At 65.7% G+C, this 113,936-nt stretch carries 101 protein-coding genes and 3 tRNA genes (2 of these 104 only partly in view); 51 read left to right on the forward strand and 53 right to left on the reverse strand.

Annotated elements, in window-relative coordinates:
• Window positions 1-1,606: the 5' portion of an NAD(P)H-dependent oxidoreductase subunit E gene (locus tag EV678_RS05170; RefSeq protein WP_232058831.1), read on the reverse strand. It extends 227 nt beyond the left edge of the window; only the first 1,606 of its 1,833 coding nucleotides appear in the window; it begins with the start codon at window positions 1,604-1,606; the stop codon falls past the left edge of the window.
• A 265-nt stretch (window positions 1,607-1,871) separates the two neighbouring features.
• On the opposite strand from EV678_RS05170, the gene fabI reads away from it, so the two are divergent.
• The 5 genes from fabI to EV678_RS05195 all read left to right on the forward strand — a co-directional run bounded on the left by fabI (window position 1,872) and on the right by EV678_RS05195 (window position 9,832).
• Window positions 1,872-2,636, forward strand: a complete 765-nt coding sequence (fabI, locus tag EV678_RS05175) for an enoyl-ACP reductase FabI (RefSeq protein WP_014238046.1) — start codon at window positions 1,872-1,874, stop codon at window positions 2,634-2,636.
• A 31-nt stretch (window positions 2,637-2,667) separates the two neighbouring features.
• A complete protein-coding gene (locus EV678_RS05180) occupies window positions 2,668-4,080 on the forward strand; it encodes a bifunctional enoyl-CoA hydratase/phosphate acetyltransferase (protein ID WP_014238047.1) in 1,413 nt (470 codons plus the stop codon).
• The gene (locus EV678_RS05185; RefSeq protein ID WP_014238048.1) at window positions 4,077-5,270 is read left to right on the forward strand and encodes an acetate/propionate family kinase; all 1,194 of its coding nucleotides are present in this window, start codon (window positions 4,077-4,079) and stop codon (window positions 5,268-5,270) included. The genes EV678_RS05180 and EV678_RS05185 overlap by 4 nt, the downstream gene beginning before the upstream one ends.
• Window positions 5,271-5,642: 372 nt before the next feature.
• Complete coding sequence (locus tag EV678_RS05190; RefSeq protein WP_014238049.1) at window positions 5,643-8,552, forward strand: adenosylcobalamin-dependent ribonucleoside-diphosphate reductase; 2,910 nt, start codon at window positions 5,643-5,645, stop codon at window positions 8,550-8,552.
• Window positions 8,553-8,668: 116 nt separating this feature from the next.
• On the forward strand, window positions 8,669-9,832 hold the full coding sequence (locus EV678_RS05195) for a GGDEF domain-containing protein (protein WP_014238050.1): 1,164 nt from the start codon (window positions 8,669-8,671) through the stop codon (window positions 9,830-9,832).
• Between the two features lie 61 nt (window positions 9,833-9,893).
• Here the strand turns inward: EV678_RS05195 and EV678_RS05200 are convergent, their stop codons facing one another.
• From EV678_RS05200 to rlmE, 26 genes are all read right to left on the reverse strand, one after another.
• Window positions 9,894-10,463 (reverse strand): NUDIX domain-containing protein, encoded by a 570-nt coding sequence (locus EV678_RS05200; protein WP_130458753.1) that lies wholly within the window; start codon window positions 10,461-10,463, stop codon window positions 9,894-9,896.
• A gap of 85 nt (window positions 10,464-10,548) precedes the next feature.
• Window positions 10,549-12,027: an NADH-quinone oxidoreductase subunit NuoN gene (gene nuoN / locus EV678_RS05205; protein ID WP_014238052.1), complete on the reverse strand. Its 1,479-nt coding sequence runs from the start codon at window positions 12,025-12,027 to the stop codon at window positions 10,549-10,551.
• An 11-nt stretch (window positions 12,028-12,038) separates the two neighbouring features.
• On the reverse strand, window positions 12,039-13,520 hold the full coding sequence (locus tag EV678_RS05210; RefSeq protein WP_014238053.1) for an NADH-quinone oxidoreductase subunit M: 1,482 nt from the start codon (window positions 13,518-13,520) through the stop codon (window positions 12,039-12,041).
• Between the two features lie 20 nt (window positions 13,521-13,540).
• Complete coding sequence (gene nuoL / locus EV678_RS05215; protein ID WP_130458754.1) at window positions 13,541-15,565, reverse strand: NADH-quinone oxidoreductase subunit L; 2,025 nt, start codon at window positions 15,563-15,565, stop codon at window positions 13,541-13,543.
• A 6-nt stretch (window positions 15,566-15,571) separates the two neighbouring features.
• Window positions 15,572-15,877: an NADH-quinone oxidoreductase subunit NuoK gene (nuoK, locus tag EV678_RS05220; RefSeq protein WP_014238055.1), complete on the reverse strand. Its 306-nt coding sequence runs from the start codon at window positions 15,875-15,877 to the stop codon at window positions 15,572-15,574.
• A 54-nt stretch (window positions 15,878-15,931) separates the two neighbouring features.
• Window positions 15,932-16,534, reverse strand: a complete 603-nt coding sequence (locus tag EV678_RS05225) for an NADH-quinone oxidoreductase subunit J (protein WP_014238056.1) — start codon at window positions 16,532-16,534, stop codon at window positions 15,932-15,934.
• A gap of 11 nt (window positions 16,535-16,545) precedes the next feature.
• Entirely contained in the window at window positions 16,546-17,034 is a 489-nt protein-coding gene (gene nuoI, locus EV678_RS05230) for an NADH-quinone oxidoreductase subunit NuoI (protein WP_014238057.1), read from the reverse strand.
• A 10-nt stretch (window positions 17,035-17,044) separates the two neighbouring features.
• Window positions 17,045-18,094 carry an NADH-quinone oxidoreductase subunit NuoH gene (gene nuoH / locus EV678_RS05235; RefSeq protein WP_043799532.1) on the reverse strand — a complete coding sequence of 350 codons (1,050 nt, stop codon included), beginning with the start codon at window positions 18,092-18,094 and terminating at the stop codon, window positions 17,045-17,047.
• A complete protein-coding gene (gene nuoG / locus EV678_RS05240) occupies window positions 18,094-20,424 on the reverse strand; it encodes an NADH-quinone oxidoreductase subunit NuoG (RefSeq protein WP_130458755.1) in 2,331 nt (776 codons plus the stop codon). Before nuoG ends, nuoH begins: the two co-directional genes overlap by 1 nt.
• 12 nt (window positions 20,425-20,436) lie before the next feature.
• Window positions 20,437-21,765: an NADH-quinone oxidoreductase subunit NuoF gene (gene nuoF / locus EV678_RS05245; protein WP_014238060.1), complete on the reverse strand. Its 1,329-nt coding sequence runs from the start codon at window positions 21,763-21,765 to the stop codon at window positions 20,437-20,439.
• Window positions 21,765-22,238 carry an NADH-quinone oxidoreductase subunit NuoE gene (gene nuoE / locus EV678_RS05250; RefSeq protein ID WP_014238061.1) on the reverse strand — a complete coding sequence of 158 codons (474 nt, stop codon included), beginning with the start codon at window positions 22,236-22,238 and terminating at the stop codon, window positions 21,765-21,767. Before nuoE ends, nuoF begins: the two co-directional genes overlap by 1 nt.
• Complete coding sequence (locus EV678_RS05255) at window positions 22,238-23,491, reverse strand: NADH-quinone oxidoreductase subunit D (protein WP_014238062.1); 1,254 nt, start codon at window positions 23,489-23,491, stop codon at window positions 22,238-22,240. The genes nuoE and EV678_RS05255 overlap by 1 nt, the downstream gene beginning before the upstream one ends.
• A 1-nt stretch (window position 23,492) precedes the next feature.
• Window positions 23,493-24,086, reverse strand: a complete 594-nt coding sequence (locus tag EV678_RS05260) for an NADH-quinone oxidoreductase subunit C (protein ID WP_130458756.1) — start codon at window positions 24,084-24,086, stop codon at window positions 23,493-23,495.
• Window positions 24,087-24,101: 15 nt separating this feature from the next.
• Window positions 24,102-24,578 carry a NuoB/complex I 20 kDa subunit family protein gene (locus EV678_RS05265; RefSeq protein ID WP_014238064.1) on the reverse strand — a complete coding sequence of 159 codons (477 nt, stop codon included), beginning with the start codon at window positions 24,576-24,578 and terminating at the stop codon, window positions 24,102-24,104.
• 4 nt (window positions 24,579-24,582) lie between these two features.
• The gene (locus EV678_RS05270; RefSeq protein WP_014238065.1) at window positions 24,583-24,957 is read right to left on the reverse strand and encodes an NADH-quinone oxidoreductase subunit A; all 375 of its coding nucleotides are present in this window, start codon (window positions 24,955-24,957) and stop codon (window positions 24,583-24,585) included.
• A 70-nt stretch (window positions 24,958-25,027) separates the two neighbouring features.
• Window positions 25,028-25,112 (reverse strand) — tRNA-Leu (locus EV678_RS05275).
• Between the two features lie 65 nt (window positions 25,113-25,177).
• The gene (gene secG / locus EV678_RS05280; protein ID WP_130458757.1) at window positions 25,178-25,567 is read right to left on the reverse strand and encodes a preprotein translocase subunit SecG; all 390 of its coding nucleotides are present in this window, start codon (window positions 25,565-25,567) and stop codon (window positions 25,178-25,180) included.
• 12 nt (window positions 25,568-25,579) lie between these two features.
• The gene (tpiA, locus tag EV678_RS05285; protein WP_130458758.1) at window positions 25,580-26,338 is read right to left on the reverse strand and encodes a triose-phosphate isomerase; all 759 of its coding nucleotides are present in this window, start codon (window positions 26,336-26,338) and stop codon (window positions 25,580-25,582) included.
• Between the two features lie 195 nt (window positions 26,339-26,533).
• Window positions 26,534-27,310, reverse strand: coding sequence for a phosphate ABC transporter ATP-binding protein PstB (gene pstB, locus EV678_RS05290; RefSeq protein WP_014238067.1), 777 nt, complete (start codon window positions 27,308-27,310; stop codon window positions 26,534-26,536).
• A 69-nt stretch (window positions 27,311-27,379) separates the two neighbouring features.
• Window positions 27,380-28,318, reverse strand: a complete 939-nt coding sequence (gene pstA / locus EV678_RS05295) for a phosphate ABC transporter permease PstA (protein ID WP_130458759.1) — start codon at window positions 28,316-28,318, stop codon at window positions 27,380-27,382.
• Window positions 28,319-28,320: 2 nt separating this feature from the next.
• Window positions 28,321-29,244 (reverse strand): phosphate ABC transporter permease subunit PstC, encoded by a 924-nt coding sequence (gene pstC / locus EV678_RS05300; RefSeq protein ID WP_050804318.1) that lies wholly within the window; start codon window positions 29,242-29,244, stop codon window positions 28,321-28,323.
• Between the two features lie 123 nt (window positions 29,245-29,367).
• The gene (locus tag EV678_RS05305) at window positions 29,368-30,360 is read right to left on the reverse strand and encodes a PstS family phosphate ABC transporter substrate-binding protein (protein ID WP_014238070.1); all 993 of its coding nucleotides are present in this window, start codon (window positions 30,358-30,360) and stop codon (window positions 29,368-29,370) included.
• Between the two features lie 238 nt (window positions 30,361-30,598).
• On the reverse strand, window positions 30,599-31,954 hold the full coding sequence (glmM, locus tag EV678_RS05310) for a phosphoglucosamine mutase (RefSeq protein WP_130458760.1): 1,356 nt from the start codon (window positions 31,952-31,954) through the stop codon (window positions 30,599-30,601).
• Window positions 31,955-31,978: 24 nt separating this feature from the next.
• A complete protein-coding gene (gene folP, locus EV678_RS05315; protein ID WP_130458761.1) occupies window positions 31,979-32,803 on the reverse strand; it encodes a dihydropteroate synthase in 825 nt (274 codons plus the stop codon).
• A gap of 79 nt (window positions 32,804-32,882) precedes the next feature.
• The gene (ftsH, locus tag EV678_RS05320) at window positions 32,883-34,766 is read right to left on the reverse strand and encodes an ATP-dependent zinc metalloprotease FtsH (protein ID WP_014238073.1); all 1,884 of its coding nucleotides are present in this window, start codon (window positions 34,764-34,766) and stop codon (window positions 32,883-32,885) included.
• Between the two features lie 91 nt (window positions 34,767-34,857).
• Entirely contained in the window at window positions 34,858-35,490 is a 633-nt protein-coding gene (gene rlmE / locus EV678_RS05325; RefSeq protein WP_014238074.1) for a 23S rRNA (uridine(2552)-2'-O)-methyltransferase RlmE, read from the reverse strand.
• A 35-nt stretch (window positions 35,491-35,525) separates the two neighbouring features.
• Here rlmE and yhbY point away from each other — a divergent pair, with 35 nt between their 5' ends.
• Entirely contained in the window at window positions 35,526-35,882 is a 357-nt protein-coding gene (gene yhbY, locus EV678_RS05330; RefSeq protein WP_130458762.1) for a ribosome assembly RNA-binding protein YhbY, read from the forward strand.
• 16 nt (window positions 35,883-35,898) lie between these two features.
• On the opposite strand, the gene EV678_RS05335 is transcribed toward yhbY, so the two are convergent.
• The 6 genes from EV678_RS05335 to EV678_RS05360 form a co-directional block, all read right to left on the reverse strand.
• Window positions 35,899-36,390 carry a DUF4149 domain-containing protein gene (locus EV678_RS05335; protein WP_130458763.1) on the reverse strand — a complete coding sequence of 164 codons (492 nt, stop codon included), beginning with the start codon at window positions 36,388-36,390 and terminating at the stop codon, window positions 35,899-35,901.
• A gap of 96 nt (window positions 36,391-36,486) precedes the next feature.
• On the reverse strand, window positions 36,487-36,963 hold the full coding sequence (greA, locus tag EV678_RS05340) for a transcription elongation factor GreA (RefSeq protein ID WP_014238077.1): 477 nt from the start codon (window positions 36,961-36,963) through the stop codon (window positions 36,487-36,489).
• A gap of 69 nt (window positions 36,964-37,032) precedes the next feature.
• Window positions 37,033-40,239, reverse strand: coding sequence for a carbamoyl-phosphate synthase large subunit (gene carB, locus EV678_RS05345; protein WP_130458764.1), 3,207 nt, complete (start codon window positions 40,237-40,239; stop codon window positions 37,033-37,035).
• 3 nt (window positions 40,240-40,242) lie between these two features.
• On the reverse strand, window positions 40,243-41,391 hold the full coding sequence (carA, locus tag EV678_RS05350; RefSeq protein ID WP_207222179.1) for a glutamine-hydrolyzing carbamoyl-phosphate synthase small subunit: 1,149 nt from the start codon (window positions 41,389-41,391) through the stop codon (window positions 40,243-40,245).
• A 247-nt stretch (window positions 41,392-41,638) separates the two neighbouring features.
• Complete coding sequence (dapB, locus tag EV678_RS05355; protein WP_130458765.1) at window positions 41,639-42,445, reverse strand: 4-hydroxy-tetrahydrodipicolinate reductase; 807 nt, start codon at window positions 42,443-42,445, stop codon at window positions 41,639-41,641.
• A gap of 3 nt (window positions 42,446-42,448) precedes the next feature.
• Window positions 42,449-43,033: an outer membrane protein assembly factor BamE gene (locus EV678_RS05360; protein WP_235832408.1), complete on the reverse strand. Its 585-nt coding sequence runs from the start codon at window positions 43,031-43,033 to the stop codon at window positions 42,449-42,451.
• Between the two features lie 40 nt (window positions 43,034-43,073).
• Between EV678_RS05360 and fur the strand changes: the two genes are divergently transcribed.
• Genes fur through EV678_RS05375 form a run of 3 tightly spaced genes read left to right on the forward strand, consistent with a single transcriptional unit; the run spans window position 43,074 to window position 45,073 of the window.
• A complete protein-coding gene (fur, locus tag EV678_RS05365) occupies window positions 43,074-43,544 on the forward strand; it encodes a ferric iron uptake transcriptional regulator (protein WP_130458766.1) in 471 nt (156 codons plus the stop codon).
• A 52-nt stretch (window positions 43,545-43,596) separates the two neighbouring features.
• Complete coding sequence (locus EV678_RS05370) at window positions 43,597-44,163, forward strand: TMEM165/GDT1 family protein (RefSeq protein WP_130458767.1); 567 nt, start codon at window positions 43,597-43,599, stop codon at window positions 44,161-44,163.
• Between the two features lie 58 nt (window positions 44,164-44,221).
• Window positions 44,222-45,073, forward strand: coding sequence for a substrate-binding periplasmic protein (locus EV678_RS05375; protein ID WP_130458768.1), 852 nt, complete (start codon window positions 44,222-44,224; stop codon window positions 45,071-45,073).
• Here EV678_RS05375 and EV678_RS05380 read toward each other — a convergent pair.
• From EV678_RS05380 to EV678_RS05390, 3 genes are all read right to left on the reverse strand, one after another.
• Window positions 45,004-45,792 carry a putative metalloprotease CJM1_0395 family protein gene (locus tag EV678_RS05380; RefSeq protein ID WP_130459286.1) on the reverse strand — a complete coding sequence of 263 codons (789 nt, stop codon included), beginning with the start codon at window positions 45,790-45,792 and terminating at the stop codon, window positions 45,004-45,006. The genes EV678_RS05375 and EV678_RS05380 overlap by 70 nt on opposite strands.
• A 95-nt stretch (window positions 45,793-45,887) precedes the next feature.
• Complete coding sequence (gene recN / locus EV678_RS05385; protein WP_130458769.1) at window positions 45,888-47,543, reverse strand: DNA repair protein RecN; 1,656 nt, start codon at window positions 47,541-47,543, stop codon at window positions 45,888-45,890.
• 3 nt (window positions 47,544-47,546) lie between these two features.
• Window positions 47,547-48,425 carry an NAD kinase gene (locus EV678_RS05390; RefSeq protein ID WP_014238087.1) on the reverse strand — a complete coding sequence of 293 codons (879 nt, stop codon included), beginning with the start codon at window positions 48,423-48,425 and terminating at the stop codon, window positions 47,547-47,549.
• Window positions 48,426-48,553: 128 nt separating this feature from the next.
• Between EV678_RS05390 and hrcA the strand changes: the two genes are divergently transcribed.
• The 5 genes from hrcA (at window position 48,554) to EV678_RS05415 (ending at window position 53,984) form a co-directional block, all read left to right on the forward strand.
• Window positions 48,554-49,582 (forward strand): heat-inducible transcriptional repressor HrcA, encoded by a 1,029-nt coding sequence (gene hrcA / locus EV678_RS05395; protein WP_130458770.1) that lies wholly within the window; start codon window positions 48,554-48,556, stop codon window positions 49,580-49,582.
• Window positions 49,582-50,685, forward strand: a complete 1,104-nt coding sequence (gene hemH, locus EV678_RS05400; RefSeq protein WP_130458771.1) for a ferrochelatase — start codon at window positions 49,582-49,584, stop codon at window positions 50,683-50,685. The genes hrcA and hemH overlap by 1 nt, the downstream gene beginning before the upstream one ends.
• Before the next feature lie 61 nt (window positions 50,686-50,746).
• Window positions 50,747-51,190 (forward strand): thioredoxin TrxC, encoded by a 444-nt coding sequence (gene trxC, locus EV678_RS05405; RefSeq protein WP_130458772.1) that lies wholly within the window; start codon window positions 50,747-50,749, stop codon window positions 51,188-51,190.
• Between the two features lie 65 nt (window positions 51,191-51,255).
• A complete protein-coding gene (locus tag EV678_RS05410) occupies window positions 51,256-52,323 on the forward strand; it encodes an FG-GAP repeat domain-containing protein (protein WP_130458773.1) in 1,068 nt (355 codons plus the stop codon).
• A gap of 41 nt (window positions 52,324-52,364) precedes the next feature.
• On the forward strand, window positions 52,365-53,984 hold the full coding sequence (locus EV678_RS05415; protein ID WP_014238092.1) for a methyl-accepting chemotaxis protein: 1,620 nt from the start codon (window positions 52,365-52,367) through the stop codon (window positions 53,982-53,984).
• An 88-nt stretch (window positions 53,985-54,072) separates the two neighbouring features.
• Here the strand turns inward: EV678_RS05415 and EV678_RS05420 are convergent, their stop codons facing one another.
• Complete coding sequence (locus tag EV678_RS05420; RefSeq protein WP_130458774.1) at window positions 54,073-55,470, reverse strand: protein kinase domain-containing protein; 1,398 nt, start codon at window positions 55,468-55,470, stop codon at window positions 54,073-54,075.
• Between the two features lie 145 nt (window positions 55,471-55,615).
• On the opposite strand from EV678_RS05420, the gene grpE reads away from it, so the two are divergent.
• The 4 genes from grpE (at window position 55,616) to EV678_RS05440 (ending at window position 60,769) form a co-directional block, all read left to right on the forward strand.
• Window positions 55,616-56,173 (forward strand): nucleotide exchange factor GrpE, encoded by a 558-nt coding sequence (grpE, locus tag EV678_RS05425; RefSeq protein WP_014238094.1) that lies wholly within the window; start codon window positions 55,616-55,618, stop codon window positions 56,171-56,173.
• Between the two features lie 141 nt (window positions 56,174-56,314).
• Complete coding sequence (gene dnaK / locus EV678_RS05430) at window positions 56,315-58,246, forward strand: molecular chaperone DnaK (RefSeq protein WP_130458775.1); 1,932 nt, start codon at window positions 56,315-56,317, stop codon at window positions 58,244-58,246.
• 98 nt (window positions 58,247-58,344) lie between these two features.
• Window positions 58,345-59,484, forward strand: a complete 1,140-nt coding sequence (gene dnaJ / locus EV678_RS05435; protein ID WP_014238096.1) for a molecular chaperone DnaJ — start codon at window positions 58,345-58,347, stop codon at window positions 59,482-59,484.
• A gap of 139 nt (window positions 59,485-59,623) precedes the next feature.
• Window positions 59,624-60,769: an ABC transporter substrate-binding protein gene (locus tag EV678_RS05440; protein WP_014238097.1), complete on the forward strand. Its 1,146-nt coding sequence runs from the start codon at window positions 59,624-59,626 to the stop codon at window positions 60,767-60,769.
• A 77-nt stretch (window positions 60,770-60,846) separates the two neighbouring features.
• Here EV678_RS05440 and cysS read toward each other — a convergent pair whose 3' ends face one another.
• Window positions 60,847-62,223 (reverse strand): cysteine--tRNA ligase, encoded by a 1,377-nt coding sequence (cysS, locus tag EV678_RS05445; protein WP_130458776.1) that lies wholly within the window; start codon window positions 62,221-62,223, stop codon window positions 60,847-60,849.
• A gap of 274 nt (window positions 62,224-62,497) precedes the next feature.
• Between cysS and EV678_RS05450 the strand changes: the two genes are divergently transcribed.
• From EV678_RS05450 to recQ, 8 genes are all read left to right on the forward strand, one after another.
• Window positions 62,498-63,661: a nuclear transport factor 2 family protein gene (locus EV678_RS05450; protein ID WP_014238099.1), complete on the forward strand. Its 1,164-nt coding sequence runs from the start codon at window positions 62,498-62,500 to the stop codon at window positions 63,659-63,661.
• Window positions 63,661-64,962, forward strand: a complete 1,302-nt coding sequence (locus EV678_RS05455) for a L,D-transpeptidase family protein (RefSeq protein WP_130458777.1) — start codon at window positions 63,661-63,663, stop codon at window positions 64,960-64,962. The genes EV678_RS05450 and EV678_RS05455 overlap by 1 nt, the downstream gene beginning before the upstream one ends.
• Window positions 64,962-65,537: a peptidylprolyl isomerase gene (locus EV678_RS05460; protein ID WP_130458778.1), complete on the forward strand. Its 576-nt coding sequence runs from the start codon at window positions 64,962-64,964 to the stop codon at window positions 65,535-65,537. Before EV678_RS05455 ends, EV678_RS05460 begins: the two co-directional genes overlap by 1 nt.
• A 110-nt stretch (window positions 65,538-65,647) precedes the next feature.
• Entirely contained in the window at window positions 65,648-66,139 is a 492-nt protein-coding gene (locus EV678_RS05465; RefSeq protein WP_014238102.1) for a peptidylprolyl isomerase, read from the forward strand.
• 48 nt (window positions 66,140-66,187) lie between these two features.
• The gene (locus EV678_RS05470) at window positions 66,188-66,946 is read left to right on the forward strand and encodes a UDP-2,3-diacylglucosamine diphosphatase (RefSeq protein ID WP_130458779.1); all 759 of its coding nucleotides are present in this window, start codon (window positions 66,188-66,190) and stop codon (window positions 66,944-66,946) included.
• Between the two features lie 286 nt (window positions 66,947-67,232).
• Window positions 67,233-67,511 (forward strand): hypothetical protein, encoded by a 279-nt coding sequence (locus EV678_RS05475; protein WP_130458780.1) that lies wholly within the window; start codon window positions 67,233-67,235, stop codon window positions 67,509-67,511.
• Between the two features lie 9 nt (window positions 67,512-67,520).
• Window positions 67,521-68,486, forward strand: a complete 966-nt coding sequence (locus tag EV678_RS05480) for a TerC family protein (RefSeq protein ID WP_014238105.1) — start codon at window positions 67,521-67,523, stop codon at window positions 68,484-68,486.
• 122 nt (window positions 68,487-68,608) lie between these two features.
• Entirely contained in the window at window positions 68,609-70,441 is a 1,833-nt protein-coding gene (gene recQ, locus EV678_RS05485) for a DNA helicase RecQ (protein ID WP_130458781.1), read from the forward strand.
• Between the two features lie 120 nt (window positions 70,442-70,561).
• Here recQ and EV678_RS05490 read toward each other — a convergent pair whose 3' ends face one another.
• The 3 genes from EV678_RS05490 to EV678_RS05500 form a co-directional block, all read right to left on the reverse strand.
• The gene (locus EV678_RS05490; RefSeq protein ID WP_130458782.1) at window positions 70,562-71,218 is read right to left on the reverse strand and encodes an HD domain-containing protein; all 657 of its coding nucleotides are present in this window, start codon (window positions 71,216-71,218) and stop codon (window positions 70,562-70,564) included.
• Between the two features lie 82 nt (window positions 71,219-71,300).
• Window positions 71,301-71,777 carry a DUF2726 domain-containing protein gene (locus tag EV678_RS05495; protein WP_130458783.1) on the reverse strand — a complete coding sequence of 159 codons (477 nt, stop codon included), beginning with the start codon at window positions 71,775-71,777 and terminating at the stop codon, window positions 71,301-71,303.
• Between the two features lie 121 nt (window positions 71,778-71,898).
• The gene (locus tag EV678_RS05500) at window positions 71,899-73,218 is read right to left on the reverse strand and encodes an FAD-dependent oxidoreductase (protein ID WP_130458784.1); all 1,320 of its coding nucleotides are present in this window, start codon (window positions 73,216-73,218) and stop codon (window positions 71,899-71,901) included.
• A gap of 196 nt (window positions 73,219-73,414) precedes the next feature.
• Between EV678_RS05500 and ada the strand changes: the two genes are divergently transcribed.
• Genes ada through EV678_RS05515 form a run of 3 tightly spaced genes read left to right on the forward strand, consistent with a single transcriptional unit; the run spans window position 73,415 to window position 76,286 of the window.
• On the forward strand, window positions 73,415-74,650 hold the full coding sequence (ada, locus tag EV678_RS05505) for a bifunctional DNA-binding transcriptional regulator/O6-methylguanine-DNA methyltransferase Ada (RefSeq protein WP_207222180.1): 1,236 nt from the start codon (window positions 73,415-73,417) through the stop codon (window positions 74,648-74,650).
• On the forward strand, window positions 74,647-75,309 hold the full coding sequence (alkB, locus tag EV678_RS05510) for a DNA oxidative demethylase AlkB (protein WP_130458785.1): 663 nt from the start codon (window positions 74,647-74,649) through the stop codon (window positions 75,307-75,309). Before ada ends, alkB begins: the two co-directional genes overlap by 4 nt.
• Entirely contained in the window at window positions 75,306-76,286 is a 981-nt protein-coding gene (locus EV678_RS05515; RefSeq protein WP_130458786.1) for a DNA-3-methyladenine glycosylase 2, read from the forward strand. The genes alkB and EV678_RS05515 overlap by 4 nt, the downstream gene beginning before the upstream one ends.
• A gap of 7 nt (window positions 76,287-76,293) precedes the next feature.
• On the opposite strand, the gene EV678_RS05520 is transcribed toward EV678_RS05515, so the two are convergent.
• Window positions 76,294-77,223 (reverse strand): AEC family transporter, encoded by a 930-nt coding sequence (locus EV678_RS05520; RefSeq protein WP_130458787.1) that lies wholly within the window; start codon window positions 77,221-77,223, stop codon window positions 76,294-76,296.
• 69 nt (window positions 77,224-77,292) lie between these two features.
• Here EV678_RS05520 and EV678_RS05525 point away from each other — a divergent pair, with 69 nt between their 5' ends.
• From EV678_RS05525 to EV678_RS05540, 4 genes are all read left to right on the forward strand, one after another.
• Window positions 77,293-78,231 (forward strand): LysR substrate-binding domain-containing protein, encoded by a 939-nt coding sequence (locus EV678_RS05525; RefSeq protein WP_235832409.1) that lies wholly within the window; start codon window positions 77,293-77,295, stop codon window positions 78,229-78,231.
• A 23-nt stretch (window positions 78,232-78,254) separates the two neighbouring features.
• A complete protein-coding gene (gene mobA / locus EV678_RS05530; RefSeq protein ID WP_235832410.1) occupies window positions 78,255-78,875 on the forward strand; it encodes a molybdenum cofactor guanylyltransferase MobA in 621 nt (206 codons plus the stop codon).
• 165 nt (window positions 78,876-79,040) lie between these two features.
• A complete protein-coding gene (locus EV678_RS05535) occupies window positions 79,041-80,240 on the forward strand; it encodes an EAL and HDOD domain-containing protein (RefSeq protein ID WP_130458788.1) in 1,200 nt (399 codons plus the stop codon).
• Between the two features lie 16 nt (window positions 80,241-80,256).
• Complete coding sequence (locus tag EV678_RS05540; protein ID WP_130458789.1) at window positions 80,257-82,758, forward strand: putative bifunctional diguanylate cyclase/phosphodiesterase; 2,502 nt, start codon at window positions 80,257-80,259, stop codon at window positions 82,756-82,758.
• 54 nt (window positions 82,759-82,812) lie between these two features.
• Here the strand turns inward: EV678_RS05540 and EV678_RS05545 are convergent, their stop codons facing one another.
• The 4 genes from EV678_RS05545 to EV678_RS05560 form a co-directional block, all read right to left on the reverse strand.
• Entirely contained in the window at window positions 82,813-84,129 is a 1,317-nt protein-coding gene (locus EV678_RS05545; RefSeq protein WP_014238119.1) for a hemolysin family protein, read from the reverse strand.
• 286 nt (window positions 84,130-84,415) lie between these two features.
• Entirely contained in the window at window positions 84,416-84,796 is a 381-nt protein-coding gene (locus EV678_RS05550) for a GIY-YIG nuclease family protein (protein WP_130458790.1), read from the reverse strand.
• On the reverse strand, window positions 84,789-85,427 hold the full coding sequence (locus EV678_RS05555; RefSeq protein WP_130458791.1) for an MBL fold metallo-hydrolase: 639 nt from the start codon (window positions 85,425-85,427) through the stop codon (window positions 84,789-84,791). Before EV678_RS05555 ends, EV678_RS05550 begins: the two co-directional genes overlap by 8 nt.
• 38 nt (window positions 85,428-85,465) lie before the next feature.
• Entirely contained in the window at window positions 85,466-88,780 is a 3,315-nt protein-coding gene (locus EV678_RS05560; RefSeq protein WP_130458792.1) for an EAL domain-containing protein, read from the reverse strand.
• A gap of 198 nt (window positions 88,781-88,978) precedes the next feature.
• Here EV678_RS05560 and EV678_RS05565 point away from each other — a divergent pair, with 198 nt between their 5' ends.
• From EV678_RS05565 to EV678_RS05620, 12 genes are all read left to right on the forward strand, one after another.
• Window positions 88,979-89,404, forward strand: coding sequence for a c-type cytochrome (locus EV678_RS05565; protein WP_014238123.1), 426 nt, complete (start codon window positions 88,979-88,981; stop codon window positions 89,402-89,404).
• Window positions 89,405-89,457: 53 nt separating this feature from the next.
• Window positions 89,458-90,834 (forward strand): cbb3-type cytochrome c oxidase subunit I, encoded by a 1,377-nt coding sequence (locus EV678_RS05570; RefSeq protein ID WP_014238124.1) that lies wholly within the window; start codon window positions 89,458-89,460, stop codon window positions 90,832-90,834.
• A gap of 286 nt (window positions 90,835-91,120) precedes the next feature.
• Window positions 91,121-92,413, forward strand: coding sequence for a porin (locus EV678_RS05575; protein ID WP_130458793.1), 1,293 nt, complete (start codon window positions 91,121-91,123; stop codon window positions 92,411-92,413).
• A gap of 10 nt (window positions 92,414-92,423) precedes the next feature.
• Window positions 92,424-92,870, forward strand: coding sequence for a type 2 periplasmic-binding domain-containing protein (locus tag EV678_RS05580; RefSeq protein WP_014238126.1), 447 nt, complete (start codon window positions 92,424-92,426; stop codon window positions 92,868-92,870).
• Window positions 92,867-95,248 (forward strand): putative bifunctional diguanylate cyclase/phosphodiesterase, encoded by a 2,382-nt coding sequence (locus tag EV678_RS05585; protein WP_130458794.1) that lies wholly within the window; start codon window positions 92,867-92,869, stop codon window positions 95,246-95,248. The genes EV678_RS05580 and EV678_RS05585 overlap by 4 nt, the downstream gene beginning before the upstream one ends.
• A gap of 96 nt (window positions 95,249-95,344) precedes the next feature.
• Window positions 95,345-95,947: a cytochrome c oxidase subunit 3 family protein gene (locus EV678_RS05590; protein ID WP_130458795.1), complete on the forward strand. Its 603-nt coding sequence runs from the start codon at window positions 95,345-95,347 to the stop codon at window positions 95,945-95,947.
• Window positions 95,948-95,957: 10 nt separating this feature from the next.
• Window positions 95,958-96,248, forward strand: a complete 291-nt coding sequence (locus EV678_RS05595) for a cytochrome C oxidase subunit IV family protein (RefSeq protein WP_130458796.1) — start codon at window positions 95,958-95,960, stop codon at window positions 96,246-96,248.
• The gene (locus EV678_RS05600; RefSeq protein WP_130458797.1) at window positions 96,248-97,039 is read left to right on the forward strand and encodes a CbbQ/NirQ/NorQ/GpvN family protein; all 792 of its coding nucleotides are present in this window, start codon (window positions 96,248-96,250) and stop codon (window positions 97,037-97,039) included. The genes EV678_RS05595 and EV678_RS05600 overlap by 1 nt, the downstream gene beginning before the upstream one ends.
• A 9-nt stretch (window positions 97,040-97,048) precedes the next feature.
• Window positions 97,049-97,453, forward strand: a complete 405-nt coding sequence (locus EV678_RS05605) for a hypothetical protein (protein WP_014238131.1) — start codon at window positions 97,049-97,051, stop codon at window positions 97,451-97,453.
• A 22-nt stretch (window positions 97,454-97,475) separates the two neighbouring features.
• Complete coding sequence (locus tag EV678_RS05610; RefSeq protein ID WP_130458798.1) at window positions 97,476-98,468, forward strand: 4Fe-4S binding protein; 993 nt, start codon at window positions 97,476-97,478, stop codon at window positions 98,466-98,468.
• 92 nt (window positions 98,469-98,560) lie between these two features.
• A complete protein-coding gene (locus tag EV678_RS05615) occupies window positions 98,561-100,408 on the forward strand; it encodes a nitric oxide reductase activation protein NorD (RefSeq protein ID WP_130458799.1) in 1,848 nt (615 codons plus the stop codon).
• A 32-nt stretch (window positions 100,409-100,440) separates the two neighbouring features.
• A complete protein-coding gene (locus EV678_RS05620; protein WP_014238134.1) occupies window positions 100,441-101,181 on the forward strand; it encodes a Crp/Fnr family transcriptional regulator in 741 nt (246 codons plus the stop codon).
• Between the two features lie 12 nt (window positions 101,182-101,193).
• Here the strand turns inward: EV678_RS05620 and EV678_RS05625 are convergent, their stop codons facing one another.
• Window positions 101,194-101,928 carry a S1 family peptidase gene (locus EV678_RS05625; protein WP_130458800.1) on the reverse strand — a complete coding sequence of 245 codons (735 nt, stop codon included), beginning with the start codon at window positions 101,926-101,928 and terminating at the stop codon, window positions 101,194-101,196.
• A 226-nt stretch (window positions 101,929-102,154) separates the two neighbouring features.
• On the opposite strand from EV678_RS05625, the gene EV678_RS05630 reads away from it, so the two are divergent.
• Genes EV678_RS05630 through EV678_RS05640 form a run of 3 tightly spaced genes read left to right on the forward strand, consistent with a single transcriptional unit; the run spans window position 102,155 to window position 104,333 of the window.
• Window positions 102,155-102,676, forward strand: a complete 522-nt coding sequence (locus EV678_RS05630) for a PAS domain-containing protein (protein WP_130458801.1) — start codon at window positions 102,155-102,157, stop codon at window positions 102,674-102,676.
• The gene (locus tag EV678_RS05635; protein ID WP_130458802.1) at window positions 102,651-103,946 is read left to right on the forward strand and encodes a methyl-accepting chemotaxis protein; all 1,296 of its coding nucleotides are present in this window, start codon (window positions 102,651-102,653) and stop codon (window positions 103,944-103,946) included. The genes EV678_RS05630 and EV678_RS05635 overlap by 26 nt, the downstream gene beginning before the upstream one ends.
• Window positions 103,947-103,964: 18 nt before the next feature.
• Window positions 103,965-104,333: a response regulator gene (locus tag EV678_RS05640; protein WP_130458803.1), complete on the forward strand. Its 369-nt coding sequence runs from the start codon at window positions 103,965-103,967 to the stop codon at window positions 104,331-104,333.
• Window positions 104,334-104,513: 180 nt separating this feature from the next.
• Here the strand turns inward: EV678_RS05640 and EV678_RS05645 are convergent, their stop codons facing one another.
• On the reverse strand, window positions 104,514-106,112 hold the full coding sequence (locus tag EV678_RS05645) for a cytochrome D1 domain-containing protein (RefSeq protein ID WP_130458804.1): 1,599 nt from the start codon (window positions 106,110-106,112) through the stop codon (window positions 104,514-104,516).
• Entirely contained in the window at window positions 106,109-107,272 is a 1,164-nt protein-coding gene (gene nirJ / locus EV678_RS05650; RefSeq protein WP_130458805.1) for a heme d1 biosynthesis radical SAM protein NirJ, read from the reverse strand. The genes EV678_RS05645 and nirJ overlap by 4 nt, the downstream gene beginning before the upstream one ends.
• 201 nt (window positions 107,273-107,473) lie before the next feature.
• Here nirJ and EV678_RS05655 point away from each other — a divergent pair, with 201 nt between their 5' ends.
• Window positions 107,474-108,220: a tRNA pseudouridine(65) synthase TruC gene (locus EV678_RS05655; RefSeq protein WP_130458806.1), complete on the forward strand. Its 747-nt coding sequence runs from the start codon at window positions 107,474-107,476 to the stop codon at window positions 108,218-108,220.
• Window positions 108,221-108,236: 16 nt separating this feature from the next.
• Here the strand turns inward: EV678_RS05655 and rnr are convergent, their stop codons facing one another.
• Window positions 108,237-110,624 carry a ribonuclease R gene (rnr, locus tag EV678_RS05660; RefSeq protein ID WP_412784073.1) on the reverse strand — a complete coding sequence of 796 codons (2,388 nt, stop codon included), beginning with the start codon at window positions 110,622-110,624 and terminating at the stop codon, window positions 108,237-108,239.
• A 139-nt stretch (window positions 110,625-110,763) separates the two neighbouring features.
• Here rnr and EV678_RS05665 point away from each other — a divergent pair.
• Window positions 110,764-110,850, forward strand: a tRNA-Leu gene (locus EV678_RS05665).
• Between the two features lie 244 nt (window positions 110,851-111,094).
• Window positions 111,095-111,181, forward strand: a tRNA-Leu gene (locus EV678_RS05670).
• A gap of 269 nt (window positions 111,182-111,450) precedes the next feature.
• Here the strand turns inward: EV678_RS05670 and EV678_RS05675 are convergent.
• The 3 genes in view from EV678_RS05675 to EV678_RS05685 are tightly spaced (at most 5 nt apart) and all read right to left on the reverse strand, a layout consistent with a single transcriptional unit that may run on beyond the window.
• Window positions 111,451-112,761: an adenylosuccinate synthase gene (locus tag EV678_RS05675; protein WP_130458808.1), complete on the reverse strand. Its 1,311-nt coding sequence runs from the start codon at window positions 112,759-112,761 to the stop codon at window positions 111,451-111,453.
• Window positions 112,762-112,766: 5 nt separating this feature from the next.
• The gene (locus tag EV678_RS05680; protein ID WP_130458809.1) at window positions 112,767-113,921 is read right to left on the reverse strand and encodes an ATP phosphoribosyltransferase regulatory subunit; all 1,155 of its coding nucleotides are present in this window, start codon (window positions 113,919-113,921) and stop codon (window positions 112,767-112,769) included.
• Window positions 113,918-113,936 carry the 3' portion of a DUF2065 domain-containing protein gene (locus EV678_RS05685; protein ID WP_014238145.1) on the reverse strand. It continues 167 nt past the right edge of the window, so 19 of the gene's 186 nt are visible here — the last part of the coding sequence; its start codon lies off the right edge, out of view; its stop codon occupies window positions 113,918-113,920. The genes EV678_RS05680 and EV678_RS05685 overlap by 4 nt, the downstream gene beginning before the upstream one ends.

The raw sequence follows: 113,936 nt of genomic DNA on the forward strand, positions 1-113,936 counted from the left end.
ACTCGATGTCGGCCAGGTCGTACTTGGCGCCGTGGCCGGTGGCCAGCTTGTCCATGAAGTTCTGCAGCAGGGAAGTGCCGACCCGGCAGGGGGTGCAGAAGCCACAGCTCTCGTGGGCGAAGAAGTGGACGAAATTGCGCGCCACCTCGAAGAGGTCCCGGCTGGTATCGAAGATCATGAAGGAACCGGCCGTCGGCACGTCCTCGTAGGCAATGCCCCGGTGGAACTCGTAGGACGCCAGGCAGGTGCCCGAAGCGCCGCCCACCTGGACCGCCTGCACGTCGGTGGCGCCGCAATCCTCCAGGATCTGCTCGATGGAAACGCCGAAGGGATACTCGTAGATGCCGGGAAAGGCGCAGTCGCCGGATATGGAGAGGAGCTTGGTGCCGGTGGACTGGGCGGTGCCGACGGCGGCGAAGCGCTCGGCTCCTTCCAGGGCGATCAGCACCGTCTTGGCCAGGGTTTCCACGTTATTGACCACCGTGGGCCGCCCCAGATAGCCCTTGATCACCGGGAAGGGCGGACGGATGCGGGGCGTGCCCCGCTTGCCCTCGAGGGACTCGATCAGGGCTGTTTCCTCGCCGCAGACATAGGCGCCGGCCCCCAGATGGATCTCGATGTCGAAATCGAAACCGGCCTGGCCCCGGATGCCCTGCCCCAGCAGCCCGGCCTCGCGACGGCGCTGCAGGGCTGCCTCCAGGGGCTCCAGCAGGTAGCGGTATTCGCCCCGCAGGTAGAGGAAGCCCTGGCGGGCACCGGTGGCATAGGCCGCCAGGGTCATGCCCTCGAAGACATGGTCCGGATAGGAGGTCAGCAGCACCCGGTCCTTGAAGGTGCCGGGCTCGCCTTCGTCCGCGTTGCAGACGATGACCCGCTCCTCGCCGGGTGCGTTGCGGCAGGCCTCCCACTTGACCCCGGTGGTGAAGCCGGCGCCGCCACGGCCGCGCAGGCTGGACTTCTGCACCTCGCCCAGCCAGGCCTCGGGCCCCAGGGCCATGGCCGCCGCCAGGGCAGCCCCCGGCTCCAGCACGGTATTGAGCAAATCGTCCTTGCGGCGGATGTTGTCCTCCACCCGGAAGTATTCCTGGGGCCACAGGGACAGGGGCCGGCGGGAACGGATCAGCTCGCAGATTTCATTGACGCGCTGGTGGGTGAGGCGGGTGATGGGGCGGCCATTGACCAGCAGGGCCGGGCCCTGGTCGCACATGCCGGTACAGGAGGTGACATCCACCGAGACCAGGCCGTCTTCCGACACCTTGCCCTGTTCGACCCACAGCTTCTGGCACATGGTGCCGAGCAGGTCCAGGTTGCCCAGGAGGCGGTCGGTGGCGTTGTCGGAAAAGAGCACCCGGTATTTGCCCACCGGCTGCAGATGGAGAAAGGAGTAGAAGCCGGCCACGCCCTCGACCCGGGCCCGGGGCAGCTTCAGGGCGGCGGCGATGGCGGTGAGGGCGGGAGGGGGGATGTAGCCCACCTGTTCCTGCACTTCCCGGAGAATTTGCAGCAGTTGGGTGGGGTCCCGGCGGCGTTTGCTCAAAACCGCCTCGAGGACTGCATCCAGAGAATTGGCAATCGGTTCCAAAATCCCTCCCCCTTGTAAGGTCATGCCGGAGGATTATAGGTATGGTCAATGCAAAAACGTTGACACAGCGCAAGCCGCTGTAACGGGGACGTCATCGGAACGAAATACCGGCTTATCCCTCGTCCGCTAAGGTCCTACTGCCACTAGGCCTTGATCTAGGTCAAAATCGATATGCTGCACCGCAACACAAAATGCGGCATGATAACGAAAACAGGATTGCAATAACGGCCCCGGTCCAGACTGGACGCCGGATGGTTCACCTTCATTCAACTAACCTGGAGTTCTGCAAATGTTCAACCTCAACGGCAAAAAAGGCCTGGTCGTCGGTATCGCCAACAACAAGAGCATTGCCTACGGCTGCGCCAAGGCTTTCAACATCTGCGGCGCCGAACTGGCGGTCACCTACCTGAATGAAAAGGCCGAACCCCACGTGCGCCCCCTGGCCGAACTGCTGGCCGCCCCCCTGGTGCTGCCCCTGGACGTGGAACAGGACGATCAGCTGGCAGCTGTTTTCGCCGCCATCGAACAGAAGTGGGGCAAGCTGGACTTCCTCCTGCACTCCATCGCCTTCGCCCCCAAGGAAGACCTGCACGGCCGGGTGGTGGACTGCTCCCGCCAGGGCTTCCTGCGGGCCATCGACATTTCCTGCCACTCCTTCATCCGCATGGCCAAGCTGGCCGAGCCCCTGATGAAGGACGGCGGCTCCCTGCTGACCATGAGCTACCTGGGCGCCGATGAAGTGGTGGACAACTACGGCATGATGGGCCCGGTGAAGGCCGCCCTGCAGGCTTCCACCCGCTACCTGGCCACCGAGCTGGGCCCCAAGGGCATCCGGGTGCACGCCATCTCCCCGGGCCCCCTGGCCACCCGCGCCGCCTCCGGCATCGCCCACTTCGACGACCTGATGAAGGACGCCGTGGAACGGGCCCCCCTGCACCGTCTGGTCTCCATCGACGACGTCGGCGCCCTGGCCGCCTACCTGTGCAGCGATGTGGCGAAGACCCTGACCGGCGGTACCATCTACATCGACGGTGGCTACAACATCGTCGGCTAAGAGCTCCACACAATCAAAAACGGGAGGCGCCATGCACGCTGAGCACACCGAGCAGTACATCGAAAACAAGACTTTCGACGAAATCCAGGTGGGAGACTCTTCCACCCTGATCCGGACCCTGCGTCCGGAAGACATCAAGCTGTTCGCCATCATGTCGGGGGATGTGAATCCCTCCGTGGTGGACCCGGAATTCGCCCAGAGCGGCATTTTCCGGGAGGTGGTGGCCCATGGCATGTGGAGCGGCGCCCTCATTTCCACCGTGCTCGGCACCCAGTTCCCGGGGCCGGGCACCATCTACATCGACCAGTCCCTGCACTTCTCCCGGCCGGTGACCATCGGCGACACGGTGACCATCACCATCACCGCCAAGCAGAAGTTCGACCATAACAAGCACATCCTCTTCGACTGCCAATGCACCAACCAGGAAGGCCTGCAGGTGGTGAGCGGCACCGCCGAGGTGCTGGCGCCGACGGAGAAGATCCGCCGCGAGCGGGTGCATCTGCCCGAATTCACCATCAGCGACAAGGAAGCCCGCTACCAGGCCCTGCTGGCCACCGCCGCCGGCCTGGAACCCATTCCCGTGGCCGTGGCCCATCCCTGCGATGCTGAATCCCTGAAGGGTCCCATCTTCGCCGCCCGGGCCGGCCTCATCGAACCCTTCCTGGTGGGGCCGGAGGCCAAGATCCGCTCCGTCGCCGAAGAGAACGGCCTGGACCTGACCGGCATCCGCATCGTCAATACCCGCCATAGCCACGAATCCGCCGCCATGGCCGTGACCCTGGTGCGCAACGGCGACTGCGAGGCCCTGATGAAGGGCAGCCTGCACACCGACGAGCTGATGGGCGAGGTGGTATCCCGGGCCAACGGCCTGCGCACCTCCCGCCGCATCTCCCACGTCTTCTACATGGACGTGCCCACCTATCCCAAGCCCATCATGATCACCGATGCGGCCATCAATATCGCGCCGACCCTGGAAGACAAGGTGGACATCATCCAGAATGCCATCGACCTCTTCCACATCCTGGGCAACCCGGAACCCAAGGTGGCCATCCTGTCCGCCGTGGAGACGGTCAATCCCAAGATCCAGTCCACCCTGGACGCCGCCGCCCTGTGCAAGATGGCCGACCGGGGCCAGATCAAGGGCGGCCTGCTGGACGGCCCCCTGGCCTTCGACAACGCCGTTTCCCTGGTGGCTGCCAAGACCAAGGGCATCAAGTCCGCCGTCGCCGGCCAGGCCGACATCCTGGTAGTGCCTGACCTGGAGTCCGGCAACATGGTGGCCAAGCAGCTGGAATACCTGGCCAACGCCCTTTCCGCCGGCGTCGTGCTGGGTGCCAAGTGCCCCATCGTGCTGACCTCCCGCGCCGATACCGCCGAGACCCGCACCGCCTCCTGCGCCATCGCCGCCCTGATGGCCCACGCCTACCGGAAGCAGAACCAATGACCCGCGCCGTCCTCACCCTCAACGCCGGCTCCTCCTCCATCAAGTTCTCCCTCTACGAGCTGGAGAACGGCGGCGGCATCGCTGCGGAACCCGTGCTCTCCGGCCAGATCGACGGCATCGGCGTCAAGGCCCACATCAAGGCCAAGGACGACAAGGGCAAGAAGCTGGACGACGTGGACATCCCGCTCCAGGGCGATGCGGAAAGCCAGCACCACGAGGCCCTGGAGTTCCTCATCTCCTGGCTGCACGACCATGAAAAGGGCTGGAAGATCGTGGCCGTGGGCCACCGGGTGGTCCATGGCGGCGAGCGCTATTCGCGCCCCATGAAGCTCGACGACAACATCATCGAGCACCTGACCCGGCTCATTCCCCTGGCGCCCCTGCACCAGCCCCACAACCTGGACGGCGTCGATGCCCTGCGCACCATGATGCCGGAAGTGCCCCAGGTGGCCTGTTTCGACACCGCCTTCCACCGTACCCAGGCCCCCGTGGCCCAGGCCTTTGCCCTGCCCCGCTGGATCACCGGCGAAGGGGTCAAACGCTACGGCTTCCACGGCCTCTCCTACGAGTACATCGCCCGGGTGCTGCCGGACTACTCGCCCCGGGCCAATGGCCGGGTGGTGGTGGCCCACCTGGGCAACGGCGCCTCCATGTGCGGCATGGTGGATCGCAAGAGCCAGGTGTCCACCATGGGCTTCACCGCGGTCGAGGGCCTGATGATGGGCACCCGTACCGGCGCCCTGGACCCGGGCGTGATGCTGTACCTGATGGAAAACAAGGGCATGGACGTGAAGGCCCTGACCAAGCTGCTGTACAAGGAGTCGGGCCTGCTCGGCGTTTCCGGCATTTCCCCGGACATGCGCACCCTGCTGGCCAGCGACAAGCCGGAAGCCAAGGAGGCGGTGGATCTCTTCTGCTACCGCGTGGTGCGGGAGCTGGGTTCCCTGGCGGCCGCCATCGGCGGCATCGACGCCCTGGTGTTCACCGGCGGCATCGGCGAGCACGCAGCCGAAGTGCGCCGTCGCGTCTGTCTGCAGGCCTCCTGGCTGGGCATCAGCATCGACGAATCGGCCAACGCTCTGCACGCCAACCGCATCAGCGAACCCCGCAGCACCGTGGACGTGCTGGTCATCCCCACCAACGAGGAATGGATGATCGCCCGCCACACCGCCACCCTGCTCAACCTGTAATAGCCGCAACACCCCTCGGCGGTCCGGACTCCCGGACCGCCACCGCCGCCCTTGGACGGCCCCGGCCATCGGCCAATCTCCCCACCGGATTTTGCGACCGGACTACCCCGGACCACCCCCTCCTCCCCCGCCCGCCCCCTAGGTATTTTTTGTTCCACCGGCTGCAAACGGAACCACAGTTTTATTGTCAAAAAATGTGCCAATCCTGATTTTTCCAGCCTTTCCGCGAACCACCCCGGGAACAGCGCAACAACTACATCTAGTCAAGCATTTGCCTAGCACCACTACATGTAGTAGCTTTACCTCCCATTCGACTCCGGACTACCGGGGCATATTACCAACCGCATACCCACATTTTTGGAGAGGAAACCCATGAATCAGGTCGCCGAACAGCTCTCCCTGTCCGCCATTCCCGAAGCACCCGAATTTGCCCCGCTGCCCGAGCAGGAAATCTCCACCGAAGTGCTGGTGGAAAAGTACGCCAAGGGCAAGGAAATGAACGTGCATGACGTGCGCCGCCGCGTTGCCCGCGCCCTGGCCGCCGTCGAACACGAGAAGGACCGGGCCAAGTGGGAAGAAAAATTTCTCTGGGCCCAGGAAAACGGTTTCGTCCCCGCTGGCCGCATCAACTCCGCCGCCGGCACCGATCTCGCCGCCACCCTGATCAACTGCTTCGTGCAGCCCGTCGGCGACTCCATCGTCGAAGTGGTGGACGGCCGCCCCGGCATCTACACCGCCCTGGCCCAGGCCGCCGAGACCATGCGCCGCGGTGGCGGCGTCGGCTACGACTTCTCCTCCATCCGCCCCGTGGGCGCCCAGGTCAAGGGCACCCAGTCCCGTGCCTCCGGCCCCGTCTCCTACATGCGCGTCTTCGACCGCTCCTGCGAGACCGTGGAATCCGCCGGCGCCCGCCGCGGCGCCCAGATGGGCGTGCTGCGCTGCGACCATCCGGACATCGAGGACTTCATCCACGCCAAGGACAAGGGCGACCTGACCAACTTCAACATCTCCCTGGGCGTCACCGATGCCTTCATGCAGGCAGTGGAAGCCGACGGCGAGGTGGAACTGGTGCACAAGGCCGAACCCAACGCCGACATGAAGTCCCAGGGCGCCTTCCAGCGCGAGGACGGCATGTGGGTCTATCGCAAGGTACGGGCCCGGGACCTGTGGGACCAGGTGATGAAGTCCACCTACGACCACGCCGAACCCGGCATCCTCTTCCTGGACCGCATCAACAAGGACAACAACCTCAATTACTGCGAGCAGATCGAGGCCACCAACCCCTGCGCCGAACAGCCCCTGCCGCCCTACGGCTGCTGCTGCCTGGGTTCCATCAACCTGACCCTGTTCGTCAAGAACGCCTTCTCCGAACAGGCCGAGTTCGACTTCGACGCTTTCGGTGAAGTGATCAAGGTGTCCACCCGCATGCTGGACAACGTGCTGGACGCCACCCACTGGCCCCTGGAACGGCAGAAGGAAGAAGCCGCCAACAAGCGCCGCATCGGCCTCGGCTTCACCGGCCTGGGCGACGCCCTGGCCATGCTGCGCCTGCGCTACGACCGGGCCGAAGCCCGGGCCATGGCCTCCCGCATTTCCGAATTCATGCGCGACACCGCCTACCTGACCTCCGTGGAAATGGCCAAGGAACGGGGCGCCTTCCCCCTCTTCAACGCCGAGCTGTATCTCTCCGGCGGCAACTTTGCCTCCCGCCTGCCCAACGAGGTCAAGGCCGAAATCCGCAAGCACGGCCTGCGCAATTCCCACCTGCTGTCCATCGCCCCCACCGGCACCATTTCCCTGGCCTTCGCCGACAATGCCTCCAACGGCATCGAGCCGCCCTTCTCCTGGACCTACAACCGGAAGAAGCGCATGCCCGACGGCACCCTGAAGGAATACGCGGTGGAAGACTACGCCTGGCGCCTTTACAAGCACCAGGGCGGCAATGTGGAAAAGCTGCCCGACTACTTCGTCACCGCCCTGGAAATTTCCGCCGCCGCCCACAAGGACATGGTGGCGGCCGTCGCCCCCTACATCGATACCGCCATCTCCAAGACGGTGAACGTGCCCGGCGACTACCCCTACGAGGATTTCCAGGACCTCTACGTGGAAGCCTGGAAGTCCGGCCTCAAGGGCCTGGCCACCTACCGGCCCAACAGCATCCTGGGCTCCGTGCTCTCCGTCGAGCCGACCAAGGCCCAGGCCCAGGCTGAAGAGGAAAAGAATCACCCCCAGGATTTCGTCTCCGACGCCAACCGCCGCCTCTCCATCAAGAACCTGCCGGCCCCCGTGCTGGCCTCCCTGCGCTGGCCAGGCCGCCCCACCCTGCCGGAAGGCAACATGGCCTGGACCTACATGCTCGATTACCCCCAGGGCAAGTTCGCCCTCTTCGTCGGCCATGTGGAGCAGGAAGAGGAAGGCGCCCCGCGCCGCTCCTGGCCCTTCGAGATCTGGGTGAACGGTCCCGACGTGCCCCGCGGCCTGGGTGCCGTGGCCAAGACCCTGTCCATGGACATGCGGGCCAATGACCGGGGCCTGCTGGAAATGAAGCTGGATGCCCTGGCCAAGACCCCGGGCGACGCTTTCGACCTGCCCTTCCCGCCCCACGGCGAGCACAAGCGCATGCCCTCCATCGTTTCCGCCATGGCCCAGGTGATCCACTGGCGTGTGGAGCAGCTGGGTGCCATGAAGCACGAAGGCCCGACTCCGGTGGTGGACGCCATGTTCAGCGCCAAGGAACCGAAGACCGGCACCGACGGCACCCTGTCCTGGACGGTGGATGTCTTCAACCCGACCACCGGCGAAGACTTCGTCCTGGGCCTGAAGGAAATCACCCTGCCCGACGGCGTCACCCGCCCCTACTCCATGTGGCTCTCCGGCAACTATCCGCGCGCCCTGGACGGCCTGTGCAAGCTGCTCTCCCTCGACATGCGGGTGGTGGACCCGGCCTGGATCGGCATGAAGCTGCGCAAGCTGCTGGACTACCCGGAACCCCTGGGCGACTTCATGGCCTTCGTGCCCGGCACCCGCCGCCAGACCAACTACCCGTCCACGGTGGCTTACCTGGCCCAGCTCATCATCCACCGCTACGCCATGCTCGGCATCCTCGACGAGCAGGGCGTGCCCCTGCAGCAGATGGGCATCCTGGAAGCGCCGGAAGAAGCCTCCAACAGCGTTCGCCCCACCCAGGGCAAGCTGTGCAGCGAATGCGGCAATACCACGGTCATCAAAAAGGATGGCTGCGAATTCTGCACCGCCTGCGGCGCCGTGGGCTCCTGCGGCTAAGCGCAGCGCAACAATTTGATGCTATCCTCTCGGGCAGCCTGCGGGCTGCCCTTGTTTTTGGGGCACCGTACAACCAACAACACGACAGGCTACATCGAGACAAAAGACCCTTTTTCATGACCAGTCGACTTGCACATATCGTCTGGCACCGCCTCACCGGCCTCATGCCCGGCGAGCTGAACCAGGCCGAGCTGGCCTGGCTGGTGTCACCCCATTTCCACCTCACTCTGCTCTCCCGGCGGCGTGCGACCATGATCGTGAACCGGGTGCGCCTGTTCGCCTTCCTCTTCGCCGTCCTGACGCCCCTGTGGAGCATCATCGACTACCTGGTCTTCCCCTTCCCATTGTGGTTCGCCCTGGCCTCCATGCGCATCCTGGCCAGCGTCGCCTTTGCCCTGCTGGTGCTCTACTACCGCCCCTCCGGCAGCCTCACGGACGCCTACCGGGCCATGGCCATATTGTTTGCCATCCCCACCGTCTTCTACGTCGCCACCCACCAGTTGCTGGTCAATTACCAGCTGACCGGCATGCAGGCCGCCATCGGTGCCGGCTACGCCTTCCTGCCCTTCGTCCTGCTGGCGGGACTCTCCATCTTCCCCCTGACCCTGCTGGAGAACATCCTCTTCGCCCTGCCCATGCTGCTGGCCCAGGCCGTCTCCGGCATCATCAGCTGGGCCACCCTGGACTGGCCGTCCTTTGCCGGCGCCTTCTGGCTGCTGACCCTGATCACCGGTGTCTCCACCCTGGCCGGACTATCCCAGCTCGCCTTCATGATCGCCCTGGTGCGCCAGGCCGTGCGTGATCCCCTCACCGGCATTTTCTCCCGCCGCAGCGGCGAGGAAGTGCTGGAACTCCAGTTCATCATCTCCACCCGCAGCAACGCTCCCCTGGCCATCGCCTTCCTCGACCTGGACAACTTCAAGGCCGTCAATGACCGCTATGGCCACGAGGCCGGCGACAGCGTCCTGGTGGGCGCCACCGACTCCATTTCGAACAATCTGCGCCGGGGCGACATGCTGGCCCGCTGGGGCGGCGAGGAATTCATCCTGATCATGCCCAACACGGACCTGGAACAGGCCCAGCAGGCCATGCGGCGGATGCGCCAGGCCGGCTTCGGCCTGCGTCCGGACGGCTCGCCGGTGACCGCCAGCATCGGCATCGCCGAGCGCCTGGAAGACCAGACCCTGGACTGGAAAACCCTGGTGGAAAAGGCTGACCAGCGCATGTACCGCGCCAAGCAGAGCGGCCGCGACCGGGTGGTCTGCGACGACACCGTCTGAGCAACGGATGATCTCAAGCAAAAGGCCCGCAATTGCGGGCCTTTTGCTTTGGTGAGCTGGATCACCAGCCTTCCTGCAGCACCTTTTCCGCCCAATAGAGGGCGGTGATGGTCTTGGCATCGGTCAGGCGCCCGTCGCGGATGGCGGCGGCAGCCTCCTCCAGGGACATTTCGATCACCTCCAGGTGCTCGCCGTGATCCAACTGGGGAGCAGACTCCCGGATCAGTTCCCGGGCCAGGAATATTTCGATGCGCTCGTTGGAGTAGCCGATGCAGGGATGCATGACCCCCAGATAGCGCCATTGACCCGCGGCATGGCCGGTTTCCTCACGCAGTTCGCGGATGGCGGTCTTCAGTATTTCCTCCCCCGGATCGATCTTGCCGGCAGGCAGTTCGAGGAACACCTGCCCCACCGGGTGGCGGTACTGGCGTTCGAAAAGCAGCTTGCCATTATCGAGCACGGCAATGATCACCACGGCACCGGGATGGACAATGTACTCCCGCACCCCCTCATGGGCGTCCGGCAGACGCACCTGGTCACGGCGAACATCGAGCAGGCGGCCCCGCCAGACCTGCTCGGTACTCAGGGTTTCTTCGACGAGATGGGCATCGGGCTTGGTTTGACGTTCCACGCATGGCTCCGGCAAGGGTTGCAACAAGGAAAAAGAAAACGCCCCGGGGCTGCCGGGGCGTTGCTGAGCGGGGCTGGAAGGCGCCTCAGAGGGAGCGCACCAGGGCCACGGCGCAGAGGTACATCAGGGTCTGGGGGAACAGACCCAGCAGGGCCACGGCCAGGCCGTTGGCGGACAGCAGCAGCTTGGTGTCGAAGCCGGCGGCGATGGGGGTTTCGTCCAGGGGTGCATCGAAGTACATCAGCTTCACCACCCGCAGGTAGTAGAAGGCGCCGATCAGGGAGAACAGCACGGCGGCGATGGCCAGCCACATGTAGCCGGCAGCGACGACCGCCTGCAGCACGGCGAACTTGGCGAAGAAGCCGACGAAGAACGGGATGCCGGCCATGGACAGCATCACCACCATCATCATGCTGGCGAACCAGGGGCTGCGCTTGTTCAGGCCCTTGAAATCGTCCAGGGAGTCGGCCTCGAAACCGGCCCGGGCCAGCAGCAGGATCATGCCGAAGCCGGCCACGCTGGTGATGACGTAGGCCACCATGTAGAACATGGAGGAGCTGTAGGCATTCAGGGCGAAACGGGCATCGCCGCCGACCACACCGGAAACCATGCCGAGCAGCATGAAGCCCATGTGGGAGATGGCGGAATAGGCCAGCATGCGCTTGATGTTGGTCTGGGCGATGGCAGCCAGGTTACCGATGGCCATGGACAGCACGGCCAGGATCATCAGCATCTGCTGCCAGTCGGGCGCCAGGAAGAACAGGCCGTTGACCAGCAGGCGGATGACCATGGCGAAGGCGGCCAGCTTGGGAGCGGAGGCAATGAACAGGGTCACCGGGGTGGGAGCGCCGTGATAGACGTCCGGAATCCACATGTGGAAGGGAACCACGCCCAGCTTGAAGGCGATGCCGGCCACCAGGAACACCAGGCCGAAGACCAGGATGGTCTTGTTGACCGCGCCCTGGGCCAGGGCCTGGGCCACCTGGGTGATTTCCAGGGTGCCGGTGGCACCGTAGACCATGGAAATGCCGTACAGCAGCAGGCCGGAGGCCAGGGCGCCGAGCACGAAGTACTTCATGGCGGCTTCGGTGGCCTGGGTCGAATCCCGGTTCAGGGCGACCATGGCGTAGACCGACAGGGACATCATTTCCAGGCCCAGGTACAGGGTCAGCAGATGGTTGGCGGAAATCATCACCATCATGCCCAGGGTCGCCAGCAGCACCAGGACGTAGAACTCGCCCTTGGCCATGGAGACCCGCTCGGCGATGTAGCCGCGGGCATAGAAGAGCACCACGATGACCGTGAGATCGAGGAACAGCTTCAACAGGTCCGCCATCAGGTCATCGACGAACATGTTGGAGAAGGTATAGGTGATCTCCCCCGTGCTGGTCATGTAGGTGATGGCGGCGCAACCGACCAGGGTCAGCTGGGTCAGCGCGAAGGTCAGGGTGCGGGCCTTGCTCTTGACGAACAGGTCCACAATGAGGATCACGCAGGCCATGGCCAGGATGAAGAGTTCCGGCGCTGCCGGCAGCAGGTCGGGAATAACGAAATTCGTCAGCATGGCGGCTTCCATTATTGGAGTTTGCTCTGGGCCACGTGCTGCAGCAGGTCATTGACCGACGCATGCATCACTTCGGTGAAAGGCAGGGGATACAGGCCCATGCCCAGGACGCACAGGGCCAGGATGGCGAGGAAGAAGAATTCCCGTGCATTGATGTCTTCCAGTTCGGCCACGTGGCTGTTGGCGACGGCGCCGAAAACCACCCGCTTGTACATCCAGAGGGTGTAGGCAGCACCGACGATCATGGTGGTGGCGGCAGCGAAAGCAACCCAGAAGTTGTACTCGACGGCCCCCAGGATCACCATGAACTCGCCGACGAAGCCGGAGGTGGCAGGCAGGCCGGCATTGGCCATGGAGAAGAGCATGAAGAAGGCGGCAAACTTGGGCATGGTGTTCACCACGCCGCCGTAATCGGCGATCTGGCGGCTGTGCATGCGGTCATACAGCACGCCGATGCAAAGGAACATGGCGCCGGAAACGAAGCCGTGGGAAATCATCTGCACCAGCGCACCCTCGACGCCCAGGGGGTTGAGCATGAAGAAGCCCAGGGTGACGAAGCCCATGTGGGCGATGGAGGAGTAGGCCACCAGCTTCTTCATGTCGGCCTGCACCAGGGCAACGAAACCGATGTAGATGACGGCAATGAGGGACAGGCCGATCATCAGGCCGGACAGCTCATGGGATGCATCGGGAGCGATGGGCAGGGAGAAGCGCAGGAAACCGTAGGCACCGAGCTTCAGGGCGATGGCGGCCAGCACCACGGAACCGCCGGTGGGCGCTTCCACGTGGGCATCGGGCAGCCAGGTGTGCACCGGCCACATCGGCACTTTGACTGCGAAGGCCACCAGGAAAGCCAGGAACAGCCAGATCTGGGTGGTCAGATCCAGGGGCAGCTGATGCCAGTCCTGGATGGAGAAGGAACCGCCGGACTGGAAGAAGAGATAGATCAGGGCGATCAGGAAAAGCAGGGAGCCCATCAGGGTGTAGAGGAAGAACTTGATGGCGGCGTAAACCCGGTTGGGGCCGCCCCACATGCCGATGATCAGGTACAGGGGAATCAGGCTGGCCTCGAAGAAGACGTAGAACAGCACGCCGTCCAGGGCACAGAAGATGCCGTTGAGCAGACCGGACATGATCAGGAACGCGGCGTTGTACTGGGCCACCCGCTGCTCGATCACCTTCCAGCCGGCCAGCACCACCAGAATGGTGATGAAGGCGTTGAGGATGACGAAGGGCATGGAAATGCCGTCCACCCCCAGGTGGTAGTTGATGTTGAAGGGAGCGATCCAGGAGGCCTGTTCGACGAACTGCATGGCACTGGTGGCCTTGTCGAAACCGGTATAGAGCGGCAGGGTCACCAGCAGACCCAGGACGGCTCCGAGCAGGGCCAGGCCGCGGGCCAGGGGCGCGTTGCGGTCGGAGCCGGTGAACAACACCACCAGACCGGCCACAATCGGGGTCCAGATGGCGAGAGAGAGCAAGTAACCAGACATATTGATCCCAGTCTTCTAGCTTAGGCGCGGTTAAACCAGAGGGTCAGCAGCACGAACACGCCGATGATCATGGTGAAGGCATAGTGGTAGATGTAGCCGGACTGGAAGAAGCGGACCACGGAAGCGATCGCTCCCACCAGACGGGCGGAACCATTCACCAGCAGACCGTCGATCAGCGCCACGTCACCGCCCTTCCACAGGCCGCGGCCCAGGAGGCGGGCACCGCCGGCAAAGACCACTTCGTTGAACTTGTCGAAGTAGTACTTGTTGTCCAGCAGGGTGTAGATACCGGAGAAACGGGCCTTGATGGCAGCCGGGATGTCGGGGCGCTTCATGTAGAAGAACCAGGACAGGGCAACGCCGGAGAAGGCCAGCCAGAACACCGGGGTGGTCACGGCGTGCAGCGCCATGGCGACGGCACCGTGGAAGTGGTGATGCAGGGCTTCCATCACCGGGTGGGCCTCTTCATTGACGTGGATGACGCCCTTGAAGTAGTCGCCGAAGAGCATGGGCTCGATGGCGATGTAACCGATGATCACGGACGGAATGGCCAGGGCGATCAGGGGCACGGTCACCACCCAGGGAGACTCGTGGGGCTTCTGACCGGGAGCCAGGCCGTGGTGGTGGTCGTCGGCCGGTTCTTCGTCCTCATGGTCGCCATGATGATCGTGGTGAGCCTTGCCGAAGCGTTCCTCGCCGTGGAAGACCAGGAAATACATGCGGAAGGAATAGAAGGCGGTGATGAAGACACCGGCCATGACCGCAAAGTAGGCGTACTTGGCGCCGGCGATGTTGGACAGGGCCACCGCTTCGATGATGGAGTCCTTGGAGTAGAAACCGGCGAAGAAGGGCGTGCCGATGAGGGCCAGGGAACCGATCAGGGACGTGATCCAGGTGATGGGCATGTACTTGCGCAGGCCGCCCATGTTGCGCATGTCCTGGTCGTGGTGCATGCCGATGATGACGGAACCGGCACCGAGGAACAGCAGGGCCTTGAAGAAGGCGTGGGTCATCAGGTGGAAGATGGCCACGGAGTAGGCGGAAGCGCCCAGGGCCACGGTCATGTAACCCAGCTGGGACAGGGTGGAATAGGCCACCACGCGCTTGATGTCGTTCTGGATGATGCCGAGGAAGCCCATGAACAGGGCGGTGGTGGCACCGATCACCAGGACGAAGGACAGGGCCGTGTCGGACAGTTCAAACAGCGGGGACATGCGGGCCACCATGAAGATACCGGCAGTCACCATGGTCGCCGCGTGGATCAGGGCGGAGATGGGGGTCGGGCCTTCCATGGAATCGGGCAGCCACACGTGCAGCGGCACCTGGGCGGATTTGCCCATGGCGCCGATGAACAGGCAGATGCAGGCAACGGTCATGAGGGACCAGTCGGCGGAACCCCAGATGTTGATGGTCTTGTTAGCCAGTTCAGGTGCCTTGGCGAACACGGTGGCGTAGTCCAGGCTGCCGAAATGGGCCAGCACCAGGCCGATGCCGAGGATGAAACCGAAGTCGCCGACCCGGTTCACCAGGAAGGCCTTCATGTTGGCGAAAATGGCGGTGGGGCGGGTGTACCAGAAGCCGATCAGCAGGTAGGAAACCAGGCCCACGGCTTCCCAGCCGAAGAAGAGCTGCATGAAGTTGTTGCTCATCACCAGCATCAGCATGGAGAAGGTGAACAACGAGATGTAGCTGAAGAAGCGGTTGTAGCCGGGGTCTTCCTGCATGTAGCCGATGGTGTAGAGGTGCACCATCAGGGAGACGGAGGTCACCACCAGCATCATGGTCACCGTCAGCTTGTCGATCAGGAAACCCACTTCGAACTTGTATTCGCCGCTGGCCAGCCACTGATAGACGGTGCCGTTGAAACTGTTACCCGCCAGCACGTCCTGGAAGATGACGATGGAGGTGATGAACGCCACGGCCACCCCCAGGATGGTGGCCGTGTGGGCCAGCCAGCGGGGAATGACGCGGCAGAACAGGCCGGCGACGATGGCACCCGCCAGGGGGGCCAGGGGAACCAGCAGATAGAGGCTCTTCATATCCATAGATGCTTAACCCTTCAGGCTGTCCAGATCATCCACATGGATGGTGCGCAAATTGCGGAACAGCACCACCAGGATGGCGAGGCCGATTGCAGATTCGGCCGCGGCGACGACGAGGATGAAGAAAACGGCGAGTTGCCCGGCCAGATCCTGCATGTAATGGGAGAACGCGATGAAATTCATGTTCACCGCCAGCAGCATCAGTTCGATCGCCATGAGCAGCACGATCAGGTTCTTCCGGTTAAGGAAGATACCGAGCACGCTGATGGCGAAGAGAATCGCGCCAAGCACGAGGAAATGCGACAGAGTAAGCAAGGGGCCTCCCTTATCCTTCTTCAGCAGACTGCGGCCAGGCCGCAGCCACGTTGTTTAGTCCTGTTTTTCGGCCGGCATCTGCAAAACGCGAATGCGGTCGGCTGCCTTCACGAACACCTGCTTAGCAGGATCGGTGTACTTGGTCTTCTTGGCGCCCCGATGGGTCAGGACGATGGCGGCGATCAGGGCCACCAGCAGAATCACCGACGCCAGTTCGAAGGGATAGACGTACTCGGTGAAGAGCAGACGCCCCAGTTCCTTGACGTTGGAGACACCGGCGGCAGTCTGGGGCACCTGGGCTTCGGCAGCGCCGAGGTACTGGCTACCCAGGATGGCGCCCATTTCCACGACCATCAGCAGGCCGACCACGGCCCCCAGGGGCAGGTAGTTCCAGAAGCCCTCGCGAATGCGGTCGATGTTGATGTCCAGCATCATGACGACGAAGAGGAACAGCACCATCACCGCGCCGACATAGACCAGAACGATGGAGATGGCGAGGAACTCGGCCTGCAGCAGCGCCCATACGCCACCGGCGCTGAAGAAGGACAGCACCAGATGCAGGGCGGCATGGACCGGGTTACGGGCAGTGATCACCCGCAGGGCGGCGTAAACCAGAATCGCCGACAGGAAGTAGAAAACGACAGTCTTGAATTCCATTTCAGGTCCCGTCAGCGGAATTTGGCATCGGCTTCACGGTCAGCGGCGATCTGCGCTTCGTAGCGGTCGCCGTTGGCCAGGAGCATCTGCTTGGTGTAGTAGAGATCGCCGCGCTTTTCGCCGTGATACTCGAAAATGCGGGTTTCGACGATGGCATCGACCGGGCAGGCTTCTTCGCAGAAACCGCAGAAGATGCACTTGGTCAGGTCGATGTCGTAGCGCGTGGTGCGACGGGAACCGTCATCCCGCTGAGCCGCTTCAATGGTGATGGCCATCGCCGGACAGACCGCTTCACACAGCTTGCAGGCGATGCAGCGCTCTTCCCCGTTGGGGTAGCGACGCAGGGCATGCAGGCCACGGAAGCGCGCACTTTGCGGAGTTTTTTCTTCCGGATACTGAACGGTGATCTTGCGGGCGAAGAAATAGCGCCCGGTAACGCTCATACCCTGGAACAGTTCCTTGAGGAACAGGCTCTTAACAATATCTTTCATGGCACCCATGGTGTAATCCTCACTTCCAGATGTTCAGCGGCGACATCATCCAGACGCCGACCACGGTGAACCACACCAGGCTAACCGGAATGAACACCTTCCAGCCCAGACGCATGATCTGGTCGAAACGGTAGCGCGGGAAGGTGGCACGGAACCAGAGGAACAGGAACAGCACGAAGGACATCTTCGCGGCCAGCCAGAAGAAGCCGTCGGGCAGGAATCCCACCGGAGACAGCCAGCCGCCCAGGAACAAAAGGGAGGTCAGGGCTGCAATCAGGATCATGTTGGCGTATTCGGCCAGGAAGAACAGGGCGAACGCCATGCCGGAGTATTCCACCATGTGGCCGGCCACGATTTCGGATTCACCTTCCACCACGTCGAACGGGGCCCGGTTGGTTTCAGCCACACCGGAGACCAGGTAGACAATGAACATGGGCAGCAGGGGCAGCCAGTTCCAGGAAAGGAAGGTCAGGCCCATGCCGGCGAAGATGCCGTGATCCTGGGCCCGCACGATTTCGGTGAGGTTCAGGCTGTTGGACACCATCAACACGGTCACCAGGGCAAAGCCCATGGAGATTTCGTAGGACACCATCTGGGCCGCGGAACGCATGGCGCCGAGGAAGGCGTACTTGGAGTTGGAAGCCCACCCGGCCAGGATGATGCCGTACACGCCCATGGAGGCGATGGCCATGATGTAGAGCAGGCTGGCATCGATATTGGCCACACCCAGGCCGTCGGCAAAGGGCACCACCGCCCAGGCTGCCAGCGCCGGAGCGATGGCCAGGCCGGGAGCAATCAGATAGACCCACTTGTCGGCACCGGACGGAACGATGATTTCTTTCAGCAACAGCTTGAGGCCGTCGGCGATCGGCTGGATCAGGCCCAAGGGACCGACCCGGTTGGGACCGATCCGCACGTGCATGTAGGCAATGACCTTGCGCTCGAAGTAGGTCAGGTAGGCCACACCCAGCAGCAGGGGGGCAACCACGGCGACGATCTTGAGCAGGTTCCAGACCACCGGCCAGGCAGGGCCGAAAACGCCCTGAATGAATTGCTGCAGCATATCCATCATGCACGCTCCACGGTGATGGTGCCGAACAGGTCACCCAAGGCCGCAGTGGCGGCATGGGCGGCGGGAACCCGCACGCAACCGGCAGGAGTCCCTTCGTCCAGCTTCAGGGTCAGGGTGGCAGTACCGTCGCCCTGGCGCACACGAACCTGGGCGCCCTCTTCCAGACCCAACTGGGCTGCCGTGGCGCCGTTGATGCGGGCCACGGGGGCCTGCCCGTCACGGGTGCGCAACAGGGAAGGCGCGCGGCGCACCAGGGTGTCGGCGAAGTGGATGGGCACATCGCCCACCCGCTGCAGACCGGCAGGGGCCGGGGCCAGTGCCACATTCACACCGCTGATGCCGTTGTCGAGACCGGCGGCGAATTCGGTGCCCTGCCCCAGCAACTCGTCGCGCACTGCTTCGGCGCTTTCGTAATCGAAGCCGGAAAGGTTGAGCACATTACCCAGGACGCGGAAGATCTTCCAGGCCGGACGGGCTTCGCCCAGGGGCCGCACCACACCGTTGAAGCTCTGCACACGGCCTTCGGCATTGACGAAGGTACCGGCAGTTTCGGTGAAGGGGGCAACGGGCAGCATCACATCGGCGTACTCCAGGGCCGGCGCGTGCTTGAAGGCGGACATGAGCACCACCAGCTTGGCCTGCTTGAGGGCGGCCAGGGTCTGCTGGGCATTGGCAAAGTCGAACTCGGGCTCGGCATTCAGCAGCAGATAGCCCTGACGGGGCTGTTCCAGCATGGTGCGGGCATTGAGCTTGCCCGGCAGAGCGCCGGCCACATAACCGCCGACGCTGTTGGCAGCCTCGCCGATGAAGCCGACGGTGGCGCCGGTGATCTTGCCCAGTTCGTTGGCCAGCACCTGCAGCTGGGCGGCGTCGCCGGACTGCTGGGCCACGCTGCCGAGGAACACGGCCTTCTTCTCGCCATCCACCAGGGACTGGGCGATCTTCTGGGCGGTTTCACAGGGACTGAGGCTGTCCAGACCGGCGGGCACTGCCACGCTCTTGATCTGGGCGGCGGCCTTGACCACGGCACCGAGACCGCGGATCAGGTCGGCCGGGGCCAGGGTCAGGCGGGCATGGGTGTTGATCAGCTGGTCATCGCCGGCCACATCGATAAAGCTCACCTTGGTGAACTTCTTGGCGGCCTGGCGCAGGCGCTGGGCAAAGAGGGCGGCATCCTTGCGCAGGAAGGAACCGACCACCAGGGCACCGTCCAGATCCTTGATCTCGGCCAGCTTCAGGCCCAGCCAGGGAGTGCCGGCACGCTTGCCGTCGGCGGAGAAATCGCGCTGACGCAGGCGGAAGTCCACGTTGTCGCAACCCAGGCCGGCCGCCAGTTTCTTGGCCAGAGCCAGTTCTTCCAGGGTGGCGTGGGGAGACAGCAGGAAGCCCAGGGCATCGCCGCCGAATTCACGGGAGACGTCCTTCAGACCGTGGGCCACGTAGTCCAGGGCCACGTTCCACTCCACTTCCTTCCATTCGCCGCCCTGCTTGACCATGGGCTTGGTCAGGCGCTCTTCGCTGTTCAGGGCTTCGTAGGAGAAACGGTCCTTGTCGGAAATCCAGCACTCGTTCACTTCCTCGTTTTCACGGGGCAGAACGCGCATGACCTTGTTGCCCTTGACCTGGACCACCAGGTTGGCGCCGAGGGAATCGTGGGGGCTGACGGACTTGCGACGCTGCAGTTCCCAAGTGCGGGCGCTGTAGCGGAAAGGCTTGGAGGTCAGGGCACCCACCGGGCACAGGTCGATGGCATTGCCGGACAGCTCGGAATCCACGGTGCGGGCCATGAAGGTGGTGATCTCGGAATGGAAATTCCGGTTCGCCATGCCCAGTTCCATGATGCCGGCAATCTCCTGGCCGAAGCGCACGCAACGGGTACAGTGGATGCAACGGCTCATCTCCTCCATGGAGATGAGGGGGCCGATGTCCTTGTGGAACACCACCCGCTTCTCTTCCTGGTAGCGGCTCTTGACGCCGCCGTAGCCCACGGAAAGATCCTGCAGCTGGCATTCGCCGCCCTGGTCGCAGATGGGGCAGTCCAGGGGGTGGTTGATGAGGAGGAATTCCATCACTCCCTTCTGGGCCTTGACGGCCAGCTCGGAGTGGGTGAACACCTTCATGCCGTTGGTCACGGGAGTGGCACAGGCCGGCAGCGGCTTGGGCGCCTTCTCCACTTGCACCAGACACATGCGGCAGTTGGCGGCGATGGAAAGCTTCTTGTGGTAGCAGAAGTGCGGAATGTAGACACCCACCTGCTGCGCGGCATCCATCACCGTGCTGCCGTCGGGTACCTCGGCCTTCTTGCCGTCGATTTCGATTTCAAGCATGTCGCTTAAGCCTCAGTTCTGAGCCTTGAAGAACCCGCTACCCGCCCGCTGGACATCCTTGGGCACGAGACAGGTCTTGTGTTCGATGTGGTGCACGAATTCGTCGCGGAAGTGCTTGATGAAGCTCTTCACGGGGAAGGCGGCGGCGTCGCCCAGGGCGCAGATGGTGCGGCCCATGATGCCTTCGCAGACGGAATCCAGCAGATCCAGGTCGTCGGGACGGCCCAGGCCGTGCTCGATGCGGCTCACCACCTTGTACAGCCAGGGGGTGCCTTCACGGCAGGGAGTGCATTGGCCGCAGGATTCTTCGTGATAGAAGAAGGAGAGGCGCTCCAGGGCCTTGACCATGCAGGTGGTCTCGTCCATGACGATGACCGCACCGGAGCCCAGCATGGAGCCGGCCTTGCTGATGGAGTCATAGTCCATGGTGCATTCCATCATCACGTCGCCGGGCAGCACCGGAGCGGAAGAGCCACCGGGAATCACCGCCTTGAGCTTGCGACCGCCGCGCACGCCGCCGGCCATCTCCAGCAGGGTGCTGAAGGGGGTGCCCAGCGGAATCTCGTAGTTGCCGGGACGATTGACGTGGCCGGAAATGGAGAACAGCTTGGTACCGCCGTTATTGGGCTTGCCCAGGTTGAGGAACTTCTCGCCACCGTCCCGGATGATGAAGGGAATGGAGCCGAAGGTCTCGGTATTGTTGATGGTGGTGGGCTTGCCGTAAAGGCCGAAGGAGGCGGGGAACGGCGGCTTGAAGCGGGGCTGACCCTTCTTGCCTTCGATGGACTCCAGCAGGGCGGTTTCTTCACCGCAGATGTAGGCGCCGTAGCCGTGGTGGGCGAACAGTTCGAAGTTGAAACCGGAGCCCAGGATGTTCTGGCCGATGAAACCGGCGGCACGGGCTTCGTCCAGGGCATCCTCGAAGCGCTTGTACACTTCCCAGATTTCGCCGTGGATGTAGTTGTAGCCGCGGGTGGCCCCCATGGCGTAGGCGGCAATGGCCATGCCTTCGATCACGGAGTGGGGGTTGTAGCGCAGGATGTCCCGGTCCTTGAAGGTGCCGGGCTCGCCCTCGTCGGAGTTGCAGACCACGTATTTGTCGCCGGGGAAGGAGCGGGGCATGAAGCTCCACTTCAGACCGGTGGGGAAACCGGCGCCGCCCCGTCCGCGCAGGACGGAGGTCTTCACTTCGGCAATGACCTGTTCCTGGGGAATCTTTTCCGCCAGGATTTTCTTCAGGGCCTCGTAGCCGCCGCGGGCCACGTAATCCTTCAGGCTCCAGCCCGCGTCACCGTTCCAGCCGGCGGTCAGGGTGGGGTTGATCGCTCCCAGAATGGCCATTATTTCAACTCCGCCAGCAGTTGGTCGATCTGTTCCGGATTCATGTGGCTGCACATGGACCGGTTATTGACGATCATCACCGGGGCGTCGCCGCAGGCTCCCATGCACTCACCCATGACCAGGGTGAACTTGCCATCGGGAGTGGTCTCGCCGTAGCCGATGCCCAGCTTCTGCTGCAGGTACTCACCGGCGTGTTCGCCGCCGGTCAGGGCGCAGGGCAGATTGGTGCAGACGGTGAGCTTGTACTTGCCCACCGGCTTGCGATCGTACATGTTGTAGAAGGAGGCCACTTCCAGGGCCGCCATGGGCGGCATGCCGAGATAGTTGGCGACGAACTCGATGGTTTCGTCGGCCAGCCAGCCTTTTTCTTCCTGGGCGATCGCCAGAGATGCCATCACCGCCGACTGCTTTTGATCAGCCGGATACTTGGCGACCTCGCGGTCGATCTTCTTGAGGGATTCGGGAGTCAGCATCAGCGGTCAATCTCGCCAAAAACGATGTCCTGGGAGCCGATGATCGTCACCACGTCGGCGATCATGTGGCCCCGTGCCATCTCGTCCATGGCCGCCAGGTGGGCGTAGCCAGGAGCACGGATTTTCATGCGATACGGCTTGTTGGCACCGTCGGAGACGAAATAGATGCCGAACTCGCCCTTGGGATGCTCGACGGCGGCATAGGCCTCGCCTTCGGGCACGTGGATGCCTTCAGTGAAGAGCTTGAAGTGGTGGATCAGCTCTTCCATGTTGGACTTCATGCCTTCGCGGGCCGGCGGTGCAACCTTGTGGTTGTCGGTGATGACCGGACCCGGGTTCTTGCGCAGCCAGTCGATGCACTGCTTGATGATGCGGTTGGACTGGCGCATTTCTTCCATACGCACCAGATAGCGGTCGTAGGAGTCGCCGTTCACGCCGACGGGAATGTCGAAATCCAGATCGGCATAGACTTCGTACGGCTGCTTCTTGCGCAGGTCCCAGGCAATGCCGGAGCCGCGCAGCATGGCGCCGGTGAAGCCGAGCTGCAGGGCGCGCTCGGGGCTGACCACGCCGACGTTCACCAGACGCTGCTTCCAGATCCGGTTGTCGGTCAGGAGGGTGTGGTACTCGTCCAGATAGGTCGGGAAGCGATTGGTGAAGTCTTCCAGGAAATCCAGCAGGGAACCGGTGCGGTTCTCGTTCAGGGTCTTGACCGTGGACGCGCTCTTGAAGCGGTTCTCGGTGTATTGGGGCATGCGGTCCGGCAGGTCGCGATAGACGCCGCCCGGACGGTAGTAGGCTGCGTGCATGCGGGCACCGGAAACGGCCTCGTAGGCATCGACCAAGTCTTCCCGCTCGCGGAAGGTGTACAGCACCATGGCCATGGCACCCACGTCCAGGCCGTGACAGCCGATCCACAGCAGGTGATTGAGCAGACGGGTGATCTCGTCGAACATCACACGGATGTACTGGGCACGGACCGGCACCTCGATGCCCAGCAGCTTTTCGACGGCCAGGCAGTAGGCATGCTCGTTGGACATCATGGACACATAGTCCAGACGGTCCATATAGGGCACGGACTGAATCCAGGTGCGGGTTTCCGCCAGCTTCTCGGTAGCCCGGTGCAGCAGGCCGATGTGCGGATCGGCGCGCTGCACGACTTCGCCGTCGAGCTCCAGCACCAGGCGCAGCACACCGTGGGCCGCAGGGTGCTGGGGCCCGAAGTTCATGGTGTAGTTACGAATTTCGGCCATATCAGACGTCCCCGTAATTCTCTTCGCGCACGATGCGCGGCGTGTTTTCGCGCGGTTCGATGGTCACCGGCTGGTAGATCACCCGACCCTGGTCCGGGTCGTAGCGCATTTCGACATAACCGGAAATGGGGAAGTCCTTGCGGAAAGGATGGCCGATGAAGCCGTAATCCGTCAGGATGCGGCGCAGGTCTTCGTGACCCGGGAAAACGATGCCGAACAGGTCGAAGGCTTCGCGCTCGAACCAGTTGGCGGAACTCCAGACATTGACGACGGAATCCACCGCGGGGAAGGCATCATCCGGCGCGAAGACACGCACCCGCAGACGCCAGTTCTTGGCCACCGACAACAGGTGGACCACCACCGCGTAGCGCTTGCCGCTCCAGCCGTCGTTGCCGTAGGTGGAGTAATCGACGCCGCACAGGTCGATCAACTCGTCGAAACACAGGGCTTCGGAATCGCGCAGCTCCTGCATCACCTGCAGATAATCGGCGGCATCGACTTCGATGGTCGCTTCACCGAGGGCCAGCTTGAGACTCTTGAGGCGCTCACCGAACTGCGCCTGCAGGCTCTGGCCAAGGGTTTCCAGTTTGGACATGGGAACTCTCCAGGATCAGCGGGCGATGGTATTGGTACGGCGGATCTTGTTCTGCAGCTGCACCAGACCGTAAAGCAGGGCTTCAGCGGTCGGGGGGCAGCCCGGAACGTAGATATCCACCGGCACAATGCGGTCACAACCGCGCACCACGGAATAGGAATAATGGTAGTAGCCACCGCCGTTGGCACAGGACCCCATGGAGATGACCCAGCGGGGCTCCGGCATCTGGTCGTAGACCTTGCGCAGGGCGGGAGCCATCTTGTTGGTCAGGGTGCCGGCCACGATCATCACGTCGGACTGACGGGGGCTGGGACGGAAAACGATACCGAAGCGGTCCAGGTCGTAGCGGGAACAGCCGGCGTGGATCATTTCCACGGCGCAGCAGGCCAGACCGAACGTCATGGGCCACAGGGAGCCCGTACGCATGTAGTTGATCAGCTTGTCAGCGGTAGTCGTGACAAAGCCTTCCTGCAGAATACCTTCGATAGCCATACGCTTACTCCCACTCCAGCGCGCCTTTGACCCAGGCGTAGATGTATCCGACCACCAGAATGGCGATAAAAACCATCATTTCGGCGAAACCAAACCACTTCACGGCCTCGGTATTGACGATTTCCTTGAAAATCGTTGCCCAAGGGAAGAGGAAGGCAATTTCCAGGTCGAACAGGATGAAGAGGATGGCGATCAGGTAATACCGCACATCGAACTTCATACGGGCGTCTTCGAAGGCTTCGAAGCCGCATTCGTAGGGGGAGAGCTTTTCAGCGTCGGGACGGTTGGGAGCAATCAGCCAACCAAGGACAATCGGCAGAACACCGATGGCGATGCCGACCAGAATGAATAATAAGATCGGGAAGTAGTTTTCCAGCATGATCCGCCGCGCTATCGCTTCGTTCTGAAGCCCAACGACCCCTGGCGGAACCACTGGACTTCGTTGCAATTGGTGCCGACGGCGAGACTCGAACTCGCACGACTTACGTCACTACCCCCTCAAGATAGCGTGTCTACCAATTTCACCACGTCGGCACTGCCACTCTGGCACGGCAATTCGAGGACTTCTGCTTTCCGTACCAGAGAACCAAACCCAAAAATTACTTGGGAATGTCTTTCGCTTTCGAACCAACTCCAGCATCTGCCGCTGCAGCGGCGGCATCGCCGCCAACCACAGCCGGCGCGCCATTCGGCGCAGAAGCAGGCGCGGATTGTACAGCTTCCTGCATCACACTGCCACTATTTTTCGGCTTGGCCGAAGCAAGATAGGCGAGCGCCAGGCTGGTCGAAAAGAAAACGATCGCGAGGATGGCGGTGGTACGTGACAGGAAGTTGGCAGAACCGGTAGCGCCGAACAAACTGCCGGACGCACCGCTACCAAACGCAGCCCCCATATCGGCACCCTTGCCATGCTGGATCAGGACCAAACCAATGATCCCCAGGGCCGCCAGGATATGCACCACCAACACCACAGAAAACAGGTAATTCATGTCACTCTTTTCTCAAAAGGCAGCCGCACGACAAATGGCCACGAATTCTTCCGCCACCAGGGATGCGCCGCCGACCAAAGCCCCGTCGATATCGGGCATGGCAAACAACTCCGCCGCATTCCCCGCCTTGACGCTGCCACCGTAGAGCACACGCACTCCGGCAGCCACTTCTGCATTTCTTGCCGCCAGTCGGGCACGAATCCCTTCATGCACCGCCTGGGCCTGGGCGGGAGAGGCCGTGAGGCCGGTACCGATGGCCCACACGGGCTCATAGGCAACCACCGCTCCGGCGAAAACCTCAACACCCGCCGCATCCAGGACTGCATCCAGCTGGGCAGCAACCACCTCAGCCGTCTGACCGGACTCCCGCTGAGCCAGGGTTTCACCGACACACAGAATCGGCACCAACCCGCCCGCCAGAGCCTGCTTGAACTTCTTTGCCACCAGCCCGTCATCCTCGCCATAGAGCGCCCGGCGCTCCGAGTGGCCGACGATGACATAGCGACAGCCAAAATCCTTGAGCATTGCCGCACTTACCTCACCGGTAAATGCCCCCGAGACTTGCTCGCTCAGGTTTTGCGCCCCCCAACTCATTTCAGTCTTAGCCAGCTCCTGCTGGACCTGAGCCAGGTACGGATAGGGAACACAAACGGCACACTCGACCGCAGCGGCAAGCCCCTTCACCCCGGCAACCACACCCTGGAGCAGGGAACGGTTGGCTGCCAAGCCGCCATGCATCTTCCAGTTTCCAACAACCAGTTTTTGGCGCATGACTCAAAGACTCGGATCAGGTGAAGCGCCCCCAAAACGGGAGTGCATAAAACTTTTTAATTATATCTTTTAGAAGACTCCCGGGTCAATGCAAAACCGGAGATACCGGATGCGCCGCAAACCAAGAAAAACGGCCGGGAAGGCCGGCCGTTTCTATGATTTATGGCAAATTCCGCCACTCGCAAAAAAGGACAATCAACCGAAGCGGCCGGTGATGTAGTCCTCGGTCTGCTTCTTCTGGGGCTTGATGAAAATCTGGTCGGTGATGCCGAACTCGATCAGTTCCCCCAGGTACATGTAGGCCGTGAAGTCGGAAACCCGTGCCGCCTGCTGCATGTTGTGGGTAACGATGAGGATGGTGACCTTTTCCTTCAGCTCGGACACCAGCTCTTCGATGCTGGCGGTGGCGATGGGGTCCAGGGCGGAAGTGGGCTCGTCGAAAAGCAGCAGTTCGGGATCGGTAGCCAGGGCCCGGGCGATGCACAGGCGTTGCTGCTGGCCGCCGGAAAGATTGAAGGCCAGATCGTCCAGGCGGTCCTTCACCTCGTCCCACAGGGCCGCGCCGCGCAGGGCCTCCTCCACCTTCTCGTCGAGCACGGTGCGCTTCTTCTCGCCGCGCACGCGCAGGCCATAGGCAACGTTCTCGTAGATGGACTTGGGGAAAGGATTGGGTTTCTGGAACACCATGCTGATGCGCATGCGCACTTCGATGGGATCCACCTTCTCGGCCAGCAGGTTGGTCTGGTCGGGGAAGAAGTTGATGGCGCCCTGATAGCGGTTACCCGGGTAGAGATCGTGCATGCGGTTGAAGCAGCGCAGGAAGGTGGATTTGCCGCAGCCGGAAGGACCGATCAGGGCCGTCACCTTCTTCTCGTAGACCGGCATATTGAGACCCTTGAGGGCATGGAAACCGCCGTAGAAGAAATTCAGGTCCTTCGCTTCGGCCTTGACGATCGGGGTTGCAGTGGTCATGGATTAATTCCTGTTGGAGCGCCTGTTAAAGGCAGGCACGGTCAATTCGATAGAGGGCGAGGTCCGGCCTTACCACTTGATGTTCTTGCGCAGGCGATAGCGGATCCAGATCGCCAGGGCATTCATGGTCAGGGTCATCAGCACCAGGACGAAGCCGGCAGCGGCCGCATTCTGGTGGAAGGCCTCTTCGGGACGGGAAGTCCAGTTGAACATCTGGATCGGCATCACCGTGAAGGGGGCGAAGACCCAGTCGAAGGGACCGGCCATGGGCTCGCCGGTGAAGGGTGCCGGCGGCAGGAAGGCAATGAAGGTCAGGGCGCCGATGGTGATGATGGGCGCCGTCTCGCCGATGGCCCGGGCCATGCCGATGATGACCCCGGTGAGGATGCCGGCGGAGGAATAGGGCAGGATGTGATCCCGCACCACCTGCCACTGGGTGGCACCGCAACCGTAGGCACCTTCCCGCACATAGATGGGAATGGCGCGGATGGCCTCCCGGGTGGCGACGATGACCACCGGCAGGATCAAGAGGGCCAGGGTCAGGCCGGCGGAAAGGATGCTCTGGCCGAAGCCGAACTGATAGACGAAGATGCCCAGGGCCAGCAGGCCATAGACGATGGAGGGCACGCCGGCCAGGTTGGTGACGTTGATCTCGATGATGTCGGTCATCAGGTTCTTCGGCGCGTATTCCTCCAGGTAGACCCCGGCGGCCACGCCCAGGGGCACGGCGGCCAGGGCGGTGACGATCATCACCAGAGTGGAGCCCACCCAGGCGGAGAGGATGCCCGCCTGCTCCGGACGACGGGAGGGGAAGTTGGTGAAGAAATCCACCGACAGGCGGGGACCGCCTTCCACCACCATCTGGGCGAAGAGGGAAACGAAGGTCAGCACGCCCAGCATCAGGGCGCACAGGCCGAGCAGGGCGAACAGGAGATCCCAGCGCTTGTGGCGCGCGATGATGCGGCGGATTTCCTGCAGACGGGCAGCAACGACAGCGGTATCGCTCATGATCAGTAAGCCTCGCGGAACTTCTTGCGCATGATGTGACCGATGACGTTGAAGAACAGGGTAATCAGCATCAGGGTCAGACCCGCGGCGAAAATGGTCTGGTAGCCCACGGAACCGTGGGGCAGGTCGCCCAGGGCCACCTGGACGATGTAGGCGGTGATGGTGGCCGCCGGCTCCAGGGGATTCCAGGTCAGGTTGGGCTGCATGCCGGCGGACACGGCCAGGATCATGGTCTCGCCCACCGCCCGGGAGATGCCCAGGATGTAAGCGGCGGCCAGGCCGGAAGTGGCGGCGGGCGCCACCACCTTGACCGCGGTCTGGAAGCGGGTGGCGCCCATGGCGTAGGAGCCCTCGCGCAGGCTCATGGGCACGGCGCGCATGGCGTCCTCGGCCACCGAGCTGACGTAGGGCACGATCATGATGCCCATGACGATGCCGGCGGACAGCAGGTTGAAGCCGGGCAGGTCCGGGTAAATCTGCTGCAGCAGCGGGGTGATGAACATCAGGGCGAAGTAGCCGTAGACGATGGTCGGCACGCCGCCCAGCAATTCAAGGAAAGGCTTGGCGATTTCGCGCACCTTGAAGGGGGCGAATTCGGAAAGGTAGATGGCGATGATGGTCCCCAGGGGAATGGCCACCAGCAGGGCCACACCGGAGCTCACCAGGGTGCCGGAAACCAGGGGCAGGATGCCGAAATGGGCATCGTCGAACAGAGGCGTCCACTGGGTATCGGTAAGGAAGTCGATGAGGGGCACGTGGTCGAAGAAGACCAGGGACTCCTTCACCAGGATAAAGACGATCCCGGCCGTGGTCGCCACGGAAACCAGGGCTGCCGCCAGCAGGATGAATTCAATGATGGTTTCGCGCAGGTGGCGGGTACGCCGCCGCACGAAACGCTCGCTCACATGGTCAAGGGGTACGGCCACAGGCGCATCCGATACAAGGGTGGAAGACATAACGGGATTTTCGGGGCTCATTCTAATGGAGTCCGGCAGGGCCGGGGCTCAAAAAAGGCGGCCCGCCGCAACGGGCCGCCCTGCTGCAACAGCTTAGAGTTGAGCTTCGCGCTTGATCAGTTCTTCGATCTTCATGCCGACAGCTTCAGTGCCACCGAAGACGGTGCCGGCCTTCTTCTTGGCCAGGCGTTCCCGGTTGGCTTCATACACCTTGCCGGGCAGGGCCACGTACTTCACTTCCTTGACCAGCTTGGGGGCGTTCTTCAGGTAGAACTCGACGAACTCCTTGACCTCGGGCTTTTCCAGGGACTTGGCGTTCACGTAGATGAAGATGGGGCGGGACAGGGGAGCGTAGGAACCGTTCTCCACGGTCTCGGGGGAAGGCAGGACACCGCCCTTGCCGTTGTCGATGGACACGGCCTTCAGCTTCTTCTGGTTTTCGATGTAGTAGGCGTAGCCGAAGTAGCCCAGGCCGCCCTTGTCGCGGGAAACGCCCTGCACCAGCACGTTGTCGTCTTCGGAGGCGGTGTAGTCGCCGCGGGAGGACTTGGCCTTGCCGACCACGGCTTCGGTGAAGTAGTCGAAGGTGCCGGAATCGGCGCCGGGACCGTAGAGCTTCAGGGGCACGTCCGGATAGGCCGGGTTCACCTGGTTCCAGTTGGTGATCTTGCCCTGGGCGGCGGGTTCCCAGATGGCCTTCAGTTCGGCCACGGTCATGTTCTTGATGAAGTTGTTCTGGGGATTGACGATGACGGTCAGGGCGTCATAGGCAATGGGCAGTTCGTAGTAGGCAATGCCCAGTTCCTTGCAGGCGTCCATTTCCTTCTTCAGGATGGGACGGGAGGCATTGGAAACGTCGGTCTCGCCGCGGCAGAACTTCTTGAAACCGCCGCCGGTGCCGGAAATACCCACGGTCACCTTGATGGCGTTCTTCTTTTCCTTCTGGAAATCCTCGGCCACCGCCTCGGTAATGGGATACACGGTGGAAGAGCCATCCACCTTCACCAGTGCGGACTGGGCGTGGGCGATACCGGAAACGGCCAGGCCGGCAAGACCCAGGGCAGCGGCGATTTTGGCAAATTTCATCAGGTTTTCTCCTTGGAGGGGTTACACGCATAAGACGGTGCATTTCACTACCCTGCGGAGTCTACCTAGCCACTATTACACTTCCGTTACATCGCTGTAATAAATCCGGACCGGCCCCCTCTTCCACCGGAAAGGCCAGCCAGGATCAAGCAAAGACGGGCATCTTCGCCATGCCATGGCCAGGATGCCCGCCCTTCCTGCCTCCCCGGGATAGCCCCGGGAAAAATACCGCCCTGCCTTATTCGCCGACGGCCTGGCGCACAGCACCGGCCAGGTTCTCCGCCAGACGGGCGATCAGCTCGCCGTCCCGGCCCTCCACCATCACCCGCAACAGGGGTTCGGTGCCGGAAGCCCGCAGCAGCACCCTGCCCCGCCCGTCCAGCTCCGCCTCCACCGCCCGCTGGGCCGCGGCAATGGCAGGGCTGTCCTGCCAGGGGAAGCCCTTGGGCATGGGCACGTTGATCAGTTTCTGCGGATACAGCACCAGGTCGCCGAGCAGGGCCTTGAGGCTGCCGCCCTGCTGGCGCAGGGCCGCCAGCACCTGCAGCGCCGCGATGATGCCGTCGCCGGTGGTGTGCCGGTCGAGGCAGAGGATGTGGCCGGAATTTTCGCCGCCGTAGAGCCAGCCGTTCTGCACCAGCTTTTCCAGCACGTAGCGGTCGCCCACGGCAGCCCGGGCGAAGGGAATATCCAGGGCCTTGAGGGCATCTTCCAGGGCCAGGTTGGTCATCAGGGTGCCGGCCACGCCGGCCACCGGGCCCAAAGCCTGGCGACCGCGGACGATGGCGTAGAGCAGCTGGTCGCCGTCGTAGACGTTGCCCTCCCCGTCCACCATCACCAGCCGGTCGCCGTCGCCGTCCAGGGCGATGCCCAGGTCGGCCCGCTGGCCCAGCACCGCTTCCTTGAGGGCCTTGGGCGCCGTGGCGCCAACGGCGGCGTTGATGTTGAGGCCGTCCGGACGGTTGCCGATGGCCACCACGTCCGCCCCCAGCTCGTGGAAGACGTCCGGCGCGATGTGGTAGGCGGCACCATGGGCGCAGTCCACCACGATCTTCAGGCCGCGCAGGTCCAGGTCGTTGGGGAAGGTGCTCTTGCAGAATTCGATGTAGCGGCCCCGGGCGTCGTCGATACGCCGGGCCTTGCCCAGGCGGTCCGAGGACACGCAGCCCATGGGCGCTTCCACGCCGGCCTCGATGGCATGTTCCACCGCATCCGGCAGCTTGGTGCCCTGGGCCGAGAAGAACTTGATGCCGTTATCGTAGAAGGGGTTGTGGGAAGCGGAGATGACGATGCCGGCCTGCAGGCGCAGGGCCCGGGTCAGGTAGGCCACCGCCGGGGTCGGCATGGGCCCCACCAGGCAGACATCGACGCCGGCGGCGGAAAAGCCGGCCTCCAGGGCCGCTTCCAGCATGTAGCCGGAAATCCGGGTGTCCTTGCCGATCAGCACCGCCGGACGCTCGCCGGCGGGCAGCCCGTCCTGGGCCACCAGCACCTGGCCGGCGCTGTAACCCAGGCGCATGGCGAAATCCGGCGTGATCGGCGCTTCGCCGACGCGGCCACGCACACCATCGGTACCGAAATATTTTCTGCTCATGGTTGTCCTCGCAACTTTCAGTGTTCAGGCGGCCACGGCCTGCCAGACGGTCAGGGCGTCCCGGGTGGCGGCCACATCATGCACCCGCAGGATGCGGGCACCGCGCTGGGCAGCCAGGAGATGGGCCGTCACGCTGGCCGCCAGCCGCTCTGCCACGGGCTTGCCGGTGAGGGCGCCCAGCATGGTCTTGCGCGACATGCCGGCAAGGACGGGCAGGCCGTCCACCGTGGTTTCCGGCAGGTGGCGCAACAGGGCCAGGTTGTGTTCCAGAGTCTTGCCAAAGCCGAAGCCCGGGTCCAGCACCAAGCGCTCGTCGGCGATGCCGGCGGCCCGGGCGGCAGCGACCCGCCGGGCCAGGAAATCCCGCACCTCCGCCACCACATCGCCGTAGCTGGGCTGCTGCTGCATGGTGCGGGGTTCGCCCTGCATGTGCATGAGGCAGAGGCCGCAATCGCTGTCAGCCACAGCCTCCAGGGCGCCGGGATAGCTCAGGGCGGCGATGTCGTTGATCATGTCGGCGCCGGCCGCCAGCACGGCCCGCATCACTTCCGGCTTGTAGGTATCCACCGAGAGGGGCACGCCGCAATCCTTGAGGGCCGCCAGCACCGGCAGCAGCCGCTCCAGTTCTTCCTCCGCGGTGGCCGGGATGGCGCCGGGACGGGTCGATTCAGCCCCCAGGTCCAGCATGTCGGCACCGGCCGCAATCTGGGCCCGGGCGTGGGCCACGGCCCGTTCTGCATCGGTGGCCAGGCCGTCGCCGGAAAAGGAGTCGGGGGTGAGATTGACGATCCCCATGATCAGGGGCCGTTCCAGGGAAAGGGTGAATTTCCCGCAGCGCAAAAGGGACATGTGGACAGCAGACAAAAGAAAAGGCCGGAAGGATGATCCTCCCGGCCCCGTATTGTAACGCCTGGCAACCAGGCCGTGATCAGGCCGTGGCGGCAGCGCTGGGCGCGGCGCCCGGGGAATTGCTGTCGGCGGACGACTTGGGCGGCGTCTGGGGCGCCTTGGGCGGGCGCGGCTCCTTGCCTTCCATGATGTCGTTGATCTGGTCCGCGTCGATGGTTTCCCACTCCAGCAGGGCGGCGGTCATGGCCTCCACCTTATCCCGGTTGTCTTCCAGCAGCTTGCGGGCAAGGCCGTACTGCTGGTCGATGATGCGGCGGATTTCCTTGTCCACCAGCTGCATGGTGGCTTCGGAAACGTTCTTGTGGGTGGTGACGGAACGGCCGAGGAACACTTCGCCTTCATTCTCGCCATAGACCATGGGGCCCAGGGCGTCGGTCATGCCGTAGCGGGTGACCATGTCCCGGGCCATCTGGGTGGCCCGCTCGAAGTCGTTGGAAGCGCCGGTGGTCATCTGGTTCATGAACACCTCTTCGGCGATGCGGCCGCCGAAGAGAATGGCGATGCGGTTCATCAGATATTCCCGGTCGTAGGCGTAACGGTCTTCCACCGGCAGCTGCATGGTGACACCGAGGGCCCGGCCCCGGGGAATGATGGTGACCTTGTGCACCGGATCGGCCTTGGGCAGCAGCTTGGCGACAACGGCGTGGCCGGACTCGTGGTAGGCCGTGTTGCGCTTTTCTTCCTCGCTCATGACCATGCTGCGGCGCTCGGCGCCCATCATGATCTTGTCCTTGGCCTTCTCGAAGTCCTCCATGTCCACCAGGCGCTTGTTGCTGCGGGCGGCAAAGAGGGCGGCTTCGTTCACCAGGTTGGCCAGGTCGGCACCGGAGAAACCGGGGGTGCCGCGGGCCACGATGTCGGCACGCACGTCACCGGCCACCGGCACCTTGCGCATGTGCACCTTGAGGATTTCCTCCCGGCCACGGATGTCGGGCAGGGGTACCACCACCTGGCGGTCGAAACGGCCCGGACGCAGCAGGGCGGGGTCGAGCACGTCGGGACGGTTGGTGGCGGCAATGACGATGATGCCGGTATGGCCCTCGAAACCGTCCATTTCCACCAGCAGCTGGTTCAGGGTCTGTTCCCGCTCGTCGTTGCCACCGCCCAGGCCGGCGCCGCGCTGGCGGCCGACGGCGTCGATTTCGTCGATGAAGATGATGCAGGGGGCGTGCTTCTTGGCGTTTTCGAACATGTCGCGGACCCGGGCTGCGCCCACGCCGACGAACATTTCCACGAAGTCGGAACCGGAGATGGAGAAGAACGGCACCTTGGCCTCGCCGGCGATGGCCTTGGCCAGCAGGGTCTTACCCGTACCCGGGTTGCCCACCATCAGCACGCCCTTGGGAATGCGGCCGCCCAGCTTCTGGAACTTGGAGGGGTCCCGCAGGAAATCCACCAGCTCGGACACTTCTTCCTTGGCCTCGTCGCAGCCGGCCACGTCGGCGAAGGTGACGGTATTGTTGGATTCGTCCAGCATGCGGGCCTTGGACTTGCCGAAGGAAAAGGCGCCGCCCTTGCCGCCGCCCTGCATCTGGCGCATGAAGAAGACCCAGACGCCGATGAGGAGCAGCATGGGGAACCAGCTGACGAAGATGCTCATCAGCATGGAGGGTTCTTCATCCGGCTTGGCCTCGATCTTGACGCCGTACTTGAGCAGGTCGGAAACCAGCCAGATGTCGCCCGGCGAATAGGAAGTGACGCGCTTGCCTTCCGTCGTGGTGGCCTTGAGGGTGCGGCCTTCCATCACCACCTTGTTGATACGACCAGCCTTCACCTCGTCGATGAACTGGGAGTATTCCATGGAGTTCTGGGCAACCTGACGGTTGTTGAACTGATTGAACACCGTCATCAGGACCAGGCCAATCACCAGCCAGATGGCCAGGTTTTTAAACATGTTGTTCAAGTGTGCTCCTCTCGCCGCTCAACGGCGGCTAAACCTCGAATGCCACGAATGGTCCATTCTAAACCGAAAGCCGGTCTGACAGCAGGCGGGGCTATACGGACCCACCATGTTTGAGACGCCGGCCGAGCAGATAGAGTTCCGGACTGCGATCCCGGGACGACTTGGGCTTGCGTGTCGCCACCACCTCGAAGGTCTCCCGCATGGCCGCCAGGAACTCGTTGAAACCGCTGCCCTGGAAGACTTTGACGAGGAATGCGCCATCCGGCTTGAGGTGCTCCCGGGCGAATTCCAGGGCCAGTTCGCACAGATAGATGGAGCGCGCCTGATCGGAAACGTTCACCCCCGATATATTGGGGGCCATGTCCGAAAGTACAAGCCCCACCTGGCGCCCCGCCAGGCGCGACTCGAACTCCCGCAGCACCGATTCCTCGCGGAAATCCCCCTGCATGAAGTCCACCCCGGCGATACCCTGCATTTCCAGAAGGTCGATGGCGAATACCTTGCCGCCCTCCCCCACCCGCTGCACGGCCACCTGGCACCAGCCGCCGGGGGCCGCCCCCAGGTCCACCACCACCTCGCCGGGTTTGAGGAGTTTGTCCTTGTCGTCGATCTCGAGCAGCTTGAAGGAGGCGCGGGAACGCCAGCCCTCGGCCTTGGCCCGATGGACAAAATGATCATTGACGTGTTCTTGCAGCCACGCCTTGCTGGTCTTGGAACGTGCCATCCAGTAGAATCCGCGTTTTGAATCAGGTGCTTCCTATGCTTTCCCTCAATGCCGACCAGCGCCGCGCTCTGCGAGCCCGTGCCCATTCCCTCGACCCCGTCGTCAGCATCAGCCAGAACGGCCTCTCTGAAGGGGTGATGAAGGAGATCGACGCCTCCCTGAAGAGCCATGAGCTCATCAAGGTCCGGGTGTACAACGACAACCGGGAAGAACGGGAACAGTTCCTCCAGGAAATCTGCCAGCAACTCGACGCTGCCCCGGTGCAGCACATCGGCAAACTGCTGGTACTGTGGCGCCCCACTCTGGACGCCGCCGGCAAGCCGGTCAAGGCCCCCCCCCAGCGCCGTCCCCGCTCCGCCCCCCGCCGCACCAAGCGCAGCTTCCAGGCCTGAACAGGCACGCCGGTGGTCAGGCCACAGCAGGCCGCCGGCTCTCCACCCCCCCCAGCATCACCAGAATCAGCCCCGCCAGGCTCTGCAGCAGGTAGAGGGCGCTGGACAAGGCATGCCAGAAGGCGAACTCCGGCCCCAGGGACGCCACGTCCGGCGGCAAGGGAGGCAATTGGGCCTTGATGCCGGCAATCACCGGCTGCAGCCAGAACAGCTGGGCCGCCGCCAGCAGCCACAACACCGACAGCAACAGCAGACGCAGCCGCCGCTCGCGGCCGGCCGCCTGGGTGTAACGCACATAAACCAGGAGCAGGATGCCGGCCACCATGCCGATCCAGCCGACGATGAAGAACAGCTTGCCCGCCACTTCCCCGGCCACCAGCCTGGGCAGGCTGGCAAACAGCACCGGCGCAGCCAGGTAACCCACCGCCCACAGGGCACCGACCCAGAGGACCAGCAGTCCGCGGCAGAGCGCCGTGGCCAGGCGGGACAGGACGGCAGGCTTGGTCATCTTTGGTTCAAGACAAAAACCAAGGCCCTGCCACCGCTGCCAGGACAGCGGCAGATCGGTTGAACAGGGCCCGGGACATGATGGGTTACGCCAGACTTATTCGTAACGCACGTCGAGGATTTCATACTCCCGCAGGCCGCCCGGAGCCTGCACCTGGGCGATATCGCCGGCATACTTGCCGATCAGGGCGCGGGCCAGGGGGGAGTTGAAGGAAATCTTGCTTTCCTTGATGTCCGCCTCATCTTCGCCCACGATCTGGTAGGTCACCTGGGCACCGGAATCCTGGTCCTCCAGATCGACGGTGGCGCCGAAAACGCAGCGTCCGTCCGCATCCAGGGCCTGGGGATCGATGATCTGGGAATGGGAAAGCTTGCCTTCCACTTCCTGGATCCGGCCCTCGATGAAGCCCTGGCGCTCCTTGGCGGCATCGTACTCGGCATTTTCCGAGAGGTCGCCGTGGGAACGGGCTTCGGCAATGGCGGCAATGACATTGGGCCGATCCACCGTCTTCAAGCGGTGCAGTTCGGCGCGAAGTTTCTCGGCGCCCTTAACGGTCAGAGGAATCTTGCTCATAGCGCGTCTATCAAAGCAAAACCGCCGGCGCCCCGATGGGGCGTTCCCGGCGGCGAGGGTTAGGATTGATCAGGAAATCTGGGCGTGCAGCGCCTGGATGGGATAAACCACCAGTTCGCCACCCTGGCGGATACCGGCGGCAGCAGCCTCGGCACCCCAGATGGTGGTGTACATGGTGACCCGGGCGGCCAGTCCGGAAGTCCGGATGGAGCGGGAATCGTTGATGGCCTGGCGCTTCTCGTCCACCGTGTTGATGATCAGGGCAATCTCGTTGTTCTTGATCATGTCCACGATGTGGGGACGGCCTTCGGTCACCTTGTTCACCACGGTCACCGGAATGCCGGCCGCTTCCATGGCGGCACCGGTACCCCGGGTCGCCAGGATGGTGAAGCCGGCAGCGTGCAGGTCACGGGCCACATCCACGGCCTTGGTCTTGTCCGAATCCTTGACGGAGAGGAACACCTTGCCGCCGGTGGGCAGCTTCACGCCGGCCGCCAGCTGGCTCTTGACGAAGGCTTCGGCGAAGGTGGTGCCCACGCCCATGACTTCGCCGGTGGACTTCATTTCCGGTCCCAGGATGGTATCGACGCCGGGGAACTTGACGAAGGGGAACACCGCTTCCTTGACGGAGAAGTAAGGCGGAATCACTTCCTTGGTGATGCCCTGGCTCTTCAGGCTCTGGCCGGCCATGCAGCGGGCGGCGATCTTGGCCAGCTGCAGGCCCGTGGCCTTGGAAACGAAGGGCACGGTGCGGGAGGCGCGGGGATTCACTTCCAGCACATACACGGTGTCGTTCTGAATGGCGAACTGCACGTTCATCAGGCCGCAGACGTTGAGGGCCTTGGCCATCAGCTTGGTCTGGCGGCGCAACTCGTCGGTCACTTCCTTGGGCAGAGAGTAAGGCGGCAGGGAACAGGCGGAGTCGCCGGAGTGCACACCGGCCTGTTCGATGTGTTCCATGACGCCGCCGATGATGACTTCGTCACCGTCGGACAGGGCATCCACGTCCACTTCGCAGGCGTCGTTCAGGAAGCGGTCCAGCAGCACAGGAGAGTCGTTGGAGACCTTCACCGCCTCGCGCATGTAGCGCTCCAGGTCGGACTGCTGATGCACGATTTCCATGGCCCGGCCGCCCAGCACGTAGGAGGGGCGGACCACCAGGGGATAGCCGATTTCCTGGGCCAGGGCCAGGGCGTCGGCTTCGTTGCGGGCGGTACGGTTGGGCGGCTGCTTCAGGCCCAGCTCGTGCAGCAGCTTCTGGAAGCGTTCCCGGTCTTCGGCCGCGTCGATCATGTCGGGGCTGGTGCCGATGATGGGCACGCCGTTGGCCTCCAGGTCCCGCGCCAGCTTCAGCGGGGTCTGGCCGCCGTACTGGACGATGACGCCGACGGGCTTCTCCACATTGACCACTTCCAGCACGTCTTCCAGGGTCAGGGGCTCGAAGTACAGACGGTCGGAGGTGTCGTAGTCGGTGGACACGGTCTCCGGGTTGCAGTTGACCATGATGGTCTCGTAGCCGTCTTCGCGCATGGCCATGGCGGCATGCACGCAGCAGTAGTCGAACTCGATGCCCTGGCCGATGCGGTTCGGACCGCCGCCCAGGACCATGATCTTCTTCTTGTCGCTGGGCTGGGCCTCGCACTCGTCCTCGTAGGTGGAGTACATGTAGGCCGTGTTGGTGGCGAATTCGGCAGCGCAGGTATCGACGCGCTTGAACACCGGGCGCACGTTGAGGGCGTGGCGACGTTCCCGCACGGCGGTCTGGGTGGTGGCCAGCAGCTTGGCCAGGCGCTTGTCGGAGAAGCCGCACTTCTTCAGCACCAGCAGCTCTTCCCGGGACAGGGAATCGACGCTACGGCCGGCCAGGGACTTGGCCTTCAGGTGCAGATCCTCGATCTGGGCCAGGAACCAGGGGTCGATGTGGGTCAGGCGGTGGATCTCGTCCAGGGTCATGCCGATGCGGAAGGCATCGCCCACGTACCAGATGCGCTCGGGGCCGGGTTCGGCCAGTTCGGTCTCGATCACTTCCCGGTCGGTGGTCTTCTCGTCGAAGCCGTCCACACCCACTTCCAGGCCACGCAGGGCCTTCTGCAGGGATTCCTGCAGGGTGCGGCCGATGGCCATGACCTCGCCCACAGACTTCATCTGGGTGGTCAGGTGGAAATCGGCGGTGGGGAACTTCTCGAAGGCGAAACGGGGCACCTTGGTGACCACGTAGTCGATGGAGGGCTCGAAGGAGGCCGGGGTCTTGCCGCCGGTGATCTCGTTGGCCAGCTCGTCCAGGGTGTAGCCGACAGCCAGCTTGGCCGCCACCTTGGCGATGGGGAAGCCGGTGGCCTTGGAGGCCAGGGCGGAGGAGCGGGACACCCGGGGGTTCATCTCGATGACGATCATGCGACCGTCCTTCGGGCTGATGGCGAACTGCACGTTGGAGCCGCCCGTATCAACGCCGATCTCGCGCAGCACCGCGATGGAGGCGTTGCGCATGATCTGGTATTCCTTGTCCGTCAGGGTCTGGGCCGGGGCCACGGTGATGGAGTCACCGGTATGCACGCCCATGGGGTCCAGGTTCTCGATGGAACAGATGATGATGCAGTTGTCCTTGCTGTCGCGGACCACTTCCATCTCATACTCTTTCCAGCCGATGAGGGACTCTTCGATGAGCAGTTCCTTGGTCGGCGAGGCTTCCAGGCCCCGTTCGCAGATGGTGACGAACTCTTCCTTGTTGTAGGCGATGCCGCCGCCGGAACCGCCCAGGGTGAAGGAGGGACGGATGATGGCCGGGAAGCCGATCATGGCCTGCACCTGCAGGGCCTCTTCCATGGAGTGGGCCACGGCGGAACGGGCGGAGCCCAGACCGATCTTGGTCATGGCGGCCTTGAACTTCTCCCGGTCCTCGGCCTTGTCGATGGCTTCCTCGGAAGCGCCGATCAGCTCGACACCGAACTTCTCCAGCACACCGTGCTTGGCCAGATCCAGAGCGCAGTTCAGCGCGGTCTGGCCGCCCATGGTGGGCAGCAGGGCGTCGGGACGCTCCTTTTCGATGATCTTTTCCACCACCTTCCAGGAGATGGGCTCGATGTAGGTCACATCGGCCGTTTCCGGGTCGGTCATGATGGTGGCGGGGTTGGAGTTCACCAGGATGACCCGGTAACCCTCGGCCTTCAGGGCCTTGCAGGCCTGGGCGCCGGAATAGTCGAACTCGCAGGCCTGACCGATGATGATCGGGCCGGCGCCGATGATGAGAATGCTCTTAATGTCTGTGCGCTTGGGCATGAGTTACTTTCCCTCGGCCTTTTTGTCTTGCATCAGCTTGATGAAACGGTCGAACAGATAGGCCACGTCATGGGGGCCCGGGCTCGCCTCGGGGTGGCCCTGGAAGGAGAAGGCCGGCACGTCGGTGCGGGCGATGCCTTGCAGGGAGCCGTCGAACAGGGACACGTGGGTCGCCCGCACATTGGCCGGCAGGGTGTCCGCATCCACGGCGAAGCCGTGGTTCTGGCTGGTGATCAGCACCTGGTTGGTGTCCAGATCCTTGACCGGATGGTTGGCACCGTGGTGGCCGAACTTCATCTTCAGGGTCTTGGCGCCGGAAGCCAGGGCCAGCAGCTGGTGGCCCAGGCAGATGCCATAGGTGGGCACGCCGGCCGCCAGGATTTCACGGATGGCGGTGATGGCATAGTCACAGGGCTCGGGGTCGCCGGGGCCGTTGGAGAGGAAGACGCCATCCGGCTTGTACTTCAGCACCTCGGCCGCAGGAGTCTGGGCCGGCACCACGGTGACGTCGCAGCCGCGGGAAGCCAGCATGCGCAGGATGTTGGTCTTGACGCCGTAGTCGTATGCCACCACCTTGAACTTGGCGGCGGGGGCGGCGGCGTAACCCTTCAGGGTCCACTCGCCTTCGCTGAACTGGTAGGGGGAATCGACGCTGACCACCTTGGCCAGGTCCATGCCGGCCAGACCCGGGAAAGCGCGGGCTTCGGCCAGGGCCTTGGCTTCGTCGGCCACGCCGGCGATGATGCAGCCGGCCTGGGCGCCCTTTTCGCGCAGGATGCGGGTCAGCTTGCGGGTGTCGATGCCGGCGATGGCAACGACGCCATGCTGCTTCAGATAGTCGGGCAGGGTCTGCTCGATACGCCAGTTGGAAGCGCGGATCGGCAGGTCGCGGATGACCAGGCCGGCGGCAAAGTTGGCGCGGGACTCGAAGTCCTCCGCATTGCAGCCGGTGTTGCCGATGTGGGGATAGGTGAGGGTGACAATCTGACGGCAGTAGGACGGGTCGGTCAGGATTTCCTGGTAACCGGTCATGGCCGTGTTGAACACCACTTCACCGCTGGTGGTGCCCTCGGCACCGATGGCGTAACCGCGGAACACGGTGCCGTCGGCCAGGGCAAGCAGGGCGGGCGAAAAGGCAGGAAGCAGGGACACAAAAGACTCCGGGCGGCGAATTCGTGGTACTCGTGACGCGCTGTCGGACCCCGGACAGCCCTGCCGCCACACAGGCAGGACCGGTTTCACCGGGGTACATACGCAAAGCGGGATGGGCTCAGCGCCCTCCCGCTTTCACGAATTGATTTTTTAACCGCACTATTATAGCCGACTGCCCCCTTTTGGGGCAATCGCGGCGCAGCACTTCACGGCCTAGAGCGGCTTCGCGGCCGACTCCGGAGGAGACTCAGCGCAGGCCCAGCACGTCCTGCATGTCGAACAGGCCGTTCTTCTTGCCCGCCAGGAAGCGGGCCGCCCGCAGGCTGCCCAGGGCGTAAGGCATGCGACTGCCGGCCTTATGGGCGATCTCCACCCGTTCGCCGGTACCGCAGAACATCACGTTGTGGTCGCCGACGATGTCGCCGCCGCGCACGGTGGCAAAGCCGATGGTGGAAGGATCCCGTTCGCCGGTGACGCCTTCGCGGCCGTAGATGGCGCATTCCTTCAGGTCCCGGCCCAGGGCATGGGCCACCACTTCGCCCATGCGCAGGGCGGTGCCGGAAGGGGCGTCGATCTTGTGCTTGTGGTGGGCCTCGACGATCTCGATGTCGTAGCCCTGATTGAGGATACGGGCCGCCACATCCAGCAGCTTGAACACCAGATTCACGCCCACCGCCATGTTGGGGGCGAAGACGACCGGGATATCCTGGGCGGCGTCGCGGATGGCGGCCTTGCCGGCCTCGTCGAAGCCGGTGGTGCCGATGATCATGGCCACGCCCAGCTTGCGGCACAGGGCCAGGTGCTCCAGGGTGCCTTCGGGGCGGGTGAAGTCGATCAGGCAGTCGGCCTGTTTCAGGGCGGTCTCGGCGCTATCCAGCACCTGGACGCCACAGGGCTGGCCCACCAGGTCGCCCGCGTCCTTGCCCACGGCGGGGCTGCCCGGGCGGTCAAAGGCGGCGCCCAGCACCACTTCGCCATCCTTCAGGGTGGCTTCGATCAACATCCGGCCCATACGGCCGGAAGCCCCGGCCACGGCAATACGCAACTTGCTCATGAATTACAGTCCAACCTTATCCAGCATTCGTCCAAAGAAGCCCCGCTCGCTGTCGGGCGGCGGCGCCTGCACACTTCCGTCCTCGGGAATGGACCCAAGGTCGATCACCTGCTGCCGGGTCGGCGGCACCACGTCACCGCCGGCCTCGCCGGCCTGGGCCGCCACCACGTCGCCGCCGACGCGGGCCAACTTGCCGTCAGCAAAGAAAACGGAGAACTTGCGGGTCTCGGTTTCCCCTGTCTTGCCCTTTTCCAGCCGATAGACGTAATCCCAGCGTTCACCGTGGAAAATGTCCATCAACATGGGCGTCCCCAGGATGTAGCGCACCTGGTCCTTGCTCAGCCCGGGGCGCAGTTGGGCCACCATATCCTGGGTCAGGACATTGCCCTGCTGCACATCGATTTTGTATTCGGTGACGATACGGGGAACGGAGCATCCGGCGAGCAAGGTCGAGGAAACGACCAGGGCCGAAAGGAAAATCCGGGAACTATGGCGGAAATGGCCATCAAAGGCAGGGATATGGAAGCGACTCATGCGGCAAAACGCTGGATTCCAGCGGTGTCCAAGCAAAGTGAATCGGTATATCATAGCCCAAAAAATCAGACCAACCTATCAAATAGGGTGCGACATGAGCAATTCCCAGAGCCTGAAGAGCATCGGTCTCAAGGCCACCTTTCCCCGACTCAAGATTCTGGACCTGTTCGAAAAGAGCAACGTCCGCCACCTCTCCGCCGAAGACGTCTATAAGCTCCTCATCGCCGAAGGCATGGACATCGGCCTGGCCACGGTTTACCGGGTCCTGACCCAGTTCGAGCAGGCCGGCATCCTGGAACGCCACTTTTTCGAATCCGGCCGTGCCGTCTTCGAAATGAACGAGGGCAAGCATCACGACCACCTGGTCTGCGTCAATTGCGGCCGGGTGGAAGAGTTCTACGACCCCGAGATCGAGCGGCGCCAGAACAAGATCGCCAAGGAACGGGGCTTCGCCATCCAGGAGCACGCCCTCTACCTCTACGCCGAGTGCCTCAAGGAAAACTGTCCCCACCGCAACTCCCCGGACGCCCACGTGGACAAGCACCACCTGCCCCACGACGCCTGACCCTCCCATTCCTTTGCCATGACGCCGGGGCTTGCCCCGGCTTTTATTTTGTATGGACGCCCTCCTCACCTCCACCCTGCTGGTCGCCCTGGCTGAAATCGGCGACAAGACCCAACTTCTCTCCTTCGTCCTGGCGGCACGCCTGCGCCGGCCCTGGGCTATCATCGCCGGCATCTTCGTCGCCACCGTGGCCAACCATGCCCTGGCCGGTTCCGTCGGAGCCTGGGCCGCCTCCCTGCTGAGCCCGGAAATCCTGCGCTGGTCGGTGGGCATCCTGTTCATCGCCTTCGGCCTGTGGACCCTGAAGCCGGACACCCTGGACGACGACGAGACCCCCAAGACCCTGGCCCGCGGCGCCTTCATCACGGCCCTGATCGCCTTCTTCCTGGCGGAGATGGGGGACAAGACCCAGTTCGCCACGGTGGCCCTGGCCGCCCGCTTCGATTCCCTGGCCGCCGTGGTCCTGGGCACCACCCTGGGCATGATGATCGCCAACGTGCCGGCCGTGCTGATCGGCGAAAAGCTGGCCCATCGCCTGCCTCTGGACTGGATCCGCCGCCTCGCCGCCCTGGTCTTCGTCCTGACCGGCGGCGCCACCCTGCTGACCACCGGCGCTTGACCCCCTGGGAGGGGCGGGGTATAACTTTTGTTCTACATCGTTACGCCTATGCGCCTCCATGGGGTTTTCCCGTCGATCCCTGTCCCGCCATGCGCTGGCCCTGTTCTGCCTGGGCCTGTCGGCTCTCGCCCATAGCGGCGACACGGCCACGGCCGGCCTGCGGGTGGGCCTCATGCACAGCGAACCCTGGGCCTACTACAGCCGGGACGGCGGCGGCGAACGCAAGAGCCAGCTCAGCGGCGTGTTCGTGGACATCAGCCGGGAACTGGCCAGGGAAACCGGCCTCAGCCTGGAACTGAACACCCTGCCCTATGGCCGGGTCGGCAAGGAGCTGCAGAGCGGCGACTGCGACCTGACCTATCTGATCCGCTCCGACGACCGGGATGCCTATGTCGAGTACGCGGGCTACCTCTTCAGCTTCCACACCCTGGTGCTGGCCCGCCCCGGCAGCACCCTGCGCAGCTACGACGACCTGCAGGGCCTGCGCATCGGCCTGGTCAAGGACATCCGCCTCAACCCCCGTTTCGACGGCGACGCCGGTTTGAACAAGGTGGAAGTGCGGGACTACGAAACCCTGGTGGACATGTTCCTCAGCGGCCGCCTGGACGCCATCGCCGGCAACAGCATCTCCCTGCACCACCTGCTGCAGAAGCGGGGCTACCCGAGCCAGCCCTGGCCGCGCCTGATGCTGCAGAAGACCGAGGTGTGGGCCCAGATGTCGAAGAAATCCCCCCAGCTCGGCCACCTGCCCCGCATCCGCAGCGCGGTGGAAAAACTGCGCAGCGAAGGCTTCTTCGAGAATGCCGTGCAGCGCTACCGCCCCGCGGCGGAATCCGCGCCTCAGGCGAAGAGATCGACGCGGGAACGGGAAACGGCCGTTTCCCTGACGCCCACGCTCTCCAGCCGATAGGCCGCCTCTCCCCTGGCCCCACCGCCAGAAGCCGCACCGGACGGACCTGCCACGGCAGCCTCGGCTGCAACCGGCGCCGATGCTTGCTCTCCAGACACACCTCCGGTGGAACCGCTTCCCTCCTGGGCCGCAGCCGCCTCCGTAGCCTGTTCCTTGGCCTGCTCGGCCCGGGCGCTGCTCTCCAGCCTGGCGGCGCCTGCCGCCACGCGCCGGTCCTGGGGCGAAGGATCGGCCGGCGCCATGGCGGCGGCACGGATCTGCTGGGCCTTGGCCAGACTTTCCTCCGGCGTGCGGCCCGGCGACACATCGATGGAAACCTCTCCTGCCACCGCATACATGCGGCCGTCCGGCCCCTTGTGGTAGGAGTAGCTGGCGCCGCCCTGGACCAGGGCTCCGCCGGCAGCGATGTGGGCCTGCTCGTGGGCGCGTACCTTGCGGTCCGTCTCCTTCAGCTTTTCCACCTGCCGCTGTTCGTCCTCCGACAGCTCGCTCTTCCCGGCAGCGGCGGCGAAGGGGTTCTTGCCCAGGGACTGGCCGTAGCCCCCGTTCCACTCGGCACCTGAGGCCGCCGCGCTGCCACTGCCCGACGAGGATGCCCCGCTGCCGCTCTCGGCCGCCTGGGCGCCGCCGGCCGCCGGCCGCTGCACGGGTGCGGCAACGCCTCCCGTGGCGACGGGATAGACACTGGCAATGCCGGAAGCTGAGAGGGAGCCGATCATGGCAGACACTCAAGGCTGCAGCGGGGCGACAGCCCCGTTTGCGGGAAAGTAGATCCTCACCATAGCCCAAGCCCCGGGCCGGGGCCAAGTCGGGCTCAGCCCTGACCGAGCAGTTCCTTGGCGTGCTGCCGGGTGGTGGCGGTGATTTCCACGCCGCCCAGCATGCGGGCGATTTCCTCCACCCGGCCCGCCGCGTCCAGGGGCGTGACCCGGCTCTTGATGGCGGCGCCCTCCTTGGACTTGGCCACCTGCCACTGCCAGTCGGCCCGGGCCGCCACCTGGGGCAGGTGGGTGACGCACAACACCTGACGCTCCCGGCCCAGGCGGTGCAGCAGACGCCCCACCACCTCGGCGACGCCGCCGCCGATGCCCACGTCCACCTCGTCGAAAATCAGGGTGGGGACGCTGGCCTGGCGGCTGGTGACCACCTGGATGGCCAGGCTGATGCGGGACAGTTCGCCGCCGGAAGCCACCTTGGCCAGGGAACGGGCTTCGCTGCCCGCCAGGCCGCCGATGCGGAATTCGATGCTTTCCAGGCCGTGGGCATTGCCGCCGGCCACGGGCACCAGGGCGATTTCGAAACGGCCGCCGCCCAGGGCCAGTTCCTGCATGCCCTGGCTGACCTCGTCGCCCAGGGCCTTGGCCGCCTTGGCCCGGGCCTTGGAGAGCTTGGCCGCATCCTTGTCGTATTGCTGGCGAGCCGCATCCACCCTGGCCTGCAGGGCTGCCAGGTCGCCCGCCTCGCCCAGCTCGGCGAGACGCTGCTGCCAACGGGACAACAGTTCCGGCAGTTCCTCCGGCAGAGCGCGGAACTTGCGCGCGCAACCCATGACGGCCTCCAGGCGGCGTTCCACCTCGGCCAGGCGGGCCGGGTCCAGATCCACCCGGTCGGCGTAGCGGCGCAGGGCGCTAACGGCTTCGGCCAGCTCGGCTTCGGCCGACTGCACCAGTTGGGCCACTTCGCTCAGGGCCGGGTCGTATTCGGCCAGACCGTCGAGACGGGAGGCCACGGCACGCACCTGGGCTTCGCAGGCCCCCTCGCCTTCGGCCAGCAGGCCCAGGGAAAACTGGGCCCCTTCCAGCAGGGAGGCGGCATGGGCCAGACGCTTGTGTTCCTGGTTGAGGCTTTCCCACTCGTCGGCGGAGAAGGCCAGGGTCTCCAGTTCCCGCACCTGCCATTCCAGCTGTTCCCGCTCCCGGGCCAGGGCTTCGCCGCCTTCGGCCGCCGCCTCCAGGGAATCCCGGGCGTCGCGCCAGGTGCGCCAGGCTTCGCCGACGCTGCGGGCCAGGTCGGCATGGCCGGCATGGGCGTCGAGCAGCTGGCGCTGGGCCTCGCCCCGCAACAGGGACTGGTGGGCGTGCTGGCCGTGGATGTCCACCAGCCATTCGGCGGCCTGCCGCAGTTGCTGCAGGGTGGCGGCAGAGCCGTTGATGTAGGCCCGGGAACGGCCGCCCGCATCCAGGATGCGACGCAGCAACAGGTCATCGTCAGCGGCGAAGTCGTTCTCCGCCAGCCAGGACTTCAGTTCGGCCAGGGCACGGATGTCGAACTCGGCCCCCACTTCGGTCTTCTCGGCCCCGGCCCGCAGCAGGCCGCTGTCGGCGCGCTCGCCGAGGACGAAGGCCAGGGCGTCCACCAGGATGGACTTGCCGGCGCCGGTCTCGCCGGTGAGGGCGCCGAAGCCGCCCTGGAAATCCAGCTCCAGCCGGTCCACCAGGACGAAATCGCGAATGTTCAGACGTTGCAGCATGGTTCAGGGCCCCTTGGGACGTTTGCTCCAGTGGAGCTTCTGACGCAGCATGGCGAAGTAGCTGTAGCCGGGCGGGTGCAGGAAACAGACGTTGTAGGCGGAGCGGCGCATGCGCACGCAGTCGTCGGGACGGATGTCGAAGGCCACCTGGCCGTCGAAGTGCACCCGGGCGTCGGCGGACTGGATCACCCGCAATTCGATCTCGCAGCGGTCCGACACCGTGATCGGCCGGTTGGTCAGGGAATGGGGACAGAGGGGCACCAGGGCGATGCCGCCCAGGGTCGGGTGCAGGATGGGGCCGTTGGCCGAGAGGGCGTAGGCGGTGGAGCCGGTGGGAGTGGAGATGATGAGGCCGTCGGCCCGCAGGTTGTAGATGAACTCGCCGTCGATGAACAGCTCGAATTCGATCATGCGGCCGATGGCGCCCTTGTCCATCACCACGTCGTTGAGAGCCTGGTTGGCGCAGACTTCCTTGCCGTCCCGGATCACCTCGGCGTCCAGGATCAGGCGCTCCTCCGGCACGAAGCGGCCGTCCAGCAGGTCTTCCATGCAGGACAGCATGTCGCAGCGGGCAATGTCGGTCATGAAGCCCAGGCGGCCCTGGTTCACGCCCACCAGGGGCACCTTGTAGCGGGCCAGGTGGCGGGCGGCGTTGAGCATGGTGCCGTCGCCGCCGAGGACGATGGCCAGATCGGCATGGGCGCCGATGAACTGGAAATCGCCGGTCATCCAGCGGCTTTCCCCCACATTGGCGGCCGTATCGGCCTCCACCAGCACCGAGACGCCCCGCTCGCTCAGATACTGGCCGAGGGAACGCAGGGATTCGGCAATTTCCGGGCTGTGGTATTTGCCAATCAGGGCAATGGTGCGGGGAAGTGCCATGGGACGCGAAGGGGAATGGTGACCGGAGCCTTTCATGGCCCGCATTAAACCACAAAACCCCCCGCCCCCGGCGGCACAGCGCGGATGCAACTCCTGGCGGCCCCGGCGATTTTCGGTAAAATCGATTCATGCTCGACAACCGCGCCCGCATCCTGCTCAAGACCCTGGTCGAACGGTACATCGCCGAAGGCCAACCGGTGGGCTCCCGCGCCCTCTCCCGCTTCTCCGGGCTGGACCTGTCGCCGGCCACCATCCGCAACGTCATGGCGGATCTGGAGGAGCAGGGTTTCATCGCCAGCCCCCACACCTCCGCCGGCCGCATTCCCACGCCCCGGGGCTACCGCCTGTTCGTGGACAGCCTGCTGGCGGTGCAGCCCCTGCAGGAAAACCAGATCCACGAGATGGAAGGGCAGCTGATCCAGACCCAGCCCCAGCAGCTGATCGGCAACGCCTCCCACCTGCTCTCGGAACTGACCCAGTTTGCCGGCATCGTCGTGACGCCGCGGCGCAAGACGCCGACCATCCGCCAGATCGAGTTTCTCGGCCTCTCGGAAAAGCGCATCCTGCTCATCATCGTCACTACCGACGGCGACGTGCAGAACCGCATCCTGCTCACCGAACGGCCCTACTCGCCGTCGGAGCTGACGACGGCGGCCAATTACCTGAACCACAATTACGCCGGCCTGGACTTCGACCAGATCCGCCAGCGCCTCACCGGCGAAATCCAGCAGTTGCAGGACGACCTGAAGATCCTCATGGCCTCGGCCCTGGAGGCCGGCAACCAGGCCTTGAACGACAGCGCCAGCCAGTACGTCATCTCCGGCGAGAAGAACCTGCTGGAAGTGGAGGAACTGTCCTCCAACATGAAGCGGCTGCGGGAGCTGTTCGACCTCTTCGAACAGAAGACCGGCCTGGTGCGCCTGCTCGACATCTCCAACAACGCCGACGGCGTGCAGATCTACATCGGCGGCGAATCGGGCCTGGCGCCCCTGGACGAATGCAGCGTCGTCACCGCCCCCTACGAGGTGAATGGCCAGGTGGTGGGCTCCGTCGGCGTCATCGGCCCCACCCGCATGGCCTACGAACGGGTCATCCCCATCGTGGACATCACCGCCAAGCTGCTCTCCTCCGCCCTTACCTACCAGGCCAATACCTGATGCCCTTTTTCCGTCCGGAACCCGAATTCAAGCACGGCACCGCCCCCCAGACCGGGGTTCTGCTGATCAACCTGGGCACCCCCGATGCCCCCACGGCGCCGGCCCTGCGCCGCTATCTCAAGGAATTCCTCTCCGACCCCCGGGTGGTGGAGATTCCCCGCCTCATCTGGTGGCCCATCCTCAACGGCATCATCCTCAACACCCGCCCCGCCAAGTCGGCGGCCAAGTACGCCTCCGTCTGGCTGCCCGAAGGCTCGCCCCTGCGGGTACACACGGAACGCCAGGCCAAGCTGCTCAAGGGCGTCCTGGGCCAGGCCGGCCACCGTCTGGTGGTGGATTACGCCATGCGCTACGGCCAGCCTTCCGTGGCCGATGCCCTGGAGCGGCTGAAGCAGCAGAACTGCACCCGCATCCTGCTGCTGCCCCTCTATCCCCAGTACGCCGGCAGCACCTCGGCCACCGCCCTGGATGCGGCCTACGCCTGGCTGCAGCAGAGCCGCAACCAGCCGGAAATCCGCGCCGTGCGCAACTTCCACGACCATCCCGGCTACATCGCCGCCCTGGCCGCCAGCGTACGCCAGTACTGGGCGGAGAACGGCCAGCCCGGCCCTTCCTACCGTCTCATGCTGAGCTTCCACGGCGTCCCCAAACGCACCCTGGAACTGGGGGACCCCTACCACTGCGAATGCCTGAAGACCGGCCGCCTGCTCAGCGAAGCCCTGGGCCTGCCCAAGGAGCGGGTGGAAATCTGCTTCCAGTCCCGCTTCGGCAAGGCCGAATGGCTGCAGCCCTACACCGCCCCCACCCTGCACCGGCTGGCCAAGGAAGGGGTGGAACGGGTAGACGTCATCTGCCCCGGCTTCACCTCCGACTGCCTGGAAACCCTGGAGGAGATCGCCATGGAGGGCAAGGCCGATTTCCTCGCTGCTGGCGGCAAGACCTATGGCTACATCCCCTGCCTCAACGAGCGGCCGGACTGGATCGAGGCCCTCGCCGACATCGTCACGATGCACCTTTCAGGCTGGCCCACCCGGGAAGCCCCGGACCAGGCGGCCCTGGAGCAAAGCGCCCTGCGGGCCCAGGCCCGGGGCGCCTCCCGCTGACCCCCTCTTGAAGACCGGGGCGGCGTCTCCATATTAGACAAGTCTAATCAAGGAGCCCGCCATGGCCGCCCCCGAATCCCTGCACCTGGTCTGCCCCCACTGCCAGGCCGTCAATCGCCTGCCCACCCAGCGCCTGACCGAACAGCCCACCTGCGGCCGCTGCAAGGCAGCGCTGTTCACCGGCGAGCCCCTGGCAGTGACCAGCGCCGCCCTGGAGGCCCACCTGGGCCGCTCCGACCTGCCCCTGCTGGTAGATTTCTGGGCCCCCTGGTGCGGCCCCTGCCGCATGATGGCCCCCGCCTTCGCCCAGGCGGCCCGGCAACTGGAACCCCATTACCGCCTGCTCAAGCTGGATACGGAAGCCGAACCGGCCATGGCCGCCCGCTTCGGCATCCGCAGCATCCCCACCCTGGCCCTCTTCCGCGGCGGCCGGGAAGTGGCCCGCCAGGCCGGCGCCATGGATGCAGCCAACCTGATCCGCTGGCTGCGCAGCGTGGACGTGTAGAAACGCCTCAACCTTTGCTCCGGGAGGCCGTAGACGAGGTAGCCACCCGCCACCCGGAGCCTCCCATGAAAATCGCCTCTGCCGACGTCCAGATGGCCGCCAGCCACGCCAGCCTGCAACACCATGAAGTCAGCGAAAGCCTGCGCGTCTGGGTCGGCGACCGGCGACCCGACTTCGAAGGCAACGGCGACTTGGCGACAGCCTCCCCGACATCGCCGGCCACCAGTGTCAGCCTGTCCCCTGAAGCCCTGGCGGCCCAGGCCCAGGACGGGGTGGAGGCTGCCGGCGCCAAGGCCGAAGAGACGCTGGACCCCAAGCTGGCCCTGCTCAAGACCCTGATCGAGTACTTCACCGGCCGCAAGATCGAGCTCCTCAGCCAGACCGATCTCAGCGCCGAAACGGGCACGCTTGCGGCCGGCCAGGCAGCGGGCGGCGTACCGGCCGACGCAGCACCGGCCAAGGCCGGCTACGGGGTGGAATACGACCACCACGAGTCCTACACGGAAATGGAACAGACCACCTTCTCCGCCCAGGGGGTGGTGCGCACCAGCGACGGCAAGGAAATCAGCTTCGACCTCAACCTGGCCATGAGCCGGCTCTACCACGAGGAAAGCAGCGTCAGTCTCCGCGCCGGCGATGCGGTGAAGAAGGACCCCCTGGTGCTCAATTTCGCCGGCACCGCCGCCCAGCTGACCGACCAGCGCTTTGCCTTCGACATCGACAGCGACGGCAAGGACGACATGATCAACTTCACCAGCGGCGGCAGCGGTTTCCTGGTTTTCGACAAGGACGGCAACGGCAGCGCCACGGACGGCGGCGAGCTGTTCGGCACCCGCAGCGGCGACGGCTTTGCCGAACTGGCCGCCTACGATGCCGACCGCAACGGCTGGATCGACGAGAACGACCCCATTTTCGAACAGTTAAGAATCTGGATCAAAGACGGGGCTGGCCGGGACCAGCTACTTTCCCTGGCAGACAAGGGCGTGGGCGCCATCGGCCTGCAACATCTGGCCACCCCCTTCGAGGTGAAGACGGCGCAGAACCGGCTACAGGCTTCAGTGCTGGCTTCCGGCGTGTTTTTACAGCAGAATGGAGGCGTTGGCTCGATCCAACAACTGGACTTGACTGTATAGCGGCAGGACCGACAAATTAAAGCCGAGGACCAAGGGAGATTATGGCTCGTATCGCCGATTTGAAAATCTGGGTGCGCCTCACCGCAGCCATCTGGTTCATGCTCATTGCCGTATGGACAGGCATGATCGTCTGGGAATCCGAAGTCAATCGGGAAACAGCCATCGGCCAAGCCAAGGATTTTGCCGGCAGCATCCACGAAATGACCATGGCCGGCCTCACCGGCATGATGATCACCGGCACCGTCGGCCAGCGCGAAGTCTTCCTCGACCAGATCAAGCAGCTCTCCGTCATCAAGGACCTGCACGTGGTCCGCGGCGAAGCCGTGAGCAAGATTTTCGGCCCCGACACCAAGGACAAACGTCCCATGGACAGCATCGAGCAACAGGCGATGCAGAGCGGCAAGGCCTATACCGCCGTGCATGAAGAAAACGGCGCCACCTATCTGCGGGTGGTCACCCCCACCCTGGCTTCCACCAACTACCTGGGCAAGAACTGCATCATGTGCCACCAGGTGCCGGAAGGGTCCGTCCTCGGCCTGGTCAGCATGAAGGTTTCCCTCGACAAGGTGGACGCCGAGGTCAACGCCTTCCGCCTGAAGATCGCTGCCGCCGCCTTCGGTGCCAGCCTGCTGCTGCTGGCGGTGATCTACCTCTTCATCCGCCACTTCGTCACCATTCCCATCGAGCATCTGACCCACGGCCTGCAGGACATCGCCACCGGCGAAGGGGATCTCACCCGCCGCCTGGAAGTGAAGGGCCGGGACGAAGTGGGTCTGGCCGCCACCGTCTTCAATCAGGTGATGGAGAACTTCTCCACCCTGGTGCGCCAGGTCAGCCAGTCCGCCACCGAGGTTTCCGCCAAGGCCCATGCCCTGGCCCAGAGCGCCTCCCAGGTGGCCGACGGCTCCCACCAGCAGAACGAGAAGTCCGTCACTGCCGCCTCCGCCGTGGAACAGATGGTGTCGTCCATCGCCGCCATTTCCCAGAGCGCCGAGCACGTACAACAGCAGTCTCAGGAAAGCCTGAAACGCTCCGAGGAAGGCAACAAGAGCCTGGGCCACCTGCTCGAGGAAATGAACAACGTGGAACAGACGGTCAAGGAAATGGCCGAGTCGGTGAATGAGTTCGTGCGCAACACCGACGCCATCAACAAGATGACCCAGGAAGTGAAGGACATCGCCGAGCAGACCAACCTGCTGGCCCTCAATGCCGCCATCGAGGCGGCCCGGGCCGGCGAGCAGGGCCGGGGCTTCGCCGTGGTGGCCGACGAGGTGCGCAAACTGGCCGAGAAGTCCTCCCGCTCCGCCAGCGAGATCGATGCCATCACCGAAACCCTCTCGGCCCAGTCGGTCAATGTGCGGCGGGCCATCGAAGAGGGCCTGGGCCACCTGTCCTCCAGCCAGGCTTCGGTCACCAACGTGGCCGACATCCTGCAGGCCGCCAACGGCTCCGTCACCGAAGTGGGCCACGGCCTGGATGCCATCGCCGGCGCCACCGACGAGCAGCGTCGGGTCAGCGGCGAAGTGGCGGACAGCATCGAGGCCATCGCCGCCATGGCCCGGGAAAACAACGAATCCGTGGAGCAGACGGCTGCCGCCGCCCAGTCCCTGGAAGCCCTGGCCGATTCCCTGCAGAACACGGTGGGTCGCTTCAAGGTCTGATCCCGGACCGCCCACAAAAAACGCCCGGCAGGCACCAAGCCTCCGGGCGTTTTCTTTTGTTGCGGCGCTGCCGGCGGCGGTCAGTCCGCTATTCGATGGGCGGCAGCAATTCCAGGTCGCAGTCGAGCTCGGCGTAATCAACGCCGCCGCTGCGGGCACCGCCCCCCTCCACCGCCTTGTCGCCGAAGCGGGCCAGGATCTTGTCCGCCTCCCGCAGCCGCTCCACCACCCGCGCCATGAGAGCGCGGCGCATGCGCTCGATCAGCTCTTCCGAGGCCAGTTCCAGGGCCGGGCCGCTGACCTCGAGGAAGACGGTGGGCTCCAGGGTGACCACGCTGGCACTGCGCTCCGGGCTTTCCGGATGCAGGTAAGCCATTTCCCCCAGCACCTCGCCGGCCCCCAGGCGACAGATGGCGCGTCCGTCCCGGGAGACTTCGGCATAGCCGCTGACGATGATGCCGAAGCGCCGGTCCTCGTCCCCTTCCCGCATCAACTCCACCTTGGGCGCAATCTCGCGCCAGATGCTGATGCGCAGCACCTCCCACAGTTCCACATCCTCGAAGCTGGCAAAGAAGGGCAGCTGCCGCAGCCGGTCGAAGCGGACCATGTCCCGGGCCGTGTCGTCCTCGTCCAGGATCTGGTAGCGGACGGTGGACAGGTCCTTGGCGAAATCGGCCCCGTTGCGGTAGCGGCTGTAAAGGTCCTTCTCCAGGGCCCGGCGGATGATGCCGTCCATGGCCTCCGGAATGGCCGGATTGAGGGCGCAGACCGAGGGCGTATCCATGTTCACGATCTTGTACATGAGGGCTGCCGACGTGGGGGCCCGGAAAGGCGTGCGGCCGGTGAGCAGCTGGAACAGCACCACCCCGAGGGAATAGAGGTCGGTCTTGTGGTTGAGGGGATAACCCTTGACCTGCTCCGGCGACATGTAGGCCGGCGAACCCACTCCCATGACGAAGGTGGAATCCTTGCCCACGTCCTTCTGCAGATTCAGGGCCAGGCCGAAATCGGTGATCTTGGGATTGTCGTCGGCATCGATGAGGATGTTGGCCGGCTTGATGTCCCGGTGCACCACCCCCTGGCGGAAGGCGTAGTCCAGGGCCAGGCAGCACTTGAAGATGATGCCCACCACCCGGTGCATGGGCAACAGGCGGTCGATGGCGCAGAACTGGTCCAGTGGCGTGCCATTCACGTACTCCATGACCATGTAGGTGCGCTGCTCCCCATTGACCTCTTCCATCACCGCGTCGAAAACCCGGGTGATGTGGAGATGGTCCAGGCGCCGGGCAATGCTGCCCTCGGTCTGGAACAGCTTCAGCAGGCGCCGCGAGAGGGCCGCATTCTCCCCCCCCAGACGCATCAGCTTGAGCGCCACCTGACGGCGCGACTCGTCCACAGCCTGCGGGTCCCGGGCCAGATAGACGATGGAGGTGGCTCCCCGTCCCAGTTCCCGGACGACTTCGTAGCGGCCGATGCGTTCCGGCATGGTTCAGTCCCCGCGAGGCGTTTTGGTCTGCATCGGCAGATGCTAGCAAAGCCCCGGCGGGGGCCGGCGGAAATTAATCACGCCCCGGGGCTTGAAATCCCCGAGAGCGCCCCCACGTGGAGAAAAGTTTTTCCGGAGAATCCCCATGCAAGATCAAAACAAGCCTCAGGAACCCCTGGAACTGGGCGGCGATGCCAATGCCCCCGAATCCGTGGCCCAGCCCGCTGCAGGCCAGACCGATACCACCCCGAGCCTGGAAGAGCTGCTGCGCCAGGCCGAACTGAACGCCCAGGAACACCACGACGCCTGGCTGCGAGCCAAGGCCGAGACCGAGAACATGCGTCGCCGGGCCCAGGAAGACATTGCCAAGGCCTCCAAGTTCGCCATCGAGAAATTCGCCGAGAGCCTGCTGCCGGTGAAGGACACCCTGGAAATGGCTCTGGCCGACACCAACCCCGACTCCCTGCGGGTCGGCGTGGACATGACCCTGAAGAACCTCCTCTCCGCCTTCGAGAAGTCCGGCGTCAAGGAAGAGAACCCGGTGGGCCAGAAGTTCGACCCCAACAAGCACCAGGCCATCGGCATGGTCGAGTCCGAGCAGGAACCCAACACCGTGGTGAATGTGCTGCAAAAGGGCTACCTCATCGCCGACCGGGTACTGCGCCCGGCCATGGTCATGGTGGCCAAGGGCAAGGACGCCTGATTTTCGGCAAAAAAGGCTGGAAACAGCCTTGAAATAGCCGACCCCACCCCCATTTGGGGTGCAGAAAGCAATTCGTATTGATTCCGGCGGGTGCGCCGGGCCGAAGGCCCCCACCGCCGCCACTCTGAAAGGACACGAAACATGGGCAAGATCATCGGTATCGACCTGGGCACCACCAACTCCTGCGTCGCCATCATGGAAGGCGGCCAGCCCAAGGTCATCGAAAACTCTGAAGGTACCCGCACCACCCCCTCCATCGTCGCCTACGCCGAAGACGGTGAAGTGCTGTGCGGCGCCCCCGCCAAGCGCCAGGCCGTGACCAACCCGCGCAACACCCTGTTCGCGGTGAAGCGCCTGATCGGTCGCCGCTTCGAGGAAAAGGAAGTGCAGAAGGACATCGCCCTGATGCCCTACAAGATCGTCAAGGCCGACAACGGTGATGCCTGGGTGGACGTGCGCGACAAGAAGATCGCCCCGCCCCAGGTTTCCGCCGAAGTGCTGCGCAAGATGAAGAAGACCGCCGAGGACTACCTGGGCGAGGAAGTGACCGAGGCCGTCATCACCGTGCCCGCCTACTTCAACGACAGCCAGCGCCAGGCCACCAAGGACGCCGGCCGTATCGCCGGTCTGGAAGTGAAGCGCATCATCAACGAACCCACCGCCGCGGCCCTGGCCTTCGGCATGGACAAGAAGCAGGGCGACAAGAAAATCGCCGTGTATGACCTGGGTGGCGGCACTTTCGACATCTCCATCATCGAAATCGCCGAAATCGACGGCGAGCACCAGTTCGAAGTGCTGTCCACCAACGGCGACACCTTCCTCGGCGGCGAAGACTTCGACCAGCGCCTGATCGACTACATCGTCACCGAATTCAAGAAGGAACAGGGCGCCGACCTGTCCAAGGACGTGCTGGCCCTGCAACGCCTGAAGGAAGCCGCCGAAAAGGCCAAGATCGAGCTGTCCTCCTCCCAGCAGACCGAAATCAACCTGCCCTACATCACCGCCGATGCTTCCGGTCCCAAGCACCTGACCCAGAAGATCACCCGGGCCAAGTTCGAATCCCTGGTGGACGACCTGGTGGAACGCACCATCGCTCCCTGCGCCACGGCGCTGAAGGATGCCGGCGTCAAGGTCAGCGACATCGACGACGTGATCCTGGTGGGCGGCCAGTCCCGCATGCCCAAGGTGCAGGACAAGGTGAAGGAGTTCTTCGGCAAGGATCCCCGCAAGGACGTGAACCCGGACGAAGCCGTGGCCGTCGGCGCTGCCATCCAGGGCGGCGTGCTGCAGGGTGAAGTGAAGGACGTGCTGCTGCTGGACGTGACTCCCCTGTCCCTGGGTATCGAAACCCTGGGCGGCATCATGACCAAGCTGATCCAGAAGAACACCACCATCCCGACCAAGGCCAGCCAGGTCTTCTCCACTGCCGACGACAACCAGAACGCCGTGACCATCCACGTGCTGCAGGGTGAGCGGGAAGTGGCTTCCGGCAACAAGAGTCTGGGCCAGTTCAACCTGTCCGACATCCCGCCGGCCCCCCGCGGCATGCCCCAGATCGAAGTCACCTTCGACATCGACGCCAACGGCATCCTGCATGTCTCCGCCAAGGACAAGGCCACCGGCAAGGAAAACAAGATCAAGATCCAGGCCTCCTCCGGCCTCTCCGAGGAAGAAGTGCAACGCATGGTGCGCGATGCCGAGCTGCACGCCGAAGAGGACAAGAAGGTCCATGAGCTGGCCGACGCCCGCAACCAGGCCGACGGCATGGTGCACATGACCAAGAAGTCCCTGACCGAGTACGGCAAGGAGCTGTCCGACGAGGAAAAGGCCGCCATCGAAGCCGCCATCAAGGAAGTGGAAGACGCCGTGCGCGGCACCGACAAGGCCGAGATCGAAGCCAAGACCCAGGCCCTGGCCACCGCCGCCCAGAAGCTGGGCGAGAAGATGTACGCCCAGCAGCAGGCTGCCGGCGGCGCCCCCGGTGCCGAAGCCGGTGCAGCTTCCGGCGGCGAGAAGACCGTGGAAGGCGACGTGGTGGATGCCGAATTCACCGAGGTGAAGGACAAGAAGTAATCTCCTCTTCCGGTCCGACCATGGGTCGCAAGGACGTGCAAAGCCAGGCCGGAAGGCCCCTTTGCACGCTTTGCGGCCATGCCTTTTAGAGAGCTGAAATGGCAAAAAAAGATTTTTACGAAGTCCTCGGCGTCAATCGGGATGCCAGCGACGACGAGATCAAGAAGGCCTACCGCAAGCTGGCCATGAAATTCCATCCGGACCGCAATCCGGATAACCCCAAGGCCGAAGAGCAGTTCAAGGAAGCCAAGGAAGCCTACGAGATCCTCTCCGACGGCCAGAAACGGGCCGCCTACGACCAGTACGGCCACGCCGGGGTCGATCCCCAGGCCGGCGGCTTCGGCGGGGGCGGCGGCTTTGGCGGCGGCGGTTTCGGCGATGCCTTCGCCGACATCTTCGGCGACATCTTCGGCGGCCGTGCCGGCGGTGGCGGCGGCGGCCGTTCCAACATCTACCGCGGCGCCGATCTGCGCTACAACCTGGAAATCAGCCTGGAGCAGGCAGCCAAGGGGACGGAAACCAAGATCCGCATCCCCACCATGGAAGTCTGCGACACCTGCAGCGGCTCCGGCGCCAAGAGCGGCACCCAGCCCAAGACCTGCCCCACCTGCCAGGGCAGCGGCCAGGTACGGCTGCAGCAGGGCTTCTTCTCCATCCAGCAGACCTGTCCCAAGTGCCACGGCACCGGCCGCATCATTCCCGACCCCTGCGGCACCTGCCACGGCGCCGGCCGGGTCAAGCAGCACAAGACCCTGTCGGTAAAGATTCCGGCCGGGGTGGACGAAGGCGATCGCATCCGGCTTGCCGGCGAAGGGGAACACGGCGTCAATGGCGGCCCCCCGGGCGACCTTTACGTGCAGATCCACCTCAAGGCCCACTCCGTCTTCCAGCGGGACCACAACGACCTACATTGCGAGATGCCCATCAGCTTCACCACCGCCGCCCTGGGCGGGGAAATCGAAATCCCCACCCTGGACGGTGCCGCCAAGATCAAGATCCCGGCGGAAACCCAGTCGGGCAAGGTCTTCCGCCTGCGCGGCAAGGGCATCAAGGGCGTGCGCAGCCATGTGCACGGCGACCTGCTGTGCCACGTGGTGGTGGAAACCCCGGTCAATCTCACCGAGCGCCAGAAGGAACTGCTGCGGGAACTGGAGGAGATCAGCCAGGGCGATTCCGCCAACCACAATCCGAAAGCCCAGAGCTGGATGGACAAGGTGAAGGATTTCTTCGGGCAGTAGTCCCGGAGACAAACCAGGGCGGCCTCCGGGCCGCCTTTTTTTCGGGCCGCAAAGCCAGGCGGCGTCTTGCAATCCGGCCCGACCAATGCCATAGTCCTCCCCCACAACACACCACAAAATGACGCTCAAGGAGGGAAAAATGAAGCGCTTTCGTCACCGTCTGGCATCCCTGTTAATGGCCTCCTGCGCCCTGCTGTCCGGCGCCGCCATGGCAGAGAACGGGGTCACCGACAGCACCATCACCCTCGGCATGTCCGCCCCCTTCTCCGGCCCCAACGGCATCTACGGCACGGAAATGCGGGAAAGCATCACCGCCTACTTCGAGCAGATCAACAAGGGCGGCGGCATCAACGGCCGCAAGCTGGAACTGGTTTCCCTGGACGACGGCTACGAGACCGACCGGGCCGTGGCCAATACCAAGAAGCTGATCCACGACGAAAAGGCCTTCGCCCTGCTGGCCTTCTACGGCTCCTCCCCCACCACTGCCGCCATGGAAGTGTTCTCCGGCGCCAAGGTGCCCCTGGTGGGCACCATCTCCGGCGCCGAAACCCTGCGCAACCCGGTGAACCGCTACATGTTCAACGTGCGCGCCAGCTATGCCAACGAAACCGATGCCATCGTCAGCCAGCTGGCCTCCCTCGGCCTGAAGAACATCGCCGTCTTCTACCAGAACGACGGCTTCGGCAAGTCCGGCCTGGACGGCGTCACCGCCGCCCTGAAGAAGCACGGCCTGGCCCCCTCCGCCGTCGGCACCGTGGAACGTAACTCCCTGGATGTGGCCAAGGCCGTGGAGGCCATTTCCAAGGTCACGCCCCAGGCCGTGATCATGGTCACCCTGTACAAGCCCACCGCCGAGTTCGTGCGCCAGATGCGCAAGCACGGCCAGAACCCCCAGTTCATGACCCTCTCCCCGGTGGGCGCCGACCTGCTGGTGAAGGAACTGGGCAACGACGCCCGGGGCATCGGCATCTCCCAGGTCATGCCCTATCCCTGGAACGACTCAAACCCCCTGGTGCGGGAATACCGCAAGCTGATGACCACCATGGGCAAGCAGAGCCAGTCTCCCTACTACGGCGTCGAGGGCTATGCCATGGCCAAGGTCATGGTGGAAGGCATCAAGCGGGCCGGCAAGGACCTCACCCGGGACAAGCTGACCACGGCCCTGGAAAGCATGGGCAGCTATGACCTGGGCGGCTACCGGGTCAGCTACTCCACCAGCGACCACAACGGTTCCCGCTTCGTGGACCTGACGGTGATCGGCAACGGCGGCAAGGTCCTGCGCTAGACCGACCAAGCATAGAAAAAGCCCGCCGATGGCGGGCTTTTTTGTTTCCCCCGTTCCGGACGGGAGACGGCCCGGCTTCAGGCCCGGCGCCAGGTGGTGCCCTGGGCGGAGTCCTCGAGCACGATGCCGGCGGCCAGCAGTTCGGCCCGCAGACGGTCGGCCTCGGCAAAGTTCTTCGCCTTCTTGGCATCGATGCGGGCCTGGATGCGGGCCTCGATCTCCGCCGGGCTAAGGCCATCGGCCGCATCCGGCGTGGCGCCCTGCAGGAAGGCCTGGGGATCGCGCTGCAGCAGCCCCAGCACCCCGGCCAGGGCCTTCAGCTGGGCCGCCACGGCTGAGTCCTTGCTGCGATTGGCCTCGTTGGCCAGGTCGAACAGCACCGCCAGGGCTTCCGGCGTGTTGAAGTCGTCGTCCATGGCCGCCTGGAAGCGCTGGGCATGGGCCTCGTTCCAGTCCACCGTCACGGCTTCCGCCGGCGCCGCCTTGAGGGCGGTGTACAACCGGGTCAGGGCCTGCCGGGCGTCGTCCAGATGGGCGTCGGAATAGTTGAGGGGGCTGCGGTAGTGGGCGCGCAGGATGAAGAAGCGCACCACTTCGGCGTCGTACTTCTTCAGCACGTCGCGGATGGTGAAGAAGTTGCCCAGGGACTTGGACATCTTCTCGTCGTCCACCCGCACGAAGCCGTTGTGCATCCAGTAATTGACGAAGGTGCAACCGTGGGCCCCTTCGGACTGGGCGATCTCGTTCTCGTGATGGGGGAACTGCAGGTCCTGGCCGCCGCCGTGGATGTCGAAATGCTTGCCCAGCAAATCGGAGCTCATGGCCGAGCACTCGATGTGCCAGCCGGGACGGCCGGCGCCCCAGGGGGATTCCCAGGCGGGCTCGCCTGCCTTGGCGTGCTTCCACAGCACGAAGTCCAGGGGGTCCTGCTTGGCCGAATCCACTTCCACCCGTTCGCCGGCCCGCAGGTCGTCCAGGGACTTGCCGGAGAGGCGGCCGTAGCCGGGGAACTTGCGCACCGAGAAATTCACGTCGCCATCGGCGGCCTTGTAGGCCAGGCCGTTGGCTTCCAGCTGGCCGATGAGGCCCAGCATCTGGGGCACATACTCGGTGGCCCGGGGCTCGTGGGTGGGCTTGTGCACGCCCAGGGCGGCGGCATCCTCATCCATGGCCGCGATGAAGCGGTCGGTCAGCTGGCCGATGGTCTCGCCGTTTTCCACGGCCCGACGGATGATCTTGTCGTCGATGTCGGTGATGTTGCGGACGTAGGTCACGTCCAGACCGCTGGCCCGCAGCCAGCGATAGACGGCATCGAATACCACCAGCACCCGGGCGTGGCCCAGGTGGCAGAAATCGTAAACCGTCATGCCGCAGACATACATTTTCACCTTGCCGGCTTCAATGGGGACGAATTCCTGCTTTTCCCGGGCGATGGTGTTATAGATTTTCAGCATGGGCAGAAAGAAAAATGGGGATTATCGGATGGGCAAAAGAAAGGGCGGGAGCCTACCCGCCCGACGGCAGGCCTGGACACAAGCGGCAACTGCCGTGGAACCCGGGGGGCGGACGGCACCGAAATTCACCAGGTCGATGGCCCGGCAACTTCGCTCCGGCGCCCTTCTTTGTTAGAATCGGGCAGTTTTGCGAAAAGCCTGAAAAAAGCCGTTCGGCGTTCGCTTCGGCATATGCAAAACACCGTCAAATCGTCCGAGAGAGTATAACACAACGATGGGTTCCCACTTTTCGCCAGCTGCCCGCCTGCCGCGCCATTCCAGCCGTTCCCGGCTGCTTCCGGCCCTGCTGATCGGCGCCCTGATCGGGCTCGGTTCCGCCAACATTTCCCTGGCGGCCGACGTTGCCATCACCGATATCCAGAAGATGGTCAGACAGGGACAGAACGCCCAGGCCCTGGAAAAAGTGGATGCCTACATCGCCACCCGTCCCAAGGACGCCCAGGGACGCTTCCTGCGCGGCATCATCCTCACCGAGCTGAATCGCAACAATGAGGCCATCGCGGTCTTCACCAAGCTCACCGAGGATTTCCCGGAACTGCCGGAGCCCTACAACAACCTGGCCGTGCTCTACGCCCAGCAGAAGCAGTACGACAAGGCCCGCACCGCCCTGGAAATGGCCATCCGCACCCATCCTTCCTACGCCGTGGCCCACGAGAACCTGGGCGACGTCTATGCCAAGCTGGCCAGCCAGGCCTACGACAAAGCGCTGCAACTGGACTCCTCCAATGCCCACGCCCAGTCCAAGCTGTCCCTGATCCGCGAAATGATCGGCTCTTCCCGGGCTCCCGGCGGCAAGGTACCCGCTGCCGCCGCGCCTGCTGCCGCTCCGACGCCAGCCCCTGCCCCGGCTCCTGCTGCCGCCCCGGCGCCGACCCCGGCTCCTGCCCCCGTCCCGGCCGCAGCTGCGGCCAAGGCACCGGAAGCGGCCAAGGGCACGCCGGCCAAGGTCACCGTGCTGGACAAGCCGGAGAAGGAAAAGCCCGCCGCCGAACCGGCCAAGGCCGAAAAGCCCGCTCCTGCAGCCGCCAAGGCTGAAGCCGCCGACGAAGGCGCCGTCACCAAGGCCGTGCAGAACTGGGCAGCCGCCTGGTCGCGCAAGGACGTGAAGGGCTATCTCTCCTTCTACGCCCCCGATTTCCAGGCCCCCGGCGGCAACCGCAAGGCCTGGGAGAAGGAACGGGCCAGCCGTATCGACAAGCCCGGCAAGCTGCAGGTATCGGTCGAGGACATCAAGGTCAGCCAGAACGGCGACAAGGCCACGGTGCGCTTCAAGCAGAATTACACCTCCGCCACGCTCAAATCCTCCGCCGCCAAGACCCTCGTGCTGCAGCGTAGCGGTGGCAAATGGCTGATCCAGCAGGAAAAAGTAGGTAGCTGATGTCCTTGATGTACACCCGGGGCAACTCCGGCCGGCGCTTCCGCCGCACCGTAGTTGCCCTGATCGTTTTGGTTGCCGCCGGCGCCGCCTGGAAGGCCAATGCCCTGTGGCGCTACAAGCACGGCAACGGCAGCAGCGAGGCCGACCTTTCCCTGCCGGCCGACGGCGCCACCTATTCCGATTCCGGCGCCGGCCTGCAAGGCCCGGAGCCCATGCTGGCGCGCATTTTCGACGAGATCGAACGCAACCGCCTGGACAAGGCCCTGGTCCTCACCGACACCCTGCTGGAGCGCTTTCCCAAGTTCCGCCTGGGCCACCTGATCAAGGGCGACCTGCTGCTGGCCCGTACCCGGCCCCTGGAAACCTTCGGCAACGCCCCCGGCGCCCCCCAGGACAAGCTAGCGGACCTGCGGGCCGAGGCCATGGTGCGTCTGCGCGGCTACAAGGACAAACCCCAGGCCGACGCGGTGCCCCGCTACCTGATGCAGATGGTGCCGGAGCAGAAGTACGCGGTGGTGGTGGACACCCAGAAGTCCCGGCTCTACCTCTACGAGAACGACCTGAAGGCCGGCCGCCCCCGCTTTGTCGCCGACTACTACATCACCCAGGGCAAGCTTGGCGCTGAGAAATTCCGCGAAGGCGACAAGAAGACCCCCATCGGCGTCTACCACGTCACCTCCAGCCTGCCCCGGGAGAAGCTAGCCGACCTCTACGGCAGCGGCGCCTTCCCCATCAACTACCCCAACGAGTGGGACAAGCAGCAGGGCCGCAACGGCCACGGCATCTGGCTGCACGGCACCCCCTCGGACACCTTCTCCCGCCCGCCCCGGGCCTCCGACGGCTGCGTCGTGCTGGCCAATCCGGACCTGGACGCCCTGGCCAAGAACCTGCAGGTGGGCCTGACCCCGGTGATCATCAGCAATTCCGTGGAATGGCTGTCCCTGGACGACTGGAACAAGGAACGGAACGAGCTGAACAAGAAGATCGACGCCTGGCGGACCGACTGGGAAAGCAAGGATGTGGACAAGTTCCTCTCCCACTACTCCGCCAGCTTCAAGAACGGCCAGCAGAACCTGGCGGATTTCGCCCAGCAGAAGCGCCAGGTCAATGCAAGCAAGGAATGGATCAAGGTCAAGCTGACCGGCATGTCCATGTTCCGCGCCCCGGACAAGGAAGACTACGTGGTGGTCACCTTCGAACAGGACTACCGCAGCAACAACCTCAACAACCAGATGAAGAAACGCCAATACTGGGTGCGGGAAAACGGCACCTGGAAAATCATCTACGAAGGAGCCGCCTGATGTTCAAATCCTTGCACCGCGCCGCCGCCGGCCTGCTGCTGGCCCTGGTCGCCCCCCTGGCCCTGGCCGCCAATCCCCAGGTGGAAATCCAGACCAACCAGGGGCGCATCGTCCTCGAGCTGTATGCGGACAAGGCGCCCAAGACCGTGGACAACTTCCTGCAATACACCAAGGACGGCTTCTACGACGGCACCATCTTCCACCGGGTCATCGACGGCTTCATGATCCAGGGTGGCGGCTTCACCCCGGACATGACCCAGAAGGCCACCCGGGCGCCCATCGAGAACGAGGCCAAGAACGGCCTGAAGAACGACATCGGCACCATCGCCATGGCCCGCACCAACAACCCCCACTCCGCCACGGCCCAGTTCTTCATCAACCTGGTGGACAACCGCAACCTGGACTACCCCTCCTTCGACGGCTGGGGCTACACCGTCTTCGGCAAGGTGCGCGAAGGCATCGACGTGGTGAAGAAGATCGGCCAGGTGCGCACCGGCAACCAGGGCGGGCACCAGAACGTCCCCGCCTCCCCGGTGGTGATCCAGTCCGTCAAGCTGCTCCCGGAAAAGAAATAAACCCGGCGGGCCCGTCCCGCCGCCCTCACCCCCGGCCCCTCGTTGCGAGGGCGAGGGGCAATTCGGGCGTCGCCAGCGGCGGCGCCCACCCAGCATCGAAAGGCAAGCTCATGATCAAACTGCACACCAACTTCGGCGTCATCGGCCTGGAACTGGATGCCGAAAAGGCCCCGGAAACCGTGAAGAACTTCATTTCCTACGTGGAAGCCGGCCACTACGACAACACCATCTTCCACCGGGTCATCAACGGCTTCATGATCCAGGGCGGCGGCTTCGAGCCCGGCATGAAGCAGAAGGACACCCAGGCCCCGATCAAGAATGAGGCCGACAACGGCCTGAAGAACGACGTCTACACCATCGCCATGGCCCGCACCAACGATCCCCATTCCGCCACGGCCCAGTTCTTCATCAACGTCAAGAACAACGATTTCCTCAACCACACCTCCCCCTCCGCCAGCGGCTGGGGCTACTGCGTCTTCGGCAAGGTGGTCGAAGGCACCGAGGTGGTGGATCAGATCAAGGGCGTCAAGACCGGCCGCAGCGGCTTCCACCAGGACGTGCCGGTGGAAGACGTGATCATCGAACGCGCTGAAGTCGTCTAAGCAGCCCGCCGTACCGGGGCGCGAGCCATCATCACACCCTCGCGCCCCATGCTCTACTTCATCTCCGATCTCCACCTCTCGCCGGCAGTCCCGAGCATCACCGCCCTCTTCCTCGACTTCCTGGCCTCCCTGCCCGGCCGCAAGGCCAGCAGCCTCTACATCCTCGGCGACTTCTTCGACCACTGGGTCGGCGACGACGACTGCACCGATCCCTACAACGCCCGCATCATCGCCGCCCTGCGCCAGGCCGCCAACCAGGGCATCGAACTCAATCTGCTGCACGGCAACCGGGACTTCCTCCTGGGTCAGGACTTCGCCACCGCCGCCGGCCTGCGCCTGCTGCCCGACCCCTATGTGCTGTCCGTGGTCACCTGGCAGTTCGTCCTCAGCCACGGCGACATCCTGTGCACCGACGACAGGGACTACCAGGACTTCCGCACCCAGGTGCGCGGCGCGGCCTGGCAGGGCGAGTTCCTGGCCAAGCCCCTGGCGGAACGCAAGGCCATCGCCGCCGCCCTGCGCCAGCGCTCCGAAACCATCAAGGCGGAAAAACGGGACGGCGCCGACTACCTGATGGACGTCAACGCCGCCACGGTGGAAGACTTCCTGCGCGACAACGGCTACGCCACCCTGATCCACGGCCACACCCACCGCCCGGACCGCCACGACCACATCGTGGACGGCATCCATTGCGAGCGCTGGGTCCTCGCCGACTGGCGCCAGGACGCCAGCCGGGCCTGGGGCGACTGCCTGGTGTGGGACGGCGAGACCCTGCAGCGGGAAAGCCTGCAACGTCCCCTGGCCTGATCCGCCACGGGGCGGCCTGCGTAATAACCACAAGCCCCTCGGGGTTGACCAAAGCGCCCATCCCCCGTAAATTCAACTCCGCGATCCCACGAAGGGGAGTAGCTGAACCGCCGGAAGTCGTCAGTACGGGAATGAAAGTTCCCCGGCCCGGTGGGTGGTTCCAGAGGTGCTCATAACGTAGCGCCGACGCAACCCAAGCGAGACCTTTGCCGCCAACGGCAAAGGTTTTTTGCGTTTACGGGCGGCGAGGATCGGTTAATCTCGATCTCATGCAAAAGGAACCGTCATGAAAAAGCTGCTCTCGCTCCTCTTCTTCAAGCTCCGGCTGGCCCTCCTGGCCGGCATCGGCCGCTTCGTCATCCTGCCCATTTTCAAGGCTCTCTTCTCAACCATTGTCCGCCGCCTGGCGCGCCAGGCCGACACCGTGCGCCGCGCCCAGGCAGAAGCGGAAGCGGCCTTCGCGCCGGCCTACGCCCGGGCCTCCAGCGCTCCCCGCCAGCCCGTCACCCTGAACGGGGAATGGCGCCGCATCGACCCGGCCGGCGACCGCCGGCAGAACTGGTAAGGAGGCGCCATGGCTGAAAGCATCGGCAACCTGTGGTGGTGGGTCGGCTTTGCCGTCTTCGTCGTCGTCGCCATCGTGGTGGACCTGGTGGCCCTGGAAAAGAAGGGAGGCCGGGCCGTTACCGCCCGCCAGGCCCTGGCCTGGTCGGCCCTGTGGGTAAGCCTGGCCCTCATTTTCTGCGCCATCCTGTGGGGCTGGCTGGACCACAGCGTGGGCAGGGAAGTGGCCAACCTGAAGGCCACCGAGTTCCTCACCGGCTACCTGATCGAGAAGTCCCTGTCGGTGGACAACATCTTCGTCTTCCTGATGATCTTCACCGCCTTCGTGGTACCGGCGGAGCAGCAGAAGAAGGCCCTCATCGTCGGCGTCATCCTGGCCGTGGTGCTGCGGGCCGTCATGATCCTCATCGGCGCCTGGCTGATTTCCCAGTTCAGCTGGATCCTCTACGTCTTCGGCGCCTTCCTGCTCGTCACCGGCATCAAGATGGCCCTGCCCGGCGAGCATGAGCCGGACATCGAGCAGAATCCGGTGCTCAAGTGGATGCGCGGCCACCTGAAGATCCTGCCCCAGTACGATGGCGACCGGCTGTCGGTGTGGAAGGACGGGGTGCGCTGGTTCACGCCCCTGTTCGTGGTGGTGGTGCTGATCGGGGTCACCGACGTGATCTTCGCCGTGGATTCCATTCCGGCCATTTTCGCCGTGACCACGGACCCCTTCATCGTCATGACCTCCAACATCTTCGCCATCCTCGGCCTGCGGGCCCTGTACTTCCTGCTGGCGGACATGGCCTCCCGCTTCCACCTGCTCAAGTACGGTCTGGCGGCGGTGCTCTGCTTCATCGGCGTGAAGATGCTGATCGTCAAGTGGTTCCACATCCCGGTGTTCGTTTCCCTGGGCGCCGTGGCCGGCATCCTGGCGGTCTCCATCGTCGCCTCCCTGCTGCGGCCGGAGCAAGCCACGGCCGGGAACCGGTAGCAGGAGGGGCCTGGCTAGGCGTGCCGCCGCAGGCAGTACACGGAGTACGGCAAGGCGGCACAACGACGCCAGGCACCTGCTGATGCCGGTTCCCCCCATGGGCCGTGAGATAATCGCGGCCCATGGAAACCAACACCCACACCGCCGCCCTGGAAATCCTGCACCGGGTTTTCGGCTACACCGCCTTCCGCGGCAGCCAGGGCGACATCGTCGGCCACGTGGCCGATGGCGGCGACGCCCTGGTGCTGATGCCCACCGGCGGCGGCAAATCCCTCTGCTACCAGATTCCCGCCCTGCTGCGCCACGGCTGCGGCGTGGTCATCTCGCCCCTGATCGCCCTGATGCAGGACCAGGTGGACGCCCTCACCCAGCTCGGCGTCAAGGCGGCCTACCTCAATTCCACCCTGGACTGGCAGCAGGTGCAGGAAGTGGAACGGCGCGTCCTCTGCGGCGACCTGGACCTGCTCTACGTCGCCCCGGAACGCCTGCTCACCGACCGCTGCCTCTCCCTGCTGGACAAGCTGGAAGAGGACAAGCGCCTGGCCCTCTTCGCCATCGACGAAGCCCACTGCGTCTCCCAGTGGGGCCACGACTTCCGCCCCGAATACCTGCAGCTCTCGGCCCTGCACAACCGCTACCCGGATGTGCCCCGCATCGCCCTCACCGCCACCGCCGACACTGCCACCCGGGAGGAAATGCGGGTGCGCCTGGGGCTGACCGAAGCCCGGGTCTTCGTCGCCAGCTTCGACCGGCCCAACATCCGCTACCTCATCGTCGAGAAGGATAATCCTCGCAAGCAGCTGCTCGGCTTCCTCGCCAACCATAAAGGCGAGGCCGGCATCGTCTACTGCCTGTCGCGCAAGAAGGTGGAAGAGACCGCCGCCTGGCTTACGAGCCAGGGCATTCCCGCCCTGCCCTACCACGCCGGCCTGCCGGCCGAGGTGCGGGCCGACAACCAGCGCACCTTCCTGCGGGAAGAAGGCATCACCATGGTGGCCACCATCGCCTTCGGCATGGGCATCGACAAGCCCGACGTGCGCTTCGTCGCCCATCTGGACCTGCCCAAGAGCCTGGAAGCCTACTACCAGGAAACGGGCCGGGCCGGCCGCGACGGCGAACCGGCCGAAGCCTGGATGGCCTACGGTTTGCAGGATGTGGTGCTGCAACGCTCCCGCATCGAGGATTCCGTCGCCCCGGAAGAACAGAAGCGCCTGGAGGCCCAGAAGCTCAACGCCCTCCTGGCCTACGCCGAATCCCCCCGCTGCCGCCGGGTGGTGCTGCTCGACTACTTCGGCGAAGCCAGCGAGCCTTGCAACAACTGCGACGTCTGCCTCACCCCGCCGGAACTGTGGGACGGCACCGTGGCCGCCCAGAAAGCCCTCTCCGTGGTCTATCGCACCGGCCAGCGCTTCGGCGTGGTGCACCTCATCGACGTGCTGCGGGGCAAGGTCAGCGACAAGGTCAAGCAGTGGGGCCACGACGCCCTGCCCACCTTCGGCGTCGGCGCCGACCTGGACGACGGGGCCTGGCGCGCCGTCTTCCGCCAGCTGGTGGCCGGCGGCATGCTCACCGCCGACCTGGCCGAACACGGCGCCATGAAGCTCACCGATGCCGCCCGCCCGGTCTTGAAGGGCGAACAGACCCTGCAGATGCGCCGCCACGTGGCGCGCAAGGGTGGCAGCAGCAGCAAGAGCCGCAGCGAGCGGGCGCCGACCAAGCTGGACGACATGACCCTGGAAGACCAGTCCCTGTTCGAAGACCTGCGCCAGTGGCGCGCCGCCACCGCCAAGGAACAGGGCGTGCCGGCCTATGTCATCCTGCACGACAAGACCTTGAAGGAACTGGCGGAAGAACGGCCCACCACCCGGGACCAGCTGATGAACATCTCCGGCATGGGCACCGCCAAGCTGGAACGCTACGGCGACGATTTGCTGGGCATCATCCGGGCAGCCTGAGCCGTCCGGGTGGCTGCGATGGATTCAAACGCTACTGCCCGATGAAGCAGCAGGGACGCCACTCTTCGGCATGGCAAGGCCGGGAGCGGCGTCCTGCCTGCCTCCCAGGCCACCCCGTTTTCAGGAACCGCTACCGGTTCCCCACTCGGCCACAAAGTCCGCCTGGAACTGCCGCAGCCATTGCAGCCGTTCCTCCCCCAGGCGGCGACCTGCCGCCGTCTGCATGGTGGCCGGCAGGGTCGCCAGCTTCACCTCGATGTGGTCCAGGGCGTAGGCCTTGTCATCCAGCTCCCGCACCGTCCCCAGCGGGTCGCCGGCATGGGCCAGAGCCGACCCCAGACGCCCTGCCGTGTAGAACAGCCGGACCAATCCCACCGCTCCCAAAGCATCCAGCCGGTCCGCATCCTGGACGATCTTGGCTTCGATGGTGGTGGGCGCGATGCCCGCCGAAAAACTGTGGGCCTCGATGGCATGGGCCACGGCGGCCAGCTTTTCTGACGGAAAACCGGCTTCCCTGAGTTTTGCCACCGCCAGCTCCGCCGCCAGGGTCGAGGCTCTGGAGCGGTCCGGGTGGTTCTTCGGCAGATTGACCAGATCGTGCAGATAGCAGGCCGCCATCACCACCAGGGCATCGGCCTCGGCATGGTCCTGCAGCAGGGTCTGGGCGGTCTGCCAGACCCGGTGCAGGTGGTTGAGGTCGTGGGCGCCGTCGTCATGGCTGTCGGCAATGGCGAGAGCGGCAAGGTGGCGAGACCAGTCGCCGGATGATTCACTCATTGAAGGCACATTCAGGACAGTGAAGGCGCCATTTTAAAGCCCCGGCAGCATGGCCGGAGTCATGCCCCGCCCGGGCCTGATTTCAACCGGCAAATACCTTGCGGATGGTTGCTTCGTCGGGCATGGCGCTCACATGCCAGCGGACCAAAGTGATCCCGGCGGCAGCCAGTGCCTTTTCCTTCTTTGCATCCGCCTCCATCCGCGCTGCCCGCTCGTGGCTTTTGTCGTCCAGTTCGATGGCCGCCACGATGCTGGAATCCTTGAGGCAAACCAGGAAATCGAGGCTCATGCGGTTGATGCGGTTGTTCCATTCATGGAATCTGAACCCCTTCTTCACGCCGAGCACCCGGGAAAGCTGGACCTGGGCCAGCACCATACACTCGGGCAAGGCGGCAACCAGCCGGTGATAAAGCACCTGCTCTGGTTGGGACAAGGGCTTCTTGGCATAGAAGGGCCATGCCTCGGCCCCCTTGCCGGACATCCGCCGCAGCAGCAGAACAGCAATGCCGGCAATGACGAGGAAAACAACAACAGCGACAGGAACCAGTTGCTTCAGCACGAGAGCCTCTCCGGATGCGTCCAGCGTTGCCATATCCCCGGGGTGGGGAGCGATGAAACCTGCTCGCGATTATGACAAACAACTTTCCAAAAAAGCCAGAGGCGGCTTCAGACTCCGGACCTTAACCGCCCAATCCCTGCATCTCCCCCATCAACGCCCCATGCCAGGCCAGCTCGTCTGCTGCCAGGTCCGGGTCCCGATACTGGCGCAGGGTCTGGACGATGACGCCGTCGCCGCGGAATTTGTACTGGGTGTCCATCAGCAGCACGTCCAGGGGCTCCGGGTTCACCGTGACGTAGCAGAGATTGTCCGGCAGGGTCGGTTCTGTCGTTTTGCCGGCGGCCCGGGCGGCGATCTCTTTGGCGACGATGCGGCCCATGCGGTTGGCCACGTGGCCGCTCTTGGGGTAGTGGCCGAAGAGGGGCGAGACGGCGCCGACGGCGTCGCCGATGACGAAGATGCGCTCGTCGGCCCGGCTCTGCAGGCTGGTGCCGCGCACCTGGGCCCAGCCGTTGGTTTTGTCACCACTCTTGCCGTCGTCGTCCGGCCCCACCAGCCCGGCCTGCCAGGCGATGTCGCCGGCCTGCTGGGGCGGCATGAGGATGGCCTCGTCCCAGCCGAATTCGCCGGCGGCGGTGACGATGCGGCGGGCGCCCAGGTCCACCCGGCGCACCAGGGCGTGGGACACGTAGTGAATCTGGTCCTTGAAATATTCGTTGAAGACCTTGGCGTAGCCCGGGTTGGGCGGGTTGGCATCGAGCAGGGTGATGCGGGCGGGAATCTGGTTCCGCTGGAAGTGCCGGGCCAGCAGCACGGCCCGCTCGAAGGGGGCCGGCGGGCAGCGGTAGGGATAGGGCGGCACGGTCATCAGCAGGTCGCCACCCTTGAAGGCGGCCAGCCGGGTCTTGAGGGCGGCGAACTCGGGCCCGGCGGTGTAGGCCGGGGCATGGCGGCTGCGGGCCAGGGCCGCGGCCTCCCGGCCGGCGGCATCGTCGCCGAACCAGGCACCGTAGTCGTGACGGATGCCGGGGGAGAGGATCAGCCAGTCGTACTCCAGGGGCCCCTGATTGGTGAGCACCTGGCGCCGGTCCCGGTCCACGCCGCTGACTTCGGCCTGGAGGAAGGTGTAGCCGAGACGGCCGGCCACCTGGCGGTAGTCGAAGCTCAGGGCGGCGCCATCCGCCTGGCCCACCAGCCAGTGGTTGCTGCGGGGGCAGGACCAGAAGGCGGGTAGCCGTTCCAGCAGTTCCACTTCCAGCTGGGGCGCCTCCTGGCGCAGATGGCGGGCGGCGGCGAGGCCGCCCCAGCCGCCGCCGACGATGAGCACCCGGCCGCCCTTGCCCGGGACGGTTGCGGGGGCCGCGGCCCGCGCCAGGGGCATGGCGCCGAGGGCGCCCAGGGCGGCGGTGGCAGTAAGGAAGTGACGGCGGCTCGGCTTCATGGCTCGTGATCGCAACGGGAAAGCGCCAGTCTAGCCAAGGACGCCGCCGGGCGACCTGACGCGCATCAATTCACGGCCCTTGCTCCCGGGCGACGGCAGCGGTAAAACCGGACCATGGAATTTGAAAGCAAGCACCGGAGTGCGCCCGGGCCGGCCGCCGCCTAAGCTGGCCCCGTCGCCTTGCCGGAGCATCCCCATGAAAAACGCTACCCACGCCCAATCCGCCCCCAGCCAGCCCGCCGCCCAGGCCGGCGATGCAGCCACCGACGCCGCCGCCGGCGCCGCGGCAATCACCACCGACCCGCGCTGGGCGGCCCTCTGCGCCCGGGACCCGGCGGCGGAAGGCCGGTTCGTCTACGCCGTGCGCAGCACCGGCATCTACTGCCGCCCCGGCTGCCCCTCTCGCCGGCCCAAGCCGGAGAACGTGCAGTTCTTTGCCGACGGCACCGCCGCGGCCGCCGCCGGTTTCCGTCCCTGCCGCCGCTGCCGGCCGGAGGAGGCGCCCCTGGCCCAGCGCCAGGCCGCCGTGGTGGCCGATCTGTGCCGCTTCATCGAGGCCGCCGAGACGCCCCCCACCCTGGCCCAGCTGGCAGCCCGGGCCGGCCTCAGCCCCCACCATCTGCACCGCCTGTTCCAGACCCATACCGGCCTCACTCCCGGCGCCTATGCCAAGGCCCGGCGGGCCGAGCGCCTGCGCCAGAACCTGGCCGCCGGCCAGGGAGTGACCGAGGCCGCCTACGGCGCCGGCTACAACGCCAGCAGCCGCCTCTACAGCGAGGCCGGGCGGGTGCTGGGCATGACGCCGGGACGCTTCCGCCAGGGCGGCGCCGCCGAGGACATCCGCTTCGCCGTGGCCCAGACCTCCCTCGGCGCCTTGCTGGCGGCCCGCAGCGCCCGGGGCCTGTGCGCCATCCTGCTGGGGGACGATCCCCTGGCCCTGGTGGCGGACCTGCAAGCCCGTTTTCCCAAGGCCCGGCTGATCGGCAGCGGGCCGGAAGAGGAAGGGCAAACGGCAGGTGCAGCGGGCAGCGCTGACTTCGCCGCCTGGGTCGCCCAGGTGGTGGGCCTGGTGGAGGCCCCCCGGCTGGGACTGGCCCTGCCCCTCGATCTCCAGGGCACCGCCTTTCAACGCCGCGTCTGGCAAGCCTTGCAGGCCATCCCCCCCGGAGAGACCCGCAGCTACACCGAAATCGCCCGGGACCTGGGCCTGCCCAAGGCCGTGCGCGCCGTGGCCGCCGCCTGTGCCGCCAATCCCCTGGCCGTGGCCGTGCCCTGCCACCGGGTGGTGCGCAGCGACGGCAGCCTGGCCGGCTACCGCTGGGGCCTGGAACGCAAGGCCGCCCTGCAGCAGCGGGAGCGGCAGCAGGCGGAAAATCCCGCCGCCAGCGCGGCACCACCCCGGCCCAGACCCGGTACCAAGGCAGCGCTATGAGCGGCACTTTGGACCTCTTTGCCGACCTGCCGCCTCCGCCGCCCCACGCCGAACGGCTGGGGCCGGGCACGGTGCTGCTGCACGGCTACGCCCTGGAGCGGGCGCCGGCACTGATCGCGGCAGTGGAACGCATCATTGCCGCCTCCCCCTGGCGCCAGATGATTACCCCCGGCGGCCAGACCATGGCCGTGAGCATGAGCAACTGCGGCCCCCTGGGCTGGATCTCGGACCGCAGGGGCTACCGTTACGTCCCCCTCGACCCCTTGAGCGGCCAGCCCTGGCCGCCCCTGCCGCCCCTGCTGCTGCGACTGGCCGATGAGGCCGCCACAGCCGCCGGCTTTCCCGGTTTCGTCCCCGATGCCTGCCTGATCAACCGCTACGCTCCCGGCACCCGCCTCTCCCTGCACCAGGACCGGGACGAGGAGGACTTCTCCCAGCCCATCGTCTCCCTTTCCCTGGGCCTGCCGGCGGTGTTCCTCCTCGGCGGTGCCAGCCGCAACGACAAGACGGTGAAGATTCCCCTGCTGCACGGCGACGTGCTGGTGTGGGGCGGGCCGGACCGGCTGCGCTTCCACGGCGTGCAGCCGGTGAAAGATGGGAACCACGCCCTCACCGGCCCCTGCCGCCTCAACCTGACCCTGCGCCGGGCCCGCCGATGAAGAGCAGCCTGACCCTGGCACTGCCGCCGGATTTCCGCGGCGACGACCTGCTGGCCTTCCACCGCCGCGACAGCCAGGCCCTGGCCGAGCGGGTGACGGAACGCCGTATCGACAAGGGCCTGCTGTGGCAGGGCCGTCCCGCCTGCCTCAGCCTGATGCTGGAAAGCCCCGGGGAAGCGGCACCTGGCAGGGCCGGCAAGAGACAACCCAAGGCAGCCGTCACAAGAGAAGGGGCAGACAAGGCCGCAGCGGAAACCTTGGGCCCCGGCGCCCGGGTAACGGCGACCCTGGCGGTGGACGGCGGCCCGCGCCCCGCCGCTGCCGCCGTGCAGGCCCTGGTCAGCCATCTGCTGGGCCTGGCCCAGCCGGTGGCCGAGTTCGCCGCCGCCCATGGGCGCCATCCCCAGCTGGGACCGGTCATCGCCCAACTGCCCGGCCTGCGGGTGCCCCAGACGGCAACTCCTTTCGAGGCCCTCACCTGGGCCGTCACCGGCCAGCAGATCAGCGTCGCCGCCGCCGTTTCCCTGCGCCGCCAGCTGATCCTGGCGGCGGACCTGCGCCACTCCTCCGGCCTCTACTGCTACCCCGATGCGGAAGCCCTGGCCCGGCTCGACGAAACGGACCTGCGCCAGGCCGGCTTCTCCCGCAGCAAGGCGGCGACCCTGCTGGACCTGGCCCGGGCCGTGGCGGCGGGAGAACTGGACCTGAGCTGCCCGGCGGCGGACCTGCCGGGCCTGCAGGCCGCCCTCCTGGCCCGTCGCGGCATCGGCCCATGGACCGTCAATTACACCCTGCTGCGGGGCTTTGCCTGGCTCGACGGCTCCCTCCACGGCGACGTGGCCGTGCGCCGGGCCCTGGGCCTGCTGCTGGGCCGGACGGTGGAGGCCCGGGAAACGGAAGCCTGGCTCGAATCCTTCCGCCCCTGGCGGGCCCTGGCCGCGGCCCACCTGTGGGCCAGCCTGCGCCTGCAGGCCTGAGACGGCCCTAACGGGCGATCAGGTAGAGGCAGAGTGAAATGGTGGCGAGGGAACCCACCGTGGTGAGCAGGATGACCCGGGCCACCATGCCCCCTTCCCGCCCATAGAAGCTGGCCAGCATGAAGGGGCCGGTGCCCGTGGGCAGGGCGCTGAGGAGCAGGGCGGCGTGGGCCCACAGGGGCGGCAGCTGGAACACCCGGTAGGCCAGGAGCCCGGTGATGGCGGGCTGCAGCACCAGCTTGGCCAGGACCAGGCCGGCGGTGCCCGAACGCTGCCCCGCCTGGGGCTGGGCCAGGAAGGCGCCGAGGGAAACCAGGGCGCAGGGCGTGGCGGCAGCGCCGAGCAGGGTAAGGAAGCGCTCCAGGGCCAGGGGCAGCGCCAGGCCGGCTCCGGCCCAGGCGGCGCCGAGCAGGGGCGCCACTACCAGGGGATTGCGGGCCAGGGCCAGGCCGACCCGGGCGGCGATGCGCCAGGGCGAGGGAGCCTGCTGCAGGCTGATTTCCACCAGCACGATGCCCACCGCGAAAAGGGCGCAGGCCACGATCAGGGTGGCGATGATGGCCGGCACCAGGCCCTCGTCCCCCAGCACCAGGGCGCACAGGGGAATGCCGAGGAAGCCGGTGTTGGCGTAGGCGGCGGACAGGCCGTCGATGCTGGCGTCGGCCAGGTGGCGCAGCTGGCGCAGGCGCAGCAGCACCGTCACGGCGAATACCGCGACGCAGCCGACGCAGACGGAAATGACGAAGCCCGGCTGCCACAGCTCGGCCCAGGTGGCCGTGGCGGTGGCCTTGAAGAGCAGGGAGGGCAGGGCCAGCCAGACGACGAAGCGGTTCAGCTCGAAGGAGGCCGCCTCCCCCAGGCAATGGCTGCGGCGGCCCACGTAGCCGGCCAGGATGAGGCCGAAAATGGGCAGGACGACTTGCAGGATGGCGATCATGGCGGGGCCGGGGAACCGGGGAGCTGGAACGGAGGCGCCAGCTTAGGACTTCCCCATCAATACCGTCCAATGCTATATAAGTCGAACATCAATACCCTGGACGCAACGATGCTGCCGGACCTGCGCCAACTGCGTTACTTCGTCACCCTGGGCGAGACCCTGCACTTCGGCCGGGCCGCCGCCCTGCTGCACATCTCCCAGCCGCCCCTGAGCCGACAGATCGCCGCCCTGGAGGAATCCCTGGGAGTCATGCTGTTCCAGCGCAGCTCCCGCCAGGTGGAACTGACCGTGGCCGGGCGGCATTTCCACGCCCAGGCCCGGCGCCTGCTGGCCGACCTGGAGCAGGCGGTGCAGGGCACCCGGGCGGTGCACCGGGGCGAACAGGGCAGCCTGCGCCTGGACTTCACCATGGCTGCCGCCTGGAGCGCCCTGCCGCCCCTGATCAAGGCCTACCGCCGGGACTTCCCCCAGGTGGAGGTGCAGCTGGGGGAACTGCTGCCCCGGGAGCTGGACGATTCCCTCCTGGCCGGCCGCTGCGACGTGGGTCTGGCCTTTCCCTGGCAGCGTCCGGCGGGCCTGGAATACCTGTGCGTGCACCGGGAGCCCCTCTGCGCCGTGCTGCCGGCGGAGCATCCCCTGGCGCAGGAGGAGACCGTGGCCGTGGCGGACCTGGCGGGGGAGCCCTTCATCACCCTTCCCGCCGCCACCGCCCCGGCCCTGCACGCCCTGGTGGCCGGCTGCTGCCGGGAGCACGGCTTCGAACCCAAGGTCTGCCTGGAAACCCATCTGCAGCAGACCATCGTCAATCTGGTGGCCGAAGGGCTGGGGGTCTCCCTGGTGCCCCGCTCCATGGGCAAGATGCAGCTGCAGGGCGCCGCCTTCCGCCCCATCGCCGCGCCGCCCCTGGTGGAACAGGGCATCATCTGGGCCGCCGCCAATCCCAACCCCTGCCTGCCCCACTTCCTCGCCTGTGCCCGCCAGGTGCGCCGCCAGGCCGGCCTCGACTGAGGCGCCGCCGCCGCCAGGGTACAATGGCCGCCCCTGCCCACTCCCCGCCTGCCGCCATGCTCTCCCCTTCCCCCGCCTCCCCGCCCCCGGTATTCGGCGTCGTCCTGGCCGGGGGCCTGGGCCGCCGCATGGGCGGGGCCGACAAGGGCCTGCTGCCCTGGCGCGGCCGGCCCCTGGCCCAGGGCATCGCCGCCCGCCTGGCGCCCCAGGTGGCGGCCGTGGCCATCAACGCCAACCGCAACGCCGAGACCTACGCCGCCTTCGGCTACCCCCTGCTGCCCGACCTGCTGCCGGACTACCCCGGCCCCCTGGGCGGCTTCCACGCCGCCCTCAGCGCCAGTCCCCAGCCCCTGGTGATGCTGGTGCCCTGCGATTCCCCGGACTTCCCTGCAGACCTGGTGGCGCGCCTCCACCACGCGCTGCTCGAGGCCGACGCCGAGGTGGCCGTGGCCCGGGCCGGGGAGCGGCGCCACTCCGTCTTCTGCCTCTGCCGCCGGGAGCTGGCGGCGGACCTGGCGGCCTGGGTGGCCGAGGGCCGCCACAAGGTGGGGGAATGGCAGGACAGCCGCCGCCTGGTGCTGGTGGACTTTCCCCATCCCGAGGATTTCCGCAATTGCAATATCCGAGAAGATTTATTGGGTTAAGACGCTTTATTGACAAAAAGGGTTGAATTTTCCTGGTCTCCCGTTACCATCCCGTTGCAGCGCCCCCCGTCGGGGGATGCCCCCACGAGGTCGGAAAAACGGCCGTCGGACCCGAAAAAACAAGAATCGACCCAAGAACACCGCTTCGTTTTGAGTAAATCCCTAATGACCTCGGCCACCCTCTCCTGCCTGCGCCCCCTGCTGGACGTCAATCAAGCCTGGTCGGCCCTGGAGCTGGGGCCCCGGGGCATCGGCCTGGCCGCCAGCAGCCAGCTTTTCGCCCACGGCCAGAACCAGCCCCAGCCCTCGCCCCTGCCCTGGCTGGTGCCCTTGAGCGGTACGGACCTCAACCACAGCGGCCTGGCCCGCCAGCTGCCGCCGCAACAGGTCTCCCTGCTGCTGCCGGCGGAGGTCTGGCTCGATGCGGCCGGCGCCGCCCGCTGCCAGGAACTGGCCAAACAGGGTTACCGCCTGGGGGCCGACGTGGATTCGGCCCCGGCCCTGGAACAATGCGCCGAGGCCGGCGCCCAGCTGCTGCGCCTGGATGCGGCCACGGCCCGGGAGCAGGTCTCCCCGGTGCTGCTCAACCGGCTCAAGGAAAAGGGCCTGACCCTGGTGGCCGACGGCGTCAGCAGCCACGACCTCTTCGTCTGGTGCGGCGCCCGGGGCTTTACCCTGATGAGCGGCGAATTCGTGCCCCAGCCGGAGGAATGCCCCACCTCCCCGGCGGACCCGACCAAGCTGCGCCTGCTCAAGCTGCTCTCCCTCATCGTCCAGGACGCGGACACCCGGGAGATCGAGGAAATGATCAAGCAGGAGCCCAAGCTCTCCTACAACCTGCTGCGCCTGGTCAATTCCGTTTCCGTCGGCGCCACCACCAAGATCACCAGCTTCGCCCAGGCCATCACCCTGCTGGGCCGGCGTCAGCTGCAGCGCTGGCTGCAACTGCTGATCTACGCCAACCAGTTCAACGCCGGCAGCCAGCCCAATCCCCTGATGCCCCAGGCCGCCCTGCGCGGCCGCCTGGTGGAACTGATCGCCCTGGCCGCCCATCCGGAGGCGGCGGAGGACACGGACTTCCACGACTGCGCCTACATGGCCGGGGCCTTCTCCCTGCTCGACGTGCTGCTGCACCTGCCCATGGACAGCGTGCTGGCGGCCCTGCCCCTGGCCGACGAGGTGGCCGAGGCCGTGGGCCGCCACCAGGGTCCCCTGGGCGACGCCCTGTCCCTGGTGGAAAGTCTGGAACGGGGCCTGCCGGCGCCGGATGCGGCCCTGCTGGAAAAGCTGCGCCTGCGCGGCGACGCCCTGGGCCAGCTGCAGGTGGACGCCCTGGCCTGGGTCAGCCACATCGACGTGGCCTGAGGCAGGCGGCAGAACCATGGCTCCCGACCAGGGCAACTCCTTCCTTCCCCATCTGGGTGGCGGCGCCACCGATTTCGAGCTGGCCGGCCAGCTGTGCTACGCCCTGCTGCTGCGGGAAGGCGAGATTCCCGTGGCCCAGCTGGAGGCGATGTGCCGCAGCGCCATGGCCAGCCCGGAAGGCACGCTGTACCTGGCCAACGGGGATGGCACCCTGGAACTGCCCGCCAGTGCCGGCCCCTGGCAGGCCCTGCTTGAAGAAGCGCGCCGCTCGGGCACCGTGGCCACCCGGCCCGACGCCCTGGCCTGTCCCCTCACCTTCCGCGACATGCTGCTGGGGCTCCTCGCCGTGGGCGGCAAGGCCGAGGGCTACAGCGCCCTGGAACACCGCCGTTTCGGCGACCTGGCCGCCCTCCTGGCCGGCGCCCTGCATGCCCGCCAGGCCTTCAACCTGCGCCAGGAAGACCTGGCCCGCATGGAAGCCAAGGTGGAGGAGCAGAGCCAGATCCTCGACCACATCCACGACTCGGTCATCACCATGGACCTGTCCGGCTACATCATGGGCTGGAACAAGGGGGCCGAGCGCCTGTTCGGCTACACCGCCGCCGAGGCCGTGGGCCGGCACATCCTCTTCCTCTATGCCGATGACGGCAGCGAGACCCTGGAGGAGGAGGACGACCTCTTCTACAACGCCTTCCTCGACCACGGCCGCCGGGAATTCGAGGTGCGCCGGCGCAAGAAGTCGGGCGAGGTGTTCTGGGCCAGCGTCTCCCTTTCCCTGTCGCGCAACGAGGCCGGCGAACCGGCGGGCCTCATCGGCTACCTGGTGGACATCACCAACCAGCTGGAGCGGGAAGAGAAGCTGCGCCTGCACGCCAAGATTTTCGAGCACAACAGCGAGGCGGTGATCGTCACCGACGCCATGCAGCGGGTGCTGTCGGTGAACAAGGCCTTCTGCGACATCACCGGCTTCAGCGAGGCCGAAGTGCGCATGAGCCTGCCGGCCCTGCTGCAGCCGACCCGGGACGACCCCAACCTGGCGGCGGAAATCCAGGTGGCCCTGGCCTCCTCCGGCGCCTGGCAGGGCGAGCTGTGGGACCGGCGCAAGAACGGCGACACCTATCCGGTATGGGTCTCCATCAGCTCGGTGAAAAACACCCGGGGCATCCTCAGCCACTACTTCCTGGTCTTCTCCGACATTTCCGAGCGCAAGGAGGCGGAACGGCAGATCTACCGCCTGGCCTACTACGACGCCCTCACCGGCCTGCCCAACCGCTCCCTGCTGTTCTCCCTGCTGGAACAGGCCCTCATTGAAGCCCAGCGCAACCAGACCCACGGTGCCGTGCTGTTCGTGGACCTGGACCGCTTCAAGACCATCAACGATTCCTTCGGCCACGCCCCCGCCGACGCCCTGCTCAAGGAAGTGGCGCGGCGCCTGCAGGAGACCCTGCGGGCCGAGGACGTGGTGGCGCGCCTGGGCGGCGACGAATTCATCGTCGCCCTGTTCGACATCACCAAGCGGGAACACGCCGCCCTGGTGGGGCAGAAGATCCTCGACGCCCTGGCCGAGCCCTTCCAGATCGAACACCACGAGGTGCTGCTCACCGCCAGCATCGGCATCGCCGTCTTCCCCGACGACGGCCGCGACGCGGAAACCCTGCTGCGCAACGCCGACACCGCCATGTACCGGGTCAAGCAGACCAGCGGCGGCCCCCTCTTCTATTCCCAGGAAATGAACCTGCGCTCCCTGGAGCGCCTGAAGCTGGAAGGGGCCCTGCGCAAGGCGGTGGAGCGCCAGGAATTCCGCCTCTACTACCAGCCCCAGGTGGAGCTGGCCACGGGCCGCATCGTCGGCGCCGAGGCCCTGATCCGCTGGCACCATCCGGAACAGGGCATGATCCCGCCCACCGCCTTCATTCCCCTGGCGGAGGAGACGGGCCTCATCGTCAGCATCGGCGCCTGGGTTCTGGACGCGGCCTGCCGCCAGGGCCGCCTGTGGCGCGAGGCCGGCTACGAGGACCTGACCATCGCCGTGAACCTGTCGCCGCGCCAGTTCCGCCCCGGCCTTTCCCAGCTGGTGAACGAAACCCTGGAACGGCACGCCTTCCCCGGCGAAAACCTGGAGCTGGAAATCACCGAGGGCATGCTCATGCACAACTCGGAGGCGGTGATCCAGATGCTGGAGGACTTCCACCAGGCCGGCGTGCGCCTGGCCCTGGACGACTTCGGCACCGGCTATTCCAGCCTGGCCTACCTGAAGAAATTCCCCATCGACAACCTGAAGATCGACCGGTCCTTCGTCAGCGGCATCCCCCACGACGGCGACGACTCGGCCATCGCCAAGGCCATCATCAGCATGGCCAAGAACCTGCGCCTGCTGGTCATCGCCGAAGGGGTGGAGACGGAGGAGCAGCTCGACTTCCTGCGGGCCGCCGGCTGCGACGAAATCCAGGGCTACCTGTTCAGCCCGCCGGTGCCGGTGGAGGATTTCCAGCTGCTGCTGGAACGCAACAACGGTTGACGCAAAAACGCCGGGCACTGCCCGGCGTTCTTCTTTGCGGCTGAGACTGTTGCCTCAGGCGGCGTCGGCCTGGTCGTCCGTCTCCGGGTCGCCCAGGGACAGCAGCACCTTGTCCACCCGGTTCTTGTCCATGTCCACCACCTCGAAGCGCCAGCCGGCCAGGTGGAAATGGTCGGCTTCCACCGGCACTCGGCCCAGCTGGTGCATGACCAGGCCGCCCAGGGTGTGGAAGGCGTTTTCCTCTTCCCCCGGCAGCTCTTCCTTGACCTCCAGTACCGACTTCAGGCGCTCGATGGAAAGGCCGCCGTCCATCAGGTAGGAACCGTCCTCCCGCTCCACCACGTCCTGCTCGCCGTCGTCGTCCTGGCTCGGCATGTCGCCGACGATGGCGGCCAGCACGTCGTTGAGGGTAACCAGGCCCTGCACCTCGCCGTATTCGTCAATGACCAGGGCGAACTGGGCCCGGTTGCGGCGCAGGGATTCCAGCAGGTGGGTGGTGGTGACGCTCTCCGGCACATAGACCGGCGGCCGCAGGGCCTTGCGCACGTTGAAGGGGGCGTTCTCCAGCACCGGCTTGAGCAGGTCGCCCCGCTGCAGGATGCCCAGCACCCGGTCCAGGCCGTCCTGGCAGACCACCACCCGGGCGTAGGGGCACTCGGCCACCTGGCGCCGCACCTCGGCCTCGGATTCGGCCAGGTCCACCAGGTACATGTCCTTGCGCGGCGTCATGATGGCCGCCACCCGCTGCTCGTCCAGGCGCAGCACGTTGGAGACGATCTCCTGTTCGCTCTCATGGAAGACGCCGGCCTCGGCACCCTGGCCCATGAGCACCTTGATCTCGTCGTCGGTCACCGGCGGCTCATCGCTGCGGCGGGCACCGAAGAGGCGCAGGATGGCGCCACTGGAAGCGGAGAAAAGCCACACCAGGGGCGCCGTCAGGCGCGACAGCCAGCCCATGGGCCGGGCCACCAGGGAGGCGATGCCCTCGGGGCCGAGCAGGGCCAGTTGCTTGGGCACCAGTTCGCCCACCACCACGGACATGTAGGTGAGCAGGACCACGGTCAGGGAGAGGGCGATGACCCGGGCCGATTCGCCCAGCAGGGGAAACTGGGACAGCCATTGGGTCAGGGGATCGGCCAGGGCCGCCTCGCCGACGGCACCGCTGAGGATGCCGATGGAGGTGATGCCGACCTGGATGGTGGAGAGGAAACGGGAAGGTTCGCTATGCAGTTTCAGCGCCGCGGCGGCGCCCTGGCTGCCGTCCTCCGCCATCCGCTGCAGGCGGGCCTTGCGCGAGGACACCACGGCAATTTCGGACATGGCGAAAATGCCGTTCAAAACAATCAACAACAGGATGATGCCTAGATCCATACAGGGCCGCGACCACCGTTTCCGGAGCGGCTCGGGGGTGAAGAAGGCGTGAAGATAGCATTTTTCCCGCCTTTCCCGCTATCTTGCCCGCCCGATCGACGCCGAAGCCCGTGGATAAAGGGGTTCCGGGGGAGTCACACCTTGGCCGCAGAGGACACAGAGAGCACAGAGGGTTTCTTTCTTCGTTGCCGGCGCCCGGTCAGGCCTCCGACTCCCCTCGACAACAACCCGGGTTACCGCCTTTCTCTGTGCCCTCTGTGCCCTCTGTGGCCAAGCCCTTCCCGCCTCAAACCCCCAGATACTTGAGATGGCTGCCGCAGCCTGCCTGGCAGTCGGTGCTGCCGAAGCCCGGGATCAGCGCTTCTCCCGGCATGTTGCAGTTGATCTGGCACTCGGGCTCGTCGAAGAGGCGGGTGCCCACCACCTGCACGCCGGGGGCGGTGAGCAGGTAGTCGATGTGCCAGTGCAGCAGCTTGTGGGGCGAGAGATGGCGGGCCAGGCGGGCCGCCATATTGCGCCGGGCCGAGCCCGTGTAGACGTAGCGGCCGGCCGGGAAGGAACAGGGACCGAGGCGCCCCACCGTCACGGTGACGGGCTGCGCCACCTGGATCAGCAGCTGGTAGGTGGGGGGCTCCGCCTGATCGACGGTCTCGACCATTTCAGCCATGGGCGCCGACGAAGGGATTGAAGCGCCGTTCCTGGCCGAAGGTGGACATGGGGCCGTGGCCGGGAATGAACTCCACCTCGTCTCCCAGGGGGAACAGCACTTCCCGGATGGAGCGGATCAGGGTGTCGTAGTCGCCCTTGGGGAAATCGGTGCGGCCGATGGAGCCGGCGAAGAGCACGTCGCCCACCAGGGCCAGCTTGCCCGGGCGGTGGAAGAAGACCACGTGGCCCGGGGTGTGGCCCGGGCAGTGCAGCACCTCCAGGGTCTGGCGCCCCACCTGCACGCTGTCGCCGGCCTGGAGCCAGCGGTCCGGGGTGAAGCTGCGCACGTCGGGGAAGCCGAACATTTTGGACTGCTGGGGCATGCCGTCGATCCAGAACCGGTCGTCCACATGGGGGCCTTCCACCGGAATGGCCAGCTGGGCCGCCAGTTCGGCAACGCCGCCGGCATGGTCGATGTGGCCGTGGGTCACCAGGATCTTTTCCAGGGTGACGCCGTGCTTCTCGGCCGCGGCCAGGATGCGGGGCAGGTCGCCCCCCGGGTCCACCGCGGCGCCCCGCATGGTCTCGGGGCACCACAGCAGGGTGCAGTTCTGTTCGAAGGGAGTGACGGAGACGATGGCGTAGTTCATGGCGCAGGCCTGGTTCGTTGAAGGGGCGTCAGGGGACATCAAGGGGCGACGGGCAGGTCGTCGGCGCAGGGGGCGGCGACGCAGCGGGGTTCCCGCTGGGCGATGATGGCGGCCTGCAACTGCTCCAGGGCCGCCAGCAGGGCCCGCCCATGGCGGCGCAGCTGGGGGATGACGGCCTTGGCGGCGCGGGCGTCGCCGGCCTGCAGCTGGGTGGCGGCGGCCCTGGCCAGGGCATGGACCTCCCGGTGGGGACCATCCAGCTCCCCATAGGCAGCCAGGTCGCCGTAATTCTGCTGGCCGCTGCCCAGGTACCAGATGCCGAAACGGCAGCGGGTGGGATCGGCCAGGTCGGCGGGCAGACGCTCCGCATCGCCCTCCTCCAGGGCCTGGATGACGGTGTCGATCCAGCGCCGGTGCTCGACCTGGGCCGCCACCAGGGGGAAATCCTCCCGCAGCCACTGCTGGGACGCCACCTCGACCCAGCGCGGATCGGGCTCGAAGGAGGCGGCCCAGGCGGGCACCTCCGCCGCCGGCATGGGGCGGGCGATGGCATAGCCCTGGGCATGGATGCAGCCCAGGCGCAGCAGCATGACCCCGTGCTCGACGGTTTCCATGCCTTCGGCGACCACGCTGCGCTGGAAGGCGGAGGTCAGCCCTACCACGCCCTCGACGATGGCCAGGGCCTCCGGGTCGTGCAGCATGTCGCGCACGAAGGACTGGTCGATTTTCAGGGTGCGGGCCGGCAGGCTCTTGAAATAGGAGAGGGAGGAATAGCCGGTGCCGAAGTCGTCCAGGGCGAAGCCCACCCCCAGGCGCTGGCAGGCGGCGATGACCAGGCTCACCTGGCCCACGTCTTCCAGGGCCGCGGTTTCCAGGATTTCCAGTTCCAGCAGCCGCGGCGGCACCGCCGGATGGCGCTCCAGGGCCCGCTGCAGGCGGGGCAGGAAGTCGGGCTGCTGCAGGTGGCGGGCGGCGATGTTGATGCTCACCGGATAGTCCCAGCCCAGGGCCTGCCAGGCTTCCAGCTGGGCCAGGGCGGTTTCCATGACCCAGTCGCCGATATCGACGATGAGGTCGGTCTCCTCCAGGTCCACCAGGAAGGCCGCCGGCGCCAGGATGCCCTGCTCCGGATGCTGCCAGCGGATGAGGGCCTCGAAGCCGACGATGAGGCCGGAACAGAGATTCACCTTGGGCTGGTAGTAGAGGCGGAACTGCTCCTGCTCCAGGGCGGCGCGGGCATTGACGATGGCTTCCCGCAGGCTGCGGGCCCGGCTGTCCTGCTCGGTGTCGAAGAGCTGGTAGCGGTTGCGGCCGGACTGCTTGGCGGCGTACATGGCCTGGTCGGCGTGGCGCACCAGGGTGTCGGCATCGGCATCATCCGTCGGATAGATGGTGACGCCGATGCTGCCGGAAACGCTGGCCGTCTGTCCCTGCAGGGCAAAGGGCGCGGCCAGGGAGAGCAGCAGTCGCTCCAGGATCTGCTCCAGTTCGGAGAGGGCGGTGAGGTCGTTGAGAAGCAGGACGAATTCGTCGCCCCCCAGGCGGGCCGCCGTGTCGCCACCGCGCAGGGAACGGCGCAGGCGCTCGGCCACGTCCATCAGCAGGCGGTCGCCGGCCTGGTGGCCGTGGCTGTCGTTGATGGCCTTGAAGCCGTCCAGGTCCAGGTAGCACACCGCCAGCAGCTTGTTGCGGCGCTGGGCCTGGGCCATGGCCAGATGCAGGCGGTCGCTCATCAGGGTGCGGTTGGGCAGGCCGGTGAGGGCGTCGTAATGGGCCAGGCGCTCCAGGCGACGCTGGTTTTCCTTCTGCTGGGTGATGTCGGAAAAGACGCCGACGAAGTGGCTGATGCGCCCGCCATCGTCATGCACGGCGCTGACCGTCATCAGCACCGCCGTCACCGCCCCGGACTTGGTGCGATTCCACATCTCGCCCTTCCAGAAGCCCCGCTCGGAGACCACCTGGAACAGCTGGCGGAAATAGGTACGGTCGTGGTGGCCGGAATTGAGCATGCGGGCCGGCTGGCCGATGGCCTCCTCCCGGGCGTAGCCGGTGAGTTCGCAGAAGGCCCGGTTCACCTCGATGATCAGGCCCTCCGGGTTGGTGATGAGGATGCCGTCGTGGCTGTTCTCGAACACGCTCAGGGCCAGCCGGTGCTGCTCCTCCCCTTCCTTGCGGTCGGTGATGTCCCGCCCCTCGGCCAGCAGCTGCAGGGGCTGGCCCGGCTCGTCCTCCACCGACTTGAGGATGAAATCCACGTAGCGCAGGCGGCCGTCCCGGCGCATGTGGGTGACCTCGAAACGCTGGGCCTCGCCGCCCGCCGCCACCCGCTCGACGGCCTGGCGCAGGCGCTGCTGCACCAGGGGCTCATGCACCCACCAGGGCGTTTCCCAGAACAGCTGGCCCAGCACCTCGGCGGGCTGGCGGCCGATCAGGTCCAGGGCCGACTGGTTGGCCTCCAGCAGGCGCCCCTTGAGGTCCAGGATGCCGATGAACTCGCTGGTCTGGTTGAAGACGGCGCTCAGGCGCAGGCGGCTTTCCCTGAGCTGGGCGCGGATGGACTGGCCTTCCTGCAGCACGTAGTCCAGGTATTCGCTCTCCAGCTGGCTGACGATGTCGTGCTCCGACACCACGCCCACCACCTCCCCGGCCGCCCCCACCACCACCAGATGGCGCACGTGCTCGGCCTGCATGCGGTCCACCGCCTGGCTGAGGGGATAGCCTTCCGGAATGCTGGCCACCGGGGCGCTCATCACCGCGGCCAGGGGCTGCTCCAGGCTGTCGGCACCGCGGCGGAAGAAGCGCAGGGCGTCCCGCTCGGTGAGGATGCCCAGGGGCCGGCCGGCCTCGGCGACGACGACGCAGCGCAGGCTGCTGGCGGACATCAGGGCCAGGGCCTGGCGCACCGTATCGCCGGGCTGCAGCAGCTGGACGCCGCTCTGCATCACCGCATTGACGTCCCGCAGGCGGCGGAAGAAGGCGGCCCCCAGGTGGAAGCGGAAGTCGCTCTCGCTGACCACCCCCACGGGCTGGCCCGCTTCGCCGGTCACCAGCAGGTGGCGGATGCCCTTTTCCGCCAGCAGGTGGTAGGCGTGATGCACGGACATGCGGGAATCGGCGGTATACACCGGGGAGCTCATCACCTGATCCACCGCCAGCAGGCCGTCCACGTTGGCGGAGAGGGCCCGCAGGATGTCCCGTTCGGTGACGATGCCCACCATCAGGGCGCCCTCGCGCACCAGCAGGGAGCTGATGCGGGCCGTTTCCATGACTTCCGCCGCCGCCAGCAGGGTGGTCCGACGCTCCACCTCGACGATATTCCAGGTCATCAGGTCTGCGAGGGTGCGTTCGGGCATGGCGTGAGGCCGGACTAGGGGTGAAGCCTCAATTCTAAGGGCTGGAGGGCGGAATCCCAAAGCCGGCCTTGTCCGGAGAGCGACGGAGGCCCTTCCGGGCTTTTTGATTCACATCATGGCTGCATAAGGAGCCCCGTCGCTACTCTCCGCACTGCCGTGTTCCATCTTTATTTTTTCCTCTCATGAAAGGAGGGCAGCATGAGCGGCGCTTTCACTAAGTCGATGGCGCGCAATATCTTTTTCGGCGGAACGGTCTTTTTCTTTCTGCTGTTCTTGGCATTGTCGTTCGACTCAACCGCAACACTGCCGAAGCGCGATAACCGGGCCAATCTGACCCCGGCCGTCGCCAACGGTAAAAAAATCTGGGAAACCCGTAACTGCATCGGCTGCCACACGCTGCTGGGCGAAGGCGCTTACTTTGCGCCCGAGCTGGGCAATGTGTATCCCCGCCGCGGTGGTGACTTCATCAAAGCCTGGATCAAGGGCCAACCCAGCGGTGCCCCCGGCCGTCGCCAGATGCCTCAGTTCAACCTGACTGAGCAGCAACTGGACGATCTGGTGGCTTTCCTCAAGTACACCTCTGAGATCAATACCGCTAACTGGCCGCCCAACATCGAGGGCTGATGCCTCGACGCGGACCCCAGAAAAACAGAGCTTACGCTTAAGGAGTCATCGCTATGCAATATAAATCCCAGGCCGTTGCCACGCCGTATTTCATCGCGGCAATCGGTCTTTTCGTCGGGCAGATCATATTCGGGCTGATCATGGGCCTGCAGTATGTGATCGGGGACTTCCTGTTCCCGATGATCCCCTTCAACGTGGCCCGCATGGTCCACACCAACCTGCTCATCGTGTGGCTGCTGTTCGGCTTCATGGGTGCGGCCTACTACATGATCCCGGAAGAATCGGAAACCGAGCTGTTCAGCCCCAAGCTGGCGCTCGCCATGTTCTGGATCTTCCTGGTGGCAGGGGCCCTGACCATCGTCGGCTACCTGGCGGTTCCCTACGCCACCCTGGCCGAGCTGACCGGTAACGACCTGCTCGAAACCATGGGCCGCGAGTTCCTGGAACAGCCGCTGATCACCAAGGTGGGTATCGTCATCGTCGCCCTGGCCTTCCTCTTCAACATCAGCATGACCGTGCTGAAGGGGCGCAAGACCTCCATCTCCCTGGTGATGCTGCTGGGTCTGTGGGGTCTGGCCGTGTTCTTCCTGTTCTCCTTCTACAACCCCACCAACCTGGTCCTGGACAAGTTCTTCTGGTGGTGGACGGTGCACCTCTGGGTGGAAGGCGTGTGGGAACTGATCCTCGGCGCCATGCTGGCCTTCGTGCTGATCAAGGTGACGGGCGTGGACCGTGAAGTCATCGAAAAGTGGCTCTACGTCATCATCACCCTGACCCTGGTCACCGGCATCATCGGTACCGGTCACCACTACTTCTGGATCGGCACGCCCGAATACTGGCAGTGGTGGGGTTCCGTGTTCTCCGCCCTGGAGCCCATCCCCTTCTTCGCCATGACCGTGTTCGCCTTCAACATGGTGAACCGCCGTCGTCGCGAACACCCCAACAAGGCCGCCACCCTGTGGGCCCTGGGGACCGGTGTGATGGCTTTCCTGGGCGCCGGCGTGTGGGGCTTCCTGCACACCCTGGCTCCGGTGAACTACTACACCCACGGCACCCAGATCACGGCAGCCCACGGCCACATGGCCTTCTACGGTGCCTACGTGATGGTGAACCTGACCATGATCTCCTACGCCATGCCCATCCTGCGCGGCCGTGCTGCCAACAGCAACAAGTCCCAGGTCCTGGAAATGTGGAGCTTCTGGCTGATGACGATCTCCATCGTCTTCATCACCCTGTTCCTCACCGCCGCCGGCATCCTGCAAGTCTGGCTGCAGCGCGTCTCCGAGACTCCCCTGTCCTTCATGGCAACCCAGGACAAGATCTCCCTGTTCTACTGGATGCGTGAGTGGACCGGCGTGGTCTTCCTCATCGGCCTGATCCTGTACATCGCCAGCTTCTTCGTGAAGGGCGAGGACAAGGCAGCCGCCTGAAGTCCCGGCAACACCTCCGCTCCCGCCGCCCCAACCGCGGCGGGAGCGGAACCAGCAACACCTTTTTTGTCACCTCCCAACCTCCGTTGACAAACCGGCGCACTCGCAAGGGTCCGCCGGATTTTTTTTGCCCCGCCGAACGGCCGGGACCGCGGCCGGCGGGCCTGCCGGCGTGTATTAATTGCTTTTACGCAGTGCAGCAATTGGTTAAGCTGCGTCAAGAACAGACTGACAGCCAACAGACGCAATTCCCTCGAGCCGCACCAGGGGGGGGTGGAATTGACCAATGTATAAAGAAAACAGTCTTGCCCAGAACCGTCCCGACCCCGGCCCGATGCTGGCGCCGGGGCCGTCTGCAGCCTGCCTCGCAGCCCTGCTCGGCGCCCTGCTCTGCCTGCCGCTCCCGGCCGCCGCGGACGCTGCCGATAGCCTGGAGAACGAGCCCGCGCGCCTGCATCTGCGGGGCTTCGGCACCCTGGGCCTGACCCGCTCCTCCGCCGACGGCGCCGACTTCGTGCGGGACCTCTCCCAGCCCCGGGGCACCTCCGGCGGCAACTGGTCGTCCCGGGTGGACAGCGTGCTCGGCCTGCAGGCCAACTGGCAGGCCACCGACCAGCTCGAGGCGGTGGTCCAGGGGGTCACCCGCTACCGTTACGACCAGACCTACCAGCCCGAACTGACCTGGGCCTACCTCAAGTACGACCCCACCCCCTCCCTCAGCCTGCGGGCCGGCCGCCTCGGCACCAATTTCTTCATGCTCGCCGACTCCCGCCTGGTGGGCTATTCCTACCTGGCGGTGCGGCCCTCGGTGGATTACTTCACCTCCCTGCCCTTCTCCCACGTGGACGGGGTGGACGGCAGCTTCACCTTCCCCCTGGGGCCGGGCCTGGGCAAGGTGCAGGCCTTCAGCGGCCGCATGCACGGCAGCCTGGCCCTGGGCGACCAGCAATGGCAGATGGGCGGCTCCAGCATGTACGGCGGCCACCTGGACTACCTGCAGGGCCCGTGGACCCTGCGGGCCGGCTACGCCCACCTGCGCTTCGGCCAGAACCTGCCCATCGACCCGGTGGTTAACGGCCTGCGGGCCAGCGGTGTGCCCAGTGCTGCCGCCGCGGCCGACGCCCTCGGCACCCAGGACAAGGACAGCGAGTTCTACTCCCTCGGCGCCCTCTACGAGTCCGGCCCCCTGCAGGCCCAGCTGATGCTCAACCGCATCCGCCAGCAGAGCGCCGCCTTCCAGGATTCCCGGGCCGGCACCCTGCTGGCCGGCTACCGCATCGGCCAGTTCACGCCCTACGCCGGCTATTCCTGGCAGAAATCCACGCCCAAGAGCCTGACCACGGGACTGCCCCCTGGCCTGCTGAATGCGGCCGTCAACAGCATCCTGGCCGATTCCCGCAGCCACCAGCACACCGTGACCCTGGGCCTGCGCTGGGACTTCCGCACCAACATGGACCTGAAGCTGCAGTACGACGCCGTGCGCGGCAGCAGCGATTCCATCTTCCCCACCCGCCGCGACACGCCGGGCTGGAACGGCCGCACCGACGTCATCAGCATCGTCACCGACTTCATTTTCTGAGACGACGCCCGTGAAACCCCGCCTCCTGCCCCGCCTCCGCCTCGCCCTAGCCCTGCTGCTCCCCGCAGCCGGGCAGGCCGCCGGCGACCTGGTGGTGGTGGTCAATCCCCGCAGCGGCGTGGAGAAACTGAGCCGGGAAGACGTCACCAACATTTTCCTCGGCCGCTACCGCCAGTTCCCCTCCGGCCTCACCGCCGTGCCCCTGGAACTGCCCCAGGAATCCCTGGAGCGGACCCAGTTCTACTGGCGCCTGGTGGGCAAGAGCCCGGCGGAGATCAATGCCTACTGGGCCCGGGTGATCTTCTCCGGGCGCACCTCGCCGCCCCTGCAGCAGCAGTCGCCGGACATGCTGCTCAACACCGTGGCCAGCAACCGGGGCGCCATCGGCTACCTGGACCGCAGCCGGGTGGACGGCCGGGTCAAGGTGGTGCTGGAACTGGAGAACCGGACCCCATGAGATGCCCGCCCAAACGCAACATCCTCAGCCGGGCCGTCTGGGCCATGGCCGGGGTCACCCTGCTGGTGGGCACCCTGGTGATCGGCATCACCTGGGTCGTCACCAACCACCTGGCCCAGCAGGAAGCCAACAACCGCCTGGGGGAACTGCTCGACACCATCGAGGAGACGGTGCGCATCGCCTGTTTCATCGAAGACGCCCAGCTGGCGACGGAAGTGGCCCGGGGCCTGATCCGCAACAGCGAGGTGGCCGCCGTCAGCATCCGCAGCCTGAACCAGGAGCTGGGGCGGGAGGAGCGCAGCGGCCAATTGTCCCAGAACAGCGCCGCCGCCCTGCGGCGGGACATCTACTCTCCCTTCGACCCCACCCGCCGGGTCGGTGAAATCGAGCTGCAACCCAACCGGGAAGCCCTGGAACAACGCACCTTCCGCGAGAGCCTGTTCGTCGGCCTGGTACTGGCCGCCCAGCTGGCCCTGCTGACCCTGGCGGTGATCTTCATCGTCCTGCGCCTCATCGTCGCCCCCATCAAGGCCATCTCCGACCGCCTGCACCTGCTCAAGCCGACCCTGGGCGAGCGGCTGCCGGCGCCCCCCGGCCACGGCGGCAACGAAATCGGCCGCCTGGTGGACGACATCAACGGTCTCACCGAGGACCTGGTGGCCGCCCTGGAGGAGGAGCACAGCCTGCGCCTGCGCCAGGCCATGGACGAGCGCAAGTACCGGGACATTTTCGAAAATGCGGAATCGGGAATTTTCGTGGCCGACGGCCAGGGCACCCTGCTCTCCCACAACCGTTCCCTGGCCCGCCTCAGCGGCCAGGAGGAGCGGCCGGGCGGCATGCCGCCCAACCTGCTGGCCCTGCCCTGGGGCCAGCCGGAGCAGACGGCAGCCCTGCTGCGCAGCTGCCTGGAAAGCAACAGCGCCCAGGAGGACGACCTGGAACTGGCCCTGCCGGACAATCCGCGCTGGCTGCACCTGAGCCTGACCCCCATCGGCGACGCCCTGGTCCAGGGCATCGCCAGCGACATCACCCAGCGCAAGCTGGTGGAGACCTTCGCCCAGCGCATGACCGTCACCGACCTGCTGACCAGCCTGGGCAACCGCATGGGCCTGGAGCAGCAGATCCGGGAAATGATCATCCTCCATCCCGAGCAGCCCTTCGCCCTGCTGCTCATCAACCTGGACGGTTTCAAGCGCATCAACGACGGCCAGGGCTTCGACGTGGGCAACGAACTGCTGCTGATGGCCGCCAACCGGCTGCGCAACTGCATCAAGGGCAGCGACTGGCTGGGCCGCACCAGCGGCGACGAATTCGCCCTGCTCCTGCCCAATGTGGAAGGCCAGGAGATTCCCGCCAAGGTGGCCCACCGCATCGTCGAGACCCTGGGCCTGGCCTACGAGCTGGGGGACACCCCGGCCTTCGTCGGCAGCAGCGTCGGCATCGCCCTCTACCCGGAGGACGGGCGGGAACTGCTGACCCTGCTGCGCAACGCCGAACTGGCCCTGGACCGGGTCAAGCGCAGCGGCGGCCGGGACTACCAGTTCTTCCACCCCTCCATGGCCGCCGCCGCCGAGAACCGGCGCCGCCTGGAGAACGAACTGCGCCTGGCGGCGGAGCGCCAGGAACTGCGCCTGTTCTACCAGCCCATCGTGGATATCCAGCAGAACCGCCTGGCCGGGGCCGAAGCCCTGATCCGCTGGGTCCATCCCCAGCAGGGCATGGTGCCGCCGGACGACTTCATCCCGGTGGCGGAGGAAACCGGCCTGATCCAGGAGATCGGCCTGTGGGTGCTGGAAACGGCCTGCGACCAGCTGCAGCAGTGGCGCCGGGAAGGCCGGGAGGACCTGTACCTCTCCATCAACGTCTCCGGCAGCCAGATTCCCCACGGCCTGCCGCCCTCGGCGGTGATGGAGGCCCTCAGCCGGCGCAGCCTGCCCCCCGGCGCCCTGGTCCTGGAAATCACCGAGGGCGTGCTCATGTCCGACATGAAGCAGGCCCTGGAGTGGCTGCAGGCCCTGCGCCAGGTGGGCATCCGCATCTACCTGGACGATTTCGGCACCGGGTATTCCTCCCTCTCCTACCTGAAGCGTTTCCCGGTGACCACGGTCAAGGTGGACAAGTCCTTCGTCCGAGACATGGGCCAGGACAGCAGCGACCGGGCCCTGGTGGAGGCCATCGTCGCCATGACCCGCAGCCTGGGCCTGGAGGTGGTGGCCGAAGGGGTCGAGAACGAGGCCCAGCTGGCCCTGCTGCGCGGCATGGGCACCCGCTACGGCCAGGGCTACCACTTCTCCCGCCCGGTACCCGCCGGCGACTTTTCCGCCGTCACCGAGCGTCTCGAAACCCTGCTGCAGGCCACCCCGGGCGCCCCCGGCTAGGGCCTGCCGCGGCCCGCGGCGGCCCCGGCCACCTTTTGCCGACGTTCTTAGCAGGTATCAAAGTCGCCCCCGGGTCCCCTTCCTATACTGGGGCCCATGGATACCCAAGCCCTTGCCATTGAGTCCCCCGCCAGCGAGCGCCGCCTGCCCGGCGACCTGGCCATCTGGTTCTTCATCTGCGCCGAACTGCTGGCCTTCTGCGTCTTCTTCGCCGCCTACGCCTTCACCCGGGCCAAGCACGTGGAACTGTTCAACGCCGAACAGCTGGCCCTGGACCGCAACGCCGGCGCCCTCAACACCATCCTCCTGCTCACCGCCAGCTACTTCGTGGTGCGCGCCGTGCAGGCCGCCGAAGCGGGCCTCAGGGACAAGGTGGCGCCCTGGCTGGCCGCCGGCTTCCTCTGCGGCAGCGGCTTCGTCGCCGTCAAGCTGGTGGAGTACGCCGACAAGCTGGGGGCCGGCATCACCCTGTCCACCAGCCCCTTCTACATGTTCTACCTCTCCCTCACCTTCTTCCACTTCATGCACGTGCTGCTGGGGCTGGTGATCCTGGCCGTCCTCTGGTTCCAGGCCCGCCGCGGCAACTACGGCCCGGACAACGGCACCGCCATGAACAACCTGCACAGCGGCGCCTCCTACTGGCACATGGTGGACCTGGTGTGGATCATCCTCTTCCCCCTGGTCTATGTACTGCGCTGAGAACGGAACCATGGATAACCTGACCCACGTCGCCGCCCCCTACAGCACCCGCCGCAGCACCGTCGTCTGGCTGCTGCTGATCGCCGCCACCCTGGCCACCTGGACCGTCGGCGAGGAAGGCATCAGCGGCCCCGCCGCCGTCGCCAGCCTGCTGCTCATCGCCGCCCTCAAGAGCCGGGCGGTGATCCTCGACTTCATGGGCCTGCGCCACGCCCCCCTGCTGTGGAAGGGCATCACCCTCGGCTGGGTGGTCCTGGTCTGCGGCCTCATTGCTATCGCCTACTGGAAAGGAATGCCCTGATGGACATGGCCGCCACCCTGCCCTTCTACGACGCTGCCGCCGATGAAGTGGAAATTTTCGAGCACGCCTGGAAGAACCGGCTGCCCCTCCTGATCAAGGGCCCCACGGGCTGCGGCAAGACCCGCTTCGTCGCCCACATGGCGGCCAAGCTGGGCCTGCCCCTGTTCACCGTGGCCTGCCACGACGACCTCACCGCCGCCGACCTGGTGGGCCGCCACCTCATCGGCGAAGGCAAGACCCTGTGGTGCGACGGCCCCCTCACCCGGGCCGTGCGCGAAGGCGGCATCTGCTACCTGGACGAGGTGGTGGAAGCGCGCAAGGACACCACCGTGGTGCTGCATCCCCTGGCCGACGACCGCCGCATCCTGCCCATCGACCGCACCGGCGAGGTGCTGGAGGCGCCGGATTCCTTCATGCTGGTGGTGTCCTACAACCCGGGCTACCAGAACCTGATGAAGGGCATGAAGCCTTCCACCCGGCAGCGCTTCGTCTCCCTGCGCTTCGACTTCCCCGGCAGCGCCCGGGAAATCGCCATCCTGCGCGGCGAAACCGGCTGCGACGAGGACCTGGCCAAGCGCCTGGTGGCCATCGCCCAGGCCCTGCGCACCCTCAAGGACCAGGACCTGGAGGAAGCCGCCAGCACCCGCCTGCTGGTCTACGCCGCCACCCTGGTGAAGGCCGGCATGGACCCGGTCACCGCCTGCCGCGCCGCCATGGTGGAAAGCCTCACCGACGACGTGGAAACCGCCGGCGCCCTGATGGAAATCGTCAACGCCACCTTCGGCCGCTGACCTACCGCCATGGCCAGCCCCAGCGCCCCTGCAGACAACCCGGAAGGCACTGGCCTGGCCATCGCCGCCGAGGCCCTGTTCCTGGTCAATCTCCTGGCCCTGCCGGGCCTGGCCTTCGCCGCCCTGGCCTGGCTGTGGTGGCGCCACGGCGGTACGGCGCCCCTGCTGGCCCGCCAGCACCTGCAGCAGACCTTCTGGGTCAGCGCCTGGGGCGGCCTGCTCATCGTCACCCTGTCCGCCGGCTTCATCGCCCTGGGCGGCCTCAACTGGGAATGGACCTGGGTCGCCGTCATCCTCTATTTCACCTGCGTCCATTCGGCCCTGGTGGTGGGCGGCATCGTCGGCCTGGCCAGCGCCATGGCCGGGCAGCCCTGGCGCTTCCCCCTGATCGGCCCGCGCCTGCCCCGGGCCTGAAGGCCCTGCCTTTTCCATTTCCATGAACCAGCGCGTCATTCCCATCATTCCGGCGGCCCAGGCCGTGGCCGGCAACCAGCGCGTGCAGCGGCAACGGCTGGCGGCCCAGATGGGCTTCTTCGTCCTCTTTGCCCTGGCGCCGGTGTTCGACCTGTTCCGCTACGACCTGGCCCGCGGCCACGCCCTCTTCCTCACCTTCGAATGGCGCCTGGGCCTGGACCAGTTCCTGGCCGGCCGCATCGGCGCCGGCGAAGCCGCCTTCAACGTCCTCACCCGGCTGTTCCTGCCCATTCTCGCCGGCGCCGCCGTCTTCCTCTGGGCCGCCTGGAAATGGGGCCGCCTCTACTGCGGCTGGCTGTGCCCCCACTTCTCCGTGGTGGAGACCATCAACCGGGTGATGATCCGGGCCTCGGGCAAGCACAGCCTGTGGGACAAGAAGCCCATCTCCCCCTGGCGCCCCGACGGCACCCCGGCACCCCGGGGCCCGATCTGGTGGCTGGCGGTGCTGCCCCTGGCGGTGGCCTTCGCCTTCGTCTGGGCGGTGGTCTTCCTCACCTACCTGCTGCCGCCCATGGAGGTCTACGCCAACCTCTTCAACGGGGAACTGACGCGCAACCAGCTCATTTTCATCGCGGCCGCCACCACGGTCATTTCCCTGGAATTCCTCTTCGCCCGCCACCTCTTCTGCCGCTATGCCTGCGCCGTCGGCCTGTTCCAGAGCCTGGCCTGGATGGGCAACAAGGACGCCCTGGTGGTGGGCTTCAACCGGCAGCGCACGGCCGAATGCGCCGACTGCCTGCCGGACCGGCAATCGGCCTGCGACGCCGTCTGCCCCATGCGCCTCAAGCCCCGCACCCTGAAACGCATGATGTTCGCCTGCACCCAGTGCGGCCAGTGCCTGGACGCCTGCGCCCAGAGCCAGGGCCGCCAGGGCCAGCCGCCCCTGCTGCAGTGGGTGGAGGCTGAGGCGGCGCGGCAGAACGAGGCCGGATTTTCCGCGGTGGACCGGCCATGACCCGGCACCGCCCCAAGAACCGCATGGATAAAGGGCCCCAGGCCGGCGCTCAGGCCCTCGCGGCGCCCCTGGCGGCCCATTAAGGAACGGCCATGGAAGAATTCGTCGGCAAACTCTGGCACCGCTGGATCACCCAGGCCGCGGGCGGCCACTACCCCAAGGCGGCGGTCAAGCTGAAGGAAGTGGAACGCACCGCCGGCATCCTCTTCCGCGCCTTCGGCGGCGACCCCGGCCTGCGCGTCGCCGCCGCCGTCGAAGTGCGCCACGGCGCCCGCCGCCGCTGGCTGTCCCGGGTTGCCGGCAGCGACGAAAAGGCCACTCCCGCCACCCTGGATCTGGCCACCCTGCGCCTGCCGCCGGAAATCGCCGCCTTCCCCGACGCCGCCCTCAACCGGGACCTCTACCTGTGGCTGGCCGCCCTGGCCGCCGCCGGCCAGCAGCCCGGGGCCGCCGCCGAAACCGATTCCTGCCGCCGCAACCAGGCCGCCACCCGGCGCGCCCTGGCCTGCTGGCCAGGCCTGGCGCCCCGCTACCGGCGCCTGGTGCAGGCCCACCTGGCCCAGCGCCTCAACCCCGACAGCCTGCCCGCCGCCGAGCGGCCGCGGGAAGAGGCCATCCGCCGCGCCCTGCTGGAACCGGGCAGCGTCGATGCCCTGCCCCGCTCCCCCGTGCCCTCCCGCCCGGTGATGCTGTGGCTGGGCGACTTCGGCACCGAGCCGCACGGCGCCACCCAGCCCAGCCGCGAGGCGCCCACCGAGGATCAGGCCGGCAGCCAGCAGCTGAAGGAAGAGGAGGAACGGCGCGCCCACCAGACCGAGCGGGTGGAAATGCCGACGGAGAAGAACGGCATGCTGATGATGTTCCGGGCCGAGAGCATTTTCAGCTGGGGCGAATACGTGAAGGTGAACCGCCCCACCGACGACGACCCCAACGAGGACGCGGTGGCCGCCGCCAACGACCTGGACCAGCTGGCCCTGGCCGACGACAGCGAGAAGGTGGCCTCCAAGGTGCGCTTCGACCTGGACCTGCCCTCCGCCGCCGAGGACGACGTGATCCTGGGCGACGGCATTCCCCTGCCCGAATGGGACTACCGCAAGGGCCAGCTGCTGGAGGAGCATGTGCGCCTGCTGGAAGTGACGCCCCAGGCCGCCAGCGACAGCGCCCTGCCGCACCGCCTCGCCCGCACCGCCCGCCGCCTGCACCAGCAGTTCGCCGCCCTGCTGCCGGCCCGGCGCTGGCTCAAGGGCCAGCCCGACGGCCAGGAACTGGACGTGGATGCGGCAGTGCGCGCCCACGCCGACCGGGCCACCGGCGGCCACCCCACGGACAACCTCTACCTCTCCCTGGAAAAGCGGGAGCGGGACCTGGCCTGCCTGGTGCTGGCCGACCTCTCCCTGTCCACCGACACCTGGGTCAGCGACGAGGCCCGGGTCATCGACGTGGTCAAGGACGCCCTGCTGCTGTTCGGCACCGCCATGGGCGCCACCGGCGACGCCTTCGCCCTGTGCGGCTTCTCCTCCTTGAAGCGCAGCCAGGTGCGCTTCTCCCGCCTCAAGGATTTCGGCCAGAAGTTCGACGCCGCCGCCCGGGGCCGCATCCTGGCCCTCAAGCCCGGCTACTACACCCGCCTCGGCGCCGCCATCCGCCATGCCTCCAGCCAGCTGGCGCGGCAGCCGGCCAGCCGCCGGGTGCTGCTGATCCTCTCCGACGGCAAGCCCAACGACCTGGACATCTACGACGGCCGCTACGGCATCGAGGACACCCGCATGGCCATCATCGAGGCGCGCAAGCTGGGCCTGCAGCCCTTCTGCGTCACCATCGACCGGGAAGGGGCCTCCTACCTGCCCCACCTGTTCGGCCCCGCCGGCTACGCGGTGATCCGCAAGCCGGAGGAACTGCCCCGCCGCCTGCCCCTGCTTTACGCCCAACTGACGCGCTGACCCACCGCCTCCCAGGAAACGAAGGTAAGCCCATGAACAACAGCACCTGCCTCCTGCCCCCGGATTCGGGCACCCCGCCCGATCCCCGCATCATCGCCCTGCTGCGGGAAACCAGCCTCTTCGCCGAACTGGAGGAGCCCGACCTGGAGCGCCTGGCCCGGGGCGTGCGCGAGGTCGAGGCCGGCCGCGGCGACATCCTCTTCCACAAGGGCGATCCCTGCCGCGGCTTCCACCTGCTGCTGGCGGGACAGGTGAAGCTGGCCTTCAATTCCAACCAGGGCAACGAAAAGGTGGTGGAACTGATCCACCCGGGCCAGACCTTCGGCGAGGCGGTGATGTTCATGGAAAAGCCCTACGCCCTCTTCGCCCAGGCCCTGACCCGCTCCCGCCTGCTGCACATTTCCAAGCTGGTGCTGTTCCACGAGATGGACCAGGACCCCCTGCTATGCCGCAAGATGATCAGCAGCCTCTCCCGCCGCCTGCACCACCGGGTGGTGGATGTGGAAGCCTATTCCCTGCAGTCCGGCTGGGAGCGCATCGTCGGCTTCCTGCTGCGCGGCGCCGAGGCGCCGGAGGCCGGCAGCGGCAACTGTCCGCGCCAGGCCGTGGTGCGCCTGCCCAGCAGCAAGGGCAACATCGCCTCCCGCCTCAACCTGACCCAGGAACACTTTTCCCGCATCCTGCACGACCTGGCAGGCCGCGGCCTGGTGGTGGTGGACGGCCGCACCATCCACATTCCCGACGTGGAAGCCCTGCGTCTGGCTTCGCCCTAGGCCGCGCCCGATTCAGTCCCGGGTCAGGGTCAGGAGGATGTCCGCATACCAGGCGCAGTTGAGGCCCAGGGCCTCGTCCACCTCCGCATCCCGTCCGCCCGCATCGAGCCGGGCCGAATGCACGCCGAGCAGCAGCCAGGGCAGTTCGCCCCGCCCCCCGTCGCCGTCGGGCAGGCGCATCACCACCGGCGCGCCGCTGGTGCCGCGGTGGGTGCGGGCATCGGTGAGGAAATAGCCCTGGCCCTGGAAGCGCAGGCCGAAGGACGAGGCCACCACCGACTGGCGCGCCACCGGCATGTGGTGCAGCTGGTCGTGGAAGCCCAGGGGGAAGCCGACGATGAGCAGGGAACTGCCCACTTCCACCCGGTCCCGGCGGCCGGCCAGATGGGCCGGCGTGAAGGCGGCATGGAGCGTGGTCGGCGGCAGGGCCGCCCGCTCGATCTCGATCGCCGCCACGTCGATCTCCCCGACCCCGTCCTCGCCCTGGCGCCACAGGCTGCGGCCGTTGCGGTAGAGGGGAATGGAAAAGCCGGTGGCGGCGGCCAGGTTGGCCGGATCGGTATGCAGCTCGATCTCGATGCGCTCCGGATGGTGGCCGCTGGCGGCATCGCACAGCACATGGCGGCTGGTGACGAGAAACAGGCGGCTCTCGTCCGGGGCGAAGAAAAAGCCGCTGGCATTAGTCAGGGCCCGGCCGGCGCCGAAAGTGCATACCCGTACTGCCGTCAACAAAATGGATTCGATCATGATCCTGGCACCTTTCGTCCCCAGGCCAAAAAAGGCTCCCGCCGAAGGGGGCGAGCACCGCCTGGAAAGCCATTGTGGGGCAAAGCGGAGAGCCTGCCCCGGACATTTGCCGACAGGGCCCCGGCAAAAGGCAAATATCGGCCCCGCAAGCTTTCCAATCCCCGTGCCACAAGGTAGATTACGGCCCGGGAGGTATAGCTTCTTCCAGACGAGGAGCGAGACAAAAATGAAGGATAAATCCATCGTTCCCACCAATCGGGAACGGGTCATGCGCGACAACGATTTCATCGTCAGCAAGACCGACCTGAGCGGCCGCATCACCTACGGCAACGAGATTTTCATCGAGTTTTCCGGCTACAGCGAAGCCGAGCTGCTGGGCACCCAGCACAACATCATTCGCCACCCGGACATGCCCCGGTCCGCCTTCAACCTGGTGTGGGACACCCTCAAGTCGGGCCGGGAAATCTTCGCCTACGTGAAGAACATGTCCAAGGACGGCAGCTTCTACTGGGTCTTCGCCCACATCACCCCGGACTTCGGCCCCAAGGGCGACATCGTCGGCTACTACTCGGTGCGGCGCTGTCCCAGGCGCAGCGCCATCGACAAGATCGTGCCGGTGTACCAGCAGATGCTGGCGGCCGAAAAGGCCGCCGGCAGCAAAGACGCCATCGCCGCCGGCACCAAGGTGCTGACCGACCTCCTGCAATCTTCCGGAATGAGCTATGAACAGCTGGTTCTCTCACTTTGACAGGCGGCGCTGGCCGCTCCTGATCCTGGTGCTGGCCGGTGCCGGCCTGGCCTTCCTCGACCCGCTCTACGCCCTGCCGGCCCTGCTGCTGGCGGCCCTGCTGCTGGTCCTGCCCGCCGCCTCCCGCCAGGAGCGCCTGAAAGAGCTGAACGCCCTGATGGACAAGGTGCAGAACGGCCTGCTGGTGGAGCGTATGCCCCGCAGCATCGACGACCCCCAGCTCGACGCCATCCGCATCAGCATCAACTCGGCCCTGGACCAGACCGAAACCGCCTTCCGCGAAATGCTCGGCGCCATGGCTGCCTCGACCCAGGGCCGCCCCTGGCGCCGCCTGCACACCGCGGGCCTGCACGGCACCTTCCGCGACGTGCTGGAGCAGATGCAGGGCATGCTCGACCGCCTCGACGAGGCCCGGGAATCCGTGGCCCGGGAGGCCCTGCTGTCGAAGATCTTCCTGCGTTCGGAACGGGGCCTGTCCACCGCCATCGGCCGGGTCAGCGAGGCCCTGGAAACCGTGGCCCAGGAATCGGCCCAGGCCGAATCCCTGGCCCGGGCCTTCGCCGAATCCGCCGGCGCCATGTCCGGTGCCGCCGAATCCATGTCCGCCGCCCTCGGTCAGGCCCAGACCTCGGCCCAGCACAGCGCCGAAGCCCTGCACGAGCTGGACGGCAAGACCAACGCCATCCGCCAGCTGACCGGCCACATCGACGCCATCGCCAAGCAGACCAACCTGCTGGCCCTCAATGCCGCCATCGAGGCGGCCCGGGCCGGCGAGACGGGCCGCGGCTTTGCCGTGGTGGCCGACGAGGTGCGCAAGCTGGCCGACCAGTCCCAGAAGGCCGCGGTGGAGATCACCCAGGCCATCGGCGACGTTTCCGGCGCCATGGAAGACGTCTCCCGGCGCATGGAAGAACTGGGGGGCGCCGTCTCCGACGCCCGCGGCACCGCCGACACCTTCAGCCAGGAACTGGCCGGCTCCGCCAGCTCCGCCTCCGTGGTGGAGGAACTGGCGGGCACCATCGGCCAGGGTGCCGGCAGGATGGAAACCTCCATGCGCATGGTGTCCCTGGCCCAGAAGGCCCGGGCCGACGTCAATGCCATCATCAACGGCGAGCAGGTGGAAATCGCCAGCCGCTCCGCCACCGAACGGGCAGCCCTGGAACTGGCCGCCACCCGCAAGTGGACCGAAGGCAGCGCCGAGCGGGATGCCCTGGTGGAAATGTACGACGAACTGTTCGCCTACATCGAAAGCCAGAACGCCGCCCTCTAGGCGGCGTCAGCTCCGGCCATGGCAGCCAAGACCCTCCTGGTGGTGGACGACGTGGAGTCCATGCGCGGCATCCTCACCGCCATCGCCCAGGAGGTGGGCTTTGCCGTCAAGCAGGCCTCCCATGGCCAGGCCGGCCTGGAGATGGTGCAGGCCGGCGGCATCGACGCCATCGTCAGCGACTGGAACATGCCGGTCATGGATGGCGGCCAGTTCGTCCGCGCCCTGCGGGCGGCGGGCCACCTGATGCCGGTGATCATGGTCACCGTGGAAGCGGACCAGAACCGGGTGCGGGAACTGATCCAGACCGGCATCCAGGGCTACATCGTCAAGCCCTTCAAGGCGGAAACGGTGCACCGGGCCCTGGAAAAGCTGTTGCAGCGGCTCTGACGGAACAGCGCCCGGGTTGCCGGGCCCCTGCCTCCCCTGGTCACATCCAGGGCGCTGCTGCCCGGCCGGGCAGCCCTCCTTCCCATAATCCCTTGCTCTCAGGCCATCCCCACCGCCATCGCAGCAGCAGGAAAGCCCGCCGGGACCCCGAGCGACGGGGCCCGGGCTGCCGAGCCCAGCCTAGTGGCTGGTGCCTTCGGAACGGGTGATCTTGTTCCACACGTTGTACTTACCCACCGGCTTCTTCATGGGCAGGCGCTTCACCTCTTCCAGGGTCCTGGCGTCGTAGATGATCAGGGCGCCGTCCATTTCCCACAGGCTGGCCAGGGCGTAACGGCCGTCCTTGGTGAACTCGATGTGGGCCAGGGTCTTGCCGGGGACGGGCTTGAGTTCCTTGACGATCTCCAGCTTGTCCTTGTCGATCACCTGCAGGGTGTCCTTGGCCGGGCTCATCATGGAATCGACGAAGGCGTAGCGGCTGTTCTCGTGGCTGCGCAGGAAGAAGCCGGCTCCCCGGGTGACGATGTCCTTCACCGGTTTCCAGTCCTTCATGTCGATCACCGTCACCTTGCCTTCCTTGAGGTTGGTGGAGGCCATCACGGTGCGGCCCTGCCAGTTCCAGGTGATGCCGGAGCCCAGGTGGGGCATGCCGGAGAGCTGCAGTTCGGAGACCTTGCGCCGGGCATCCAGGTTCACCACCTGGCCCTTGCCTTCCCGGCTGGTGCCCATCACCTCGGAATAGCTCTGGTCGAAGAAGAAATCGTCCAGGGGATCGGTGAGGCGGGTGCGGCGGGGGTTGAGGAAGCCGGGCACCGAGACCCCTTCCTTGTACTGGTAGTCGTGCACCAGGCCGTCGTAGATGGGATGGGCTTCCGGGTCGTAGCTGATTTCCCAGACCTCGGGCATGTCCTTCATGGCGGCGACGAAGCTCTTGCGCGGGGCGGCATCGTACACCGCGGAAACCCGGGAGCTTTCCTTGCCGTCGGCGCTCTTCGCCTCCATCACCTTGATCAGGTTGAGGTCGGCGTCGAACAGCACCAGATCCTGGGGCAGGTAGTTGGCGGCCATGACGTACTTGCCGTCGCCGGAGACGGCGGCGTTGCGGGTGTTGATGCCGGCCCGCACCTCGGCCACCACCTTCAGGTTCCACAGGTCGAACTTGGTCAACCAGCCGTCCCGGGAGGCGAAATACACGAAGCGGCCGTCGGGGGAGAACTTGGGCCCACCGTGGAGGGCGTAGCGGGACTGGAAGCGGTGGATGGGCTCCAGCTTGTCGCCGTCGAGGATGGAGACGTGATGGTCGCCCCCTTCCACCACCACGAAGAGGTTCATGGGGTCGGCCTTGAAGACGGGCTTGGGCGAGAGGGTCTTCTCGTCCACGTGCTGGATGCGGGAGGCGCGGATGTCCTTCTCCGTCCAGGTGGGCTTGGGGTTCACCGGGGCGTAGGCGTAGTCGGCCAGGGCGGCGATGTCGGCCTCGCTCAGCTGGTCCTTGAAGGCCGGCATCTGGGTGGCGGCCCGGCCTTCCCTGATGGTCTTGAGGGCTTCGGCCTTTCTCAGCCGTTCCAGGTTTTCCGGCAGCAGGGCCGGGCCCATGCCCCCCAGGCGGTCGGCACCGTGGCAGGCGGCGCAGTGCTGCTGGAACAGGGCCGGGGCGTTGGCATCGGCGGCGTGGGCCGGCCGGCTGGCCAGCCACAACGCCCCCAGGCCGAGGGGTACGGAAAGCAGCCAGAAGGCCAGGGAGGACGGCCGCCTGGCGGCCTGGACGCGGGTTTTCATAGGGATACCTCGGTTACCTTTTTGACGCCGATTTCTTCGTCGCTGAGATAGCAGGCCGGATCTTCGGCCCAGGGATTGCCGGTCAGCTGCTGGGCCCGCACCCGGGTGTTGCCGTTGCAGATGTTGAGGTAGGCGCAGGCGCCGCAGCGGCCCTCCACGGGCCGCGGGTGCTGCTTGAGGCCGGCCATGAGGGGGTCGGAGAGGTCGTTCCACAAGGTGGAGAAGGGCCGCTCCTTGACGTTGCCCAGGGTGTGGTGCCACCACATGGTGTCCGGATGCACATTGCCCAGGTTGTCGATGTTGGCCACATTGACGCCGCTGGCGTTGCCGCCCCACTGCTCCAGCTTGGCGCGGATGTGGGAGACCTTGTCCGGGAAGCGGCGGGCCACCCAGCGCAGCAGGTACACGCCGTCGGCATCGTTGTTGCCGGTGACGAATTCCTTGTGCAGACCCTTCTGCCGGTAGTCCCAGCAGGTGTCGAGGAGCAGGTCCATGGCCTGGCGGGTGGCCAGGTGATGGGTGTCGGTGGCCCGGTTCTTGTTGCCCCGGCCGGCGTAGTTGAGGTGGGAGAAGTAGAACTTGTCGATGCCCTCGGCCTCGATCAGCTTGAGCAGACCGGGCAGGTCGTGGGCGTTGTCCTGGGTCATGGTGTAGCGCACGCCCACCTTGATGCCCCGTTCCTTGCACAGGCGGATACCGGCCAGGGAGGCGTCGAAGGCCCCTTCCAGGCGGCGGAACCTGTCGTGGGTCTCCTTGATGCCGTCCAGGCTGACGCCCACGTAGTCGAAGCCGATGTCGGCGATAGCGTCGATATTGGCTTCGCTGATGAGGGTGCCGTTGGAGGAAAGGCCGACGTAGAAGCCCATGCCCTTGGCGCGGCGGGCGATGTCGAAGATGTCCGGCCGCAGCAGGGGCTCGCCGCCGGAGAGGATCAGCACCGGCACGCGGAAGGCCTTGAGGTCGTCCATCACGGTGAACACCTGCTCGGTGTTCAGTTCGCCGGGAAAATCCTTGTCGGCGGAGATGGAGTAGCAGTGCTTGCAGGTGAGGTTGCAGCGGCGCACCAGGTTCCAGATCACCACCGGCCCGGGCGGATTGCGGCGGGGGCCGACGGTGCTGGGGGTCACCAGCTCGTCCATGAATTGGGAGATGCGGAACATTTTTTCTTCCCTGGAGATCGTGGCTGCCATTGAACGCGGGAAGAAATGGGGCGTCGTTGATACGCATCAAGACAGCTGCGGGATGGGCGCCAGGGCGGCCTTCGGCGGATGCGGGGAGGCCGGCGGGAAGCCCTCGGGCAGCAATTCCTGCTAGGATGCCCCTCCCCTTTGCCACCACCGTTACCGAGGAAAACCGAGCGGATGCTGCCGATTATCTACCGCGACGAGCACCTGATCGCCATCCACAAGCCCCCCGGCCTGCTGGTGCACCGTTCCCTGGTGGACCGACACGAGACCCGCTTCGCCGTGCAGCTGCTGCGGGACCAGATCGGCCAGTGGGTCTACCCGGCCCATCGCCTGGACCGGGGCACTTCCGGCGTGCTGCTGTTCGCCCTCAGCAGCGACATGGCCCGGGAACTGGGGCGCCAGTTCGAGGCCCAGACGGTGCACAAGACCTACGTGGCGGTGGTGCGCGGCAATCCGGAGGAAGCCGGCGTCATCGACCATGCCCTCAGCCGCCAGTTCGACGACGGGGAATGGCAGGGGGAGCGCATGAACCGGGAGCCCCAGGCCGCCCTCACCCGCTACCGGCGCCTGGCCACGGTGGAACTGCCGCTGGCGGTGGACCGCTATCCCAGCAGCCGCTACGCCCTGCTTGAACTGGAGCCGGCCACCGGCCGACAGCACCAGCTGCGGCGCCATCTCAAGCACATCGCCCATCCCATCATCGGCGACGCCACCTACGGCAAGGGCAAGCACAACCGCTTCTTCGCCCAGCACTTCGCCTGCCCGCGCCTGCTGCTGGCCTGCCTGCGTCTGGAAGTGAGACACCCGGCCAGCGGCGCCCCCCTGCTGCTGGAAGCGCCCCTGGAGGGCGATTTCGCCCGGCTGGTGGCCGAGCTGGGCTGGGCCCAGGCCCTGCCGGCGGGGCTCGCCGGCCAGACCTGAGACACGGCAACGGGGCCTAGCGCCCCTTGCGGCCGCCGTTGTTGGCGCCGCCCCTGCTGGCGGACTTGCTGCCGCCCTTCGCCCCGCCCTTGCCGCTCCGCTTGGGAGCGCCCGTCTTGGCAGCGGCCGGACTCTTGCCGCGATGACCGCCCTGACCCGGACCGCCCGCTTTGCCGCCAGGGGCGGACTTGCCGGGCTTGCCACCGCCGGAACCCGCACGGGGCTTGCCTTGCGGAGCAGCTGCCCCCAGGGCTGGCTTGCCCGTGGTGTTCTTGCGCCAGGTCACCACCTCGTCGTCGCCGGCCGGACCTTCCTTCTTTTCCTGGGCCAGGATGAAGTCGATGCGGCCGGACTCCAGGTCGGCCCGCACCAGCTTCACCCGCAGGCGGTCGCCGAGGCGGAAGCGCTTGCCGCTGCGTTCGCCCAGCATCTGGTGCTTGGCCGGCTCGAAGTGGAAGTAGTCCTCGCCCAGCTCCGAGACATGCACCATGCCTTCGACGAAGACCTCGTCCAGGGCGACGAAAATACCGAAGGCGGCGACGCCGGCGATGGTGCCCTCGAATTCCTCCCCGATGCGCTCCTTCATGTAGAAGCACTTCAGCCAGTTGTCCACGTCCCGGGTGGCCTCGTCGGCCCGGCGCTCGGTGCCGGAGCAATGCAGGCCGATGTCTTCCCACTTGCCCGGGTTGTAGGTCTCGCCGGCCAGCACCGCCTTGATGGCGCGATGCACCAGCAGGTCGGGATAGCGGCGGATGGGCGAGGTGAAGTGGGTGTAGGCCTCGTAGGCCAGGCCGAAGTGGCCCAGGTTTTCCGGGGCGTACTGGGCCTGGCGCAGGGAGCGCAGCATCACCGTCTGCAGCAGCTGGGTGTCGGGACGGCCCTGGATCTTCTCCAGCAGCTCGGCGTAATCCTTGGCCTTGGGCTCGTCGCCGCCGGCCAGGGAGAAACCGAATTCGCTGAGGAAGGCCCGCAGGTTCTCCAGCTTTTCCGGCGTCGGTCCCTGGTGCACCCGGTACAGGCAGGCCTGCTTGTGCTCATGCAGGAAGCCGGAGGCGCAGACGTTGGCCGCCAGCATGCATTCCTCGATCAGGCGGTGGGCGTCGTTGCGCACCACGGGCACGATGTTCTCGATCTTGCCCTGGGCGTTGAACAGCATCTGGGTTTCCACCGTCTCGAAGTCGATGGCACCCCGCTTCTTGCGCGCCTTGAGCAGCACCTGGAAGAGCTTGTAGAGGTTCTGCAGGTGGGGCTGCAGAGTCTGATGCACCTCGTTCTCCGGCTGGCTTTCGCCGGACAGCCAGCCCCACACCTGGTTGTAGGTGAGGCGGGCATGGGAGCGGAACACGGCGGGGTAGAAGCGGTACTTGCCGATGCTGCCGGTGGCGCTGATGTTCATGTCGCACACCATGGCCAGCCGTTCCACGTCCGGGTTGAGGGAGCAGATGCCGTTGGAGAGCTTCTCCGGCAGCATGGGAATGACCCGCCGCGGGAAATACACCGAGTTGCCCCGGTCGTAGGCCTCCTGGTCCAGGGCCATGCCCGGACGCACGTAATGGGAGACGTCGGCGATGGCCACCACCAGGCGCCAGCCCCGGCCCACCTTCTCGCAGAAGACCGCATCGTCGAAGTCCCGGGCGGTCTCGCCGTCGATGGTCACCAGGGGCAGCTCACGCAGGTCTTCGCGGCCCTTGAAGTCGCTCTTCTTGACCTTGTCCGGCACCGCCTTGTTTTCGGCCTGGGCTTCCTTGGAAAACTCGAAGGGCAGGTCGTGCTTGCGCAGGGCGATTTCGATTTCCATGCCCGGGTCGGCATAGTTGCCGAGAATCTCGACAATGCGGCCGATGGGCTGGGAATAGCGGGAGGGTTGCTCCAGGATTTCCACCATCACCACATTGCCGGGCCGGGCCTTGAGCTTGGCCCGCTTGTCGGTCATGGCGGTGGGGGGAATCAGGATGTCCTGGCTGATGCGTTTGTTCTCGGCCACCACGAACTGGATGCCGTGCTCTTCCATGAGCCGGCCCACCAGGCGGGTGTTGGCCCGCTCCAGCACCTCGACGATGGTGGCCTCGCGACGGCCGCGGCGGTCCAGGCCGATGCAGCGCACCAGCACCCGGTCGCCGTGCAGCACCTTGTCCATCTGCTTGGGCTCGAGGAACAGGTCGTCGCTGCCGTCGTCCGGTTTGACGAAGCCGAAGCCGTCCGGATGGCCTTCCACCTTGCCCGGAATCAGGTCTGCCTTCTCCGGCAGGATGTAGGAGTTCTTGCGGTTGCGCAGCAGCTGGCCGTCCCGCTCCATGGCGTTGAGACGGCGTTGGAAGAGGTCCTCCTCATCCCGGCTGATGTCCAGCAGGGCCACCAGCTGGTCGAAGGAAACGGGGCGTCCCTGGTCCTGCAGCAGCTGCATGGTGTATTCCCGGGACGGCAGGGGAATCTCGTACTTTTGGCACTCCCTTTCAAAGAAAGGATCGTTTTTTCTGGTTTTGGATAGTTTTCTAGTTGACATGGTCTTTATTTACCTTATAATCGCGCCTTCTTCGACACCTGCCCAGGTGGCGGAATTGGTAGACGCACCAGGTTCAGGTCCTGGCGGTGGCAACACTGTGGAGGTTCGAGTCCTCTCCTGGGCACCAGGTTTCAGACATCAAGCCGGCTTTTGCCGGCTTTTTGTTTTTCTGCTTCCCGTTTGCACGGGTTTCCCCAGCCGCCACAATTCCCTCCAGCCGGGACGCACCCTGCCCTGCCATCCGCAAGGACGACATGGGGGCGACAGCCATGGCAAAAATCGGGTTCTGCAGCGACGGTAAAAAATTAATCATTTTTCCTCTTGCGGTAGTACCGCAGGCTTCATTATAATGCGGGCTCTTTTCGACACCTGCCCAGGTGGCGGAATTGGTAGACGCACCAGGTTCAGGTCCTGGCGGTGGCAACACTGTGGAGGTTCGAGTCCTCTCCTGGGCACCAAGGTTCAGGCAAAGCCGAAAATTCTTCAAGGATTTTCGGCTTTTTGCTTTTCCGGCCCCGCTTCCGCAACGGCTGCCGGTCCGGCACTCCCCCCTCCCCGCACCACCGTCCCCATTCGCGACGGCGGCAGAGTGCGCACCTCCCGCAGTCGCAGGGCACGAATGCCCCCGGCGATACTGGCTGCCGGCAAGCTTAAGGGGAGTTGACGACAATCAGGACGACACTCAGGTTAAAGAAAAAAGCCGGCGCTCTGACGCCGGCTTTTTCGCTCAGGCGGCGAAGGGATGCCGCTTGAGGATGGTTTCGTCCCGCTCCGGACCGGTGGAGACGATGTCGATGGGAATCTCGCACAGGGTCTGGATGCGGTCCAGGTAGGCCTGGGCCGTGGCCGGCAGGTCTTCCCAGCGCTTGGCGCCGAAGGTGGTTTCCTTCCAGCCGGGAATGGTTTCGTAGATGGGCTCGCAGCGGGCCACTTCGTCGGCACCGATGGGCAGCAGGTCCAGCACCTTGCCGTCCAGCTTGTAGCCGGTGCAGATGTGCAGTTCTTCCAGGCCGTCGAGCACGTCCAGCTTGGTGATGCACAGGCCGGTGACGCCGTTGATGCGGGCGGAGCGGCGCAGGGCGGCGGCATCGAACCAGCCGCAGCGGCGCTTGCGACCGGTGACGGTGCCGAATTCCTTGCCCTTGGTGGACATCTGGTGGCCGGGACAGCCGGCGGTGTCGATATCCAGCTCGGAGGGGAACGGACCGCCGCCGACGCGGGTGCAATAGGCCTTGGTGATGCCCAGCACGTAATGCAGCATGCCGGGACCGACGCCGGCTCCCGCTGCCGCCTGGCCGGCAACGCAGTTGCTGGAGGTGACGAAGGGATAGGTGCCGTGGTCGATGTCCAGCAGGGTACCCTGGGCGCCTTCGAACAGCAGGTTCTGGCCGGCCTTGTTGGATTCGTAGATGGCAGCGGAGACGTCAGCCACCAGGGGCTTGATCTGTTCCGCATTGGCCAGGGCCTGTTCCAGCACGGCTTCGTAGGAAACGGGCTCGGCACCCAGCATCTTGGTCAGGATGAAGTTGTGGTACTCCATCACTTCCTTCAGCTTGGCGGCGAAGCGCTCCGGGTTGAACAGGTCGTACACCCGCAGGCCGCGGCGAGCCACCTTGTCTTCATAGGCCGGACCGATGCCCTTGCCGGTGGTGCCGATCTTCTGGTCGGCGCACTTGGCGGCTTCCCGCGCCTTGTCGATGGCGGAGTGGTAGGGCAGGATCAGGGGACAGCCGGGGCTGACCTTGAGGCGGGAACGCACGTCCAGGCCGCCCTCTTCCAGGATCTTGATTTCGGCCAGCAGATGCTGGATGTCCAGCACCACGCCGTTGCCGATGTAGCACTGCACGCCGTCACGCACGATGCCGGAGGGCACCAGGTTCAGCTTGTATTCGCGCTCGCCCACCACCAGGGTGTGGCCGGCATTGTGCCCGCCCTGGAAACGCACCACGCCCTGGGCGTTGTCCGTCAGCCAATCGACGATCTTTCCCTTCCCCTCGTCGCCCCACTGGGTGCCGACGACCACGACGTTCTTAGCCATACTGCTTAGTCCTTATTGATTGCTGCAATAATCCATTTGCCGTCCTGCTGCACCAGCCGGCGGTCGCAGGGCAGACCTTCGCTGCCGGCCTGGCCGGGCAGGAGTTCCACCACGGCCTCGCCTTCGGCCCGCAGACGGGCGATGGCGGCGGCCAGCTGGGCATCCTCGCCGCCGTAGGGCGCCAGGATGGCTTTTGAAACCTGGGTGGCGGGGGCCAGGCGGGCCACCTCGCGCAAATCCATGGAGAACCCCGTGGCGGGACGGGCCCGGCCGAAGGCTTCGCCGGCGCCGTCGTAGCGGCCGCCCAGGGCCAGGGCGGTGGCGTAGCCGGGGCTGTAGGCGGCGAAAACGACGCCGTTGTGGTAATGATAGCCGCGCAGGTCCGACAGATCGAAACCGATGGGCAGGTCGCCGGCCTTGGCGGCCAGGGCCGAGAGCAGGTCCAGGCCGGCGTGCACCGCCGGCAGGTCGGGCAGCTGCTGCCGGGCCTTGGCCAGCACGGAAGCATCGCCATAGAGGTCGGGCAGGCGCAGCAGGGCGGAACGGTAGGGCTCGGGCAGGCCGGCACAGGCGGCCTGCAGGCCGGGGATGTCCTTGACCTGCAGCAGGGCGAACACTTCCTCGTCAGCCGCAGCCGGCAGGCCGGCGGCCTGGGCGATGGCGCGGAAGATGCCAACATGGCTCAGATCGAGGCGGGCGGCGGAGAGGCCGGCCCCTTCCAGGGCGGCAGCCATCAGGCGGATGATCTCCAGGTCGGCTTCGACGCCGGCATGGCCGTAAATCTCGGCGCCGATCTGGATCGGCTCCCGGGTGCCGGCGGTGGCAGCCGGCAGGGTATGCAGCACGCTGTCGCAATAGCAGAGACGGACCACGCCCTGGCGGTTGAGCAGGTGGGCGTCGATGCGGGCCACCTGGGGCGTGATGTCGGCACGCACACCCATGGTGCGGCCAGACAGCTGGTCCACCAGCTTGAAGGTCTTCAGGCGCAGGTCCTGGCCGGACCCGGTGAGCAGGGATTCCAGGTACTCAAGCAGGGGCGGCATGACCAGTTCGTAGCCATGGCAGCGGAACAGGTCCAGGGTCTGGCGCCGCAGGCGCTCGATCTTGGCGGCCTCTGCCGGCAGGGCATCGGCCAGGTATTCGGGTAGCAACCAGTTCATTTGAAAATCATCAAC

The sequence above is a fragment of the Azospira oryzae genome (genome assembly GCF_004217225.1).
GTDB lineage: Bacteria > Pseudomonadota > Gammaproteobacteria > Burkholderiales > Rhodocyclaceae > Azospira > Azospira oryzae.

Bases quoted from the DNA above. Each gene is read 5' to 3' on its own strand.
- dnaJ (WP_014238096.1), top strand. From the start codon at position 58,345: ATGGCAAAAAAAGATTTTTACGAAGTCCTCGGCGTCAATCGGGATGCC.
- EV678_RS05260 (WP_130458756.1), bottom strand. From the start codon at position 24,086: ATGTCCAAACTGGAAACCCTTGGCCAGAGCCTGCAGGCGCAGTTCGGT.
- folP (WP_130458761.1), bottom strand. From the start codon at position 32,803: ATGTCCCTTTTGCGCTGCGGGAAATTCACCCTTTCCCTGGAACGGCCC.
- alkB (WP_130458785.1), top strand. From the start codon at position 74,647: ATGAGCGGCACTTTGGACCTCTTTGCCGACCTGCCGCCTCCGCCGCCC.
- dapB (WP_130458765.1), bottom strand. From the start codon at position 42,445: ATGAGCAAGTTGCGTATTGCCGTGGCCGGGGCTTCCGGCCGTATGGGC.
- EV678_RS05550 (WP_130458790.1), bottom strand. From the start codon at position 84,796: ATGGCTGAAATGGTCGAGACCGTCGATCAGGCGGAGCCCCCCACCTAC.
- nuoH (WP_043799532.1), bottom strand. From the start codon at position 18,094: ATGGATATGCTGCAGCAATTCATTCAGGGCGTTTTCGGCCCTGCCTGG.
- EV678_RS05565 (WP_014238123.1), top strand. From the start codon at position 88,979: ATGAGCGGCGCTTTCACTAAGTCGATGGCGCGCAATATCTTTTTCGGC.
- EV678_RS05555 (WP_130458791.1), bottom strand. From the start codon at position 85,427: ATGAACTACGCCATCGTCTCCGTCACTCCCTTCGAACAGAACTGCACC.
- EV678_RS05595 (WP_130458796.1), top strand. From the start codon at position 95,958: ATGGATAACCTGACCCACGTCGCCGCCCCCTACAGCACCCGCCGCAGC.
- carB (WP_130458764.1), bottom strand. From the start codon at position 40,239: ATGCCCAAGCGCACAGACATTAAGAGCATTCTCATCATCGGCGCCGGC.
- EV678_RS05190 (WP_014238049.1), top strand. From the start codon at position 5,643: ATGAATCAGGTCGCCGAACAGCTCTCCCTGTCCGCCATTCCCGAAGCA.
- EV678_RS05525 (WP_235832409.1), top strand. From the start codon at position 77,293: ATGCTATATAAGTCGAACATCAATACCCTGGACGCAACGATGCTGCCG.
- EV678_RS05255 (WP_014238062.1), bottom strand. From the start codon at position 23,491: ATGGCCGAAATTCGTAACTACACCATGAACTTCGGGCCCCAGCACCCT.
- EV678_RS05630 (WP_130458801.1), top strand. From the start codon at position 102,155: ATGAAGGATAAATCCATCGTTCCCACCAATCGGGAACGGGTCATGCGC.
- recQ (WP_130458781.1), top strand. From the start codon at position 68,609: ATGGAAACCAACACCCACACCGCCGCCCTGGAAATCCTGCACCGGGTT.
- EV678_RS05265 (WP_014238064.1), bottom strand. From the start codon at position 24,578: ATGGCTATCGAAGGTATTCTGCAGGAAGGCTTTGTCACGACTACCGCT.
- EV678_RS05575 (WP_130458793.1), top strand. From the start codon at position 91,121: ATGTATAAAGAAAACAGTCTTGCCCAGAACCGTCCCGACCCCGGCCCG.
- EV678_RS05460 (WP_130458778.1), top strand. From the start codon at position 64,962: ATGTTCAAATCCTTGCACCGCGCCGCCGCCGGCCTGCTGCTGGCCCTG.
- EV678_RS05590 (WP_130458795.1), top strand. From the start codon at position 95,345: ATGGATACCCAAGCCCTTGCCATTGAGTCCCCCGCCAGCGAGCGCCGC.
- secG (WP_130458757.1), bottom strand. From the start codon at position 25,567: ATGAATTACCTGTTTTCTGTGGTGTTGGTGGTGCATATCCTGGCGGCC.
- rlmE (WP_014238074.1), bottom strand. From the start codon at position 35,490: ATGGCACGTTCCAAGACCAGCAAGGCGTGGCTGCAAGAACACGTCAAT.
- nirJ (WP_130458805.1), bottom strand. From the start codon at position 107,272: ATGTTCCGCATCTCCCAATTCATGGACGAGCTGGTGACCCCCAGCACC.
- nuoI (WP_014238057.1), bottom strand. From the start codon at position 17,034: ATGGGTGCCATGAAAGATATTGTTAAGAGCCTGTTCCTCAAGGAACTG.
- EV678_RS05210 (WP_014238053.1), bottom strand. From the start codon at position 13,520: ATGTCTGGTTACTTGCTCTCTCTCGCCATCTGGACCCCGATTGTGGCC.
- EV678_RS05455 (WP_130458777.1), top strand. From the start codon at position 63,661: ATGTCCTTGATGTACACCCGGGGCAACTCCGGCCGGCGCTTCCGCCGC.
- EV678_RS05585 (WP_130458794.1), top strand. From the start codon at position 92,867: ATGAGATGCCCGCCCAAACGCAACATCCTCAGCCGGGCCGTCTGGGCC.
- rnr (WP_412784073.1), bottom strand. From the start codon at position 110,624: ATGCAGCTGCTGCAGGACCAGGGACGCCCCGTTTCCTTCGACCAGCTG.
- EV678_RS05515 (WP_130458786.1), top strand. From the start codon at position 75,306: ATGAAGAGCAGCCTGACCCTGGCACTGCCGCCGGATTTCCGCGGCGAC.
- EV678_RS05450 (WP_014238099.1), top strand. From the start codon at position 62,498: ATGGGTTCCCACTTTTCGCCAGCTGCCCGCCTGCCGCGCCATTCCAGC.
- pstA (WP_130458759.1), bottom strand. From the start codon at position 28,318: ATGAGCGATACCGCTGTCGTTGCTGCCCGTCTGCAGGAAATCCGCCGC.
- EV678_RS05615 (WP_130458799.1), top strand. From the start codon at position 98,561: ATGGAAGAATTCGTCGGCAAACTCTGGCACCGCTGGATCACCCAGGCC.
- EV678_RS05605 (WP_014238131.1), top strand. From the start codon at position 97,049: ATGGCCAGCCCCAGCGCCCCTGCAGACAACCCGGAAGGCACTGGCCTG.
- EV678_RS05270 (WP_014238065.1), bottom strand. From the start codon at position 24,957: ATGCTGGAAAACTACTTCCCGATCTTATTATTCATTCTGGTCGGCATC.
- EV678_RS05545 (WP_014238119.1), bottom strand. From the start codon at position 84,129: ATGGATCTAGGCATCATCCTGTTGTTGATTGTTTTGAACGGCATTTTC.
- EV678_RS05500 (WP_130458784.1), bottom strand. From the start codon at position 73,218: ATGAAGCCGAGCCGCCGTCACTTCCTTACTGCCACCGCCGCCCTGGGC.
- nuoG (WP_130458755.1), bottom strand. From the start codon at position 20,424: ATGCTTGAAATCGAAATCGACGGCAAGAAGGCCGAGGTACCCGACGGC.
- nuoL (WP_130458754.1), bottom strand. From the start codon at position 15,565: ATGGATATGAAGAGCCTCTATCTGCTGGTTCCCCTGGCCCCCCTGGCG.
- tpiA (WP_130458758.1), bottom strand. From the start codon at position 26,338: ATGCGCCAAAAACTGGTTGTTGGAAACTGGAAGATGCATGGCGGCTTG.
- EV678_RS05440 (WP_014238097.1), top strand. From the start codon at position 59,624: ATGAAGCGCTTTCGTCACCGTCTGGCATCCCTGTTAATGGCCTCCTGC.
- EV678_RS05380 (WP_130459286.1), bottom strand. From the start codon at position 45,792: ATGATCGGCTCCCTCTCAGCTTCCGGCATTGCCAGTGTCTATCCCGTC.
- EV678_RS05375 (WP_130458768.1), top strand. From the start codon at position 44,222: ATGGGGTTTTCCCGTCGATCCCTGTCCCGCCATGCGCTGGCCCTGTTC.
- EV678_RS05475 (WP_130458780.1), top strand. From the start codon at position 67,233: ATGAAAAAGCTGCTCTCGCTCCTCTTCTTCAAGCTCCGGCTGGCCCTC.
- EV678_RS05625 (WP_130458800.1), bottom strand. From the start codon at position 101,928: ATGATCGAATCCATTTTGTTGACGGCAGTACGGGTATGCACTTTCGGC.
- hemH (WP_130458771.1), top strand. From the start codon at position 49,582: ATGCCCTTTTTCCGTCCGGAACCCGAATTCAAGCACGGCACCGCCCCC.
- EV678_RS05470 (WP_130458779.1), top strand. From the start codon at position 66,188: ATGCTCTACTTCATCTCCGATCTCCACCTCTCGCCGGCAGTCCCGAGC.
- nuoE (WP_014238061.1), bottom strand. From the start codon at position 22,238: ATGCTGACTCCCGAATCCCTCAAGAAGATCGACCGCGAGGTCGCCAAG.
- grpE (WP_014238094.1), top strand. From the start codon at position 55,616: ATGCAAGATCAAAACAAGCCTCAGGAACCCCTGGAACTGGGCGGCGAT.
- EV678_RS05465 (WP_014238102.1), top strand. From the start codon at position 65,648: ATGATCAAACTGCACACCAACTTCGGCGTCATCGGCCTGGAACTGGAT.
- EV678_RS05415 (WP_014238092.1), top strand. From the start codon at position 52,365: ATGGCTCGTATCGCCGATTTGAAAATCTGGGTGCGCCTCACCGCAGCC.
- EV678_RS05600 (WP_130458797.1), top strand. From the start codon at position 96,248: ATGGACATGGCCGCCACCCTGCCCTTCTACGACGCTGCCGCCGATGAA.
- EV678_RS05520 (WP_130458787.1), bottom strand. From the start codon at position 77,223: ATGATCGCCATCCTGCAAGTCGTCCTGCCCATTTTCGGCCTCATCCTG.
- EV678_RS05370 (WP_130458767.1), top strand. From the start codon at position 43,597: ATGGACGCCCTCCTCACCTCCACCCTGCTGGTCGCCCTGGCTGAAATC.
- EV678_RS05335 (WP_130458763.1), bottom strand. From the start codon at position 36,390: ATGACCAAGCCTGCCGTCCTGTCCCGCCTGGCCACGGCGCTCTGCCGC.
- fabI (WP_014238046.1), top strand. From the start codon at position 1,872: ATGTTCAACCTCAACGGCAAAAAAGGCCTGGTCGTCGGTATCGCCAAC.
- EV678_RS05185 (WP_014238048.1), top strand. From the start codon at position 4,077: ATGACCCGCGCCGTCCTCACCCTCAACGCCGGCTCCTCCTCCATCAAG.
- EV678_RS05645 (WP_130458804.1), bottom strand. From the start codon at position 106,112: ATGAAAACCCGCGTCCAGGCCGCCAGGCGGCCGTCCTCCCTGGCCTTC.
- EV678_RS05225 (WP_014238056.1), bottom strand. From the start codon at position 16,534: ATGGAATTCAAGACTGTCGTTTTCTACTTCCTGTCGGCGATTCTGGTT.
- EV678_RS05610 (WP_130458798.1), top strand. From the start codon at position 97,476: ATGAACCAGCGCGTCATTCCCATCATTCCGGCGGCCCAGGCCGTGGCC.
- EV678_RS05490 (WP_130458782.1), bottom strand. From the start codon at position 71,218: ATGAGTGAATCATCCGGCGACTGGTCTCGCCACCTTGCCGCTCTCGCC.
- hrcA (WP_130458770.1), top strand. From the start codon at position 48,554: ATGCTCGACAACCGCGCCCGCATCCTGCTCAAGACCCTGGTCGAACGG.
- EV678_RS05480 (WP_014238105.1), top strand. From the start codon at position 67,521: ATGGCTGAAAGCATCGGCAACCTGTGGTGGTGGGTCGGCTTTGCCGTC.
- nuoN (WP_014238052.1), bottom strand. From the start codon at position 12,027: ATGCTGACGAATTTCGTTATTCCCGACCTGCTGCCGGCAGCGCCGGAA.
- glmM (WP_130458760.1), bottom strand. From the start codon at position 31,954: ATGAGCAGAAAATATTTCGGTACCGATGGTGTGCGTGGCCGCGTCGGC.
- EV678_RS05620 (WP_014238134.1), top strand. From the start codon at position 100,441: ATGAACAACAGCACCTGCCTCCTGCCCCCGGATTCGGGCACCCCGCCC.
- EV678_RS05195 (WP_014238050.1), top strand. From the start codon at position 8,669: ATGACCAGTCGACTTGCACATATCGTCTGGCACCGCCTCACCGGCCTC.
- nuoF (WP_014238060.1), bottom strand. From the start codon at position 21,765: ATGGCCATTCTGGGAGCGATCAACCCCACCCTGACCGCCGGCTGGAAC.
- EV678_RS05655 (WP_130458806.1), top strand. From the start codon at position 107,474: ATGCTGCCGATTATCTACCGCGACGAGCACCTGATCGCCATCCACAAG.
- EV678_RS05540 (WP_130458789.1), top strand. From the start codon at position 80,257: ATGGCTCCCGACCAGGGCAACTCCTTCCTTCCCCATCTGGGTGGCGGC.
- EV678_RS05360 (WP_235832408.1), bottom strand. From the start codon at position 43,033: ATGATATACCGATTCACTTTGCTTGGACACCGCTGGAATCCAGCGTTT.
- EV678_RS05535 (WP_130458788.1), top strand. From the start codon at position 79,041: ATGACCTCGGCCACCCTCTCCTGCCTGCGCCCCCTGCTGGACGTCAAT.
- ada (WP_207222180.1), top strand. From the start codon at position 73,415: ATGAAAAACGCTACCCACGCCCAATCCGCCCCCAGCCAGCCCGCCGCC.
- EV678_RS05420 (WP_130458774.1), bottom strand. From the start codon at position 55,470: ATGCCGGAACGCATCGGCCGCTACGAAGTCGTCCGGGAACTGGGACGG.
- cysS (WP_130458776.1), bottom strand. From the start codon at position 62,223: ATGCTGAAAATCTATAACACCATCGCCCGGGAAAAGCAGGAATTCGTC.
- recN (WP_130458769.1), bottom strand. From the start codon at position 47,543: ATGCTGCAACGTCTGAACATTCGCGATTTCGTCCTGGTGGACCGGCTG.
- EV678_RS05410 (WP_130458773.1), top strand. From the start codon at position 51,256: ATGAAAATCGCCTCTGCCGACGTCCAGATGGCCGCCAGCCACGCCAGC.
- EV678_RS05305 (WP_014238070.1), bottom strand. From the start codon at position 30,360: ATGAAATTTGCCAAAATCGCCGCTGCCCTGGGTCTTGCCGGCCTGGCC.
- EV678_RS05635 (WP_130458802.1), top strand. From the start codon at position 102,651: ATGAACAGCTGGTTCTCTCACTTTGACAGGCGGCGCTGGCCGCTCCTG.
- EV678_RS05570 (WP_014238124.1), top strand. From the start codon at position 89,458: ATGCAATATAAATCCCAGGCCGTTGCCACGCCGTATTTCATCGCGGCA.
- yhbY (WP_130458762.1), top strand. From the start codon at position 35,526: ATGCTTTCCCTCAATGCCGACCAGCGCCGCGCTCTGCGAGCCCGTGCC.
- mobA (WP_235832410.1), top strand. From the start codon at position 78,255: ATGGCCGCCCCTGCCCACTCCCCGCCTGCCGCCATGCTCTCCCCTTCC.
- EV678_RS05680 (WP_130458809.1), bottom strand. From the start codon at position 113,921: ATGAACTGGTTGCTACCCGAATACCTGGCCGATGCCCTGCCGGCAGAG.
- dnaK (WP_130458775.1), top strand. From the start codon at position 56,315: ATGGGCAAGATCATCGGTATCGACCTGGGCACCACCAACTCCTGCGTC.
- greA (WP_014238077.1), bottom strand. From the start codon at position 36,963: ATGAGCAAGATTCCTCTGACCGTTAAGGGCGCCGAGAAACTTCGCGCC.
- EV678_RS05640 (WP_130458803.1), top strand. From the start codon at position 103,965: ATGGCAGCCAAGACCCTCCTGGTGGTGGACGACGTGGAGTCCATGCGC.
- trxC (WP_130458772.1), top strand. From the start codon at position 50,747: ATGGCCGCCCCCGAATCCCTGCACCTGGTCTGCCCCCACTGCCAGGCC.
- EV678_RS05560 (WP_130458792.1), bottom strand. From the start codon at position 88,780: ATGCCCGAACGCACCCTCGCAGACCTGATGACCTGGAATATCGTCGAG.
- pstB (WP_014238067.1), bottom strand. From the start codon at position 27,310: ATGACCACTGCAACCCCGATCGTCAAGGCCGAAGCGAAGGACCTGAAT.
- EV678_RS05675 (WP_130458808.1), bottom strand. From the start codon at position 112,761: ATGGCTAAGAACGTCGTGGTCGTCGGCACCCAGTGGGGCGACGAGGGG.
- EV678_RS05390 (WP_014238087.1), bottom strand. From the start codon at position 48,425: ATGGCACTTCCCCGCACCATTGCCCTGATTGGCAAATACCACAGCCCG.
- EV678_RS05180 (WP_014238047.1), top strand. From the start codon at position 2,668: ATGCACGCTGAGCACACCGAGCAGTACATCGAAAACAAGACTTTCGAC.
- fur (WP_130458766.1), top strand. From the start codon at position 43,074: ATGAGCAATTCCCAGAGCCTGAAGAGCATCGGTCTCAAGGCCACCTTT.